This is a genomic window from Leptospira kanakyensis, from assembly GCF_004769235.1.
GTDB classification, from domain to species: domain Bacteria; phylum Spirochaetota; class Leptospiria; order Leptospirales; family Leptospiraceae; genus Leptospira_A; species Leptospira_A kanakyensis.
The window spans coordinates 288357-398700 of sequence record NZ_RQFG01000018.1; the positions used below are offsets into that span (position 1 = coordinate 288357).

The following is a 110344-nucleotide window of genomic DNA, read 5'->3' on the forward strand; positions in this document are numbered from 1 at the left end:
GAGTTCTGGAAAAAATGCAAAAAAAAATGCATTCGATGGCTGGAGAGGCGTAATTTCCTTCGTCTTAATTTACAGGGTGGAATTTGACATGGAAAATCAGGGATTTAACGCAAACGTTCTGGAATTAGCTAGAGGGCTTTTTGCCCGAGGTGAATTTCCGAGTGAGGATGAGTTGCAAAGTCATCCTGATTTACTAGAGGCTTTTTTATTTTGTGAAGAGGCATTCTTTGCAAACCTACGTGGGGAAACGGTAGCCAACCACTCCTTCGCCGAGACTTGGGACTTAGCCAAGGCTGAACTAACCTTAAAACAATCTCCCGTTGCCTTACCGGAATTTTTAAAAGAATACACTCGTAAAAACCTAACTCTTCCTGAAAAAAAAGACAGCCTCATCGTTCGTCTCACACAGTCGGGGATTCGGGTGATCGATAGTTTGGTGGAATCCTTACAAATCAAAGAAAGTTTTGAATTTGCTCCTTCGATGCGGTCTGCCTCTGCTGAGGTGCGTTCTGGGGATGCCAATTCCGTTATCTTTGAGGAAACCACTAGCGAAGACCAAAAGTTCTATTACCAAATCGTCAAAGAAAACCAAGGAGAGGTCTATCTTTCTGTCAAAGCAGAGGGATCCCCCGCTTTCCAACAGGTCAACTTACGACGAGAAGGAAGGTTCATTTTGTCCAGCAAAATCAATTTAGAAGGCAGTGCTAGTTTTTCGGGTTTAGTCCCTGGTAGTTACACCATAGAGTTTGTAGGATCTGGCCAATCAAAATCGTTTGACTTGTCTATCCTCGTTGGATAGGTTCATGGGAGCATGCTCTCCCTTATCATCGATAGAGTTGGTAACGTCAATATCTTCAATGTTTTGGAAGATAATCTTCCTGTAGAAGAATCCCATATACAATCCACGTTAGATGACGACCTAATTTTTGAATATTTAGGTGAAGTTGAAAGATTGGTTCATGTTTCCCAGTCGGTTCTTTCCAATCCGAACCAAATTCTGAATGCTGATATTCTGCAAGACTTGAAAGTGTTAGGTGAAACCTTTTACCAACAGTTTTTTCCTCTTTCCATTATTGAAAAATTAAAAAATACCTCCAAACATAGCATTCATTTTAATATTGATCCGGCACTCGCATTAGTTCCTTGGGAGCTTTTGCATGATGGAACTAGTTTTCTTTCCGATAAATTTCGCATTGGTAAAACCATTCGTGGAGGGTTACACCGTCCCACCAGGCATGAAAACCGAAAGATAAAGATGCTCATCATTGCCGATCCCACAGAAGACCTTCCTCATGCACAAAAAGAAGGGGAAGTTTTATTTTCTGTACTCAGCCAAAAGGTTCCTACACATCTTTTGGAATTAGAATTTATCGGTGGTAAACAAGTCACCAAACTTAAGTTACTTTCTCTTATTAAGGATAAACATATCATTCATTATTCGGGGCATCTTCATTTTTCGGATGATTCATTGGAAAATGGTTGGTTGTTATCTGACGGCAAAGTTTTAAAAGCAAGGGAAATCAAATCGACAGGAATCGATACAGATTTAGTATTTTCCAATTCTTGTATGTCTGCAAAATATGCAGGTAAAAAATTGAATACAAACATTATGAACCAATATGCAGGAGCATTTTTAACTGCAGGTATCAAAACCTTTGTCGGAACCAATTGGGAAATTTTAGACAACGAAAGAACAATTGATTTCACAGTTCGATTTTATACTTATTTGTTTTCGGATAAAACTGTAGGTGAGTCTTTGTTTTTGTCCAAAGAATTCGCAAGACGTAACTATCACGCCAACGATTTGACTTGGGCAAACTATGCATTGTACGGGAATCCAGATTTTTCAATGTTTGTCAAAGAAAGAAGAAGTTTGAATTCTGCAAAAATTTTAAATCCAACAGCAGTTTTGGAATTTTATCCCACACCCATTGCGGTCGCTTATTCAAAGTTATCTAAATCTGATAAATCAAAATCATCAGGTAAAAATAACATTTTAAATTTGGTTAAATTGTTTGAGGCCATCAGCCAAGTAGTGGGAATGATGGTGTTTAGTGACCATGCTGCCCATGCAATGAACAAATCAATCCCGAATAACCCTGATGATGCGGTATCGATCCGTAAATGGTGGGAGTTGGTTTATGGTTGTGTTTGGGATTTTCAAAAATTAAAAATCTCTAGTATTTTGGAAGAAACTTTGCCTGTTCTACATGAACAAAAGGAAACCATTTTCAAAATTGTGGGATGGATGGAATCTTGGGAAAAAGATGAAATCAAAGAAGAAGAAATTGAGTCTTACCAAATCATTTTGCAGTTTTTTTTAGAAAATATGTTACTTGAGTTTGCGGAACTGGAACGAGTCAATATCCTTTTAGTTTCTGAAAATCAAAACCCACATTTTTATTTTAAAGGAATCAAACCTGCTTATTTGTATCCATCTTCCCCTGGTTCCAAAGATAAATTACAAGAACAACTTTCTAAACATAAAGGAAATCTTGTTTTGGTTCATGAAGGCCGAAAAATTTTGATTCCTTTCCATACTTATGTTAAGGAAAAAAAAGAAACGGGAGATTTGGAACTTGTGTTTAACGGTCTCACCCTTTTTGTTTCTGGAGCCGCGAAGAATTGAGTTTATGCCATCCAGGTGTTGGTAACGTTTCTTGTGGTGCTTGTTGTGGTTTATTCAATTTAAAACTACAACCAAAAGAATTTAAAACTTTATTATTAGAAAGAACCGAAGAATTTAAAACCACTGTCAACTTTGAAGTTCGACATAGTTTCCCTGTTTTCCGAAAGAACAGAGAGAATAAAGAAACACATCTTCCTAAAAAAGACGATATGACTTATAACTGTCCTTTTTTAGGATACGTGGATCCAAACAAAGGGCGGATAGGATGTATGATCCATCCTATCTTTACCGGAGATCCAAAAAGCCAAAACTTTTCCTTTTATGGAGCTTCTATTTGCCAAGCCTATGATTGTAAAAATAAAGAAAGTGTTTTGGCCGATCATTGGGAATCACTATTTGCAGAAATGGCAAAAGACTCTGTCGAGTATTCGTTTTTAGCGGCAGACCATATTTTTGTTTCTGCGTTGGAAAAATTTTTCCAACTCGAACAGTCAAATATGGAATATGTATTTCAGAATTTGAGACTTGAGTTAATGGAAATATTTCGAACCAGGCTTATCACCTCAAATGAAAAAAACTTCACTTCGTTTGAAATCAATTATGAAAGTTTTCCGGACAGTAAGGCTTTAGATATTTATTTTTTAAATGAGATCGGTGAATTTTGGAAAGAGTGGAAGACTGAGTTTCAGAAAAAAAATCCCGGATAAAGTTACCTATCCGGGCTTTTATTAAAATTGAATTTGATTAAGCTTTAGATGTAACAGTTGCTACTTTTGCTTTTGCATCAGCTACAACAGTGTTTGCTTTTCCAATGATTGTTTCTACTTGAGAAATTCCTTCTTGAAGGTACTTTCTAAGATTTACAGAAACTTCGCTTTGGTCTTGAGCGCCTTTAGCAGCTAGGTTTTGAAATCCAGCATTGATATCAGAAAAAGCTTTTTCAGCTTCGATTTTTGCTGTGTTTACTGCGCCTAGGATGAAGTTTAATCCGTCTTTTACTTGTTGTTCCATTTTCATTTCCCCTTTTTCGGTTCTTGTTTTGTGCAATGCACTATCTCTTTTTGTGCGGCGCACAGGGATTTGTCAACCTGTTTTTGTATTTTTTTCCCGCATCGCACCAAAAAAATGGATAGATGCCTCACCCGGAATTTTTGCCCATCCAGTGGAAATCCACTCATTTAGAACTTCTCGACCAACGAATTCTCCCAGGGAAAAAGGAATTTTTAAAACTAACCACTGCGGAAGAGACTATTTCCGCAATCCGAGAAATGGCTGTTAGGGGAGCCCCTGCCATTGCCATCACTGGTGTTTTTGGTTTGACCTTAGGCGCCAAATTACAGTCAGGTGCTGCGAATCCAAAAGAAATAGAAACCTTACTTTCTTCTGTTTTAGAGTCTCGTCCAACGGCCGTTAATTTGAGTTTTGCCATTCGGGAAGCAAAAAAATTAGTACAAGGTGTTTCTGATTGGAAAGAGATAACAAAAATTTGGGAAACGTACGGTCTGAAAATGATGGAAGAAGATTTGGCTGCCAATAAAGCACTTGGTGCTAATGGAGTTTCACTGTTTTCTAAAGACCAATCCGAATTTCATATCATCACTCATTGTAATACGGGAGCTCTGGCAACAGCAGGGCATGGAACGGCACTTGGTGTCATTCGGAGCCTACGTGATGCGGGAAAAAAAGTGGTAGTTTATGCAGATGAAACTAGGCCTTTTTTACAAGGATCAAGGCTTACCGCTTTTGAGATGATGGAAGAGGGAATTGAATGTTATATCATTACCGATGGAATGAGTGGCTGGCTGATGAACCATCGTAAAATTGATGCCGTGCTTGTTGGTTGCGACCGTGTTGCTGCCAATGGAGATACTGCCAATAAAATAGGGACTTATAATTTGGGGATAGTGGCCAAAGAACATGGTGTTCCTTTTTATGTCTGTGCCACTAAAGATAGTTTTGACCTAAATTTAAAAACAGGTGTAGAAATTCCCATCGAAATGCGTAAAGAATCAGAGGTCACCCAGTTTGACTTTTTGAAATCTGAAAATGGAAATTATTTATTTCCGGAAGGGAAAACTTCACCTGTCGGAGCAAGGGCTTTGAATCCCTCGTTTGATGTCACAAAAGCTCATTTAATTAAAAACTTTATTACAGAATTTGGATGTTTTACGCCAGAGGAGATTTCTCTTCGTCTAAAGTCTGTATGACGGAAAAGATAATTTTAGGTGGTGGATGTTTTTGGTGTACGGAGGCTGTGTATCTTAGAATACCCGGAATTGTTTCTGTAAAATCGGGATATGCAGGTGGATCGACCAAAAATCCAACATACAAAGAAATCTGTACGGGAACCACGGGTCATGCCGAGGTCATCGAGATTGAGTTTGATCCTGAGATCATTACCTATTCTAAAATTTTAGAAATCTTTTGGGCCTCTCATGATCCCACAACTCTCAACAGACAAGGAAATGATGTAGGGACACAATACCGTTCTGTGATATTCTATTTGAATGAAAAACAAAAAGAACTAGCAGTGGAGTCCAAACGAAAACATGCCTTTATGTTTCCTGATCCGATTGTGACAGAAATTTCTCCGGCACCGGAGTTTTATCCAGCGGAAGATTACCACCAAAACTATTTTAGTTTGAATCCGCAAAATCCCTACTGCCACTATGTGATTTTTCCCAAATTGAAAAAACTTGGGTTAAATCTGTAATCGTTGTAAGGTTATTTGCCTTTAAAAGCCGTTAACATTGCTTTTTCCTGGTTGGGGAAAAAGTTCATCACAAACGAGCTTTGCGCTTTCGTGATTTTTTCCACTTGTCTTCTGTACTTGATGACAGCACCAGGGTGAGCCGTGTTACGAACCACAACTTTCACGTTGTCCTGGTTATAACGAGCCCCTTTCAGTTCTTCGATTTTTGATTTTAATAGTTCTACGGTTTTACTTTTTTTCTGATACGCATCAAAGATCTCTTTGAACTTTTCTTTTCTCGCATCATCAATTTTGCCACGAGACCTTTGTACCACTTCTTTGATCTTTTGGATTTCAGGGACAAGGGCTTCTAGTTCTCTTTCAAACTCCGCTAGTTTGGAACTACCTTCTGTAAACAAACGATCATTTCTAAAATGAAATCCAACTTCTACAACGGTGTCCATTTGTGCTGTGGATCCAAAAGAAGACACTGTGATTCCTTGGTAGGAAACTAAGTCTGATCCAATGATGGAAGAAGATTCACCTGTTAGAATGATATTTCCCAAACAAAGGATTTTACTTCCTAAAATAAAATTCTCTACAATACAATCCCCATCAATTTCAAGGTTTCCGTTTTCGATGAACTTTGTACGAAGATCACCTTTGATACGAATGACACCTTTCCCTTTGGATTTAACCCCACCTTTGACTTCTAAATCTTCACCTACGATGACATCAGAAGATTCTACGTTCCCATCCAAATAAAGAGATCCTTGGCATTTGACAACAGCACCTTCTTCGATGGTTCCTTTGACACGGATGGTTCCTTCAAAATTAATGTTTCCTGTTCCAAGTCCAATGTTACTTTCAATATTTAACTCTGGTGATACGGTGAGAGAGTTGTCCGTTGAAAATACAACTCCACTTAAGGATGCAAAATATTCTTTTAGTTGTCTTCCTGGTTTTTCCGGATCTTCGATGGTTTTTGGAAGGACGTTTTTGCCTAAAGTAAGTCTTGGTCTGTCAATGGGATTAGGGTAAATAGGATTTCCGAGTACATCTACCCCTTGTTCTCCGGCAATTCCTTCAAACAAAGTGGCTAACCTTTCTCCCTCTTTTACGTGGACGTATTTATTAATGTTTCTATAATCTGCGGATCCGTCGTCTTTCAAAACAACTCGTTGGGCCCTGGGGAAATAAAATTTGATCCAACCACTTTCCCCTTGTTTGGCGGGGTTTCCTTGTGCGACTACAAAATTAAAATCTTCTTTTACCTTAGTGGGATCTTTCAAAATTTTATCGATTTCGATGGCAGCTTTATCAACCTCTTTCATCAAAATCCGATCCCTATGAATGGACGCGTTGTCTAGTGCTTCATAAATCAATATGTTGCTCATAGAACCACCTAACAACCATATTGGTTTTGCCACCAATGTTGCTGTCAGTCGATCCTCGGAGATTTGGATTTTCAGTCCCCGTTCCGGATTGAAGTCCGGTGCATTTTTTACGTCCATTCTGTAATGATTATCGGCAGGTTTCTTAGGAGAAACGACAAATTCTATCGGCCGAGCCAATATAGAAAACTTCCGAAGGTCTGGAGGAGGGCCGGAACCCCAAAAATTTGAGAGTGCAGGGGAAGGCTATCCCCATGGGTGAGGGCAGTCGAGCTGCGGTAGACATAAGGAATCTGTTTTTTCTGGAAGAGCCTAGTGAGTTTTTCCGATTCCTCTGGGGAAATGACCGGGTCTGTTTTTCCATGAAGGAGGGAAACTGGACCGGCTAAGGTTTCCAACTGGTAAAACGGGGAAAGATTTTCCGGAAGGTTTTTCGGAACAGTGTCCAGAACTCGCTTTGCTAGTTCTTTCCTGAAATTTCCGTCGGCCCCTACCTCAGAAAAAAAATCTTTGGCACGGGTAGAAGTGCGACTGAGCAAAGTTTCTGTTAGGGCGCTTTTTCCGTTTCGTTTCAGTCCATTGTCGAGTGCCGCTTCGTAATATACGGGTTGTAATTCTTCGGCAAGTGCCGGTTCAAAACGATGGATAAAATTATAAAGGATCACGTACACTGCGTACGGATCAATTTCATAATTTGAAAAAACAAATGGCACCGTATCCAAAAAATCGCAATAGGCACCAATGGCCATGGAAGTTTTGATTTTGTTTCTAATATTGGATTTGGATGCGGCAATGAGACCCATCCCTCCAGAAAAACTAGCCGAGAGATAACCTAAATCACTTCCATTGAACAAATGCTTGGTGGAATGGATTTCCATCATTAAATCTTGGATATGTGTTATGGTTTGTTCTTCAATTCTAAGTCCTTTGACTTCGGGAAGTTCAGGAAGGAAGACACTGTGATTGGAATTAGCAATGTTTTCTGCAAGTTCCAAAATCCGTGGATCGTCAATTCCCATGACACTCATTCCATGTTGGATGTAAACCCCAGGTAAAGATTCTGGGTTTTTACCTGTCGGATAAAAATGAAACACTCTCCGGCCAGTGTCAGGTAGTTGTAGTTCTTTACGTTCTAGTGGTTTTTTTTGTTTAAGCCCTGCGTAACTCAAAACGAGTGGGATTGCCAAAACATAAGGTTTCATTCGGTTTTAGTTTTTGGCAGTGGGAAATTTTTCCAACAATAAAATCAAATACAGCCTACCCATATACTCTTCTCCTCTTCGGTCTTTGAGATTAAAGATAAGAATGTACTGGCGAAAGTGTTCTAAAGAAATAGGAACGAGTTTATGATTTAAATTTTCTGGAGGTAAAATATCAATTTCGTAACGTCCCAGTCTCATCTCCGTAATTAATTTTCCAGCGATCTGGTTTGCAAATTCCATCATGATGGATGCGGAGTGCGAACGAGAAGTGGGATCAATTTGGAAGGCTTTGGCAATTTTTGGAAGGAGTTTTAGTTTTGTATATCCATCTAAAGCAAGATATACTTTTCCATTGATATCACCTACAAATTCAACAAGGGTACAATTTTCAAAACATAACCCTTCATTTTTCGAAGGGCCATAGGCTTCTCGTTCCGCAAAAACCAATAGAGTTTTTTGAAAATGTTCCGGTAATACTTGCGAAACTGTTAGGATAAACTTTTCATCAATGAGCGGATCCATTTATGCTGCGTGGTAGAGGATACTTTCTTCTAAGGATTTGTATGCGGCTTTGATCCAAACATCAAATTTGATACCTGGGATGGATTTGTTAGAATATCCAAGGGCCACTTCGGATGGATATCCTAGACTATCGAGTTCTTCAATGAATTGTTTGAAAAATTCGGTAAAATCATCAAGTCTGTCATTGGAAATCATACTCGCGTATAAGTTATCTTCTAGTTGGTACAAACCTAAACCAAGAACTGCATTTTGTTTTCCGAGTAAGTTCAAACCAATGGCAATTTCTGATTGGAAGTTGGTATCTATGAATTTGAATAAAATGAGAGTAACTTTACCTTGGGATTCAAATTCTGATTTTGCCATCCCATAAAAATGAGATACATTAAACAGTTTGGAAACAGGATGTTTTGTTACTTTAAAGTATTCTTTTTTGGCCATAATTTTTTCTGAGATGGTGGTTGATTTCTCCCAGAAGGATTGGATGTCCGATTCGTTCCAAGATTCTTTTGTAGAAAAACATAAAAATCCAAATAAATGTGCATTCATTGTTAGAGGGATGTATAACTTTCGTTTGTCGAATGAAATTGCAGGTAGGAGTTCTCTGACTCTTCCTTCTTCATATTCTTCCCACTCCACAGGATTGTCATCAGTTTCTACCATCATCCCAGCTTTTTGCCAATAACATTCCTTAAATTCTTTTCCATCATAATAAACATATTGGATGGAAGTGACTTTCTCTGTTAAAAACGGAAAAGGGAATTCTTTTACGGTTTCACAAAACAAAGACCTTTCTTCTAAATGAACTGATTCCCGAGCCAGTAAAACAGGATCTTTTTTCCAGAGGATGTCTTTTGGTTTTGGTTCCTGTTCCGCATTGGAAGATTCTGTGGGAAGAGATGAATTCGTATCAAATACTACATCGGCTTGCGGAGAAGGATCGGAACCTAGATCTCTGCCGGGTTCTAGGTTTTGTTTCTCAATGGATTCCTGTTTTTGAAAGTCCAGACTATATAAAAACAAAGCAAGTAACAAACACGAAACGGTGAGTAAGGTAAAACTGACCCAGGAAAAATAGATTGTATATTGAAGGACCACGCCAATGGCAAAAAAAATTGTGGGAATTGTATATCGTTTCATGATGACTTAGCCGTTACTCAATATAACGGGTAAAATGGGGATTCGCTGAACTGATTTTCCCTTTCCGCTAGGGGCAAATGAAACTCTATTCCGAATTGGCCGAATACTATTTTACCATCGAAGAAGCAAGCCGCAAGTTTTCGGAAGAAATTCTTTTCCTGCGGGAAACATTTAAGCGACATAAAATTCAAACCGTTTTGGACATTGGTTGTGGGACGGGGGAACATATCAAAGAACTCCAGGGAATGGGTTTCAAACCACTCGGTGTCGATGGTTCCCCTCGGATGTTGGAAATTGCTAAAGTGAGATTTCCTCATTGCCAATTTGAACTGGGAAAAATGGAAGCTTACGTCGCCAAACAACCAGTTGACGCAGTGATTTGTCTGTATGGAACCTTCAATTATCTCATCAACGACGATTTGGTTCAAAATTTCCTACGTAATTGTCATAAAAACTTAAAACAAGCTGGCCTTTTGGTTTTAGAAATTTGGAATGCGGATCCCATCCACCGTATCAAACGAAAACCCATCACAACAGTGAGTAATGTGCGCCAAGGTGCCACTTCGATTCGTAGAAATCGAGGATTTCGTTTAACAAGAGCAGACGATGTTGCGATTGTAGAAGTGAATTATGTATATAATCTAAATCAAAAGGATTTAAAAGACAAACATACGATGCGTGTCTTTCATTTTCCACAGGTTCAGAATTTCTTAGACGATAATAAATTTGATGTCCTTCATGTTTATAGCAACTACGACGGTGAAAAGTATATAAAAACCGGCGCAAGGATGCTCATCGTAGCCAAAAAGAGGTCTTGACTTTCTTTTTTTCGTACGGTATCCCAATCTATTGGGAGAACCTATGTCTAGTCCAAACCATTTCCAAGTCATCGTCATTGGAGGAGGGCCCGGCGGTTATGTCGCTGCCATCCGAGCTGCACAATTAGGATTACAAACTTGTATTGTGGAACGTGAAAAACTCGGCGGAGTGTGTTTGAACTGGGGTTGTATTCCCACCAAAGCCCTGTTAGAAAGTGCTCATGTTTTGGAACATTTAAAACATGCGGCTAGTTTCGGACTTTCTTGCGATAATATCAAAGCTGACTTCGATGCTGTGATCAAACGATCCCGTTCCGTTGCCGACCAAATGGCCAAAGGTGTTGAGTTTCTGATGAAGAAAAACAAAATCACTGTGGTGAATGGAGAGGCCAGTTTCCAAAACTCCAAAACCATCCAAGTGAAGTCCAGTTCCGGGGAACTATCAACTTATACTGCCGACTTTTATATTTTAGCGGTGGGTGCTAAAAACAAAGCTCTTCCTTTTTTGCCTTTTGACGGCAAACGTGTGTTATCTGCAAGAGATGCCATGATTGAACCAAAAGTCATTCCGAACCTTGCCATCATTGGAGCGGGTGCGATTGGAGTGGAGTTTGCTGACTTTTATGCAAGTATGGGTTCCAAGGTTTCCATCATTGAATTCCAAGACCATTTACTTCCCAATGAAGATTTAGAAATCTCTGGAATCTTGGAACGAAGTTTTAAAAAACGAGGGATTGAACAGTATTTGAGTTTTGGAGTGGAAACAGCCTCGGTTACCGATGCGGGAGTGGAACTTACTTTACAAGATCGTAAATCCGCAAAAAAAGAAAAGTTAAACTTTGATAAGGTGATAGTTGGTGTGGGAATAACACCTAACACTGGAAGTATTGGTTTAGATGAAATTGGAATCAAATTAAAAAATGGATTTGTGGATTTTGTCGGTAACTACCGTTCGACTGTGGATCATATTTATGCCATAGGGGATTGTATCCCAACACCTTCCCTTGCCCATGTGGCCAGTGCCGAAGGAATTCGTGCAGCAGAAGATATCTCTGTGCGGCTTGGAAACCCTCACCACTTACAAATTCCAAAACTCAACTATTCTTATATTCCGGGATGTACTTACTGCCATCCGGAAGTGGCAAGTGTGGGCCTTACAGAAGAAAAAGCAAAAGCAATGGGATATGAAATCACAGTTGGAAAATTTCCTTTCACTGCAAGCGGTCGTGCCCAGGCCCAAGGGGACACAACCGGAATGGTGAAAATTGTTTCAGATAAAAAACATGGGGAAATTTTAGGAGCTCATATCATTGGGAGTGGTGCGACTGAAATGATCGCAGAACTAACACTAGGTGCCAATATGGAAATCACCGTTCGGGAACTGGCAAACACCATCCATGCCCACCCAACACTATCGGAAGGAATTATGGAAAGTGCAGCGGCGGTGCTTGGGGAAGCGATTAATATTTAGGGGGAGGGGCTAGTCCAGACACCTCTAATGCTTTCAGGACTGACGCTGGTATTGGCGGTGTAACCAATGCTTCTTTATGAAATTATCAGGTAAATACAATACTAGTGTATATATCATTAATCCAGAATATTTTTTACGAGTCATCACAAATGAGGCTAATCATGCATCGGGTGTCTAAATCTTTTATCATTTTTTTGCTAGTAATTTTTATATCGCAGTGCAAAAGACAAGAAAGTGAAACCATACAGACGATAGAAGAAAGGCCAGTTTGGCTCTCCGGCCCTAACAAAGAGGAGCTAGAGCCAGGAGTTTTTTATATTCGTGAAGAATCTGGTGAGTCTAGTTTTCAAAATCGAAAACTTGATCCGCGTGATATTGCAATAAACCAAGTTTTGCCCGTTGCTAAAGAAATTAGGGAGAATATTCTGAAAAAAAACTTCCGTGGACTTGTAGCAAAAACTGACTCTACAATTTTAAACTTAATTGGCCAGGCAAACGGTAACCTGAATCCAGACCAACATGAAGAGAAAATCGTTAATCTTTGGGTTGATAAATATAATAAAAATGATAACAAAGACCCTTTCTGTGATTTTGATGTTATTATGAATGCAGATATCAAGAAAATGCAAATCAAAGCTTATCTAGCAAAAGAGCCATATATCGGCAAACATTCTATCCAATATTATGCAGAATATACAGTTGCATTTATAGATAGTATAAATAACGAGCTAACACTTCAGGTATACATTACTTTTGACAGTAAATATAAGAGGCCTGGAACAGAATTCTATTTGATTGAGAGTTTTTGGGATCATTGCCCAGATCCAAATTTATACAATCTGCCAAAATCTAAGAATGATGAATTTTAAAATATAGAGGGATAGAAATCTCAGTGCCTCTCTATTAATATAAAAATAAACAAAGTGTTCGTAAAGTTAGGAAATTATTAGTTTACGCTATTGGATAATCAAAATAATCCTGATATGCCATTCTTCTATTAACCAAAGTTACCCGTTCCCCACGGTGGCGAGGCCAATGAGGGCCGAAGCTCGCCAGTCGGAACACGATGTTCCGCTGGCAGGAATGGAAAGAAAATGAGGTTCATCGTCGAGAAGAATACTGCTCAAAATGTTTCAGATTAATTTACAAAATGAGCGATGCTGATCTAAACAAAAAAGGAAATTACTCGAAATATGTGGAATCAGAGAAATTATTTATATTTAAGTCAAGTGGGGAGTTCATCCAGTGTGTAATAGATTTTTTATTTTATTTATACTTATATTCAACGTTAGTGTTGAATCGAAAGATCTTTTCCCAGTTTGGAGAAAATCTTTGGAAAATTTTAATTACCAACTCCCCGAAGAGCTCTATGATAATTATAAAAAGTTTGGCTATGATGGCGCAGGATACTTTAAAGATAGTATAGGAATATACATTCGAAAAACAAGATTTCCAAAGGAAACAATCAATTATGCTATTGGGTTTAGGAATCAAAAGGATCTATTTTTGCCAAAAGAAGTATTCCTTGTGTTTTATTTTAATGATTCAGAATTGCTTATGGTTTCTGAGACAATTCCGTATATTCATAAAAGTGGTGATTACAGTTTCGCTGGCGCAATTCATAGGATAGGGAGAACTTACGAATATGAAAATGGTAAGTTGGCAAAAATTTCATGTCTGGATAGAAACCCTGATTTGAATGTTGCAGCTGATATATCCAAAAAAGAATACTGTGGTGAGATCATACATTTAGACACGCAAGGAAATATTTCAAATGTGACGGATAGTAAAAACCCTTGTTCTTATATATGTAATAGTCGTTATATGCCTTATTCTCAGCCAGGATTTTATTTTACCACGGTGGATCAGCTTAAGTTAAGGCAATCTCCTTCTTCTAAATCAGACGTGATCAAGAGCCTTCCACTGGATACAAAAGTTCAAGTCATTGAAGACAGTTTTAAAGCTGAACGATTGAGTTCTTATGTAAATGGAAATTGGGTTAAAGTAATTCTAGAGGATGGGAAAGAAGGATTTCTTTATGGATTTTATCTTCGATTTGAGAATGAGCCGAACCTCAGTCTAATTTTACAGAAAGCAGAAGAGTGGAAGAAGAAAAATGGTTGGAAAGGGAAGTGAGGGATGCGCTAATTATAGGACAATAAAAAATTTAGTGTTTGGAAGCTAACCACATTAACAATGAAACAATATTTAACCATTCTCATTTTGATTTTCCTAATCAGTGATTCCCCGAAATCGCAGGAAACGATAAAAGATTGGCAGCTTGGCCCAGATGAAGAAACATTAGAACCAGGAGTTAAATATAGTCGGAGTAAAGATATTGAGCAAGAGTTTATCATGTATAATCTTGATCCTAGAGACATTGCAAAAAAACATGTAAGGCCATTTGTAGGGTTATTAAAAAAAGTAATTAAAGAAAAAGACTTTGATAAACTTGTATATTTAACGTTAGGTGTTCAATCTGAAATCGGAAAAAAGATGGGAGGTCTCGAATCTATTATTTCGGATGACCTTCATCAAATTGATGAAAATTGGAAAAAGATATTTAGAAAAACAGGAAAAGATCCATATTGCAACTATGAAAAACTTTTAACTACGGTTGTAAAAGAAATACTAATCGTTCCTTATTCTGCAAAAAAGCCAAGGCCCTCTAGTATAAACGAAAGAACCAATTTTAATGTAGAATACTTGATTACAATTAATCCAAACACAATTAATTTCCATACACTTCTTGTAATGGTTAGATTCGATAACCAAACAGATGAAAAATGGTATTATGTAACACGTTACTTTAAACATTGTCCAATACCAAATTTAGTTCCTGATTATAACGAACATGATTATCATTTAAAACCTTGAAGATGAGTGTAGGATTATAAATATATGATCCTACAGCTGGAATTTTTGAAGATATGAAAAAGAAGGGATTAACGAAATGAGAAATATTTTTATAGTTTATTTAGTTTTCTTAAGTTATAATTGCAACTCACATATAAGTTTGCAATCGCCGAAGAAATTAGACAATTCTTTTCAATTAACTAACAGTGCAGACTTAATATCGAAATACGACAAAGCAAGAACTCTGTCATTTGATGAATTCAAAAATGGTTTTACAAATAATCCGAAAGGATTTAATATAATTTTTTTGAATAGTTATTTTGAAGAAAATGGCAGATTTAAATATAACGATGGGTGCTTTTCCATTAGTTTTCCCAAAAAAGAAAAACCTGAATTATATTATGTTTATGAGCAGACGTTCCTGGCTCGCGGTGTAACAGAAACAATTCGCTGCAATGAGTTTTCTGATGAGTTAAAGGATTGCCTTCTTTCATTCAAAATAACTAGCGATTCGAAGGATACTGAAAAAGGCCAAGTGATCTTTCGTGTAAAGCTAGATACTCTTTATCATATTGAACCATTTGGATTTCCCTGGGATGCAAAACCACAGTTTGGTTTTCTATCAGATGGCGGATCCAAAAAAGAATCATGGCGAAATTTTAAAAAAGCCATTGCTCTTTATCGAAAAACACCAGGATTGGGGGATTTGCAGAAGTTAGGTTATAAACCAGAAGATATTGAGTTTTTTGATAAAACGGAAGAGTGGGAAGGGTATTGAGGTAGCCTTTAATGAATTAAGAAGTACTATGAATCACGCATTTAAAAAATGAATTGAATCAACGAGATAAAAAGGCCTATATATGAAAATTTTCTATGCGACAGTATTTCTCTTCTTTCTATTCAGTCTGGATTTATTTCCTGAAAGTAAAACCATGAAAGACCAAATCGATTTTTCTAAAGAAAAACCTGTGCATCCCTTTTACGATAAGTTTGGTCAAAATGGAAACCTGAATTGCAAAGAGAAACAGCAGTGTATGTCGAACTGCACAAGTGCTGTGTTTGTATTTTCCGAAAAGTACCGCAACGCAGGATCGGCGAGGCAAGGTTGTATTGCTGAGTGTAACCAAATCCTTTGTTTACAAGAAGACAAAAAATGAATCCCCCGCGCCAGCGATTGCAGCGGAAATCCTTTCCGTAGGAAAGATTGGAGCGGAAAGCGCGGTCGTTTCAGTTTAGAATTCTAATCCACCTAACCAATTCGAGGCGCCCCATTCTCCTATCTTATCAAAGCGTATCTTAATCTTCTTTTATCTCCAAACATTGCCGCATCCAGTCCCAGGTTTCCTTTGGTCTTTCGAAAGGAAAAAAATGTGTGAAGCCGGGGAAGATGGTGACATCGGACTTAGGATGTTTTTTTGCAAGGAGGTGGGCATACTTCGGGCTACAGACTTCGAATTTTTCTGGAATGGCGATATGGTTTTCGGTTTTGATTCCGTAGAAATTTTTAAAGACATGGAAGTGGGCGTGACCAAAGATTCGGGCTTCGACTTTTGGATCACAACAAAGTTTGACTTCTGTGTCATGGCCAGTGTTTACAAAACAAGAGTTTAGATAATCTTCGAAGATGGAAGGTTCGAAGTTGGCAAAGGCGGGAAATTTTCGGAACGACCGCCTAACAAGCTCAATCGATTTGAAATGAGTCCTTCTTTTTTTGGCACCTTTTGCCAAAGGGTTTTCTAAAAATTTAGAAAGGAGGATGAGTTTCCAACCTAAGATGACGGGATCCATGGCTAAAACTTTTTCAAAACGGGAAGGTTCTTTGGCAGCAGCTAAAAGTGATGAGGCACCACCAAGTGAATGACCGATGATATTTGTTTTGGTGATGGATTCATGATCGAGAAGTGCGAGGATTTGGTCTCGGAACACATTCCAGTTATTAAATTTTAAACTAAACTCAGAACGTCCATGTCCCAAAAAATCGGGAGCAATGACTCGGTAGTGTTTTGATAATAATTGAAAGTAATAATTGTAACAGCCGGCACTATAGCCGTTGGCATGACAGAAAACGAGAATGGGACCCGGAGTTTCCGAATCTAAATAAGCACATTCCCAGTTTCTGAATCGAAAGGATTTTTGTTTCATTTTTCTATTTGACCCTTCCCGATTTAGATCGGATTTTGTCTCTATCCCATGCAATTCCAGGTCATCCTCTTCTTCTGTATAGCCGTATTCTTCAATGCCTTAGCTAATATTTTAATCAAATCTTCTTCTATGCAAGATCATACAAAAACATTGTCAGGTGGACTTTGGGATACAATCTTTACGGTGTTTAACCCATACTTCATCGGTGGGCTTGCAAGTTTTGGTTTGGCCTTACTGGGTTATCGTTATGTTTTGGGGAAAGGTTTGAAACTTTCACTTGCGTATCCTGTGTTTACTTCTAGTGGATTTATCATTGTTCTCATTGCCTCGTCGCTTTTTTTTAAGGAAAGGTTGAATTTGACACAGTGGTTGGGGATTGCATTTATATTGATTGGTGTTTGGCTTACCGCCTTGCAAATGTTTGACGTTAAGTCGTAAATCTTGAAACTAGAATCTGTTTCCATAAAACTAAAAACATTTTTTTTTCTATTCTGTTTTCTTTCTTTTTCCCTTTGTAAAAAAACAGGTTCAGATGCTGGGCCTGAATCTGTTCTCCTCGACACAACAAAACGTCCCAATGTTCTTTGGATTGTGATTGATTCGCTTCGCGGTGATATCATTGGTCGATATGGAGTGACACCTAACTTAGATTTGTTTTCGGGAAATGCCGTTACTTTTAAGTATCATTTGGTGAATGCCGCTTGGACTAGGCCTTCCACGCTTGTATTTTTTACAGGCAAATATGCTTCTGCTAATCCGGTTAATTTTTGGGATTACCCTACAACAAAATCTGAGGTAGAAGCCTTCTATCGGACGGAAAAACATCCCTTACCGAAACTACTCAAAGAAAATGTTTTTGGCACTTATATGGTGGGGAACAATCCATTTTTAACAGACAAATTTGGTCTTGGAGTGGATGTCGGCTTTGATCAGTTATACGACTTTTCCAATTATAGCGAAGACACAAAAAAAATTACTAAAAAAACATTCGAAGTGTTGGAAGAAATTTCGAAAGATAAAAAACCGTTTTTTCTTTTTTTGAATTATAACGACCCACACAAACCATACACTCCACCACCTGGATTTACAGATCGGATCCATACAGATGAAGTATTGGATGAAAAGAAAAGAGATTATCTTGGAGAAGTTGCCTTTGTGGATGAGGAACTTGGAAAAGTGTTTCTGGAACTAAAAAACAAAAATCTTTGGGAGAATACTCTTGTCCTCATCACAGCTGACCATGGTGAGGTGATGAATGCCGCTCACGCTATTTCTCCTTTTACAGGAACCAATACGTATTATGGACATGGACAAGATTTGTTTTTGGAAAACATCCATGTGCCACTCCTCCTCAAACTTCCTGGTGAGACGAAGGGACAATCAATTTCTGAAATGACAAGGTCGATAGATTTATATCCGACGATTTTGGATTATGCCGGGTTAACCGTTCCAAAATTTGTTCAAGGTAAATCACTTCGGTCTTTGATCGAAAATAGGGAGTCCACCAAACGAACGTATTATGGTGAGACAAGGTTCACACAAGGGTATGGGGAAGGACATGAATTCCTTTTACAAAGGTCTTACCGGTTTCATGAACTGGGAAAGTTTTGGCAAGGTTCTGTAGGAAGTGAGTTTTATTTGTATTCGGATTCTACAAAAGATCCGAACCAAGAAAGTCCATTAAGAATTTCGAATATTGCTGCCTTAAGGGAGATGAAACTAAAACCTGATTTGGAAAAGAAAATCCTTCGGTTTTGGAAACAAATCCGATCGATGGAACCCAAACTGCCGTTATATCATCTTTCCATCCAACCAGAATCTAAGGATACAGAAGTTCAAATTAGGGTACCAAATGGAACCATTCGGATGGCATCTTATCCAAACGATGTTCTTTTGGAAGAAAAAGGTAAGTTTGTGCAAATCCAAACCAAACGAACGAAACCCTTTGAAATTAGTTTTGAAGTGTATCCCGATGTGAGTTTTCCGGAATTTACTGTTTGGTTTTCTAAAAAACAAATTCCCAAGTCGGAAATTTTTACAGGATACTTTGGTGTCAGTTTGGCATCTTGTCAGTCCAACTGTGATTTGTTATATGAATCAGGAACAAAGAAACCAGTCATCACTCCCCAAACAAAAGTATATTTTTGGAAAGAAGGTGGCCAAAAAAAATCTTATGCATCCAAACAAGAATTGGGAACCGATGCTTTGGAGATTTTAAAGAAACAAGGATATGTGCAGTAGTTGGATCATTGGCACTGCCTTCGGTTCACTTGATTTGTATGATCCAAATCAATCATTGTCTTGATTCGTAACAGATACATTTGGCAAAGATTCACCGTTGAACCCACTCCCTCCACCGCTGAGGGATCCAAATAAAATCGAATAAGCCATATTTCCATCCACAAGAAAATCATCCACTCCCGTGAGGACTACGTTTTGATAAGTATTCCAATCACTGGAAGTAAAAACCAAACTAGAAACTGAACTTGTTCCCTCAGCGACATTCGAACTGGAAACAGGAATGGTAACGTTTGAAGAAGGCCTAGCACGCAAACGGACTTGGAATCTGGATTGGCCTCCGATTTCTGTAGTGATTAAGTTAGGTGATGTGACGAGTCCCCCTGAACTATTGGCCGATGTTCCGCAAACATTCATTGGATTCGGATCGGTGCAAGGAACTATATCATAAATGTAATTGATATGAGTGGCAGAGATGGAAAGAGGGGTGAGGGCACTATAAATAGCCGAGGGTGTAAATCCTGTTCCCGTTTCACCTGAGGTGACAACTGATGTTATGGTATAACTTACATCACCCACAGCGGCCGTATCAAGGCCTGTCACCGTGACCAGTTGGCCCGAACCAAAATTACTTGGAGTGAAGGTAAGAGGGGCTGTGGGAAAACTCACAAGTCCACCAGGACTTGTATTAAAGTTTACCGTGATGTCTGTTGTGGGTTGTGAATCCAAATGGATATAGAACGCAGAAGACGCACCTGATTGTGAAGTAATGACAGTGGCTGGCGTAAATCCAGAACTTGTGATTCCCGCACTATCATTATCGTTCAATGTGAGCATTGGATAATTCGAAGAAGGATACGGATTCACTCCATTATAAAATCCATCGGTGGAAGAAAGGACTCCAACAACAATCGGACAAGATACATTCCCATCATCCACTGCATCATCGTTAGGTGTCACAGTGATTGTGTTATGGGCTCCGAGGGTATTCCAATTGGCACTGGTGATGGTGAGTGAATTTGTTGAGATAGAAAATTGAGGGACACTTGGCGCTACAATCAACTGGCAAGGAAAGGTGGTTGTTACCGAAATGGGAACTGTGACATCATCTGTAGGTGCTTGGCTGAGAAGGACATAAATAGGGAAGGCAGCAGAGTTTTCGGCCCTCGTCATACTGATTGGTGTGACCACAGTCACTGGATTTTCCGATGTGCTATAGTTGACAAGTGTGGCCGTGGTTCCTGTACTTCCCACAAAACTTACATACCACGATGGCATCGAACCTGTTTCTGTTCCATTGACAGTCACCGAATAACTCACATTACCATCACTCAAGGCATCGGAAACACCTTGGATTTCCACGGGAACGGATGTACTCCAATTGGTTTCATCAAAGATGTATTGTTTGGAACTAACGGGCGTTCCTCCATCATTGATCATTCCTTCTGTTGCATCGGAGGTAGCCACAGTCACTGTGACTTGATTTCCCGGGATGGGTCGACTACCAAGCCTTAGGCTATACATGGCTGATTGTCCTGACTCTGTCGTGAAATAAGGTTGTCCTGCATCGAGAGTGAATAGAATGCTCGGAGAGGGATTGTCATCATCCGTAATATTGATTGTGATATCAGATGGATTCATTCCCTCATAATCGGTTCCCGATCCGGTGATGGCACCGAGTGTGAGAGTATGGGTTCTTGTACTGATTTCATTGATAGAATCATTCACCACGACAACTGTTACTGTTTGCGTTGTAGAATAATTTGTATGAGTGAAAGTCAAACTGGCAGGTGAAAATGTATATTGTGTGGAGTCTGGTAGATTGAAGGTTTCCCCTGTGATTGGAATGGTCACTGAACCGGAAGCGCAAGCTGCTAAATTCCCTGGAGTGTCACAAGGAGCCGCATTCAAACGAACTGTAAACGTTCCATCACTTCCCCCTTCGGTAAGGTTCAGTGTAGTGGATGAAATGGTAAAACCAACTGTATCGTTGTCGGTGATGGTGATCACCAAATTACCGCTAGCTTCTGTATACCCAGGAAGAGTTCCAGTAGGATAAAGCCCTGTAAAATAAGAACCATTTGCTTGGGGGATATGGATGGTAACAGGAATATTTCCATCATCAAAGGAATCGGAAACGGAACGGATGGTCACAACTTGAGCTACATCCCATCCACTATCACTGGTATTGCCGGAATAACTAGCGGCTTGTCCGTTCGTCGGAGTAAAGGTGAGTGTGCGAGAAGCGGCAACTCCTGCGGAACTATTGAGTAAGACTGCTTCTGTTCCATCAGAGGAAGTGATGGGCCCAATGGTAACATTGGAATTTGGTTTTAAGGATAGTCTAATTTCAAATGTGATGGTAGAAGTTCCATTTTCAACCATGGAAGATGCCGAAAGATTTTGAATACGAACCAATGGTTCGTTACTATCTGTATTGATCGCGGTGACGGCAGGAATGGATACAGAGTTGTATTTGGGATCCGCAGAGGTCGAATTTCCAAAAGAGATGTTTACATTTTGATCCCCGTCGTCCGTTCCATCTAACACGGATGTAATGGTGACAGTTTGTGGGGTGTTCCAATTCCCAGTCGTAAAGTTTAATGAACTTGGTGAAACGGTAATTTCGGAAGTATTGCTAGATGTGATGCTAGGGATGCTAACAGAGTTTGTGGGTTGAGAGTTTAAAACAACGGTAAAGGTTTCAGTTGATGGTGTTCCATTTTCATGTACCACAAGTCCACCAACGGGTGTGACAGTAAAACCTGCCGTGTCATCATCTGTGACTAAGATTGTGACTGAGGATGGTGGTGATACTGAGTTATACACAGGATCGGCAGAACCACCTGTGTCCACAGATCCAAATTGTAAGGTAACAGTTCTTGTGTCTTCATCAATGGCATTGTTATTTGTCGTCACGTTAACGTATTGGTCTACGTTCCAATTGGCATTCGTAAAAACTAAGCTCGTGGTACTGATATTCGTGATTGTATTGTTTTCTGAAATTCCTGTGAGTGTGACTGTAAATCCAGGAGGTGGTTGGGACAAAAGATGGATGGCAAAGGAAAGATTCCCGCCGTTTTCAGAAATGGTCAAACTACCTGGCGCCGTAAGAACAAAACCTGGAACATCATCATCTGTGTTAGTCACCGAAGGGAAAACTGGCCCCGCCAAACCATTGTAATCTGTATCAGCAGAAGTGGCAGCACCAACCACGATTGAAACAGTTTTTGGACCATCCACGATAAATTCATTCACTCCAGTGACAGTGACAATTTTTGGAGTAAACCATTCTCCCGGTGCAAAGGTAAGCGAAGAAGGGGAAGCTGTACCTTCTGAACTCGGTGTGGCTACGATGGAAGGAATGGTCACTGAACTTGTAGGTAGAGTATTCATCACCACAGCAAAACTTACGGCTCCACCCGCTTCCGTTGTTGTGAGTCCAGATAAATTGACAACAGTAAACCCTGCCACATCATCGTCCACATTGGTTCCGGTAATGACAGGAATTGGTTTTCCCATATAAGCGGGATCATTGGAAACTGTGGGATCCGCTGAAATTTGAAAAGTACTTTCATCCACACTAAAGTCATCTACACCAGTCACGGTGACAGTTTGTGGCACATTCCAATTGTTAGGTGTAAAAACAAGTTCTACTGCTGCAACGGTAGCTTCTGTTGTATCATTGGATACAAAATTCCGAATGATGACATCTTGCATTGGCCTTGTTTGTAAAACATAAGCAATGGTTCCGGTTTCTCCTGTTTCAGATGTGATGAGACCTAAAGTGGGACTTGCTGCTACACCAGAGGATTCATCGTCAGTATTCACAACAAGTAATACGGGAAGTCCTTGAGTAGAAAATCGAATGTCCGTTGTAAATATACTTCCTAATTGGACTCTATAGTTTTGATTTCCATCAGCTATTAAATCATCCACACCCGCCAAACGAATGCTTTGTGGTGTGTCCCAATTATCTTCTGAAAATTCTAGATAAGTTGCGGATAAAAGTACTCCTTCTGTGGGATCAGAGACAGTGATCGGCCCAATTCTTACTGAACTGTTTGGTTCTATGTTCAAACGAATTGTGAATTCTGCTTGTCTTCCATTTTCACTCGTGAATAAAAAATTCGGAGCTTCGTAAATGACAGAACCTTGCCCGGTTGTAGATGCAAAAAAAGATCCGATTAACATCTGTAAATTCAGTGGTGTTATGGATTGGCAAGAGACAGTGAGAGTGGAAATTACGAGGGAAATGATGGAAATACAGACTCTGAACATGATTCCCTTTTGTACTTGTAACGCTTCCAGTTAGGGTTCTCCCTCTATATATTACGAGAAAAATACCTTTAATCAGAAAAAAATTTCCAGGACTGCAATAAAACAAAATGAGCCAAAATCAAAACCAATCATCCAAAGGACCACTTGCTGGTGTAAAAGTTGTCGACTTATCTTTACTCCTTCCAGGCCCACTTTGTTCGCAACACTTAGCGGATATGGGAGCAGAAGTCATCAAAATTGAAAACCCAAGAGCTTATGATGGGTCTCGTGCGATGTTCAAAGGCAAAACAGGATATCCTGCTTTGTACATGATGCTCAATCGCAATAAAAAAGCGATCACACTGAATCTAAAACGAGAACAAGCCAAAGAGATTCTATTTAAACTTTTAGAAGATGCAGACATTTTACTCGAAGGATTTCGTCCCGATGGAATGGATAAGATGGGAATTGGTTATGATGTCTTAAAAGAAAAATTTCCTAAGTTGATTTACTGTGGAATTTCTGGCTACGGCATCTCGGGAAAATACGTAGATTTTGCGGGACACGATTTGAATTACTTAGCAGTATCTGGTGTCCTTGACCAAACTGGAAATCCTCCACGGCCTGCTGGTTTTCAATTGGCAGATGTGGGTGGAGGAACACTCACAGCACTTTCTGCGATCCTAGCTGCTCTTTACTTCAGAGAAAAAACTGGCAAAGGACAACGGATTGATATTTCTATGACAGATGCATCTCTCCAATTTCTTTCGTTATACGGTGGAATTTTATCTTCTTCGGAAAAATCTCCTGAAGCTGGAAATGATATTTTATCAGGTAAATTACCAAACTATAATGTTTATGAAACGAAAGAAGGTCGGTATGTAGCACTTGGTGCCTTAGAAGATATGTTCTTCCAAACTTTTTTACGGGCAGCAGGAATGGAAAACTTAACCAAAGACTACCCGATGAACGAAGAAAACATTCCGCTCATTAAACAAAAGTTAACCGATTATTTTAAATCCAAAACCTATTCCGATTTACAACCAATCTTTGACAATACGGATGCTTGCCTTTCTCCCATTCTCAATATGAAGGAAGTTTCAGAAGATCCACATATGAAAGAACGTGGTATGGTGATCGAAAGAAACCATCCGAAATACGGTCCAATTTTACAATTTGGATCTCCGTTTCATTTTTCAGAGACACCTTTTGTTTACAGAAACGATCCACCAGAACATGGGGAACATACGGAAGAGATTTTAGGTGGTTTGGGCTTTCCAAAAGATAAAATTGCGGAGTTTAAAAAAGACCGAGTGATCTAACAGCTCCCTTGCTTTTTTTTCGTAATTTCTTTATTTTGTCCCAGGGGGGAGGTAAACTCTCCCTAAACCTACAGTATGAAGTTATTACAAGTTTCCGACCTCCATCTTTCCCAAAATTCCCCCGAAGAAAAGAGTTATTCTCTTTCCGTATTACGAGAAATTTTACAAACAGCGGAATCTACAAAATGTGATCGCATTCTATTTTGTGGAGATCTTTTTAATACCTTCCCTGATTTAGAATCACTCCGCTCGGAATTCTTAAAAGAAGTTTCTTCTTATTCGGGAATCATTTATTTTCTTCCAGGAAACCATGAAATCCTTGAGAAAAAAGGAAATAATAACCGTTATGCGGACTATGATTGGTCTTCGAAAGTAAAAGTTTTGGACAAAACTCCTTATTTTTTATTTGAAGATAACGGAATCGAATTTTTATCCATCCCTCACCAAGAAAACTATTCTGAACTTTTACTTTCTCCTCCACCGGCAAAACAAACAAAACTAAGAATTGGTCTTGCTCATGGAACTGTTTCTGGAATGAGTTTTACTGGCCTAAGTGAGGAAGAAGAAGAGGGTGGATCCTATTTAGATCCTCATCTCATTCAAAACTTAGGATTGGATTATCTTGCTATAGGACATTTACACCGTGCACGTACAGGTATGATTGGAAACTGTGAGGTTGGTTATGCGGGATCATCTCGCGTTTGGAGAAAAGGAGAGTCTGGAAAAAGAGGAGGGATTCTCCTTCATGTTGATGGGGCAAAGGTTCGCACTGAATCCGTTTATTTTAAGTCAGCTGGTGAATATAGAGAAATTTTAGTTTCCTTAGATACGGAAGGAAAACCAGAAGAAAGTATCGAAACCTATTTGGATGGAACAAACCCGGAGGATTGGATTGTATTTCGTTTTCTTGGTTATGTTGACTCCATGGTAGAAAAACAAAAATTCCAAGAAACTGTTCTTCGCGATTGGAAATCAAAATTCCGAATTTTAGAATTTGATCCCGATGAATCACAAATCACTGTCATCCAACATCTTTCTGAAAATGAATTTGTGAAACAATTCCTTGATAAAATGAATGAAAGGAAAGAACAAATGGATCCTTTCCTTTGGAAACATACAAGGGTCACTGGGATTCGATTGATTTTAGAAGGTAAAAAAAACCGATGAAATTAAAAATAGAAAACTTCGGAATCTTTTCTAAAAAAGAATTTCCAATCGAAAGAGTGACGGTATTCACAGGGCCCAATGAATCGGGAAAAACAACCATCCTCGATGCATTTGTCTCTGCACTTGTGAAAATTGTTGGAAGTACAAAGTTTGGTGCCACTTTGAATTCCCGATACAAAGCCGAAAGAAATTCCGATTTAGGAATTCCTAAACTCAGTTTATCACCCAATTTGTTTTTGAATTCACTTGTGATTCGTGAAGGGAATATGGATGTTGGTTCCGAAAAGGAGTTGGTATCCACCATTGAACAAACGATATTTGATAGTGGTTACAATCCCTCCCAATTAAAAGAACAAGTCGAACAACTTTCCGAAAAAACAGGAAAAAGAAAGTCAGCCAAAGACTGGAATTTGGCTTTGTCTGAATTAAACTTAGCCAAACAAAAGTTTGATGCTTCTGAATCTTCTTTAAATAGAATTTCTTCTCAATTTGTTGATTTACCCATTTGGGAAACCGAACGTCAAAAATTAAAACAAGAATTGGAGAATTCAAATTCCGAACAAACCAAATTGCAGTCAGAATTTCTCGAGTTTAAAGAAACCGAACAACACAACGAAGTGGATCGTGTCTATGGCCAACTATTACAATGGGAAACTTTGGAATCGGAGTCTAAACAAGAAGAAAAAATTCTACAGTCAGGTTGGGACCAAAAATCCAAACTCTTAGATGGCGAACTCAAATCATTAGAACAAAAACGAAATTTATCCAAAGAGAGACTTGTCGGGTTAGAATCAAAATTAGAATCGTCTTCTGCTCAAAAAAAACAGATCGAACAAAAATCTAAAAAACTAGAATCCTATTTTGATTATTTTGAAACTTGGAAACAAACGGTTCGAAGGTTTCAGGAAGAATCCCCTGTCGTAAAAAAGGTTATCTGGAATCCATTGTACAGAAGTTTGGCGGGAGTAGCTGGTGTCCTCGGAATTTTTTCTGGAATTTTGATTCTATTTTATGACTTCAGTGGATGGGCTTATATTCTTCCCGCGGCTTTGATTTTTTCTGCAGTTTGTTTGATGATTGTAGCCAAAGATACAAAAAATGAACGTGATGAACCCAAATGGAATGAAATGGTTCGCCGCATTGCCACGGAAATGGAAACAAAAACTCTGGGTGAGTGGAAACCAGAATCCATAACAATGGATTCCTTATCTTTATGTTTCCAAAGGTATGAAAGAGAATACACAAAACAAAAATTGGAATCAGAAGGTTTTGGTTCTACTCTGTCTTCTCTGGAAGAAGAAATCATTCGACTACGTGGAGAAGATAAAAAAATAAATGAAACCGTTTTGGAAAAAGAACGGGAGTTGGCAGGTGTTTGGCGAGAGGCGGGGGTTCAATCATTATCTGAACTTTCGGAATTGTACGTTCAAATTCGGTTGAAACAAGAAAAACTAAAAACTCTCACCGAGTCCTTAAAAATCGAATCCAAAAAATGGGGAACCGCAGATTTAGGGGAACTCAAACTTAAAACAAAAGACAAAATATCTGATCTTGAAAAAAAAGGAATTTCTAAAAGTTTTTCTTCTGAAGATAGGGCCACCAAACAAAGATTAGAAAATAGAATTCAAACACTTTCAGACAAAATCCGCGAATTAGAACGAAGTATTGTGGAACTGGAAAAAAAGTTAGATACAGGAAAGGCTGTTTTAGAATCACAAATGGTTCCTGCCCAAAAAGAATGGGAAACAAACAAACGTAACTTAGAACTGAAAGAAAAATGGAAAAATGATTTAGACAGAAACTTTCAAAGTTTGGAAGTGTTGTCCGAAATCTTTTCTGAGATGCAAGTAGAAAGTACGGACAAAATGTCCTCCCTTGTAAAATCACTCCAAACAAGAATGGATGCATTAAAAGGATCACTTCCCACAAAACAAATCCAGTGGAATGGTTTCTCTGACGAAATTCAAATCACCACAGACTCTTCTAGTGATCGTTTTCGTTTCGAAAATTTATCCACAGGAACTAAAGAACAAATTTCATTTGTTCTTCGGTTGGAATATGCTTTCCGGATTGGAAAACAATTCAATTTACCATTTTTACTTTTGGATGAACCGTTTCGACATATGGATGCGGAAAGACGTGACTCAGCTCTCGCATACACACTCCAGTGTTTAACAAATGCAGAGGAAGAATGGAAGGTGGTATTTTTTACTTTTGATAGCGAACTAGTTTCTAAGATAAAAGTTTTGGCAGCGGATCAAAAACTCCCCTGCCAAATCCATGAGTTGACTAAACGAGTTTCTTAGCTTCCGCAAGAACTGTATCGTAATTAGGTTCGCTACCTATTTCCGGTACGAGTTCTGTATATCTTACGATATCGTCTTTATCTACAACAAAAACGGCACGGGCAGAAAGACCAGCAAGTGGACCCGCAGCGATATGAGTTCCATAATTTTTGGAAAAAGAAAAATCTTTAAACTGAGATCCTGTGATTAAGTTTTCAGAATCAATTCCTTCTGTGGAACAAAAACGTTTCATCGCAAAAGGAAGGTCACCAGAAATGATGAGAGTGGTGATTCCATTTTCTTTCGCTGCTTTTTCGTTAAACTTTTTAGTTTCGAGGGCACAAACTGCTGTGTCCAAACTAGGAACTGCTACGAGAATTTTTACCTTTCCAGATAAGTCTTTGAGTGTTAAATCACCTAAGTCTTGTTTTGCGACTCGGAAATCAGGAGCTTTGTCCCCTGGTTTTGGAATGTTTCCTTCTAGGGGAACGGGATTTCCTTTGAGAGTTACTTGGGCCATGATTGTCTCCTTTGTATTTAGATTAATTCTAGTCTTTCAGTGAATGGATTCTTCGGGAAGGATTTTTTCCATCCAAAGTAAAGATTCTGAAAGTTCTCCCCTCCGAATGGTCGTTGCCAAATGGTGCACCCGATCCAAAAGCCACGAAGGTGAAACCTCAGTGATGTCTCGAAAGGCATTTAGTTCTTCTTTATTTAAGGATCCATCAAATGAGGAACAGAGGGCAAAAATAGCAACCGGCCATTTTCTTTCTTCTTTTGTTAAATTTTGGAATGAAAGGACAAATTCTGCCCAATCATCTAAGTTTGTTAGTTTGTCTTTATTTGGTAATAGCCCAATCAATCCAAAAAGCAAATATTCGAAGTTAGGGTGGAACGTTTTTGTATAAACAATGGAGATGGCAACAGATCGAGCTGCCGATTCTATAAATTCTTTTCTACGTTCTTTGGATTTGATTTTTAACAACATGGCATCGGATAATTTTCTTGTGATGATCCTTTTGCGAAGTTCATATAAAATCATATATGTAGTCAAACTATCCCAAATTCCTGTCACTGGCCCGGATATGTATTCAATAAGAAACCTAAGTCCTGTCCTACCCAAAAATACCTTTAATAAAAGTTTGGCGATGATATTCGAAAGGAAAACCTTACTCTTATACAAGAGGGTACGAAAAAAAAGAGCTCTTTCATTTAGATGTTTATAAGGATCAATTCCATACAATCGAATCCGTGGATCAGGAATTTCTAAAACCAACCTAGCCATCATACCAGGAATGGGTGTGATGAGTTCTGGTTCTTCCGCAAGTTCAATGTCAGCGTACTGTGCCATTCGAAAGGAAAGATAAAATCCCAATCGAAAGAGAAGGTAAAATTCGATGATGGTCAATAGTGCCAAAAGAAAAATAAATCCGGAAAGAGCAGAGTAGGAGAGATTGGACAGTGGCCAAAATAGGAAGGGAGGTAAGTAAGTAGAGAGGGCCACAAAGGCCACAGAAGGCAGAAACCCAATCCAAAAAGACCAAAAAATCCCCCAAATGATAAGGGTTTTTGTATGGGAGGCAAAACTTTTGCCTGAGTCCTTAGGTTTTTGGGAACCGGTGCCTATAGAAACAAGTAGCCGACGGCCCCACTTTTCTAGAAAACCTGGTTTGTAACGTTCTGTACTCATTTTTTTTTGCAACCGAAATCTGGCTTTAGGACTCCCACACCATGAAACAGGAATTCTCTATGACGACACAAGCTGAAATCAAAACGAAAGCCCCCATTGATTGGGTCACGACAATATTTTTACTCACATCTCCTTTGGTAGGGATCTTTGGAACCCTTTATCTTTACCTTTATGATTCCATCCATCTTGGCACTTGGGCCTTATTTGTGTTTTATTTCTTCGCAACCGGAATGGGGATTACCGTTGGTTACCATAGACTTTTTTCACACAAAGCTTATGAAGCAAAATCTCCCATCAAACTTTTGTTACTTCTTTTTGGAGCGGCTGCCTTTCAATCAACTGCTCTCGAATGGAGTGAAGACCACCGCATCCACCACAGGTTTGTAGATACAGACAAAGATCCGTATTCGATTAAAAAAGGATTTTGGTTTGCTCATATTGGTTGGTTGTTTCGCAAACGTAAGTATGTTCAAAATGGGGTTCAAGATTTGGTGAATGACCCTCTCGTTCTTTGGCAACATAAACATTTTTATTCCATTTCTATCTTTATGTGTTTTTTCCTTCCTGGTCTTATCACTATGTTATGGGGTTCTTTTTTAGAAGGATTTTTTGTCGCGGGATTTCTTCGACTTTTTGTGGTCCACCAATTTACTTTTTTTATCAACAGTGCTTGCCATGTTTGGGGAGAACGCACCTTTTCCAAAGAACAAACTGCTAGAGACAATTGGATCATCGCCTTTTTTACGTTTGGTGAAGGTTTTCATAACTTCCATCATGAATTCCAGGCAGATTATCGGAACGGGATTCGTTGGTTTGATTATGATCCATCTAAATGGATGATCAGAGGACTTTCCTATCTTGGTCTCACTTATAATTTAAAAAAAGTTTCAGAAGAAAAAATTCTACAAAAAACAATGTATCTAAAGGAAAAAGAAACTTTAAACCAACATACAAATTTGGAAGAATCCAAACTTCGCCATTGGGAAGAACAACTTGCCAATCTTCGTGAAACTACTTTACAAGAATTTCAAAATTGGACAAAAGCAAAACAAACAGCGAATGCAGAAGAAGCTGGTGTGTTCCGTAAGAACTTTGAAAAAACTAAAGAAAGTTGGGAAAAACTCCTAAACCAACCAGGAAACCCGCTTTTTTCTTAACCACGAATTTCCCGAAAGATTTCTTTTGGGATACTTGGAACATCGCCAGGGCCAACTAACGGTAAATAAACCATAAACCTAGTTTTCCCTGGATTGGATTCCACTTCTATCCTTCCTTTGTGTTTTTCAATGATCCCTTTCACAATCCCAAGGCCAAGCCCTGTACCTTCTCCCTGATCTTTGGTAGTAAAAAACGGATCCCAAATTTTATCTTTGATTTCGGTTGGAATTCCAGATCCATTATCTTCAAAACTAATCAAAACAAAATCTTCTCCAATCATTCTAGATGATATAGTCAGTTTGGGATGTTCCACTGTTTTCATCGCATGGATGGCATTGGTGATGAGGTTTGTCCAAACCTGGTTCAGTTCATCGATATTACATCGAACCGTGGGAATGGTCCCGTATGCTCTTTCAATTTCCACCCCATGTTTGATTTGGTTTTGCATGATCACAAGAGTATTTTCCAATCCTTCGTGAAGGTCAGATTCCGCATAAGAGGCTTGGCCTAAGTGCGAATAGTATTTGAGTGCTTTGACAATGCGAACAATATTACGAATTGCATATTTGATGTTTTTAATATTTCTTTGAAGGCTTAAGGTATTCTTTAACATCTCGAAGGTTTCTTTCCCACCGGCCTTCCATATCCGGATCAGTTCTTCTTGCATATGCAAAAGATGGTGGTCGATGATAAATGTTGCAAGATCAGTGGCATCATTGTCGGGAATCCCATCTTGGACGAATTTATGTTTGGTTTCTTTTTTGAGTTTGAATTTATCTTTAGGATCAATTTTCGCAGCTGGGTCTTCTTTAACAAAACTAAAGAGAATGTCCAAATATATGGAACGAAAGTCGGGGTTTTGGATGAGGTAAGTAATGTCTCCCAAATGAGATAATACAAAAACTAAATTGGCATCCAAATTATCAGCAGATCCATTGATGACTGCCGCAGGAGTGTTGATTTCATGAGCGATTCCTGCAACCATCACCCCAAGCGATGCCATTTTTTCTGACTGCACCAAATGTGCCTGGGTCTCTTCCAATTCTTTAGTTCTTTCTCTTACTTTTGCCTCCAATGTTTCTGTTAAGTTTAACAGCTGTTGGTAGATCATTGAATTGGATAAAGACATGAGAGAAACAGAAAGAATTTCTAAAATGATTTCGATTTCTTCGATATCATATACTTTCCCCTCTTTGTGTTTCCCAAGTAAAATAAAACCAACAAGGCTTGATTTGATAGAAAGGGTAGCAACCAATTCGGATTTTGTTTCTGTAAAAAAATCTAATGCTTGTTTGGCTATTTTTTCGTGATGAGTGGATGCAAATTGAATGAAGTTTTCTTTGATATGGATCCCTTCGCGTTCGGACAACCAAAGAAGAAATGGATTGAATACAGGAAGGGATGGTAAATTTGAAAACTTTTGGTCAAGGGATTCTAAAAAAGGTCTCGGGCGGAATTGTCCTTCTCTTTCGTCCCAAGTATAAACTTGAACAAATTCAGCAGGGATTTTAGAGGCAAGGAACTGGCTTATGGTTTCGCTGATTTGGTCTGGGTCATTAAAGGAGATGAGTTCTTCTTTGAATTTTTCCAAGGCAAAAAGATTTTGGACAAGTTCATCTCGTTTTTTGGGTTTTCCATCCACTGCAGTTTTTCCTTTCGGAAGGTGGAATAAAAAAAGAGATAAGGTAAGAAAACCCATAAAGATGAGAAAAAACACCAAAAGGTAAGATGCCTGTAAAATGCCGAGTCCGTACGCAAAAACAAACCAACTAAAAGAAGATAGAAGAATGATACTGGAACGAAAGAAAACTTGTATTTGCATGTCATCTATATAGAATGTAAGAACTAGATTATTTTGGTACAAATCCACTTGGGTAAAGAACTATTTACAATCGCTCGGATCTTCGGGGCCTACTACGAAATTTATTCAGAAGGGACTACCTACGCCCTCGCTGTCCTAAAAGGTAAGTTGCGGTTAAAAAATTCGAACGAACGCCATCCCTTTGTTGTGGGTGATCTTGTCTTAGCTGAAAAATCTTCAGGTGAAGAGTGGGTCATTTCCGAAAAAATGGAACGTAAGAACTTTCTCTCTCGGAAAAGTGATCGTGGCGATAGTCATGTGTTATGTGCCAATTTAGACCAAGTGGCAATTCTTGCTTCTTGCAAAGATCCAGAAACCAAACCAGGATTTATCGATAGGTTACTTGCGGCCTCCTACCAGACAGAAATTCCTCCTCTCATCATTTTTACCAAAAAGGATTTGGTTTCCCCAGAAGAAATTGAAGAACGAGAAGTTTATTATAAAGAGTTAGGTTATGAAGTGATGAGTGTTTCTCTTCTTTCGGAAGAATCCATCCAACCTCTTTGGGAAAGGATCCGCGGAAAAAGAACTTTCCTTTGTGGGAATTCCGGCGTGGGGAAGTCGACACTCATGAACCATCTTCATAAAAAGACAGTGCAAAGGACAAACCTCATCAGCGGGTCTACCAAAAAGGGAAAACACACCACCACAAATTCGTTTGCCCTATTTTTGGAAGAAAACACCGTTCTCATCGATTCACCGGGAGTCAAAGAATGGGGCATCCTACACCTGACACCTGTTGAACTTTGGGAAAGTTTTCCCGAATTACGAAAGATTAAGGAAACTTGTCAGGAAATTTATTGCTGTGAACTGGGTTCTGAGTGTCCAATGCGAAAACACGTGAACGAATCCATGGATGAAACCCGAAAAAAGAGCTTAGAATCCATGATTGAGAGCCTAGAAAACCCCTACCGTGTGACAAGACGGGACCATTGGACAAAAGCTGTCACAAAAAGGTATTAGGGAAAAGAGTTGCCAAGCACTCAGTTGTTATCTATTCTTAGAATGATATTTCCGGAGGAAGGAATATGAAACGTACAATGATCAATCGATTGACAGCACTAGGATTTGTGGCGGTTTTTGCCATGGTTTTTGCTGCTTGCCAAAAAGATTCTAAGGAATCTGTAACGACTGTTACAGAAAAGTCTGCACAAGAAAGTAATGTCGTTGTTGCCTTTGTAAAAGGTGATGTGGTTGTGATCCGCGAAAGTGGACAAGTCAAACCAAACTTAGGTGATGTATTAACTTCCAAAGATACCATCGTAACCGGACAAAACGGTTCTGTGGAAATCCTTGTGGGTGAAGACGGAGTGCTTAAGTTAAACAAAAATACTTCTCTTAGCGTAAGCCAAGCGTTTGCTGCAAACGACGGATCACGCGAAACAGAAGTCAACATGCAATACGGAAAACTTGTGACAGTTCTTCGCAAAGAAAGAAAAACAGAATCTTTCAGTGTAGTGACACCAACTTCCATCGCGGGTGTTCGCGGAACGATCTTCTTAACCAATGTAGAAAATCCATCGGCTAAAGGTGGTAACGTTGCTTGTGGTTCTGGAAACTGTGTAGTGAAGTATACTGTACTTGATGGTGCGGTTGCCGTTCGCAAAGCAAACTCAGAAAACGAAATCGTTGTCGACAAACAGAAAACAGCTGAAGTCGGAAACGAAACGAAACTTTCTGACAAAATGATCAAACCTATGGACAAACAGTCTCTCTCAGAAATGAAAGAAATGTTGGCTTTTGAAAACACAAAGATGTTACAGTTTGAGTCACTTGCAAACGAACTAAAAACTAACAACGAAGAACTTCAAAAATTAAACATTGGATCTTCTGTAGAAGAATTGGAAAAAGCAGCAAAATCACGTGAGATTACTAAATCAAAATCTGATGAAGTGATTACAACTGCTAAGTCTATCGAAGATTCTAAATACATCAAAAAAGATGTTCAGAAAGATTCCCTAAAATTAGCACCTAAAGAGAGTTTTGATAAGACGAAATGAGATATGTTTATTTACCGGTCCTTTGTTTTTTAGTCGGTTATTGTTCTTCGGTCACAAAGATCGAAACACTGAATCGAAGTTTTACAAAACCTAAGTTCATCGCACCTCTTCCGGGTGAGTCGGAACCCCTTCCTTCGGGTAGAGATTACAAAGAACGACTGGTAAATAAATCCACTCCACATTTTTCCCTCCTCTGGAAACAAGTTCCAGAGGAGTTCTCTAAATCAGATTTATTACTACTAGAGGAGAAGGTTCTCTTCCCTCACAACAAACTGGGTCTTTATAAAAAAGCTCCCAAAGTTCCTGATTCTAAATTTTCCGAATCTTCTGATTTGGATTTATTATTGGAACTTTCTCTCACCAAAAATGCAGAAAGACTTTCTGTTGAAGTACAATACAAAGATCCCGTTTTGTCGCAAAATTTTGGTAAGGCGATTTTTGTTTTCCAAGAAGAAAAGGAACCTGCTGTTAAATCAGTAAAGTCCTTTGATGTATTCCACGGCAAAAGACAACTCCAACCTTTAACGCCTAGTGTTCCAGCTTACTTTGCAGAAGTTTCTTCCCCGTCAGAAGATGAATTACGTAATTATTTTTCCGCCTCCTTACGAGGAAATGCCTCTGTGTTTTCTACTTCGCCAGGAACTACAATTTATCTGGACGGTGTGGAAGTAGGCAAAGCTCCCTTACTTTCTTATCCACTTATCAATGGAAAACATTCCCTTTCCTTTGCAAAACCCGGCAAAGATCCTGTAAAACGAAATATCTTAATTCGTGCAGGTAAAACCACACGTGTGTTCCAAGAATGGAGTGATGACATTTCGCAAGGAACCATTGTCATTTCTAGTTTTCCTCCGGGCCTCGACATCGTCGTTGATGGTCAGAAAAAAGGAAAAACACAATATGCGGAATCGGGAGTTCCTTATGGAAGTTATCCGATCCAATTCATTCGCACAAAAAATGATTCTAACTTTGAATATGCGAAAGCTGGAATCAAAATTAGACCGAAACAAATTACATCCATTGCTCTACCAATCTCTCTGGAAGATGGAGTGGGTTGGGAGTCAGAAGAATTTTGGAATCTCACATCGGCATCACCAAATTTTTCTGCGACTTTTCCTGGCAAACTTACCTTTGCAAAAAATAAAGACCTACCTACTGGTTGGTATGGGGTGTATTCCGAAGATCTAATTCCAGATTATTTGGAAGCCGAACTTGTGTTAGATCTTGTGAAGGATTTAAACGGTGCCGTTGGCCTTTCTTTTACCGATCACAATCAAAATGCGATCCTCGTTTATGTAGATAAAACTGATTTCCATATCATCAAATTTTCTTCGGAAGAAAAAGAAGCACCGGTTCGTTCTTCTTACCGTTGGGACAAAGAAGATGAACTAAAAGGAAGAACTGTTAAACTTTCAACAGATATCGAAAAAAAAATGATTCGATTGTCTTTAGGAAATAAAACTGTAGAAGAACTTCCATGGAATTTTGAAACTTTTTGGAATATTGGAGTATTAACTCCACATAACATGCCTGTTACGGGCACACCCCTTCGCGGTGTAAAAATACGATATCCTGATATGGTTAAGTTTGAGGAAAGGCTCCAAAAATGAGACAACTTAGTTATTTATGTATTTCCTTCGTTTTGTTTGTTGGTTGTCAGTCCCGGGATTTTAAACCAGTCACTGTCAAAGATCCCGTCGTGGAAAAATCCGATGTTTCGGACCGCCAAAAAATTGAAGAAGCAAGGGCTCTTGTTGCAGAAGGTAGTAACGAATTCCAAAAGGGAAACATGGATTCTGCTTTAGAAAAAGCAAAGACATCCATCCAAACTTTTGAGTTAATTGATGGTTATTCTCTTCTTGGTTCTTCCTATTACCAGTTAGGTGAATACGAGAATGCAAAACATGCCTATGAAAAAGGCAAAAACTTAGATCCCAAAAATGAGAAACTACTCATTGGGCTTGGAACTGTCCAATCCACTTTGGGAGAAAATGAGGACGCTCTTTCTACTTACCAAACCTTAAGCCAACTCAAACCAGAAGAAACTATCTATACTTACAAAACCGGCTTGTTACTAAAAAACTTGGGTCGTTACCAAGAGAGTCTTGTTGTTCTCAAACCATTGGAGGCAAAACCAGAGTTCCCATACCCAGTCGAACTTTTAAACCAGTTGGGTGATATTTGTTTGGAACTAAAAAGATACGACGAAGCAGAGGCTTACTTTGCAAAGGCGGAAAAACTCAATCCTGAATTAAAAACTGCCAAAGACGCCAAACTTTCTACAAAAATTGCCTCTCTCATCCAACGAGGTAATGACTTCCTTAACAAAAAAAATTATTCGGAAGCCGCATCTGAATTCAAAAAAGCCACAGACCTACAACCTCAAAATGGTTCTTTGTGGTCTTTTCTTGGAAATGCACAGTTACTAAATGGTAAACTGAAAGAAGGTGAGGAAAGTTTTAAAAAAGCCATTTCCTATTCTGATACAAATCCCAGTGGATATGTTGGATTGTGTAATGTTTATATCCAAACTCATAATTATTCGGATTGTTTAAAAACTTCCAAACAAGCTGGCGTAAAAATTCCGAAAAATGCAGAAATCCGCAACAAACAAGGGATATGCGAATGGAAATGGGGTGAAACCAAAAAGGCTAATCTCAGTTTCCAAGATGCTGCGTCTTGGGATCCCAATTTTTTTGAACCAAAACTCAACTTAGCCTATGTGTTAATTGATTCAGGTCGTTTTGATGAAGCTTTGGATGTATTAAAAAAAGCAGAGTCTCATCCTAAGGCCAAAAAAGAAGACATTCGTAAGGCAAAGGTATTAGCAGAATCACAAAAATACATTGCTGATGGGGATGTTTTCCTCCGCCAAGGGAAACGGAAACAAGCCTTTGATGAATATGGTAAAGCTATGGGTGTGAATCCAGAAAACCCTGCCGTTCAAAATGCCTTTGGTCGTGGTTACTTTGCATTCGGAGAATATAAAAAATCGGAAAGTTCGTTTTTAGAAGCTTACCGAATGGATGCAACAAACCCGGGCGCCTTACAGGGGCTAGCTCGTGTGTATGCAAAAACTGGTGAATCCAAAAAAGAAAAAGAATACATCAAAAAATTGGAAATCCTATCGGCGACAGATCCTTTTAGCGCGATCACACTCGGCCGGATTGCAGAAGACGCTAGCAAATGGGACGAAGCAGAATCTATATACATGGGACTTAAGAAAAAATTCCCAAACAATGATGCTGTAGATTACCGATTGGGAAGTTTATATTACAAACGTGCAGTAGAAGAAAACTCGAAAGAAAACTATACACGTGCGAATGAGTTCATCCAAAAATCTAAAAAATATACCAAAGACATTCCTGAGTTACTGGAAACAGAAAAAACTGTAGCAGAGAACTCTCGTTTTGCGGAGATTTTACCTTTTGTGAAAGAAGGGAACTCACTTTTCAATCGTAAAAAATACATCGAAGCGGTAACTCCATACCAAAAGGCTTATGACAAAGTTCCCAAAGCTTCACTTCTCGTAAAAATTGCAGAATGTTATATCGAAAAAGGTGAAGAAGAAAAGGGACTTTCTATTTTAGAGAATGCAGTTCGTTCGAATAAAGAAAATGCAATTTCTTTTAAGGAAGGGATTTATTCTTTTTATTACAAAAAAGGCGAATTAAAAAAAGCAGAAGATGGGTTTCATGATATCTTAAAAGAAAAACCAGATTCTTATTACGCCTACTATATGTTAGGTCTTGTGACCATGAAACGTAAAAATTATGAAGGCGCTATTATTGAATTTGATCGTTCTATTTTGGTAAACCCTAATTTTGCCCCGAGTAACGTAGCTAAAGGTTTGGCATTCTATAAATTAAACCAAATGGATGCAGCAAAACGTGAATTTGAGAAGGCAAGAGTAAAAGATTCAGAATTCGGCCTTTCTTCTTACAATTTGGCAATTGCATACTTCAATGAAGATCTCACAAAAGAATCTAAATCCATCTTAGAATCCATTCGAAAAACAGATCCGGATTTTATGGATGGTGAGATCCAACTAGCTTATATCTATTTCAAAGAAAACAAATTGGAAGAAGCAGAGAAAATCATTGATCGTGTTCTAAAAGAAGAACCATCTGCAGAAGCATTGTTTGCCCAATTTAGAATTTTGGACGCCAAACAAAAACAATCTCCATCCGATAAGGTCAAAACCAAACGGAACCAAGTAAAAGAGAAAATTTTACGTGAATACGGAGAAACCAAATTCGCAAGGTTACTTCCTTCTGATGCTTTGGATGATGAACCACTCCATGTAACTGACCTTAATCTTTCTGGAACTCCTGTTTCCACACCAATTGTATATCCAAACCGAATCATTGTGAATTATGGATCTGCCCTTGTCGGTTATGATCGAATCACAAAAGAACTTGTTTGGAAACAATACACATCCACTCCATTCCAACTACTCGTTGCGGGGAAGGAACTTGTGGGAATTACAAACGATACTGCCACAAAAATCTACCCAGAATCGGGAAAGATGACTTTCAAGAAACAGGTATTAGCTGGTTGGAAGGTAAAACAAGGGTCTGCTGATGGAAATGGGTTTTTCCTTCTATTGGAAAAAGAAAAGGGAACGGACAGAAAAATTGTAAAAACCAATCCCAATTTAGAAATTTTAGAAGAATGGAATGGAAACGATTTTTTAAGTTTTTCTTACACCGAGGAAGGAAAACTCATAGTTCTTCGTGATTTAAAGAAAGAATTCCAAATCCAAGTGTTTGCGATTGGTGTAAGTCCAGAAAAAGAAAAGAAGGTATCGGCTCCTGTTGCGAAGAAAGATACAAAGGAATCGGCGCAGATCCTAGGATGTGTTGAAGATTCTTGTTTGATCCAATTGGGAAATCAAATGTATCAAGGAACAGAAAAAGCAAAACTATATTCCCTTGGGAATACAGAATCCATTCGTTCTGTTGTTAAAAATTCCGAGTCTTTACTAATCAATACAGAAAACACCGCCTATCTTTGGAAAGGTGGTTCGAAGTGGAAAGATTCTTATGCCATCCAAGGAGATTTTTATTATCCTTTAGATGGACTTGTGGTGGAAGGAAGGTCTAAGGAATTACTTCTCATCAAAGGTCGGGATAAAACTCCTGTTCCTTGGAAGGGAGACCGGGATGGCCTTCGTATCAGTACGGTAACAGTAGACTAATCATCAATTTGAGATTGTAGAGAAACTGGATTCAAAAGGTATTCTCAAGTAAGAATCTTGAGCTCTTACTTGAGATGGATTTGATCTGATAAAAAGGAAAAACCTACTTTATTAGGATTTTATTTAACTTTAGTTCGGTTTAGGTAATAAATTCGTTTCCCTTCGTTTCTTTTTTCCGTTTCGAAAAAGGAAACTGGGAAACCAGGCCTTTCGAATTCATATTCTTTTTCATCCCAAACAAATTTAGGAAATTTTCTGAATAGAGAAATGGTTCTTCTCGCATAAGGGCCGTAATCGGTTGCAAATAACAGCTTACCACCGGGTTTTAACAAATCATAAATTTGTTCCAACATTTGACATTGCATCAGTCTGTTTTTACGGTGTTTTTTCTTTGGCCAAGGGTCTGGGAAGTTGATGATAATTTTGTCAAAAATTTCTTTCTCAAGCAATTCATCGAAAAACCACTGGAAGTTAACGGTCATATAACGGATATTCTCCAAACTGAGCGTTTGTCGTTGTTTTTCGGTGTGGATGATCCGATTTACCTTCTTTTCCATCAACAGATAACCTGTTTGGCGGTCATTCGAAGCCAATTCGATGGCAACTTCGCCCCATCCCGATCCAAGTTCTAAAACAAAGTTTTGGATCTGTTCCGGGAAAGATTTTTTTAGGTCGATTTTTTTTCCCCGCTCTTTAGGTTGCAGGAGATAGTCGGATCGATAGGAAGTCTTTGTAGTAAACTTCCAAAGTTTTTCTTGGATTTCTGGGCTAACTAACAAATGCATTCCTTCCGATGATGTATTGTCAGGATTTTAAAAAGGAAATAGATGAAAATAACTCTTTTTGGTGTTCGCGGTTCTCTCCCCACACCGATTTCTAAAACGGAACAACGCGAGAAAACTTTGAAGATCCTCCAAATGGCCAAAGAAGAGTGGAGGAAGAATCCGGACGGATTTTCCGAAGAGGAATTCTTAAATCATCTCCCCATCCCACTTTCCCAGGATCTAGGAGGGAACACCACTTGTGTGTTTATCGAAGGGGACGGAGGTGAAAAAGTCATTTTAGATATGGGAACGGGGCTTCGAGTTCTCGGAAACCAACTGGCACCACAAGCATTTAGTGGGGAAGATATGGACATTCATATCTTGGTTTCTCATACTCATTGGGATCATATCCAAGGGTGGCCATTTTTTAAACCTGGTTATTCACCATCATGTAATATTAATTTTTACTCATGTATTGAAAATTTAGAGGAAAGGTTGGTGCGCCAACAACATCCAGAAAACTTTCCAGTGACCTTAGACCAAATGGCTTCAAAAAAATATTTTCATCTTTGGAAAGAATTTGAGTCTTATATGTTAGGTGGTCTTAAAATCATTCCTTTTGGTTTACGTCATCCCGGTTCTTGTACTGGATATCGGATTCGAGAAGGGAATAAAATTTTTCTTTTTTGTACAGATGTGGAATATAGGGAAGAAGACCGAGAACACCTACTCAAAATGAAACCACAAATTGCAGGGGCAGATCTCATCATCATTGACGCGCAGTATAGCACTGCTGAGGCGGAGAAAAAATTAGGTTGGGGACATACTGCTGTTAGTAAAGCAGTAGAGTTTGCCGAAATGATGGAAATTCGTTCTGTGGTTCTCACACACCATGAACCAGACCATACGGATCATGAGGTTGCAAGAATCATTTTGGATGAAGCAAGATTACAAAAACCTGGTGGAATGCAGGTTCATATTGCTCATGAAGGACAAAAGTTTATTCTTTAAGATTCATTCGTTGATCAAATAATTGGAATGGTATCCCTTGGCGTCCCCAGACCAAATGGGACAGTTCATTTTGAGATCTGCATACCAATGGATTTGGTATGGTTTGGCAAAAAACAATTGGATAAAAAATCTTAAGAAAGATGAGATATTTTCCAGTGCACTCATGGTTGCGATAGGACGAGTTCGTTTGACAAGAAGGGAACATTTTCCTTCATTAAAATATAAAACTTCTGATTTGGGGATCGTATAACCAGAAGTAGGTTCCTTCTCCCAGTCCAAAACTTCTGACCTTTCCACAGTTCCTTCCAAAACAAGATGGCCAGTGTTATCGAGAACCGCTACACGGCGAAAAAAACTACCAGGGAAATCTGAAGTTCCGATAAACCCTCCGGTAAAAACTCTATATCCATCTTTGGTGATGGATCTGACAAGTTCCCAGTTTTTTGAAAATTGATACACTGGTTCGTTCGAAAGGATATGTTCTAAACCACCAATACCTTTGATCTCTTCGGTAATGTCTTTGTAACGAATGGTTCCTGTGACTTGAGAGTAAGAAAAAGGGATGTCTGCCTGAACAAATTTTCCCTCTTCCTTCAATGGATATTTTCCTTTGGAAATTGGAACCGATCCTCGCCTGGGTTTATAATCTAATTTGATTTCCCAATCACCATAGTTCATATATAAAGAATAAATTCCGTTTTTGTATTCCATCCAGTTTTCCCCACTTTTTTGGTAGAACTGGCCTTTCCTAAATTCATATTCATCGGAATCAAATTCGCGAGTGGAATAATATACTGGTTGGTCTTTGGGTTTTAAAAGTAGCGATATGCCGTTGTTATGCGATCCAGGGCCAAAATTACTCACAAGGAAGGTGGCAAAAAGATTGTATTTTTCATTGCGAAAGGTGAAATTCCAAGCCTGGAGATAACCTTCGTCAGGGTAGTGTTGGGTTTTAAAATCCTGGGCCAGTAAATTTACATTCGGCAATATTACCAATAGAAGATAAAAACTTACCAGCCGAAAGATTTGCCGAAACACCGACAAATCCTAACGGGCGCTTGTAAAAGAATCAAGATTTTTCTTGGGGATTTCCTTTAAATGCTCAATTGGCTCGGGAGAGTCAAAGCGTATAAATCTCCCAGACAAACGAGCGAAAAGACGGGATGTTCTGTATTGCCAATCTGTTTTAGCCTCTCTCGTTCTTCGGCGATTCCATCGATATGGATCCAGGTTTCTAGATGTTCCTCTGGTAAAATCCGACAAGCCACTTGGTATTCAAAGGGTCCGATTTGTGAGAAAAAAATTTGAACTCCATCGGTTGGAGAATCGGCGAGAGTGCGACGGAAGGCAAATTGTTTGGACTTGGTTTCGCCCCGCATTTCATAATAATGGTTCAGAATTCTTAAGATGTGTAGGAATTCTTCTTTTTTTGTCACAAGCTCACGCCATTGCACTTCGGTTTCTTTCATACCAGAAGCGGTGGTGGATATTTGACTTTGGTTCTTAAAAAAGGATTCGCACTTGAAAAATACTTTCCCCTATCCAGGATGAACGAAACGGGCATGGTCACGGAGATATTAGAAATATTCTGGAAAGAGAAACTCCGGTTTGCCCAATACTGTTTTGATGAATTGGCTTCGTTCGATGCCAAGACCTTTGCCGAAAGGAGAGACAGCGGAAAATCTCCTGAGTGGACTCTCGGCCAGATGATCTCCTACGATCGCAATTTTAGTTTTTTCCTTCCTCTTTCACTACGAATCAGTGGATTTTTCTTTTTTACAACTTTCAAAGACCAAGACATAGAAAGAGACCTAGAAGCCATCAGGGACAGATACACACCGCCTGCTTTTCCGGCTCATTTTTGGGAAATTCAGATCACAAAAGCCACCGACCTCAAAATCAAAGCGGAGGATCCAGTGGTTAAAGAACATTGTGAATCTTGGAAAGAGGTTCTCGTTCGTTTGGAATCAAAACTTTCTCTCATTTCCGAACGAGATGCTTATAGAAAAAGATATACATCCCTTACGGGAATTCATACCATTTCAGGAGCGATCAATAATTCTACGGAGTTTTGTCACTACCAATGGAATTTACATATGGTAAATCCAACATAATCGTTTTTATGCGAATCAAAAATTGAATGAGTTTAGGAGAAATCAATGGGAAAAATTAAAGTAAAAACACCGCTTGTTGAGTTAGACGGCGATGAAATGACGAGAATTATCTGGAAAGAAATTAAAGATCGTTTCATCTACCCTTACTTAGACATCACTTTAGAATACTATGACTTAGGTGTTGAATACCGCGACAAAACAGATGACCAAGTCACTGTCGATTCTGCTAACGCGATCAAAAAACATGGCGTAGGTGTTAAATGTGCAACCATCACTCCAAACGCAGACCGAGTGAAAGAATACAACCTCAAACAAGAATGGAAGTCACCTAACGGAACCATCCGTGCCATCCTTGATGGAACTGTTTTCCGTAAACCAATCATTATCAAAAACATCCCAGCAGCAGTAAACTCTTGGAAAAAACCAATTGCGATTGGAAGACATGCTTACGGTGATATCTACCGTGACGTAGAGATCCTTGTTGATGGTCCAGGAAAAGTAGAACTCGTTTATACAGATGCATCTGGAAAAGAAAAACAAAGATTACTCGTAAACGATTTTAAAGCTCCGGGTGTTGCTCTTGCAATGCACAACTTAGATGAATCCATCAAGTCATTTGCAAAGGCATGTTTTACTTATGCGTTGTCTGAGAAAATCAGCATCTGGTTTGCAACAAAAGATACTATTTCTAAAAAATACCATGCTCGTTTCCGTGATATCTTTGATAACATGGCGAAAGAACAAGAAGCCGCTATGAAAGCTGCTGGTATTACTTATAGTTACTACCTCATTGATGATGCAGTTGCGCAAATCATGAAAAACGAAGGTGGACAACTTTGGGCGATGATGAACTACGACGGTGACGTTATGAGTGATATGGTTGCTTCTGGTTTTGGTTCTCTTGGTCTTATGACTTCGGTTCTTGTGTCTCCAGACGGAAAATACGAATACGAAGCAGCACATGGAACAGTAACTCGTCACTACCGTAAATACCAAAAAGGAGAAACCACTTCTACAAACTCAGTGGCTTCTATTTTCGCTTGGACGGGAGCACTTGCGAAACGTGGGGAACTGGATGGAACTCCAGAACTCGTGAACTTCGCTCTGAAATTGGAAGAAGCAATCATTGAAACCATCGAAGGTGGTGAGATGACAAAAGACTTACTTTCTCTATCTACAGCAGCTACCAAAAAAGAATTGGATACTTTCCAATTTATGGAAGCTGTACAAAAACGTTTGGATTCTAAACTTAAATAAGTTTAGTTTAGAATTGCCCTACTCGAGGTTACCTTGAGTGGGGTTTTGTTTTTAACCCATCCTCCTCTGACCGTTCCTTCCCGATCCATAAAATATTTCCTTGCAATTGTAGATAAACACAATACATTCATTTTCCGTTATAGAGGGGACTTACATGAAACAATGTATTTACGTTTTTAGTTTTTTATTTTTACTATTTAGTTCTCTTTTCGCAGATCCAATTTCCCTGAAAAAAGGGGACAGAGTGGAAGTATACGATGCAAAACAGGGTAAGTCGTTTTCAGGAATGGTGATCAAAATAGAAAAGGAGGGATTTTTGATTCATTATGATGGTTATGCCGACAGTTACGACGAAGTGGTTCCCTTGGATCGGATCAAACCTATGTCAGAAATTCCCGGTGTTTCCTTTATCAAATCGGAGAAAGGTAAGTCTGTCACCGTACTAGGTAATTTAAAAACAGGTTCTGTGATGGAGGAGTTGGAATGGGCAGAAACTAGTTCTATGGCATGTTGGCCTGGGATTCGTAACATAGAGTTTGAAGGGAACCAAATTCACTATTGGACTGACCTTCCCAAAAAATCGACTCTGGTTGTTACAGTAAAACCAAAGAATAGTAAAACACGCGTTAATCTATATGCATTTAGTGGTTTTGAACCGAAATACATTCCTCCAAAAGTATATGGAGCTGTAAGTTGTGAAGCTTCACACCCCACTTGGATTGGAACTCCCGATTTTTCAAAACCTGCAGAACCGCAAACCATCGAACTTCGTGCAGTCGGTAATCCTTACCGTGTTTTTATTGGAGTGAGTGGGGCAAAAAATATAACCGAAGGTGACTTTGAGTTAATTGTTGAAGTCAAATAGGATAATGATTGCTGATTTTATAGATTGGTATTTGAATGAATCGTCTGAGATTAAATCTTCCGCCGAATTATTTGATAAGTGTATTGGATATTTACAGAATTTAGATTTTCAGATTGTACGCGTCAACATGGGGACTCGAACACTACACCCACAAGTGGAGTCCTTGTCGTATACTTGGGTTCCGAAAGGTAAATTAGAATATTTTGATGATACAACCAATCCGCTTTTAATCTCTAAAACCACAATAGAATCTGAAAATGGATATCTCCGAGAGGTTCGTTTCCGACTAGGTTCATTACAAACTTCTCAGTTTACGGTAAGCCCCGTTCAATATGTAATGTCTACCAAAAAGACGTATTACTTTAGTTTTGCGGATCATACCGAAGAAAAGTATCCTTATCCCATTCTGGAAGATTTAGCTCCCTTGGGAGCAACAGGTTATTTTGCAGTACCGATTTTCCAGAAAGGAGTTAGTTTTGCTTTCTTAAGTTTAGTCACTGATAAGGTTAGTGGCTGGTCAAAGGAAGAACTACATTTTTTACATCAGGTTCTTAAAACTATTTCTCTTCAGTGGATGAATTTCATCCAAAATGAATTAACCGAATCACTCTTAAGTATTTATTTAGGAAAAAGAACAGGATCTACTGTTTATTCAGGTAAAGTTTATCTGGGAGAACTAGACAATATCAAATCAGTGATTTGGTTTTCAGACATTCGTAATTACTCAGGAATGAGTGAAAAACTATCTCCTTCAGAAATTATACAATTGTTAAATGATTATTTTGGACAAGCCATCCCACTGATTGAATCCCACGGGGGTGAGGTTTTAAAACTGCTTGGTGATGGAATTTTAGCAGTTTTCCCTTATACCGAATCCAATAAAACCTTTGTAGGAAAAAAAGTGCTTCTCGCTGTAAGAAAGTTAGGTGAAAGTTTATTTTTGCATAACCAAACAAGAGAAATAGAAAATAAACTTCCGATCCACCATGGAGTAGGTTTACATTCTGGTGAAATTCTTTATGGAAACATTGGTTCTTTGGAACGGTTGGATTTTACGGTCATTGGGGAAGCAGTCAACTTAACCAGTCGCATTGCGGGTATGTGTGGGGAATTAGGAAAAGCTGTTTTGGCATCGGAAGAGTTGGCGCACCAAATCCCCATTCGGTGGGAGGAACTTGGGGAACACAAACTCAAAGGGATCAGTTCTCCACAAAAAATATTTGCGATTTCAGAACGAACGAAGCGGAAATGGTAAGATAAGGTTTGGTCGTTCGTTTGTTTGTTTTAGAGGAATAAAAATTTCAGGGAAAATATGAAAAACATAGATAAAATCACTTCTGTTAATATTACGATAACGTTCATTCTCACTCTTTTGTTTGTTAATTTTGGAATTCTATATTTTTATATCGAACAAATCAATTTATACTCTTCTATGGAAACTGGAGCCCAAGTTTTAGAGTCAGACATAACAGCCGTTGAAAAATATATAACAGCGCTCAGTTTAATTTATGTTGTGGGTTTTTTATTCACTGGTATGTTTTTTGTCTATTGGCTGACAAATGCCTATCTAAGAATCAAAACTATTTTCCCTAATCTTGTCGGAACAAATTTTCAAATTCTAATCGCATGGTTCATACCTATCATTGGTTTGTACAAACCATATGAAATTATGGACGATTTATATACTCATGCTAAACAACTACTCGTGAAACATCTGAATGTAAAGAATTCCTTGTTAAACAAAGGAATTTTACATTTTTGGTGGTTTCTATGGATATTTGATAATATTTTGATTTTACTTGCTTCTAAGTTTGATAAAAAGGCGATTGATGTTGAAGAAATTATGTTTTCTACGAAATTTCATATAGTAGAAATTATTTTTTCCATTATCTTGTGTTTAGTCACTGCCAAGATGTTGTTCAATTATTCGAGAGTAGAGTCTGAGGTAAATTCAATTGTTGACATTGAATATGATCAAAATTTTACAAAATGAAAATCAAACTGACTCCATTTACGGAAAGAGATATCGAAAGGATTCTATCTTGGACTAAAACTGCGGAGTTTTTGTTAATTTGGTCGGGCCCAGTCTATAAGTTCAAAACTTTAAAAGAACAATTGAAATGTGATTTGGAATTTGCAGAAAAGAATCAGAAACGATTCAAAATGTTTTCTGTGATTGATTCAGAAAATCTAACGCTGGTTGGTCATGCGCAAGTCACTATCGATTCACAAAATGATTCGGCCCATATATCTAGAATTCTTATTGGGGATGAATCAATGCGAGGCCAAGGCATTGGGTTACAAATCATAAAAAGTTTATTAGAAATTATCTTTCAAAAGCTCCAGTTACACCGTGCCACTTTGAACGTATATGATTTTAACCTCTCTGCAATCAAATGTTATGAATCGGCAGGATTTAAAGCGGAAGGCCATTTGAAAGAAAACAATAAATATTTAGATCGGTATTGGTCTACAATTCCTATGGCCATTCTTAGATCAGAGTATTTGAAAGTATAGAAAACATAATATCTGTTTCCCCCTTCGGTTCACCTGATGGAATTTTACCGAAGGTTGTTTGTGATTCAATTAAATGATCGATTGAATGATTAACGTACGATTACCCACTTACCACCGATCCAACTTAAGTATAATGGAATGGCTGCTCCTTTTTTCGAAGTAATGATCGGATCACCTTTTTGATTTGTTACACTTAAGATTTGGTTGTTACAGAGTAAAGTAAACTTAGGATTCTTTGTATCTAGTTTCCAACTGGAACCTATGGCTTTTGTCATTCCGGCAATGGATTTGATTTCGTCCGCTTCTACATACGGATAATAACGTACTTCAGATGTGTCTTGGGCTCGGAATTGGATCATCGAAAGTATTTTTTTGGTATCTTTGGTGTTTAGGGTTTTTGTGAGCTCATTTGCAAATGCAATGGCAGAGGATTCTTTTTCTTTGGTGGGAGTTATGGTTTCTGCTTGTTTCCACAATTGACTTGGTGGAAGGAACGGTGGGTCAAATTCTAACTCAGTCCATTCACCTAATTTGACTTCGGCGGTTTTCGGCCATTGGAATTGTTTTAAGAGTTGGCCTTCATCGGGGAATTGTCCTTTTTGTCCTATGATTAGTTTCACTTCCGCTTCTTTTGATAGACCTCCGGTTTCTTTCTGTTTGCCTTTGCGTTCTGACAGTCGGATTTTGATTTTGTTTTTCCCAGGTAAAATCCAGTAGTTGATATCTGCCTGTCCTGAAGAATCTTCATTCGAATTCCCGCTACGAACTTCATAACCATTGGCATCAATCTCTAAATTGACCGAATAGTTTTTATAAGTAATGATATAATAACCTTCTTTGGGAAGAGCCGGCGGTTCTGGTTTTTCTTCCGCTTGGATCTGGGAGAGAAATAAGGACATCACTATAAAAAGGAACAAGATTCTTTGCATCTAGAGTTCTCCAATACCGAGGTAACGGAGGATATTAAATGGAGGAAATAAATTGTCGATGAGAAATTAATTTACCGAATGAATTTTAAAAAGAATTTTGTGAGTAAGATGCATTCCTAAATCCAGAGTAATGTTATAGAAATTTTTTTCCATGGCGATCGAAAAAGAAATTTGTATTACAAGCCGAACAGTGCAGCCTTCCATATTTTTCAGTCGGGATTGGTTTACTACAAGAAGGACAAAGGACGGTTTTATTGATAAAAGTCGATAGACGAATATTATGTTCCAGTCGATCTAAAAATTTATATCGGATAAAGATTTGGGCGAGAATGATTCCCGCCAAAAAGGAGATTACTTGTCCGCCATAAACACTCCGCACTTGATTGTGTAATTCAACAATATAAAAATAGGACTGGATGAGAATCCAAACACTGAGACTGATAAAGATTGGTATATCTCGGAAGGTAGCTTTTTCGAATACCATCGTACTTTTTACATTAGGAAAAAAAACAAAATACATCCCGAGGATTCCTGATATGACCCCAGAAGTTCCGATCACTGGAATGATGGAGTTCACATGAAATAAAAAATAAGTTAGGTTGGCTAAGATCCCAAAAAAAAGAAAAAGAAGGAAAAAATAAAAATGTCCTACTACATCTTCTATATTGTCAGCAAACATGTATAAGTAGATGGCATTGGTAAGCCACTCTACAAAAGAAGTATTAAAAAAGATAGAACCTACGATACTAAAACCAAATGCTTTTTTTGGTGTGAACGCATAAGATTCCGGCTGATCAAAAAACAAAGTCAACATGGTGAGAAAAATAAACCCAAGGGTTAAGATTGGTTTTTTGAAATTATGATTTGCTTTTTCGAATACAAACATTGTTAGTTGGTCTTAAGGCTCTGCCAATAATTGTAACAAACGATTGTATTGCCAATCCCTTTCTTTTTGGACAGAAAGTTCTGGATCCAGATTTTCGTTGGCCCTAAAGACTGCTTGCGCGGAATAATTGGCAGCACCTATCGCATGAGTTTTTACATGGGCGGTGGCAACGGCTTGTCCGCAGGCTCGTGCTACAGATTTTGTTTCGTTATCAGCGCTGATCTTTCTTGCTGCAGCATGGGAATCCAATGCTGCTTTTCGTATGACTGCCATACTAAAATTTCCGGTTTTTATCCATTCTTTTAATGTATCCAGAGCGATTTGCGGACGGCTTTCCTCGTAGTCGAGGTTTTCAAGATAGAAAAATATTCTTTCTACACAATCCAAGGCCCACTGAGCGGAAGTTTTGTGGTCGGTCCTTGCGAGTAAATCCATAATTCGATTGTCTTTAGTCGCAATGCTAAATTTAGATTTTTTAGCCATGTTCCCATCGTATCCGATCGATCTGTCTTTTAAAGCAATTTTAAAACCAAAGGTAAAACAAAAATGTAAAACCCAGAAGGATTCCATACAACCATTCGTCTCGTTTTCGAAAGAGGTTCGCCACGGATTGGTTTGGTGATTTTATCCGGATTGTTATGAAAAAAGAATAAATTACAAAAAGAAAAAATCCAGAGATGGATAAATATATTTTATATTCCGGTATTTGGATTCTGAAGGTAATGAGTGCAAAAAATAAAATCAAAAACAAAATCCAACTTTTAGTATTTGGGTATTGGATGATCAGGGATATCCATTGTTTTAGTTTTGAAAGGGAACTTTCCTTTTCTTTCAAAACATCCGAATTTTTCCTTCGCCTGTTTTGAACCAGGGCTGTAAAAACAAGTAAAAGAATCGCAAAGTGAAAACTAAAAAAGACTCTATGTAGAAAATTAAGTTCATCACCAAATGTTTGTTTTATGAATTTTGGCGCGAGGTCGGTATAGATTAGTGGGGACAAAAAAGAAAAAATAGGAGTGAGTAGAATCGTAATACAAATCATTCGACTACTGATTTTTACATTCAAAATTCCAAATAAAAAAACAACAAGGAGGGCAGGCGTAAAATGAGAACTTTGGTTGGAAAGTTCAATAAAAAAGTTTTTCTTGGAATGGGGATCTACAAAGAGAATGGCTAGGATTGTGACCAAAGCAGAAAAAACCAAAAGAAAGATCCGACCGGAATTCATTTCTTCGGTATCGGAAATTTTTTTGCCGAGTCTTTCCTGAAATGGTTTATAAAAATCAATCGTGAAGAGAGTGGCTGCAGAATGCAACATGGAGTCAATACTAGAAAAAATAGCTCCGAGGAGTCCCGCAAGGATCACTCCTATCAGTCCATACCCCAAAGGCACCACAAGCACGACTAACTTGGAAAAGGCTTCGTCTGGCGCGATATTGGAAGTTTCACCAAGAGATGTCCAAATTTGATAAGCAGCCACACCGGTAAGGATAGAGAAAAAAGGAACAGTTAGTTTCAGAAGTCCACCCACTAGGATTCCAAGACGTGCTTCTCTTAAAGATTTGCCACCTAATGTGCGCTGTACGACATATTGGTTGGTATTCCAGTAAAATATATGTAATAAAAATAGTCCACCGAGAGCCCCGGTCCAAGGAAGGGTGGGGTGGTTCGGTGGAAGATATAAATTCATTTTACTCAGGCCATCCACTCGGCTTTCTTCTTTGGCAAGTAATTCAAAAATTCCTCCCACTTCCGGTCTGGTGATGGAGAGGTAAGCAAGGAGTAATCCGGAGGCTAAGATGAGAAAGGTTTGGATGACATCTGTGTAAACCACTGATTTTAGACCACCAAACCATGTGTAGATGGTAGATGTAAAGGCGATCCAAAGGACAAGTTCGGTATAAGTGATTTGGATCCCCGTATCTTTGATAAAAGGAAGAAAACTTCGGGCCCCAATGTACAGGGCTCCCGTAAGTTGGATGGTGATTAAGATGAGGGAGATTGCCGAATAAATTCTTCCTGCTTCCGACCCAAATCGACTCTGTAAAAATTGGGAGAGGGTATAGAATTTTTTTCTTCGGAACAGAGGAAGGAAAACAAAAGCCAAAAGAACAATGGCCGGGATGGATCCAAATTCATAATGACTTTGTGCAAACCCGACGGAAAATCCAATGCCAAGCATTCCCACCAAATGGTTTGCCGAAATATTGGTTCCAAATAAGGATCCGGAAATCCCCCACCAAGGGAGGCTCCTTCCCCCAAGAAAATAATCAGAAGAAGAAGATTCTTTGCGGCCGGCGTACATGCCAACCCCCAGAACGAGAACGAAGGTGAGTCCAAAAAATAGAAGGTCGATGCTTGTTATCATAACAGATAATTGATTCGCCATATTAGATATTTTCTAAAATTATGGCAAGCGATAGATTTCCGGGAATTCTCTCTTGTCGTCTCTTGGTATCTATTTTCCAGTAGGTAACAATGAAACCGATTCCCAAATCACCGATCATTCGATCTGAAAATCCCGCCGTAGAAGTTGCATGGTTTTGTGACCTTTGTAATGGAGATTATGAATATTTGGGAGTGCCTGATGGTTCCTTACGTTCTAGTTTCGAACATTGTTCGGATATCATTCGTTTGGCGGACGAACTCGGTTACCAAAACATTCTTTTGCCTTCTTCTTACCAAACAGGCCAAGATACTTTGACTTTTGCCGCCGCCGCATCCCAATTGACAAAACAAATTTCTCTCCTAACGGCGGTTCGTTGTGGCGAAATCCATCCACCCATGCTTGCACGGACATTATCCACTTTAGATCATATGTTAAAGGGAAGACTCAATATCAACATTATCTCATCGGACCTTCCAGGAACACAAAGAGATTCAAAAGCAAGGTATGAGATTTCCAAAGAAGTCATACAGATTTTGCAACAAGGTTGGACAAGAGACCGAATCCAGTTTGAAGGAAAACACTATCAATTTGATCTCCCATCCGATCCTGTAAAATCTTACCAACAAAACGGTGGGCCTTTATTGTATTTTGGGGGAATTTCTCCCGATGCACGGGCACTCTGTGCCGAATTTTGCGATGTTTTTTTGATGTGGCCTGAAACCGAAGAAAGATTGGCAGACACAATGAATGATTTGAGCATACGTGCTGCTAGTTTCGGAAGGAAAATCGATTTTGGGCTTCGTATCCACTTGATTGTTAGAGAAACAGAAAAAGAAGCGAAAGACGCCGCAAAACAATTGTTATCAAAAATTGACATAGAAAGAGCAAATGATATCAAACACCGTGCTTTGGATTCGAATTCCGCAGGAGTGCTTCGTCAAGATGAATTGCGAAAGTCTGCCGATGCCGATTTATTTATCGAACCCATGGTATGGTCAGGGATTGGTCTTGCTCGTTCTGGATGTGGTTCGGCCATTGTGGGAACTCCAGAACAAGTGTATGAAAAAATCCAAAGATACATCCAAATGGGAATCCGTGCTTTTATCTTCTCTGGTTATCCTTTGATTGAAGAATCCAAACTATTTGCAAAATCAGTGCTTCCGAATTTACAAACCATTAACTTTGCAGAAGCGCAAAATCGAAAACCTAAAGGGATCCCTGTGACACCACTCACAACAGGAGAAAGAAAATGAAAGTTCCACAAATTGAATTTCCAAAACATAAGTTTTCTATCTCGAGATTAGTTTATGGAATTTGGAGGTTACATGAAGATAAAGAAGGTAACTCTCCCGAAAGAATCCTAAAAAAAATAGAAACCTGTCTGAGCCTTGGGATTGATACCTTTGATCATGCAGACATCTATGGTGATTTTGAAAATGAAGAACTGTTTGGTAACGCTTTAAGTAAAAATACTTCCATCAAATCAAAAATCAAAATCATTACCAAGTGTGGAATCCAAGTTCCGGGATCTAAATTTTCCACCAAACATTATAATACTTCCAAAGAACATATCCGATACTCCGTCGAACGTTCGTTACGGAAATTGCAAGTGGACCATTTGGATGTGGTTCTTATCCACAGACCTGATCCACTCATGGATCCTTATGAACTAGCAGAAATATTTGAAACACTGATCAGGGAAGGAAAGGTAAACCATTTTGGAGTTTCCAATTTTACTCCTTCCCAATTCCAAATGTTACAAGCTGCTTACAAGAAACCTCTTTTTACAAACCAAGTAGAGTTCCATCCGTTTCACACAGAATCATTGTTTGATGGAACTTTTGACCAGGCCTTAGAACATAAAACCCATCCGATGATTTGGTCACCCACAGGTGGGGGCCGGATCTTTTCACCAAAGTCGGAAAGGGAAGTGGCCACTGTGTCCAAATTAAAAGAAATTGCGAAAGAACATGGATGTAGTGTTGACCAAGTCCTTTACTCTTGGTTTCTCAATCATCCTGCCGGACTTGTTCCCATTTTGGGAACGAATGATCCTGAACGAATCCAATCGGCAGCCGAATGTTTTTCTTACCCTCTCACACGAGTGGAGTGGTTTTCGATTTTAGAAGCGGCTCGTGGGAAAGAAGTTGCGTGAAGGACTTATGAAGAATGGGAATCGAATCAAACCACTCAAATGACAGGATTTCCTCTGTAAGAGATTGCACGAGTTGGGGAAGATATTGATCGTTATATTGAATAAAAATCCCATATAGCGGATTTAGGTTCTAGCCTGCCTCAGGGATTTTGGTGGGATGGACAGAGAGAGGTGGTTTGTATGCTTTCTGAATTGGCTCCCAACCATTATTTTTCCGGAATTTCTATGACTCGGGATTTAGCCGACGATTTACATTCTTTTCATTCTACCGAACCCACAGAAGAGATTTGGGAAAAAACAGTAGAGACCATCGCAAGAATTCCTGAGATCATTGCGGCTTGGATTTTGGAATACCTTCCGGAGTCGCAAAACTTTCATTTGTTGGCTCTCCATAGTCATTCTCCTTTCAAAATTCCTAAAACGGTTTCTAAATACTCTCTTCCCTGCCATCATGTTGTAGATTCCAATATGATTTTTGAAATGAATTTGTTGGGAGAGGACGACTTTTTCCAATCCTTCGGCGGATTCCAATCGGATAAAACCTCTTCGATGTATTTGGGATATCCCATTCGCTCTGATATTGGAACTGTGATCGGAGTGATCGGAATGGTTGTGGAAGATAAGTTCAAACATAAATTTAAAAATCTAAAACTCATTGATGTGATTGCAGACCAACTTAGCCAAGAATTGATTCGATTCAAAAATGAAAATCTAATCGCCGAAACATTAAACACAGCTTCGTTTGTGAAACATTCGCTTGCAGAATTGTTTCGGCTTCTTTCCACTAAATCAAATGACCTAACAGCGATTTGCCGAAATTATCTACAAACGGGAACCAAACTCTTTGGATTGCCACTGGGACTGATTGCTTCCAAAATTGGGGATGACTGGGAATACAGTTATGTAGAAGGGAATGTGCACGGGATCTTTGAAGGACAGAGATTTTCTAAAGAAGAATCCAAATTTTCTACACCGACCTCGTCTAGTTCTGCTAAAATTTTAAATAAAATCTCTGATGTAACGGCTCATCGTGTGAGAGACCATTTGGTAGAACTAGGAGTTTCTTGCCTTATGGAATTTCCTCTCAAAGTACATAACCAAACCATCGGGGTATTGGGTTTTTATGGATTTAAGGATCAAAAAATTGAATCAATTGAACTATCCCAAAGGGTTTTTGAACTAATGGGGATAGGACTCGCCAACACAATTGAAAAACATAATATTGATTTGTTATCGAAGATTGTTTTTTTGGAAAAGGAAAATCCAACAATATAGATTTGGTTTTAAAACCCAGTTATGTTTTGGTAAAAGACAATCAATCAAAAACTTAAGTATCATTCATTGCCATTAACTATTGGCTAAACGGTTGATTGCTTCCTCTTCTGAATTCAGAAAAAAAACATCTCTCCCAGAATTCATTTCGTAGATAAAATCACTAAGGCTTTTGCTTGCATATATCGAAAAATCACCGATGATTGCTAGTTTCATCCGGTAGTTGACAATTTTTTGTAATACGTTTCCGGCAAGACCTGTTTTTAAATCGAAGAAGTCCGAGTCAAGTTGTGATTGTTTCAAAACAAAACGGTCACAGCCCGAATCGTATTGGATGGTGGCAAAAAAGTCCAGGGCCGTGGATGGATCTGTGATCAGCGTATCCTCTGAATCGACGACTGCAATTTCAATATTGTTTTTCCTAATTTTACGAATGTTCATTTGTGTTTTCTTTTTAGTTTCTTTTTGAAATATTACGAGTTTATCTAATATATATTCTTTTTTTTAGACAGGCCTGGAATCAGATCCAACCAAAACTGATCCTTTGAAATCCAAAATCCCCCAAAAAAAGTAGAACATTCTATCCTTTTTGAATATTTTACCAAAAAATTTGTTTGACATTTGCTTTTTATATAGCCAGTTTTTTATATAACCAGCTAGTTATGCAAACTCTTGATGCCACATTCTCTGCTCTTGCTGACCCCACCCGTCGGGCGATTCTTATGCGCCTTGCCAAAGGGGACTTAACCGTTATGGAACTTTCCAAACCCTTTCGGATGAGCCAACCCGCCATTTCCAAACACCTTAAAGTTTTGGAAGAGGCAGGCCTTATTTCCACTACTGTCCGAGCCCAAGAAAGGCCCCGTCGGTTGGAAACAGCACCACTCAAAACAGCAATCGATTGGATCGAAAAATACCGCCAGATGTGGGAAAAAAGATATCAGGTGTTAGATGGACTACTTGAAGAATTACAAACAATACAAACCAAAGGGGATAAGAAAAAATGAAATCAGAGAAAAATGAAGTAAAGATGGAACGTCGAGGTGAAACAGAAGTTGTGTTTACAAGGTATTTTTCTGCACCAAGGGAATTGGTTTTTGATTGTCACACCAAACCTGAGTTAATGAAAAGATGGCTGATTGGTCCCGAAGGTATGGTTCTTGATACTTGCAAACAAGATCTAAAAGTAGGTGGTAAATATCTGTATCTCTATGCAGATAAAGACGGAAACAAATCTGGTGTGTACGGAACATTTCGAGAGGTTGTCGTTCCTGAAAAATTAGCCAATACAGAAAATTACATTTTTGACATGTCGACTTTTGATCCAAATGCTCCCGAAGATCCGAATGCTACTTTCGAATCGCGTACGTTTACCTCCGAAGGGAATCGGACACTCATGACACATCTTTGTCGATATGCTTCGGCGGAAGTGTGTAAGATGATGGTGGAATCCGGTGCTGCTGATGGTATGTCGGAATGTTATTTGGAGCTTGATAAGTTAATAGCTGAAATGGGTTAATAACCAGAGTTTAGTTAACGAAAACAAGGTGTTCGTAAGGCCTTGTTTTGTTCTTCAATAAAAAATATTTCAATCATTCAGAAAGAGTTTAAAGCTACTATTTTCTAGAAGTAAATGAAATAACTAAAAAAACAAAATAAGCTTATAAATTAAAATGATAATTTATGTAACAATCCTAATTGTATTTTTTACTTTATTGGTATGATTCTTTCACAGGGAATCTAAATTTTTTATGGAAATATACAGATGAATTTACTGATATTGAAATCATTGAAAGGTTGGAAAATAATTTCAAAATAGAAATTAGTAACGAAGAAGCTAAAAACATAAATTCCTTTGACGACATTGTCAAACTTGTCGCAAAAAAACTAAACCACTCCTAATAGAGAATTTACATTTCACTCCATCACAGTAACCAATTCGTTTGATTGGAACATATCAACGGGGGAGATGACTGGTTCAACATACGGAATATTTTTCCCATATCTTTTTTTCATGAGCGTTTGGACTGGTTTAGAAGATAAATCAAAGTCTCGTAATGTTTTTAAATTTCCCAGTTGGATGCCTGTAAACTTGTCATAAAGTTTCCAAACAAGTTCCGTACAATAAATTCGATCATCCGACCACTCAAAGTAAAGATCATAATGTTTGCCAAGTAAGGAATTACCATATTCTTTCATTTTTTGAATGGTCTCTGGTGTCAGTTTTGTTTTTGTTTTACTAATACGTTTGATCACATAATGGTTGTTTGTTCCTCTCCCGATGAATTTTGGAAGATCGGTGATTTTGACAGGTTCAATGGCTTCTAATACTTTGAATGTTTTTCCATATTTAAAAATAATTCCAACATGGGTGTATTTAGATTTTGTTGCTAATTTAATGGCAGTTGCTTGTTCTGATTTTGATTCATGAAAAATAATATCTCCCTCTTCTAACTTTGAAGTATCGATTGATTTCCCAAATATTGGAATTGTGGATATCATTAAAAGTAGAACTAGGAGTTTAAATTTTAAGTCATTCATTTTAGGCCTGATTCAAAATCATCTTACTTGTAGCGGAAATCGATGGGATCAAAAGCAGTGGCTTTTGCCTACCTACCAAGGGATCTCTTTTTTATCCCGAAAGAATTTTCCTGTGGGCCCATTGTCAGGTAAGGTCGCTGCCCAAACGATAGTCTCTGCACCTTTTTCCACAGGTCTTGTCGCACTTTCACCACCCATATCCGTTTTCACCCAACCAGGACAAACCGAGTTGATTTTGATATTTTTCCCAACTCCTTCTGTGCTTGCCACATTCGTGAGGGCATTGATGGCAGTTTTGGAAATACGGTAGGCTGGATACCCACCTCCCATATCAGAAAGTTGTCCCATCCCTGAACTAACATTCACTATACGACCGAAATTGTTTTGGATCATCATTGGTAGAAATACCTGAATCATTCGCAGAGGCCCATAAAGATTCACAAGAAGGGTTCTATGTAAGTCTTCGCTTGTGGTAGCAAAGAAAGAACCTGGGTCAGCAAAAATCCCCGCATTGTTTACGAGGATGTCCAGTTTACCAAAACTTCCTGTGATGGTGTCCAGGGCCTCACTGATACTTTGTTCCTTGGAAACGTCAAGGGAAAGGATTTCCCCTTTGCCTACAGCTTTGACTGCCTCGAGTGTGTCTTCGGCTTCTCCAGGATTTCTTGCACCAATGAGAACATAGATTCCTTGTTTTGCAAGATCGATGGAGACTTGTTTCCCTATCCCTCGGTTGGCCCCAGTGACAAGTGCGATGCGTTCCTTGGATTCTTTCATGGAAATCAAATCTCCTTTGGTAGTTTTACACTACCATTACATCTATAGACTGTTTTTACTTAGACTTAGAAAGTTCTGTAAGCCATTTTTCTGTTTGTGCTTCGATAAAGGCTTTGTCTGTAATTACCCACTTGGACATAAGAACATGCATTCCATTTTCGACTGCCACCTTCCTGTTGAGAGGATTCGGAGTTTTGTCCAAACCAAAGTTTGCATATCCTTCTAACATTTTAGGAACACTGGCCGTTGGGTCTTGTTCTTTATCCGTTTTATAGTAATACAACAGTAAAGCGGGTGAAGTTACTTTTCGAAACACATCAGGAACTGCTGCATAATTTCGTAAATCATTCACACCAGCAAGAGCGGCGAAGTATTGTTCTGGATACCAATAGTTATTTCTTTCTGGTAAGACCTTGGGATTGTTATTGTGAGCGGAAGCTCTTACCTTTCCTTTGAGTAAATGGATGAAGGTAAGTCCACCAGGATAGTTGAATAAATTCAAACTGCTATCGACTGGTGCATAAAATGGATTCGCTAAAACGAGACCATCCACTTCTTCAGGATATTCGGAAGCAAGCCAAGTGGCAAGAAGGCCTCCCATCGAACTTCCAAACACAACCACACGATCACCTTGCGATTGCATCATATACAAAGCTTCACGAGAAGCATCTAAGTAGTTGTTAAAGTTTTGGTCTCTTTGGTCTTCTTTGTTGGTTCCGTGTCCCGGCAGGCGAAGTAGGTAGGTATTGGCTTTAAATTTTTTGGCCAATTTTTCCATCACCTCTTCTCCTTCCGCGCGAGAGGCACCATATCCATGGATGTATAAAAATGCGAGGGGAGTTTTTTTACCGAAACTGATATAACGTTCTTCGTTTCCAGGCCTATGGTTTTTGCTTTTACTTTCCGCCAACTTCTCTTGGAAGTAAACTTCGAAGTTCGCATAACTTAAATTTGCTTTTGCTTCATACTTGGGCCGGCCCGCACAGGAAACTAGGACAAAGGAAACGGTGATGAGGAGAACAGCAGACAGCTGTCGGAGGTTGTGGAATAAAGAACACGATTTAGCCATACAAATGGAAAATATTACAGTGTTTTTGCTTTCTTGTAAAGAGAGAAAAACCCTTGGCACAGGAAGGGTCGTACGAAAAAAGGTAGTAAATACCCCATTCTCATAAGGAACATCCCGGAATGTATAGCCAATTCACAGAGCAACAACTTGAAATCAGAGATTTAGTTCGTAACTTCGTAAAAAAAGAAATCCCACATGAAGTAGCATTGCACTGGGATGAGAAAAACCAACACCCAACAGAACTCATCAATAAAATGCGTTCGGAACTGGGAATTAACGGTCTTGTCATTCCAGAAGAATACGGTGGATGGGGACTTGGTGCGATCGAGCAGTGTTTGGCTATCGAGGAACTTTCTCGTGGATGCCTAGGAATCGCACTCGGATTTGCTTACACTGGTCTTGGAATCCTTCCAATTCTAAAAGGTGCGACTCACGAACAAAAATTAAAATGGCTTCCTGAAATTGCGGACGGAAAGTTCGGAGTTTCTTTCTGTTTGTCTGAGCCAGGTGCTGGTTCTGACGTTCCAGGTATGACCACTCGCGCTGAGAAAAAAGGCGACAAATGGATCATCAATGGTGCAAAACAATGGATCACTGGTGCTTCTGATGCACAGGCCTTTACTGTATTTGCTTATACTGATAAAAACCGCGGAACACGTGGAGTTTCTTGTTTCTACGTTCCACGTAACGCAAAAGGTCTTACTGTTGGTAAAAAAGAAGATAAACTCGGAATTAGAGCATCTTCTACTCACCAAGTGATCTTTGAAGATTGTGAAGTAGGCGAAGACGCACTCGTAGGAAAAGAAAACCTAGGTTTCGTTTACGCTCTCCAAACTTTGAATGCTTCTCGTCCGTTCGTAGCGGTAATGGGAGTGGGTGTGGCACAAGCAGCACTTGACCATGCAGCTCGTTACGCTCGTGAGAGAGAACAGTTCGGTGTTAAAATCGGAACTTTCCAAGCAGTACAACACATGTTAGCTGATATGTCTATCAAAGTAGAAACTGCAAGAGAAATCACTTACAAAGCAGCTCGTCTTTCTGATGCAAACGATCCTAACCTTCCAAAATACTCTGCGATTGCAAAAGCATACGCTTCTGAATGTGCGGTTCAGTGTGCTACTGACGCAGTTCAAATTTTTGGTGGATACGGATACACGAAAGAGTATCCAGTTGAGAAGTTAATGAGAGATTCAAAAATCCTCACGATCTTCGAAGGAACGACACAAATCCAAAAGAACGAAATTGCAGCTTACGTAATCAAAGAAGCAGCTTCTAAAAAAGACTAAGATTTTCAAAAAGAAAGTCGGTCAGTAAGGAAAGCCTCCAGAGATGGGGGCTTTTTTTTTGGGGTTTGGGTGTACAGGATTGGATGTAGGTATCCCCGCCCTGAATTGGGTGGGGTGAGTCCACCCGCCACCCAATGACTTCCCTATACAACACCCCCCTAATTCTTCCCATCTAAAATTTGTATTTGCAAATTTTAATATAAGGAAGTTCATCTTTCTACATCCATGAATCAAAATTTCAAAATTCGAATGGTCGAAACCCTAGATCCAAACTCACAAATTTGTTTGGATCATCTTTGGGAAGAAATCCAAAATCGATATGGATTCCAAGCACCAAACCCAATGGACTTCCAAGATTTTTTGCCTCCTGGTGGTAAGTTTTTTATCGCCGAACATAATGAAACAAAGGAAACAATCGGATCAGCCGCTTATACAAAGTTTAGTGATTCACAATGTGAATTGGATGCCGTTTATGTATTTCCCAAGTTCCGTAAAAACAAAGTCGCCATATCATTGTTAAATGAACTAGAGAAACAAGCTCAAGCCGACCATTATTCTTCCATGATTTTGCGAGCGGGCGCACCACAACCAGAAGCTCTAACTTTATACAAAAATTTTGGATTCAAAGAAATTCCATCGTTTGGTAAGTGGGTATCAGATCCCACTGCCATTTGTTTTGAGAAAAAAATAATCTAACTCGTTTTCTTTGGCCGCCCGGGCGAGCTACTCCGGAGTCCGCGTTCGCTTCCCCCTGCTTTGTCTATCGCCAAACCAGGGTGCCTGCGGCATCCTTCGTATCCCTGGCGGTTTTCATCCAACTTTACAATGTTAGATTTTCTTTTTTTAAATTAAAAAAAGGCTGACTTTCATTTCTCTGTCTGACAAAATCATACTTCTGTTTAGAGGTCTTGTTTGTTGTGGAAAAAAAAGAAAATAAAAAATTAATCCCTCCCTCGTCCTTAAAGGAAGAAGATGAAAAACACAAACTCATCCTTCGTCAGATGGAAACCTTAGGAAAAATTGGACATTGGGAAGTAGACTTCGTCAAACAAACCTTACATTGGTCAGAAGGTGTTTTTTATATTCTCGAAATGGATCCGTCCGCCATGCCTGTAGACTTAGAAAAAGGTTTTTTATCTGTCCATCCCGATGACCGCGAACGTGCCGTGAAACATATGCAAGATGTTTTAGAAACAGGAATCAAATACGATTTAGAATGTAGACTCATCACCACAACTGGAAAAATCATCTTTGTCCATTCTCTTGCTGATGTGATTCGCGGAGAAAAAAATGAACCCTTACAAATTGTAGGAATATTTCAAGACATCACCGAACAAAGAGAAGCTTATCAAAATCTTTTACAAAAGGAACTTAGGCTCAGCACCATCCTCAAGTCAGAACCAGAATGTGTGAAAGTAGTTTCCCCAGAAGGAATTCTCATCGAGATGAATCCCGCCGGATTACAAATGATAGAAGCTGACCATCCGGAAGAAGCTCTCGGACAAAAAGTGGAAAATTTAGTTTACCCAGAAGATTTGGTTTTTTATCAATCCTTACATAAAAATGCTCTCCAAGGAATCCAGTCCAGCGCACGATTTCGAATCATTGGTCTGAAAGGAACCAAACGATGGATGGAAAGTACTGCCGTTCCTCTCACCAACCAATTGGGAGAAATTACCTCGGTGCTCAGTGTCACTCGTGATATATCCGAAAAAGTAAGTGCAGAAGAAAATCTCATACGCATTAAAAAAAACCAAGAAGCCCTGATCAATGGGACTTCTGATTTAATTTGGTCTTTAGACTCTAACTACCGTTTGATTGCTGCAAACCAAGCCTTTCTGGATGTGATGGGTTTTCTCCTTGGAGTTGTTGCCAAAGAAGGAGATTCTGTTCTTATCTTAAACCAAGGAGAGGCCTTTTATGAAAAATGGAAGGGTTACTATGAAAGGGGTCTCTCCGGCGAAACTTTTAAAACATACGAAAAGTTCCTAAGTCCCATTACGGGAAAAGAAGAACACCGCGAAGTATTTTTTAATCCTATTAGAAATACAAACCAAGAGATTACAGGTCTCGCTTGTTTTTCTAAAGACATCACCGATTTGATGTTGAAACGAATGGAACTTGTTTCGAGTGAAAGACGGTACCGGGCTCTTGTCGAAAATGGTGTAGATGTCATTGCAATCCTGAGTGCTGAAGGTTTTGCAAAATATGTTTCTCCATCCATCACTAAAGTATTGGGATACTCCGAAAAGGAAGCCATGGAGATGAATTTATTTGATTTTCTTCATCCAGATGATGTTCCTAAAATCAAAGAACGATTGGAAGAGGTGATCACCCTTCCAGAAGGAAATTCCCTTCCCAGCCATAATTTCCGAGTCAAACACCAAAATGGTTCTTGGAGGTGGATGGAATCCACGATCACCAACTTAATGGATGATGAAAGTATCGGCGGGATTGTAGATAATTTTCATGATGTGACCGAACGAGTTGTCCAGATCACGGCCATCCAAACCCAAAACGAAAAACTAAAGGCCATTGCTTGGACCCAGTCCCATGTAGTGCGAAATCCTTTGGCCAAACTGATGGGGATTGTGGATTTGATCAAAACAGGAACCTTGTCCCCCACGGAAGAAAGGAAAAGCCTAGACCATCTGATCGAATCAGCAAAAGAACTGGATGAAATCATCCAAGACATTGTGCTAAAATCCCAAAGAGTCATAGTTCCATGAATTTATTCTAATCGGATGGTTTATTTTATCTTGCATCTTGTACTAAATTAGTTCTAATTCCTGCCATGGTTTTCTCAACATTTCTTTCTGACTTAGTTCTTTCCTTAGTTTCCCTCGCGATGGCTTACCGGTTCGTAGGGAAGTCTTCCATTCCCTCTCGTTCCGCTTTGTACGGATTTGCCATCATTGGAATTTCTGCGGGACTCGGTTCCATTCACTTTCTTGGAATCAACACACTCGATTCTATCTATCGTTTCTTTGTGGGATTGTCGGGATGTGTCGGTGTTCCTCTCTTAGGATTGGCATTTTTTCATTTCACCTTTCGTTCTTTGTCGGAAAAAACTTTTTTCCTTTTCATTGCTGTCGCATTTCTTCTGTATTTGGCATTCTCTTATCTCTATCCACTAGGTATTTATTCGACAGTTGTTGGTGGAATTGCGATGTTTATCATTCTCATTAGTTCTCTTGTGCGATTCCCTCGAAAATCAAATGCAGCTGTGATGGGAATCATTGGTTCTGTTTTATTTATCGTTGCTGGTCTTGTGATTGGTACTAAGGGCTCAACAGGTCCCGTTCTGAACGTTGATATCTTTCATATCTTACTTGCGATTGCTAATTATTGCATCGCCGAGGGAATCAAAAAATTAAGCTAGATTAAAAGTGAGGAGTTTTTAGAATCTTTCCAAGTGTGACTATGGAAAACTTCTCTAATTCCACGTTAGAAAAAATACTAAAACTCCAAACAGAATTAACTGCTGCCAAACCAGATGTTCCTTATCTTTTAGATCTCATCACTCTTCGAGCCAAAGAGATCACAAATTCTGATGGGGCAGTTTTTGAATTAGTGGAAGGTGATGAATTAGTTTATCGCGCCGCAAGTGGAATGGGGGAAAAACAAATTGGACTTAGAATTCCAGTCAAAGGAAGTTTCTCTGGCCTAAGCCTACAATCCAAAGAAACGTTATATTGTTCAGATTCAGAAATGGATGATCGGGTCAACAGAGAGGCTTGCCGCCGTGTAGGCCTTCGTTCTATGATTGTACTTCCTTTGTATTTTGATTCTGAAGTTCTTGGTGTTTTAAAAGTACATAGTGCAGTCGTTGATTATTATTCAGCTAACGAAACTTATGTGCTAAATATGTTGTCGGGAACGATGGCCGCCATTTTGCACAATGCATATCGTTGGGCAGAAAGAGAAAAAAGCCTGCAATCGATGGCTTACCTTGCCAGTCACGATGCTCTCACTGGTGTTTACAATCGTTCTGCCTTTTATGACTATTTGAGAAGAGGACTACATCGAATCCAGGAAGATCCTTCCTGTTTGACTGTTGCTCTTTTTGACTTAGATGGTTTAAAAATTGTGAATGATACACATGGCCATGCTGCAGGAGATTTTTATATTTCTAAGTTTGCCAGTCGTTTTTCTCATTTGCTCCAACACCAAGATGTGTTTGCTAGGCTTGGGGGAGATGAGTTTGGCCTCATTTTGATCCATCACGAATCAAAAGAATCTACACTTGGATTACTCGGGAACCTTACCAAAATGGTGGAAGGAGAAATCCAATTTGATACCACCAAGTTGGAAATCAAAACCAGTATGGGGCTTTCCTTTTCTCCCGAAGATGGAACGGAACCGGAAACTTTGATGGCAATTGCAGATAGTCGTATGTATGAACACAAAAGGTCCAAAAAAAATAAGTAAATCTTCGCATCTTAGATTCCTTCCTGTATTCATTGAATCTTTAACATTGTCTAACAAAGACAAATGAATCTTACATCCCCATTATTTTCTCAGTTCTCTCTTCCAAGTGGTGTGACTCTACCCAACCGACTGGTAAAAGCGGCGATGGAAGAAAACCTTTCTAATCCCAATTTAGAACCAGACAAAGCGTTATGGAATCTTTATGAAAATTGGGCCTTGGGAGGTGTTGGTACCATCATCACAGGAAACGTAATGGTGGACCACAGAGCCATGACAGGGCCCGGAGGTGTAGTTTTAGAAGACGGTTCTTCCTTGGATGGATTTCGCATTTGGTCTTCTAAAGCAAAAATTGCTGGGGGAAAGATCATTATGCAGATCAATCATCCTGGTAGGCAAGTATTAGCAAAGTTAGGTGGTGAAGTTTGGGCTCCGTCTGCGATCCCAGTAGACATCGGGAAATTATCCAAACTTTTAGGCAAACCCAGAGCCATGACGGAAGGGGAAATTTTAGAAACCATAGAAAGATTTGCCAAAACGTCCCAGTTGGCTGAGGAAGCAGGTTTTGATGGCGTAGAAATTCATGCTGCCCATGGTTATCTCATCAGTCAGTTTTTATCTCCACTAGTCAATAGAAGAGAAGACCTGTGGGGTGGGAGTTTAGAGAACAGGTCGCGATTTTTGTTAGAAGTGATTCGTAAGGTGCGGGCATCTGTGAAACCAAGTTTTATTGTCGCAGTGAAATTAAATTCTGCTGATTTTCAAAAAGGTGGATTTACGTTTGAAGACGCAAAAGAAGTAATATCCAAAATACAAACGTTAGGTGTTGATTTTATCGAATTGTCTGGTGGTAATTATGAAGCTCCGGCCATGCAAGGAGAATCTCGTGACGGTTCTACACTATCGAGAGAGGCATATTTTTTAGATTTTGCCAGTGAAGTGGCAAAAACAGCGACAGTTCCCATTTTGGTCACAGGTGGAATTCGAAAAAAACAAATCGCAGAATCCGTTTTGGAATCCGGAGTTCCTTTGGTAGGAATTGCCACGGCTCTTGCCCTTAATCCCAATCTTCCGAATGATTGGAGAGAAGGAAAACTAGGAAACCCAACCCTACCTGAACCAAAATGGAAATCGAAAACCTTAAAAGGTTTGGCCAATATGGCCATGGTACGTTACCAATTGAATCGTTTGTCGCAAAATAAACGCACCACAGTTAAGGTATCACCAGTTTTACGATTGTTATTCGATCAAATTCGTTTGTCGAAATTGACAAAACGGTACAGGCGGTGGATACAAAAGAATTAAGTTAATCGTTCCAACCACCACCTCTAAATCATTTAACAGCAGCCAGCTTCTTCCTTCTCTTCTCCAGCGGCTGTTTTTGGGGTACAACAACTTGAAGTTGTTTTTTCTAATTTTGGAAAAGAAACCACACCTGTTGGCAATCCGCAACTGGCACTTGCCTTACATTCCGTTTTCCCATCTTTTAAATGGATTGTGAGGGACTTTCCATTGGTTTGCATTTCTGAAACAAAATATTGTCTCATGGCAGTTCCTTCGTTTCCAAATTCAATTCGTAAAGTAGCATCATTCGGAATGTTCATAGAACCATTTACTTTTTTTAGAATTGAATTTACCTTGGAAAGTGTCATCGGATTTGTATCTGTTTCTTTATTTGGTTCCAATACTTGTAAAATAATTTCTGTCCAAGAATCAGATTTTCCACCACAATCAACAGACTGAATGTTTGCGAGTTTGAATTCAGTGATATGGTAGTTGGGAAATATCCTTTTGGTTTCACTATATAAAAACTCTAAGTGAAGTTCTGGATATAGTTCTAATTTGGTTGTAAAGTCATTCCATGTTGCTGTTTTCATCTTCTTATCTCCTATAGTTCCTTATTCATAAATGATTCACAATATTCTCGAATTTCTTCTCGTGTTTTGGCAAAGGCAGCTCTTACCTCTTCTTCTGTTCCTTTTAATTTAGAAGGATCTGAAAAATTATAATGAAACCTTTTTGCATCACTGGGAAAATACGGACAATTTTCTTTGGCATGATCACAAACTGTGATGAGATAATCAAACTGAATGTTTTTATATTCATTGATATGATTGGAAGTATGATTTGATATATCAATCCCAACCTCTTTCATGGTAGCGATGGCTTTGGGATTCACTCCATGGGTTTCAATTCCGGCACTATAAACATTGGCTTTGTTTTTTGCATAGAATCGCATCCAACCTTCTGCAATTTGGCTCCGACAACTATTTCCCGTACAAAGAATTAAAATATTCTTTTTGTTATTCACAACAGCTTCCTCCCTTTTGATTTTTGAAATTTTCTATCATTTGCATTTGGTCTGAAAATTCCCTATAGGCCAGGTTCAAATTTTCCCAGTGGATACAATAACAAGAAGAAGTTCCTTCTACTTCTCCTTTCACAAGTCCCCCATCTTTTAATTCCTTTAGATGTTGGGAAACTGTGGATTGAGCCAAAGGGAGGATTTCTACAATCTCTCCACAAACACATGTTTGTTTTTGTGCCAATACTTCTAAGATAGCCAACCTTGCTGGATGGGAGAGAAGTTTGGTAAAAGACGCAATCCTTTGGATCTTTTCCGGAAATTCTGTTTTTTTGTTCTGCGCCATAGTTTATCGTAAATATACGATAAATGGATTTTTGCCATTCTCGTCAAGGGGAATTTGAAATTTTCGGGATAAAGAAAACCCCAGGATTTCCCGGGGTTTTGGTTTTGTTGGTTGGTTTGTGTTTTGAAATGAAGAGAGTTGTGGCCTGATCCTTACAGGCCTGAACCATCGGGAATCACCACGGGTTCATCAGAAGTAGGGGTATCCGGTTTCACATCCGAAGGAGTGTAACCATGGTCATTTTGAGGTCTTGGACGATTGTCCCATTCCCCCGGATTAGGTTTTTTGTTTCCTTCCACCGAGAACAACCATCCATCTTCTTCTTTGTTTTTTGCCCCTTGTTCATGGGGATAAGAATCAATTGGTCTTATGGTGATGGAAATGTATTGGATGATCCTTTCGTCTTTGATTGGATCTAAATAGGACAAACTATCGTTACGCCATCTGTTTTTAGTACGAGTTTCTCTACGGAAACTTTTCATCACCATGTCTAGGTCTTTGGAATACTTTGCAAAATAAGCTCTAGGTGTTTTTGCTTGGATTACATAATACATTCCGCCCTTTCTGTGGAACAAAAATCGATTGGAAATCATTTGTTTGTGTTCTGTATAGTGTAACACAACAAAGACGGATTCATCAAATCCTGCGATTTCGTTTTCTAACATTTTTTCCCTAACAAGTTTTAAATCAGGGTATTTGGTGAGAAAAGTATCCACTGTTTCTTCAATAAAGCGATCTATATCGTATTCTTTGGTACGACGTGCTACATCTACCTGTAACACAGCCTCTCTATTAGTTTTGGAAAATTGTATTCGAACTGTATCAGGGTGGCGTAAAACAGACTTTGCCCAACCTCTTGGATATTCAAATGCAAAACCTAGAGAATCTTCAATCCAAGTTGCTGCATCCAAATGAGAAAGAGTAAGACATAATAAAACAAGTAGGCAAAGTCGCTTTTTCATACTTAGAATATCGGCCCCCAGTACCTTGTTTATTGATAGTCGGTGAGCCCTTTTCGTAAATCTCGTTCTGGAAAAATTCCCAAATTTTCCCAAGATTTAGGATCATAAATGGCTACCGACTCTAACAAAGGTTGGAGTGGGGATCCATGAAAGGGTCTTCTTTTAACAAAGGCCAGAAAACGGAAAACAAGTTCGATCATTCTAGCAAAGATTCCTCCCACAGGAATGGGAAAAAGGGAATTTCCGATGACCCGTAAACTTTGGAATGTCTGAATGACTTGGTTCACAGTCACAAATTCAGGGTGAGAGAATACATAAACTTGTTTCGGTGTTTTCCCATCTAATGTTTGTTTTGTCCAGGTTACTAATGCATTTGTGGCGTCGGTTATATGAAGGACAGATTTTTTACGAGAGGAAGGTATATAAGGATAAAATTTTAGTTTGGTAAGAGAACGAAGTTTAGAAATAAAACTTTTTGTTCCTTTGCCATAGATACTTGCCAATCGGAATATAGAATAAGGTCTACCGGAATCTAATACATAGTTTTCAGCCAAAGCCTTCGTTTTTGCATAGATGGTAGTTCCCATTCTTTCGCTGTTAATGTTTAAATCAATTTCTTTGGATCCATAAACTGAGACCGAACTGACAAACCCAAAATGAGGGACTTTTTTTGCCTTAGCAAATTCCACAATTAACTTTGTAGAAGTAACGTTGATTTGGTGGTAAACCTCTTCGGTGACTTTGGCTCCAGAAACAACGGCGGCTAAGTGTAAAATTAAATCAATGGATTCGGGAATCAAAAATTCATCCGAACTTTTTATTTTAGAAAGATCTCTTTCATAAAACTTAAAGTTTTTATGAAACCGAATCGAATCAGGAAAATTCGCATAATGATTTCCAATGGCGATGATTTTATAATTTTCAATCAGTTCCTTTAATAATTCTTTTCCAAGAACCCCACTGCCTCCTGTGATGAGAATTGTTTTTGTCATACAAGAAATACCATTTGAAACCATCCCACTACGGCACCGAGCGCCGCACCCACTAAAATTAATAACAATTCATCTTCTTGAAAAGCAGATCTTAAAATAGATTCAAATTCTTTGGGGGGAAGGGCCGCCATTCGATCCCCCATCATGGTTTCAATTTCCAAAGCAGAACCTAAATATTCTTCTAAGTGAAATGATTTTTCTATAGCATTATCAGCCATAGCCACTCCAATTCTTTCTTTGGCAGCATCAAACTCTTCAATTTTTCCCGTAGCATAGAGCGCTGGTTTGGCGAGAAAGGTAACTGTGTCCACATGATGGACCACTTCATTCCGAATGATGTCGATGATATCTTGGGATGCTTTCCCAAAAATTAATTCAGAAAGTATATTTTTCGGAGTCAAAATTTTTTCACTCACTAACTTTGCATAGAGTCTAGAAACCTCTGTTTGCCTTTTTAAAAACAAACCTTGGTAAGTAAAAATTCCTAAAAACTTTTTCGGGAGTAGGGGACGAAAGATCATCTCGAGAGCCAAATAATTTGTAAGATATCCCACAATCACTCCCTGGATGGGAAGGGTCCAATTTAAGGGAAAATAAATCATAAAAATCATTTGGACAAGGCCCAAAAGAAATCCAAAATAAAATCCTGACCTTTCGATGAACCGAAACTCAGGAGCTCCTACTTCTTGGAAAAGTTCTACAACAAGGCCTACATTATTCCCCGATAGTTTTTTCAAAACTAAGGACTTTACATCAAATAGGGAATCAATGTCTTTTTGGAGTTTGCGAATCACTTTGCGGATGGTGACTCCACTTTCCCTTTTGACTTTATGGTAAATTTCTTCCCGAACGACATCGGGAATCATATCCCAAAGTTTGGGATCGAGGCTGTTCGAAAACTCACGAATCGTATAGCGAATGCTAGGTTCTAAGGCTGGTAAAAAAACTGTCTCCGCCTTTTTGGGATCTACTTTCAAAAAGACTTCTTTGATATTGAGAAGGCGCTCAGTAATCACATCCACGGACTTACTGGCCATTTTATGGGCCTTTCTAGGAATGATGCCCTGCCATCCGAAATAAGGAGGGATTCCTACAAATTGGATGGGGTAAAAAGTCATCTTCAGGGCCAACCAATTGGTCACCCAACCCACAAATCCATAGGTGAAGGGAATCATTAGGAGTTTCCATTGTTCCGCTGTCAGCCCATTCTCCCACATTCCGCTATGAGTAATCCCTAGGAGATAGAACAAGGGCAATCGAAATTCCTTCCCGAGGCGATTTTTCCTGAATGGAATCGTAACTTTTGTTATTTTTTTGCCGATACCCCTAAAAAAGGTTTGATTTGTGTACGGAAACAGACTACAAATGGTACACTTCGGAAGTGTTTTAGGTATTCCCCGAAGTGCATTGGAAAATCTGTGGTTTTACCACAAAGCGAATTTTAATTAGAGGGTAAGTCTTATGCGTGTTCGAGGAATCATTACAGTTCTCGTTCTTTTATCTTTGGCAGTTGTGGGTTGTTCCCGCAAAAAGAAATCAATGCCGTTTTGGTTCCTTCTTGGAACTGGTGGTGCTGTATCTGATGCAAGAGATGGAGTCGTAACTCCTCCTGATTCCAACGGGGTTCCTCTCCCCAATCCTGGTGATGGTGTGACACCAACAGACCCAGAAGAAGTTCCGGGTAACAATTCCGAACAAGAAGTAGCAAACCATGGCCCTGCACGAGTCATTGGAACCATCGTTCCTGTCGTTGCTGGTGTTCCTGCCAATGTAGTTTGTGGAAACCCTGGGGCTCCCTCTGCACCTGGATGTATCGATCTTACTTTAATCTCTGTTAGAATCGAAGTTGCCAATGGAGAAACAAATACCCTCGTTGCCTCCACTTATGCTGGATCCAATGGCCGATTCCAATTTGATTTAACTGACCTTCCTAACAATAACTACCGAGTCCTTATCAATACAGGATATGGTCTCAATTATGCTTACCAAGATTTTTCCTTTGTTTTTGATCCTACGCAAAACCCATACACTTTAGTGAATGTGGGAAATCTTCTCGCAGAACGTTTGTATTACGGACAAGGCCCTGCTCAGTTTGTAGGAGTGGTCACAAGCCCAGGATTTTCTGGCGGTGGAGTCACTGTTCCTGCTGGCCCTATTGCGGGAATCACAGTTTCTATTGTTGATTCTAATGGAAACACTGTAGGCACCGGAGTGACAAATTCCAATGGATCCTATGTCATCAATATCAATCCACTTCCTAACGGAAATTATACAGTGGTTTATTCAGGTGATTCCGTAGAAGTGTCTGGCCAACCCTTTGCCAATACCTCTGAGTTCATTCATTATACATTCCCTGGAACCAATCCAAACACTGTGGCTCAAGTGGACTTGGGAGAAACAAGCCTTCCTTGGATGGCAGCAACAGAAAGTGACCTCCACTTAACAGGAAATATCTTAAACGGTGCACTTCCTTCAGATTCTACTACTGTATTCACAATCAAGTTAAAGAACCAACAAGGTGCTATTTTACAAACAGTACAAATCACTGGGAATGGAAGTTTTTCCATTGAAGGTAGTTACCTGACCAATGGTGTTTACTACATAGAAGTATCAAATCCTGTCTTTTACACGGTTTCTCAATCCTTTTTGTTTACTGCTTCTCCTACTGGGGGAACCAAAAACGTAGCTCTTGCTGACCCTATCTACATTGTTGCTAAACCTTCTCTAGTGACAGGGTTTGTAAAAGATGCAGGTGGTGATCATGTTGCGGGAACTGTCATCAACGTAAGGCCTTCGGCTAACCAAGCACCTTCTCGTCTTCTGTATCTGAAAGATGACCCAAAACTTGGAAACGCGGTCAAACTTTGGATTGTAGAAGCACTCAGTGCCGTTGCAGGGACTAATTGTTCACTCAACCAAGCAGGTTCTATTTGTTCCTGTGCTGTGAATCCAACTGCTTCTTGTTTGGCGGCCGTACAAGGATCAGGCCCATGGGCATACCAAACTTACGGAAACAAACTTTACGAAGTAAACCCAAACACAAAAGAAGTGTCCTTCCTTGGTGCAAGTGGGCTTTGGTCCTATTACATTTCAGCTCCAGGATTTGAAAACTATTGCGGATCCAATGTTTCCCCTTGTTCTTCCAATCCACTCCAAGTGAGTTTGAATGGAAACAATTACAATGCGGGAACCATTTCTATGACATCCATTGCCACTCGTTCCCAAATCCTTGGATCTATCTCTGTTCGTGATACGGCTCCTACTGCGAGCTCCGTCCATACGAACCAATCGGGACTTTTTGTGGTTTTACTGGGAAATACTTCTGCGGATGGATCCAGTCTCGCTCACATTACAACCACTTCAGCAGGACAATTTAGTTTTGGTGGTAGTTCCTATGTGGTGACTTTACCAACCATCCTTCCTGTTCCTTTTACGAATGATGAAGCCGGCCGAGTGGGTTATGCTTTAAGTCAATTGGGAACAGGTGCTGCTACGACTCTGGCACAAACACCTGGTGTTGCTCGTGCAAATGATAGCAATGCATCCATTGATGTGATCAATGGAAATGAATACAACTTCCGTCAAAGTTCTTACCAACTCATCGTTGTGGACAGGGTAGCTCCTTCTTACCAATCGAGTTACTTATCTTCTACAAGTTTGCGAGTGGACACATCAAGTGTGGCGACAAACCAATATGCTTCTTCTCCTGCCGTTTTCAATTTGAACGGAACAGTGATGCATAGCCCAAGAGCCACTGTCACTGGTGTGGTGACCGATGCCGTTTCTACTCAAAATGTGAGTGGTGCTACTGTGACTCTCGGACGTCTCGTCGGTGGAAATTTCACTGCTGATGTTCGCCGTGACTGTTCTGGTGGTTTTGATTCTCCGAATTGTTCCGTTTCTTCTACAAGAACTTCTGGTTCTGACCAAGTGGTGGGATCGGTTTCTTCTCAGTCTAATGGAAGTTATAGTTTTCCATTCCTTTCTCCTGGTTCTTACCAACTCCGTGTGGAAAAAAATGGAATCACTACTTACTTCCCTGTCGAAGTGGGAAATGGTGGGGGAACGGTAGTTGTCAACACTCCTGTCATTACAAATGACGGTCGTGGTCACTTATCGGGTTCTGTCAGAACTCCTGGTGGATTTTCTTTCCTTGGAACTTATTCTTTGGAAATTGTAGATCCGAACGGTGGGACATTACGTCCATCAGCAGGTGTTCAACCGTCTTCCATCGCTACAGGAGCAACCATCTTCTCGAATGCGAGCCAATACACAATTTTCAATATCAACGCAGGTCGTTGGAAAGTTCGGTTTGTCTCGGCAGGATATACTTCAGTGGAAGGAATTGTGGACATCCAAGCGGATGTAACCACTAACTTTGATATCATTACCTTTGTTCCAGGAAGCCAAACCAGTGGTTCGATTTCTGGACGGGCTTTGTCCGCATTGTATAACACTGGAGTTTGTAACCTAACAGCTCGCATCCGACCAGGTGTGAACGTAAAATCGGGAGCCTATGCGATCGATGCGAATGGTGCGACAATTGCTTCTGTCAAAACATCTACAGACGGATCTTATGTGATTCCTTCCGTGCCACCAGGAAACTATACTTTGGAAGTTTCTGGTTCTGGAAAACGAGGAGATTGTACATCAGTGTCTGAGAACTATTCTACAACTTATAGAACGGTTGTCTCTGCTGGATCGGAAACTCCTGCAAACCAAAACATCTTAGTCACACCAATCCTTCCTGATAACGAAATGCGAGTGGTTCTTTCTTGGGGTGCGAAACCGCGCGATTTGGATTCTCACTTACAATATGGAAATTCCGCTAACAACCGCATTGTTTGGAATAACAAAACTCCTCTCGGTGCTGGGAATGGAAGTTTGGATTACGATATCACAACAGGATATGGCCCAGAAACAATCACACTCCAAGGTTCTGTTTGGAGCCAACCAAATCGTTACTATAGCATCTACAATTGGTCTGGTGAGGCCCTTATGGGAATCTCTGGAGCCAATGTCCGTGTGTTTAAAGGAAGTGTAGGGGAAGTTAGAAACTATTCTATTGCACCAAACCATTCCAATCGTTGGTGGAAAATCTTCTGTATCGCACAAGACAAAACCATCTCTGATGTGGGAACTGCGGGTTGTAGTGCCACTAACTTTATTGAAAGGTCAATGTATTCCAATTAGTTGGAATACATTTTTCGAACACCGAATTTAGAAAATTAAGTTTGGTTGTTTTTTAGGAAAGGACAGTAACGGAATACTGTCCTTTTTTTTCGTTCACTTGTAAATCAAGATCGTAAAGATCTGAAAGATTTTTATCTGTCAAAACTTCAGATTTTTTCCCAAAACTAATTACCTTTCCCTCTTTTAATAAAAGAATTTTGGAAAAGTCCTCAGGGATTTCTTCGATCCTATGTGTGATGAGAATTCTTGTTAGGTTGGGATTGTTTGTTTTTAATTGGAATAAGGATTTTCCAAAATCTACTCTTGCAGTGATGTCCAAGGTGGCAGTTGGTTCATCGAGAACCAAAATTTCTTTTCCCGTCCCAAAGGCGCGTAAAAGTAAAACCTTCATCTTTTCCCCAGAGGAGAGTGTAGAATAAATTTGGTCTTTTTTATGAATTAGATTTATAGAACGTAACAAGGATTCTGCGGTCTTTTCCTGTAATTCTGTTGGGTCTTTATAAAGTCCAAGGGTTCCAATCACACCGGTGAGTACCATTTCCAATGTGGTGAGTCTTTGTAACAAGGATTCCTGGTGGCCGGATTGTACCATACCAATACGGTTTTGTAATGGTGCCATGGGAGTTTCACCGTATGTTTCCCCAAAGGCAGAAATGGAACCAGTAGTGGGCCAGGAATAACCAAAGAGCAGATTGATGAGAGTTGTTTTTCCGGCTCCGTTCCTTCCTATGATGGCAAGAGAGTCGCCGGCATTCAGCGAAAAATTGATTTTATCTAAAATCTTTTTATCAGTTCTTACAAAGGAAACAGATTCAAAACGGATCACTTCACTCATTCGATTTTTTAAATAATAATTCGATTTTGTTTACTGCAGCAGAGAACACATCGATATTATCTAAATTAAATTTAGCGAGTAGGATTTTGTCAATCGCATAGAAACCTTTTTTTTGTTCATGATAATCGGCCATCATATTTGCCATGTAGATGACCTCTACAAGATCACGAAGTTCTGCTGGTGCTAAAAATGGTTTGTGGTGGTATTCGATCGCAACACGAAGGTCCATTGGGAATTCCCATTTTTCTGCAAGCAGTGCTCCGAGTTGCGGGTGGCTTAGTCCAATTGCCATTTCTTCTAGTAGAGTAGAGTTTCCAGAATCGACACCTCTTTGGTAGGTTTCAATTTTTTTGAAAAATCCCCTGTCCACGGAAAGTAAAAGGAATTTTCCAATGTCGTGTAACAAAGCACTCACGGCAATGATGTCTGCAATTTTATTTGTATGGTTGTTTTCTGTGGCCAGATAACGCGCGTAATAACTACAACGGCTGGAATGATCCCAAACATCCATCATCTTGCCATATTGGCCGTCCATAATTTTACGAACGCCCGAAACATAGAGAAGGTTCCGTAAGTTTTTTAGTCCTACCACTTTCACCGCTTGTAAGATGGAACTGACTTGGCTTCTGTTGGCAAAAAAAGCAGAGTTAGAAAGTTTTAATAGATCAGCAGAGAGAGCTGGATTCTTTTCGATTTCTTGTGAAATCATATGTAAGTCAGAATCTGGATTGTTACATAATTGAATGATCTTTGTAAGGGAATGAGGGAGTGGCGGAAGGCCATCAATTTCGTTTAAGAGTTTGGTTTTTAAGTCTGTTTGGATTTCAACAGGGGTTGTCACTTCTGGTACAGACAGTGTAGCGCGCGTTATTTTATCGTTTGTAAAAATTTTGAACTTTTCCGAACCAATTCCAGAATTTTTGAGAAGGAGTTGGATGAGTACTAATCCTAAACCAGCAGATTCAGTGCTGTCAGAAACATCAGTGAAGGCATCGGATAGGTCGTTATAATTTTTTGCGACTTCAATCCTTCGGTTAATCCGTGCTAGTTCTTCTTTGGTGATGGGTGCGTTGTTTTCTACAGCAAAGTGGATGGATTTACCTTCTACTTTCATCAGTAGGCTGATGTAGTAATTTCCGCCGTCTAACCGATCCAACTGTTCGTTCCACTTCATGATGATATTTTCTTGGAACCGGGACATTCCCTTAGCATAGTCACCAGCGTTTTGGATGTCTAAATTTTCACGGGTAAAGTAATCGCGTTTGGCATTGGCTTTGTTGGCGTTCATCAGGAGTTCTTTGAGGACAGTGAAGATGACTTCCACTAAATAAAGTTTATCCATATACCCCATTACATGGACAAGTAATGCGTATATCTCCTGATTTTGTTCTTCTGTAACAAAGTAAAAGTTGATTCTAGATTCTTTTGCGGTTTCTAATTGAGAGATAATTTCTTGAAAATTCACAAACGCTGTTTCCCGTAACACTCTTATATTTTAAATTCTTTTGGACGCAATAGATATTTTTTTCCCATCCAATTTCTATTTTGTCCCAGGGGAATTGTATAGTGATTACAACAGTGGAGGAAATCACTATGGATATGTTAGACCAAATGAATTTGCATTTACTCATGCAAGAGAGATTAGAAAAAATTTTAGAAGATATCGAAAGAAGGCCTAAGGGAAAATCCAAAAAAACAAAAGCTTTTGATCGAATTCCCGCAAACAAAGAACGCGCTGAGTGGAATCTACAAGAAATACCAGTTCTATTCGGTGCTTAACTTAGTGAAAACCGCAACCAAGTGGTAAGGGTTTTTTTATGGATGATGCCAGAATGGTCTTGGTTAGCCCACTTTGCCAGTTCTGCTATTGATGGGGGAAATCCCTGAAATGTTTTTAAGGAATGATTCTGATCTTTTTTGGATCGAAAACTTATTTCCTTTGTTTCTGAAAGAAATTGAACATCAGAAAGAGATCCATTGGGATTTATTTGTTCCCAGGCTTTTTGATTTTTGCCTTTTCGCTCACCAGAGTACAAACGTTTGGTGATAAACTCTAAACTTCTAACTCTATTTGTTTCTGGTAAATAATACCTTTCATATCCAGTTCCCTTACAATGGGACTTTCCACGTTCTGCTAAGTAACTAACACCGCTCACAAAAAATTCTCTGTTTTCTATCGATTTCGTAATGGAAGATACCATCCCAAGTAAATTCAAACTGGGATTGGAATAAAGGGGCCATGTTTTTCCCAAACTTTCTAAAAATAGATGTTCTATCATTTGATCCAGAGGGTGGCCCGTATTCACTAGAATTTTTGGATTCGTTAGATCAAAAATATAGGAAGCCCCACCTAACCAAGTTATGATGGGTATATGCCGAGGAAGGTCCAATAAAAAATGATAGGTTGTCCCTCGACCGGAATCAAAAGAAACAATATAATCAGGAATCACCCCGCTTGGTAAAAGGTATCCAAGCGCTGTGTCACTGGCAAAAATTAGAAATTGATTTCTTTCTTTTTGGATTCTCGGAAGATCCAATTCTAATCCTGGACTTGCGCCCAGAAATAAAACAGAGGTTTTGTTTCCGACAAAGGATTGAAACCATTGGAAACTAGTTTTGTTAGAAAAAAGATTGGTTCTATTTTTTAAATAGTTATGTGTCCATAACTTACTGAAGTGTTGGATTGTGTTCCGGTTGATTTCGTTTATGGATAGTTCTTTCTGAAAGTTTGTTTGGCAGTCTTTTGTGAGTTCTGGAAACATTCTTTCATAATTTGGAGTGATGTACAAAGTCCATTTTGACTGCGAGGAGCTCGTTTGGTGCGAGAGATTCTTGATTTTATCTTTTAAATCCGACCAATTGGGGCTTTTTCCCGTAATGAAAAACAAAACAAATCCATTGGATTTTGCCTGGTTTTCTAGGGTTTGTATTTCTGTTTGGAATTCTTTTAATTCGTAAATTTCTTTGTGAGGTTCCCAGAAAACGATAGTTTGGTGTTCGTTTGGTGTTTCTAAATAAGTGCGGACAATGTGTAAAGCTCCAATACCTAAAACGACAGGGATAGAGTCAGATCGAAAGTTCGAAAGAAATCTAGAGGCTTCCTTTGCAGGAGAGACTCTAGAATGTAGGTAAGATTGGTCGGATGTTTGAAAATTATAGAGAAGGTTGTTTTGGAAAAGTGGAGTTAGAGGAATGGGAGTAACCTCTTAGTCCTCTTCATCCTCGTCTGCATCATCATCGTCATCAGAGTCGTCGTCGAAATCGTCGTCATCATCATCTTCTTCTTCGTCGTCTGAATCATCACCAAACTCGTCTTCAAAACCATCTTCGAGTTCTGGTTTACGTGCTTCTTCTTCTGGGATAAAATCTTCTTCAATGTCTTCTTCTGCATGAGGAGCAAAGGAAGTTCCAGCAGTGGAAGTAACCCCTGCCAGTTTGTCTTTTTCCGCTTGGAGGAGAGCTTTTTCTTCAGAGGAAAGGTATTTCCACTGAACCATATCGTTTGTTAGTGCGTATAATGCTTGAACTGTTAGTTTACGGTTCTTTAATTTTTTAGGGAGAGTGATTTTTTCGATTTTATCGATGGTGCTGAAACCGGCCACGCAAGTTTCGTATTTTTTTTCCCGGCAAAGTTCTATTAAGGATACGATATCGAAGTCTTCTTTATGCGATTGGCTCATGTTTTGCTGATTCCCCGGAGGCAGTGAGTGGAATGTTAGACCAGCCTGAGGGGTGGGGGTCAGATGTCAAGGGAAAGTTCGAAAACGGGCTTTACAGGCCTTCTTATAGTCCAAACCATGGGGATGGATCGTCCAATATATGGGCTTTATGAAAATCTCTCTCATCTCAATCATTAGTTTATGTCTCATTAGTTGCGCCCCAGCGAAATCCTCCTACTTTGGAGAAGAGTCTTGGGTCGGACTTACCGAAAGTGGCGCTGAAATTTCTTTCTCCAAACTAGAAAAGGAAGAAATTGCCCTCAATGTTTACTCACCGGACTGTGTTCCTTGTTGGAAAGAAATCCCCGCCCTCAATCTTCTATACGCAGAAATCGAAAGTCAGTTTCCTTCGAAAGCTTTATACATGGTTGTGGATCCTTACCAAATTGTTCCCGACATCTCCGACGATCGTCCGTTTGGTGAAGTGTATCAGTTGGCAAAACAACGAATGGAAATCGAAATTAAAAATAGAAAAATCCAGGTTCCCATCGTTTTTATGAAACCACCGTTCCGTGTCAAAGAAGGTGGGCTCATCACTGGAACACCAGAGACCATGTTGTTTGTGACTAAACCTATGCGTTTGTATTATAATTTTTTAGGATCAATTTCAGAACAGGCATCTGCTGATGTCATTAGAAAAGATGCTAAGTTTAATTTCTTTCGTTACCAATTCGGAATGGAATCATTATGAGAGCAGTATTCATAAGATTTATCGATTGTGAAGGTCCGGGAATTTTAGAACCCTTACTTCGTGATGCAGGTTATAGGATTAGTTATCAAAATGCTTATGATAGACGAATTCATTTGATGCCTGAAATTCATTTGAATTTTGATTTGATTGTAATGTTAGGTGGCCCTCAGTCGGTTGCAGATCCTGGAGAACAAGAGTTTTTTAAGCCGTATTATGATATCGTAAACAATGTAGTAGCATTGCCTAATAAAAAACTCATTGGGATTTGTTTGGGTTCACAGATCATTGCAAGGGCGTTAGGTGCAAATGTTCGCCCCGGAACCAAAGGCCCAGAAACAGGTTTTTCGGACTTACAAATTTTAAAACAAGATCATCCTATTTTTAAAGGAATTGATAAAGAATCAATTTTAGCATTCCATCTTCATGAAGATATCTTTGACATTCCTGTAGGTGCAGAACATTTACTTGCTAGTGAATTCTATGCAAACCAAATGTTTGCTTATAAAAACAAGATTTTTGCTTTTCAAACTCATTTAGAACCAACTTTGGAAATGTTAAATGTTTGGCAGTCGGTTCATAAAGAGTTTATCGCAAAAGGGACTGGCGATTTTTCAGAGATTGCTAACAAACAAAAGGTAATGGCGGAAACGGCCACTACTGTATTTCGAAATATTATAAATTTATAACGGACTCGGTATGTTTCAAAAAATATTAACCATTTTATTCGGAAGTAAGTATGAAAGGGATTTAAAAAGATTAAATCCAATTGTAGACGCTATCAATTCTTTTGAGCCGACAATCAAAGCTATGGATGACGAAACGTTGTCCGCTCAAACCAAAAAGTTTAAAGAAAGATTGGCTGCGGGTGAAACTTTAGATGATATTTTGCCTGAAGCATTTGCAACAGTTCGTGAAGTGGCATATCGGACTTTGGGTATGCGTCATTTCGATGTGCAGATGATGGGAGGAATTTCCTTACATTGGGGTAATATTTCTGAAATGAAAACGGGTGAAGGTAAAACCTTAACCTCTACTTTGCCAATCTACTTAAATGCACTTTCTGATGCAGGTGTTCACGTTGTTACAGTAAACGACTATTTGGCAAAACGGGATGCGAATTGGATGCGTCCGGTATTTGAATTTTTAAAAGTTTCTGTTGGTGTGATTCAACATGATATGGATCACGAAGAAAGAAAAGTTGCTTATAATTCCGATATCACTTATGGAACCAATAACGAATTTGGTTTTGATTATCTACGTGATAACATGGTGAGTTATAAAGAACATCGTGTGCAAAGACAACATAACTTTGCAATTGTGGATGAGGTGGATTCCATTTTGGTGGATGAAGCGAGAACCCCTCTGATCATTTCTGGTCCTGCGGAAGAATCTACAGACAAATATTTAAAAGTGAATAAAATTATTCCCAAACTCATTGAAGGGGAAGACTACGAGATTGATGAAAAAGCAAAAAATGTAATTTTATCGGAAGCCGGTGTTCATCATGTAGAAGAGTTGTTAGGAGTGGAAAACCTTTACCAAGCGGAAAACATAGAACTAGTTCATCACGTACAACAAGCACTCAAAGCTCATAAGATATTTTATAGAGACAAAGATTATGTAGTACAAGATGGAGAAGTCATCATTGTTGATGAGTTCACTGGTCGATTGATGAAAGGACGTCGTTATTCTGACGGGTTACACCAGTCCTTGGAAGCAAAAGAAGGAGTCACCATTGCTCGTGAATCACAGACACTAGCTTCCATCACTTTCCAAAACTATTTCCGTATCTACAAGAAGTTAGCTGGTATGACAGGAACTGCGGACACGGAAGCAGAAGAATTTAAAAAAATCTATAATTTAGATGTGATTGTGATTCCTTCTAATTTAAAAATCCAACGCCAAGACAATCCTGATCGTGTTTATAAAACAGAACGCGAGAAGTTTGATGCCGTAGTGAAAGACATCCAAGAAAAGGTATCGAGAAAACAACCGGTACTTGTGGGAACGATTTCCATTGAAAAATCAGAAGTGTTGTCTAAACTTTTGACTTCTCATGGAATTGCACACAATGTTTTAAATGCAAAACAACATGAAAGAGAATCGGAAATTGTAGCCAATGCTGGCCGACCGGGAGCGATTACCATCGCTACGAACATGGCGGGTCGGGGAACAGATATTGTTCTTGGTGGTGCTCCTAAATACAAAGAAGACTTGGAAAAGTTGGATGAACTTACGGATTCTTTGGGAATCAAAGCAAAGGCTGAAGTAGAAGTAATTTATAGTTTTCGTGAAAATTTAATCAAACAGAAGTTTGATGACGCAGAATCAAAAATATCTGAAATCAGAAACGAAAATATCAAAAAAGAATGTAATAAAATTTTGACTGAAGCCAAAAAATGGAAAGTTGATCATGACTTTGTGATTGGTGCAGGTGGATTACATATCATTGGATCGGAACGACATGAATCACGTCGGATTGATAACCAGCTTCGAGGTCGATCTGGTCGCCAAGGGGATCCGGGTTCTTCAAGGTTTTATTTATCCTTACAAGATGATTTGATGCGAATTTTTGGATCAGACCGAATTGCTAGAATTATGGACACTCTCAAAATGCCGGAAGGCCAAGAGTTAGAACATAATATGGTATCTAATGCTATAGCAAGAGCACAAAAACGTGTAGAAGGCCATAACTTCGACATCAGAAAACATTTGTTAGAGTATGATGACGTGATGAACCGCCAAAGGATTTACATCTACGGAATTCGAAACGAACTTTTAGACAAAGGAAACATGTCGCGAACCATTGCGGATTTTTTTGATGAAGTTGTTGAGAATCAAGTAATTGTTTATTGCGAAGGGAATAACGTAGATGCTTGGGAAACCGATTCACTCAATGAATGGTTACAAAGTTTAGGAATCACAGAAATCATTGATGGAAAACAATTTAAAAAAGAATCCAATCCACAGCTCAAAGTATTTGAAATTGTATCTAAATTAGTAAAAGACCTTTATGAATTTAAAGTATCTTCTATTGGTGAAGAAGTTTGGAGATCGATTGAAAGGAATGTGTTTTTAGACATTTTGGATCATCGTTGGAAAGAACATCTTTATGCGATGGATCATTTGAAAGAAGGTATTTGGACTGTTGGATACGGTGAAAAGAATCCACTCATTGAATACAAACTCCAAGGATTTAAGATGTTTGACCAGTTGGTTGAAAGTCTTAAAAATGAAGTGGTATCCTTTCTCTTAAAAATTGAAGTTACGGAATCCGATCGTAATCAAGATGAGTCCTCACCAAAAGAATACAAAAAAATTGGAGAGGAACAAAGAGCTGAGGTAGATATGTTTGGAAACGAAGTTAAATCTAACAAAACCAAAGCGCAAGTATCATCCACAACTAGTTCTGGTGGTGGATCGGAAAGAAAGTCTAGTCGAAGGAAGAAGTAAACGAATTTATACTTCTTTTTAGAAAACTAAACCAACTCTTATTGGAGTATTTTCGCCTTAAGTAAGAGTTGGATTTAACAAATTGATTGTGATATTGATTTAAACCTATATTAGAAGTTTTATCTTCTAATCGTTACAATTAATTATATTTGTTTTATAGATCGAAGGTTCTTCAATCATTCAACAGACTTTGCAACCACCCCATCAATATCAGGGCCATTGTTATAAGAATGTGGATATACATATCCTGCGCTCGTATTTGGATTAGTGACTGCCGATGCGGAAATCATTTTGATAAATTTGAATCCATTGGTTTGGATATAGGAACGAGCTGTTGAGTCGCAATTAGCACCGGGCCCACCAACGATTAAGTCATCAAGATTGAATCCATCACCACCACCTAACAAAAATCCACTTCCAGTGGAAGTAAACAATTCATTTAAGGTCAATGGTTTGGTCGCCATATTGTAAAGAACTGGTCTAAGACCGCCAAATCCAGGCCAAGAAGAAATTTTATTACTATCTGCTACAGATGGATTAAAACCACTCAAATCAAAACCGCAATAGTTGGTTCCATCAAAGGAAACTTGAACTACCATTGGATCAAACGCATATCGATCGCTAGTTTCTGAAACTTTAAACGGATTTTCATATACTACAAAATCAACTCCAGCGACGTTCTTTACTGTTTTTCCTGCCCATGATAAAATCATGGTTGCGCCAGCTCCTGTTAAATTTAATGCATAAACATCTAAAGACCCAGAAAACTCTCCACCACCACAAATGCCGTTGACTGCTTTAGATGAGTCGTTGAATCCACTCACAGTGGAATTGGCAGAGACAACTGTAGTTGCAATCGGGATTGTTGTCGGTAGCGTAGTTGGCGGGCATGGACCGACAGAAGAAGAGTTTGTAAGTGGTAGTGCGAGTAATGGTAATAAGAGATCATTAGTGTTTTCCTTCTCCGCACATTGCAAAAAAGTCAAAACGATAACGAACAGGAATAGTATTGATTTTGTTTGGAACTGACCCACGACTTGTCTCCTATTTGCCTTTATCCAAATGAATAAAGGCAAAATTTTTGATATTAAAAAGTTTTCGTTAAGAAGTTAAATGCAAATGATCCATTGCAGCCTGCTGCTTTGGGATTTGTGGTATAAACTGTTCCAGATGCTTTTCTTGAAGCCAAATCTGTTTTTGTTTCAGCTAATGTTGGTTTGCCATTAAATACATCACAAATTAGAATTTCATTTGCGTCAGTGATTGTCCAAATGAGTGCAGATATGTTTGCACTGTTTTTTGGTTTGTAATAAAGCACTCGATCCGTATTGCTAAATTCTACGATTTCGGCGTTGACTCTGTAAGTTGAAGTTCCGGCACCATTTACATAATCAACATACAAATATCCTGTAGTTGTTCCGAAATTGGATTGGATAGAAACGGTGTTGGAACCAGGGGTAGTGCAAGTTCCCGCAGAACAACTACCTTGAAAGTATGTTCCTCTGATTTCAATTTGTCCTGCTTCTTTTGCAGATGCTTCTGCCGTTTTCAATAATCCTAATACTAAATTATTGTCAGCTTCCGATTTATCTACTTTGCCATTGTCTGCACATGCTGTGATAGAAAGTGCAAGTAACATGACGAGTGTTAGTTTGAGTGAAGTTTTCATTTAGATTCTCCTAAATCTTGATTTGAATTTAGGGGAACACGGACTGGAAATAGGTTTATCCACGTCAGAAGACGAGAAATCTTAAAATCTATAGATAGATATGTAAGTAGTGTTTTTTCCATACGGGCGCCCCGAGTTTACCTTCGGGGCCCCTTTACAAAATCTGTTGTTGGAACAGAAATGTGTAAGTGTGCAAAGTTCCCAATCCACGAGAAAAAATTGCGGGGAAGATCTGGCTTATCATCTAACACAGTTTAAGCTATGTTGTATGCATCACAGTTGCGGGTCAGCACAGGAATTTCACCTGTTTCCTCCCTAAAGGTAATGTCACAGTCCCAACCTCATTATTTTTTGTCAATACATTTAGTTTGTCTTTGTTTTGTCTGATAATGTTTTTAGAAAAGAAACAAGTAGATCAATTTCTGAATTACTGATGGTTCGGTTCAGATTGTAATGATTCATACGACGAACCGCTTCTTTGATTGTGGAAACACTTCCATCATGAAAGTAGGGAGCTGTCAATGTTACGTTCCTTAGAGGAGGAACTTTAAAGAAAAAATTATCAGCGGAGTTTCCTGTAAATTCGGATCTTCCGAAATCATTTGCATTATAAGAATGAGCTGTATCTAGTTTTGCAAACTTTGATCCACCTAAAAGATTTTGATCGTGGCAATTTGTACAACCTACATCTAGAAATATCTTCAGTCCTTCTAATTCATCAGTTTTTAGTGCCAGAACATTTGATTCTAAAAAATCATCGAACCTTGATTTTGATACGAGAGATCTTTCGAAAGCGACAAGTCCTAATCGGATAGAATGGATACTCGGAGCAGGAGAATCTGGAAAAGCATTGGCAAAGAACGAAGTGTAACTGGAATCATTTTGGATTCGTGTTAGTAATTCTGTTTCAGAAGGTAACGACATTTCTAATGGGTTTACAAATGGATCAATCGCTTGTTCATACAACGTATTCCTTCTGCCATCCCAAAAAATGATCGGTAAAAAACCAACGTTGAGAATGGTAGGAGTGTTTCGTTTTCCAAGTTGACCGAAGGTTCCTCTTGAGGTGGATTGTCTGTCCATTCCAACCGCATTACCATCTATAGGATGACAGGTGAGGCAGGACTGAACATGGTTGGATGAAAGTCTATTATCTCTAAAAAGTTTGTTACCTAAGTTGATCAATGCTATGGAATCTGTTTCGGAACCAGGCACTGAACTTGGTAAAATGCCAATTTTTTCCCTCGCACTCCTTTGTAAATCTGAGGCATAAGAGTAGTTTGTGACTAAAGATAAAGTGATCCAATTCTCTAATTGAGAATTGTTTTTGTTTGTTGTATCAAGGAAATTACAGCTAGCTAATGTTAAGTGAATTAAAAATAAATTGATAATATTTGAATTGAATTCTGAACAAAATGTTATGAAAGATGAGAACATAGGAACCAAACAGGGAATGAAGGCCCGTTCCATCAATTCAAATTTTGGATTTGATTTTAAGATCCCAAAAAAAAATCTAAAAATTGAGAGTCCTTATTTTGAACTTCTGATAGAAAAAATCGTTAATTAGTGTGGAATGAATTCGTTACCATGGCAATGGTTCCCGCTATTTCTCCAATTTTCTGACTTACTTGGTTTAGATCTTCGGAGTTGTTTGCAAGTTCTTGTGCATTTCCTGAAAGGGTATTGATTGTATTTACCATATCTTCAGACGCTTTTTTTTGTTCTCTACTGGAGAATTCAATGGTTTCCGCCATTTCTTGTAATCCGTTTAACTCAGTGGTGACATTGAGTAGACTATTTGTCTGTGTAGTCATTTCATCTTTCAAATCATCGACACTAACTTGCATTCTTTTTGATTGTTCTACTATTTCACTAAGTGCATTCACAGTTTCTGAAACATGATTTGCTCCAATGTTGACCACTGAATTACTTTTATCAATCAGTCTCTTGATATTTTTTACTGAAGACTGTGTTCTATCAGCTAATTTAGAAATTTCTTCTGCTACTACTGCGAAACCCATCCCAGCATCTCCAGCACGTGCAGCTTCGATACTTGCATTTAATGCGAGTAAGTTGGTTCTTTCTGATATTTCTGTAATTAAATCAACTATTCCTGTAATTTCTTTGGTAACAGAGTGAATTTCTGTCATTGCTTGGTTTGTATTCTGAACAGAAAGATTTCCTAAATTGGCCAAATTTGTAGAGTTGATGGATTGGTCAGTTAATTGTAAAAGAGCTTTTTCGATTTTAGATATAGATCCTTCGATGGTTTTCATCTCTTCTGTAATTTTAATAATATTTTTTGTTTCGTTTGTAATGAATTGAAACATTATTTCGAATGAAGTTGTAAGTTCTTCCAGAGAGGCAGCAGACTCTTCTGAAATTGATGCCAAAGATGATGCATTGTCAGAAACGGAGATTGCATCTTCTTTTAGTTTGAACGACACTTTTTCCGAATCACTGACAGAAATTTTCAATTGATTCATAATATGATTGAGATTATTCAAAAACAAATTAATCGAATTTGTGATTTTTCCTATTTCATTAGCTCCAAAATTGGGAAGAGTTTTTGTTAGGTCAGCTTCTCCGCTGGAAAGTTCATTGACTTTGGACAAAACAGTCACTAAAGGATGATTGATACTTCGGAAAATAAAAATTACAAATATACTGGATATCAATAAGGAAATAACAACGAGACCTATATTGACATTTCTTTGAAAAGATAGGATTTGAATTCGATCGTTCACCAGTTTTTCAAGAATTACAATGGCGTTATCTTGAATTGTACCAATATTTTTTGATCCTTTTTCTAAAATTAAAAAAAGTTCTTCGGAGTTGTTAGGTTTTGAATTTGATTGTATAAATGTTTTTTTAAGTTCTAATAAAAAATGATCACAGGATATTTTTGCTTCTTGTGATATTTTCTTTAATTCTTCAACATAAGGTGATTCATCTTCAATAGATTTTTTATGAGATTTTTGTATTTCTTTACATGTAGACTCTATAAAATTGATAGAGATTAGCGCTTTGGTATAATTTACACTTGAATACTGATTCGTCTTTTTAGTTGAATCTAAATATTCATCACGAATGATCTCGTTAAGCACACCAATGTTTTTTAGAATTTCCGGGACTCGAAAGAAAGTAATTTCCATTTGGTAATAAGAGTTTACTTCTGGATCTAAGATGAGGTTAGAGAAGTCACCAACCTTTAAAGCTAATTCTTGTGTATCATTTAGAAAATTTCTAGAGGTGGATTGATCAAAACTATTCAACTGAGTGTATTGATTCCAGACTGTAAGTTCTTTTGTATCTAAATCAAGAAGTTCCGTTTTTTCTATTTGTAACTTTGAGGATTGTATAAGAGGTAAAAGATCCTTTGTGTTTTCTTGTCCAATTTTGAATCGTTTCAAACCTTCTCTATAAACAAAATAAATAGGTTTGATTGTTTGGATTCCTAAATGTTCTTTTTTTGCAAATTCGATGGTTCCATTAAGCGAACGTACTAAAATAAGCAGAATGATTAAAAGTGATACAATTAGAGGGATAGGGAGGAGTAAAAGTCGACTTTGTATAGAGAATTTAGAAAGAAATTTTGACATAGAATCGTATATCTCACATGGAGTAGATAAAAATAATCTACCTAACCTCTAACGATTATTAGTAGCCAATTAATCAATCATTTATTTTTTTATAGGAAGCTAAGGTATAAAAAATAAAAAAGATATTTTATATCTTAGCTTTCGTAAATTCGGCTTACGAATTTTTAAGTTAATTGGTTCTAAACGAATCAGCGATGTTTGAAATTGAAATTGCTACTTCGCTAATCGTAACACTCACACGATTTAGGTCTTCGGAACTTTGGGCTAATTCTTGTGCGTTTCCAGAAAGTGTGTTCACGGTGACGACCATATCTTCGGAAGTCCGTTTTTGTTCTTGGCATGAAGATTCAATGGATTCAGCCAATGTTTTTAATTCTTTGACTTCATGGGAAACACTGGCGAGGCTAATAGATTGAGACGACATCTCTGTTTTTACTTTTCCAACTCCTAGTTGGATTCTATTGGATTGTCCAACAATTTTGCTTAAAGAATTTACCGTTTCGTTTACATGGTTCACTCCGTTACCCACTGCCATGTTACTTTTTTCGATTAGATTCTTTATGTTTTTAACTGAAATTTGAGTTTTATCTGCTAACTTTGAAATTTCTTCCGCTACAACAGCAAACCCTCTACCCGCATCACCAGCGCGTGCTGCTTCAATACTTGCATTTAATGCGAGTAAGTTGGTCTGTTCCGAAATATCTGTAATTAAGTCAACAATTCCAGCGATTTCGCCAGTGACGGAACGAATTTCTACCATTGATGAATCTGTGCTGCGAATGGACTGATTCCCTAGGTTGGCAAGGTTTGTAGATGCGATTGATTCATCTGAAAGTTGTAATAGTTCTTTTTCAATGCTAATAATGGAATCTTCAATATTTTTAATTTCTTCTGCGATTTTAAAAATATTTTTGGTCTCATCAGAAATGGATCCAAACATGATTTCAAAGGAAGAAGAAAGTTCTTCTAATGAGGCTGCAGATTCTTCTGAAGTTGACGCTAATCCGGATGCATTGTCGGAAACAGAAAGTGCATCTTCTTTTAATTGATTGGAAACCTTTTCTACTTCCTTAACGGAAAGTTTCAACTGATTCATGATCTGATTTAATTTTTTTAAGAATTCATTGATGGATGTTGTAATTTCACCAATTTCATTGTTTCCAAACTCTGGTAATTGTTTTGTTAGATCGGCGTCACCACTGGACAATTCATTGATCTTTAGCAAAACTTTTTTGAGAGGGTTGTTGATACTTTGAAAAATCGTAAGTATTAATAATATTGATAGACTTAACGTGACAACGACTATGATGATATTGGTCATTCTTTGTAACTTTTGTTCTGCCAGACGTTCTTGAATTAAATTTTCAAGAATCAATATGGAAGAACTCTGTATTTCTGCACCGATAGAGGTTCCTTTATGGATTGTTGTAAATAAAGAATCTGCCGATTTTGGTTTTGCGTTTTCTTTCAGAAATATACTTTTTAGTTCTTCTATGTATGATTTACATGCGGTATTTGTTTTTGAAATATTAAGTTGTATTTTTTCGGCATGTTTTGGTGCATTTTCTAAACTTTTTTGATTTGATTTGGCAATATTGGTACAAACAACTTCAATTGCATTGATTGAGATGACAGCCTTAGTAAAACTTGTATCGGAAAAGTTTTTTTGATTTTGGTTAGAACCTAAATATTCATCCCTAATGACTTCCTTAAGCAGGGCTACATTTTTCCATAGTTCCGGTATTTGGAATAAGATAATTTCCATTTGGTAATAAGATTCGAGTTCAGGATCTAAGATGAGATGGGAGTGGTCTCCGATTTTAATTGCTAACTCTTGAGTATCATTTAGAAAGTTTCTGCTTGTTAGTTGGTCAAAATTATCATATTTTAAATAGGATTTCCATCTTTTGATTTCGATGGTATCTTCAGTTAATACCTCTGAACGAATGATATCAATTGATCCTTTTTCAATCAAAGGTTTCAATGTATTTGTTTCTTCCTGGCCTATCTTTAATCTTTTTAAACCTTCCTGAAATGTAAGATAAACTGGTTTGATGATTTGGATTCCTTTTAACTCTTTGCTAGTAAATTCAATATTTTCGTTTTGTAAACGAACGAATAAAGCAAGTAAGATGAGTAAAAATATAAAGATAGGAAGGGGTAGAAGAAATAATCTTAACCGGATAGATAGATTGGAATAAAATTTTGACATAGGAATTCTCCCGTCCTCTGTGATGAGCCGGATTGAATTATGGACTTTTTTTAGAAATTGAAATTACAAAAAGAGTAAGCTTTGATTTTTTTTAGAATTTTTCAATGGAAAGACAACGAATTCCAGGGGAGGCGAATTCGGAATTGTCCTAGGTTTCTATTATTTAGACAAAATGGAAATCTTACCCGACACTGGTTCTTTATAATGTCTTAGTTTTGCAGCGGTTTGATGAATTTGTTTTCAATTCTTGGCAATCACTGGAAGATTTGGTCCGCAAAGAATTCACAATTACACCTAGTAGATTTACAGGGGTAGATTCGATTGAGGGGCTGAAACTAGAAATTTCCAAGGATTTTTACATAGTGCTTGGAAGATTTTGAGTCTGAGTATAACATAGAAAAATGAAAAACTTTCCTCTTATTTCAGCCGCGATAATTTTTTCCTTATTTCAGTGTTCTTCATCCGAAGAACGAATCATTCAAAACAAACAGGTTTTATTTGAGAACTGTATGGAAACTTTTCAAGATGAGTCGAAGTGTAATCAACTCCTTACTAAGTCAGAAAATGATTTAAAAACGGAGGAAGATAAAAGAAAAGCACAACGAGAGGCTCTGACTGAAGAAGGTTACAATGGTTTAAAGATTAGAGAAGTTATGTTAGAGAGACTTCAGAAACAAACTCGAATTTTTGTAAAAGAATATTTGGGTGAGCCAGATAGAATCATTTATAGTGGTGATGGAGATGTGTTAGTTTACACTCGTCCCATTTCTATTTATGAACCTGGTGCGGAACCTGACGAGGAAATTTATATTTTCTTCAAACGAAACTTAGTGCGAACCGTAAACGTAGTGAAGCCTGCGAGTGTTAGAGCTCAAGGATTTAGCTGGGGAAAATGGTTAAAAGGATCAAAGAAGAACCAAAACGAACAAAAAGGTTCAGATCAGTTGGAAGAGAAATAAAAAAATAGAGTGGGGGCTCCCACTCTATTTATATTTAAAATGGTTTTCAGTGACTACTTAGTAATAAGTAGGTGCTGAAAAAACTACTTTTGATGTAGCATCGGCAGTTGAAGTAAACGTCAACGGGTCTTTGAAAGCATCAACAGCTGCTGAAGCAGTTGCATATTTGTTTTCCGCAATGTTACATTTCAACTCATTGTATTTTTTAATTACACTTGTTTTGATAGTAGCATAATCGGCACCAATGGCTTGGTTGTCAGCAATAGTCACAAGGGAGCAGTTGGCACCTGCATCCAATTGAATTTTTGCTCCAATACAAGAATTGATAAGACCAGCAGATACTAAACAGTCTGCTTGTGCTCCAACTGGTGCATGAGGATTTGACACTAAGTAAGTAAGAAGTGTAACATCTTCATTTTTTTTCGTTGAAGACTCAGCACAACCTACAAATGACACTGCAGTCAAAGCTACCATGATTGCCAGGGAGACGAATCCGGATTTTGATTGATTGGATTTCATATTTTATTATTCTCCTTTTCCTTAGAATGTTGCAACGATACCTAAAGTTACACCGTGTTGATGCGATTGAGGTTGCCCTTTTTCGTCAGTGAAAACTTGACCTTTTGCTTGGTCTCTTCTGAGGTCAACTTTGATGATAATGTTGTCTCCGTAGTAGTAAGTAGGTGTGATTGTAAAAGTTTCGGCGCTTCCTAGGTAATACTTGGTGTTGTTATATCCAAGGCTACCCATGTATTGAAGGTCATGTCTTCCTGCAGTGTTGTTACTCACGCCAAGAGGACCACCGTTTCTTGAATCATCAATTCTTTCGTAACGTCCAGCAAGTGCCCACTTATCAGTAAACTTATATCGGAACCACAAACCGTATGTTTTGTAAACACGTTTTGCGTTGCTGTCATCGCGAGTAAGAGATACTTTTGTTGTTCCTGTTCCGTCAACATCAACTTGAGTTGTTGGGTCAGTTAAAGTAGCCGCTGCTCCACTTTTATCCCCTTGAGTATAGTCAAAGGATATAAGAGTTTTGTCGTTTGGAGTGAAGTTCAAAATCACGTTGTTAATCAACCAATAGTCGTTTTGGTAACTAGCACGTTTTGCGTTGATTGGTGTTCCATACACTTCGTTCATCCAATAATCTCCGTTGGATGGTCTTGCGTAAGTAACGTCCACGCCATAAAGTGTGTTCCAAGTTACTTTAAGTTTATCAGGAACAAGGTCATAAGAAACTTGTGTTCCTACCGCTTTATTCTTGTTAATACCATCTTGGTAAACAGACATGTTTCCGTTGTTTACACGGGAAATATCTGAACCTGTTCCACCCACACTATTGTATAGATAAAAACCTAAGTTTAGTCTGTCTGTAACAGCCAAGTTTGCTCTCGCACCAGTGTTGATGAAGGGGATTGTGTTAAAGAATATGTAACCTATCGTGTAAGTTGGGTTATCCTTTGATTCCAAAAGTTCATAACCAATGTGAGTGGCCATTTTACCCATATCAACAGTCATACCTTTTAATACTGGGAAATAAAATGAAACATATGCTTGTTGGAGCATGTTCATGTTCACAGTACCATTGGTTTGGTTGTAAGGTGCTTCTTGATAGACGTTGTTTTGACCGTTTTGGAAAACAGTTCTAAAACCCCAAGGGCTATCTTTGTCCGCAATTTTTTGCAAATCTAGTGCTGCTGCTGCGACACCGAATTGTTTATTTTGCGTGTTGAAAGTGCCTGTAGTATCACGTTTTGCACCTTCCACGTTGTTTGCAGTATACATATAGAACACATCTACGTAACCGGAAACATTGATCTTATCGTACCAAGATTTTTCTTTTGTCTCGCCTTGAGCAAAAAGTGAACTTGAAACGAGAAGGGCAACCGAAGTTGCGAGAAGAGTATATTTATTTCTCATTTGCCATTTCTCCTATGTGAACTTGTTGTGCAAGTTGTGTACCAGGTTGGCGGATTCAAACCCGGCTTAAGGAAGAAAAAAATAGAAACAGTGTATTTGAATGGGTTCTAGAGGAAAAAAAATTAGTTTTTGATTAATAAAGAAACAATCCCAGGTTTAAAGGGGAAAGGAACTAGAAATTAATTGATCAAATTGCTTATTAAATCAGCAGAGTGACGTAATAGTCTAGAATATTCATTTTCTTTAGGCGACTGTAGGACAAGGTCTAGGAGCTGGTTTAGAATGATTCCATAATTAGTTTTGGGCAAATCAGGGAAGGATTCGGAGAGATGGTTCCCGTTGAAGAGCAAATCTGTGAGGAGGAGGGGTGGGTTTTCTTCCCAAATCCGGATCATCTCTGAGGTATTTGCTCCAAAGATGGGGCTCAAGTTTTGGATGAATTGGGAATCTACTGGAATACGTTTTTGGAAATGGCGTTTAACGGGCGCTAAATAGTCTTTTTTTAAAAGAAAGGAATCAGTCGTATTTAAATTCTGTTTTGTTTCCCATCGCGATAAAAATTCAAAAAACAACAGACAGTCTTTGGTATTTTGACCAGAGAATTTTAATGTCCTTAATATGGTTTCTAAATCTTTAGACGGAATTTCTCCGAGTAATGCATAAAAGGCAAATGCCAATTGCATTCCTGTTAACTCTTTAGAGATTGTATCCAATCGTTCTAAAATAGGTTTGTTAGGAACAAGTCTGTTGGAAAGATTTGTTAGAAAAATTTGAAAGATATTTTCTTCTGCTAACAATTGGATCATTCTAGAAGGTTTTGATCCTAAAAAGGATTTTAAAACCTCATCTTGAAATCGTTCTAAAGAAATTTTTTTTGTAATATGTTTGGTTTGATGAATTGCGTTTTTTGTTTCTCTTTCAATGATAAAATCCAAAGTACTTGCAAATCTTAAAGCTCGAATCGGGCGTAAACCATCTTCGGTAAATCTTTTGATAGGATCACCAATCGTACGAATGGTTTTTTGTTCGATGTCTTTCTGTCCAAAATGTTCATCCACAAGAACACCTGTTTTGATATCGAATGCTAATCCATTCATTGTAAAATCTCTTCGTTTCAGATCTTCAGATAATGTAGTTCCGAATTCTACATGGTCTGGCCTTCTACCGTCAGTATAATCTTTGTCGATTCGGTAGGTTGTAATTTCATAATTGATTTTATCCAAAACAACTGTGACAGTACCGTGGTCAATTCCGGTATCGATGACAGTTCGAAAGAGTCGTTTGACTTGGTTTGGTTCTGCATTTGTAGTTAGGTCAAACTCTTTTGGTGTTTGGCCCATTACCAAATCTCTGACAGATCCACCAACAAGGTAACATTCAAAACCTGCATCTTTCAATGCAGAGTCAATTTGAAATAGATGTTTTAAGTTTTGATCGGGAACTAAGGATTGAATGTCTATTGGCAATTTCTACATTTGCCTCTAAAAACAATTTCAACGGATTCTGTGGAAAAACCTTTTAATTGTTTGGCGGAAGGAATTCCGTTCCAAGGATCATCGATACATTCGATTTTACCACAATTATTACAGATAAGGTGGCCGTGTGCTTTGGATACAATATGGTTCCCATCAGACTTTAACTCAAAATAGGTGACACGATCTGTGGAATGAAGGGAGTTTAAAAGATTTTTTTCTTCTAAATCAGATAAGGCGCGGTAGATGGTGACACGATCCCAAGACTCCTCTTTGGGGAGTTTTTCCATGATTTCCTGATGGTTTAACGGTCTAGGAGAATCTTGCAGAATCGACAAAACATGTTCTCGGTTTTTGGTAACCTTAAGTCCGATTTTTTTTAGAATTTGAGAAGGATCTCCAGCCATGATTTGTTTATCCTGTGGTGGGCGAAGATTGTCTATTCTAAAATCACGTTTGTTTTCCAGATTTCCCAGTACCGAATTCCCATTCGAGTATGAACTTGTAGAAACTCTTCAATTTGTATTCCTTTGTTTTTTTCAACAATCACAGGAGCAATGCCTAAATCTAACCTTCGGTTGAGAATAGTGTCGATTTCTTCCTTTGCTAATTGAGTTACCTTTTCGCAGACTTCTTTTCTCTCGATGAGTTGGGTTTTGTTTTTTTCGCAGAATGTTGCCGACTGGAAAGAGGATCCCGATTCTAACAAATCATCTAACTGGCGAGTGGCCGATTTTTTACAATTGTATAAAAACAGGATTAGAATCAAAAAGGAAAATAGATTCAGGAAATTCTGCATTTGGTCAATCAATCCTTTGCATCTTGGGCAAGATTTGCTAGTTGGTCTGCTCTGGTGTTTTGTTCACGCGGAACATATTGGATTTCAAAATTTTGAAAGGATGTTTTTAAAGACTCGCATTTGTTTTTAAAAACAAGTAAGTCTTTATTTTTAACTTTATATTCACCTTTCATTTGTTTGACGACAAGTTCTGAATCCAATCGAAATCTGATTTTCTTGATATTCTGTTTAATGGCTTCTTCCATTCCGCGAAACAGGGCCTGCCATTCTGCCACATTGTTCGTCGCGGTTCCAATTTTTTCAGATAAAAAAAAGAATTCGATTCCATCATTGTTTTGGAAGGAAACCCCAATGGCAGCTGGACCTGGATTTCCGCGGGAACTACCGTCACAATAAATGAAGGTGGTATCTTTCGTTGACATAGCCGACAGTCTTTTTTGTGTTCTCTCTTCAACCAATCAAAAACACGAACTGAATTTAAAAAAAACATTTGGATTCTGATTTATTAAGGACTTTTTCGGCGGGCCGTGGTAGATGGAGCGTATTGGGTGGCGGGTGGATAACCCCACCCAGTCTAGATAGGGCGGGGACATCTACCTAAAAATCCCAACCTCCCCTAAAAAAGGAAATTCCATGACCGAACGGGGATTTGGTGCCCTTACCATGTTTGAAAACCGCCTTCGCAAACTAAAGAAGGAACGCGAAAAATGGGCAAAACGAGAATCAGTTGAATGTTACCGAATTTATTCAGAAGACATTCCTCAAGTATCTTGTATTTTAGATCGTTATCCCAGAGGTTTTGTTTTATATGATAAAAGTTCCTTACGATTTCAGGCAGAAGAAGGCCATGACGAAAGGTTTGATCGTATCGCTTCTATTGTTCGCGATGTATTCCAAATACCCGAAGATCAATTATTTTTAAAAAGACGTAAAAAACAAAAGGGTTTAGACCAGTATGATAAATTATCCATCGAAGGGAACTTTGAATGGGTTAAAGAATCCGATTTGGAATTTAGAATCAACCTTTCTGATTATTTAGACACGGGCCTTTTTTTAGACCACCGTACCACACGAGATTGGATCAGAAAGGCTTCAAAAGGAAAATCCATACTCAACTTATTTTCTTATACAGGTGCATTTTCCGTTTATGCTGCGTCAGGTGGTGCCCAAAAAACCAAAAGTATAGATCTTTCTAAAACTTATTGTGAATGGGCGTTAAAAAATTTAGAACACAATGGATTCAAATCAGCGAATCATCAAATCGTAAATGCTGATATTTTACAATGGGTGGAAGAGGAAACAAAAAATCCTAACCGGGAACGATATGATTTAATTTTTTTAGACCCACCAACATTCTCTAATAGTAAAAAAATGTTTGAGGAATGGGATGTACAAACTAAACACAGAAACCTTCTTTTGTTATTATTAACAAAGTTTTTAACTGATGATGGAGAAATTTGGTTCTCTACAAACTTTCGAAAGTTTAAAATGGAAGTGGCAGACGAAGAATGGAACCAACGTGGGTTTCAGTGTACGAATCGTACGAAAGAATCCATCCCAAAAGATTTTCGGGATGAAAAAATCCACCAGTTATTTTTAATCCAACCAGAACCTAAGGATTGAATTTTAATATTTAACAAAAGGGTCAATACGTTCGGCAAGGATCCTTCTGTTTTCGCCCGACTGTAAAGATAGAATTCCTCTCATAATGGCTTGGCGTTCGTTACTATCTTGTTTGGCGATTACTTTAAGTTGATTGGAAATGGGTAATAAAATTAAGTTGGCAAATGAAATTCCATAGAAGGTTGCAATAAAAGCCGTAGCAATTCCTTGCCCGAGAACTTTGGTTCCTCCATCTAGATTTTCAAGGACAGTCACAAGCCCAAGAACCGTTCCTATAATTCCCACTGTTGGCGAAAATCCAGCAGCGGTTTCGAAGACTTTTGCTGATTTTAAATCGTTTTTTTCTTCTTCCTCATGGGCTTCCCATAAAATTTCTTCAATGGTTCTTGGGTCGGAACCATCCACAATCAATTGAATTCCTTTTTGTAAAAATGGATTATCCAATTTTTTGGCTTCATCTTCCAAAGATAAAAGTCCATCTTTTCTAGCCTTTTCCCAAAACCGAAAGAAAACAAGTTTGAGATCATTTTCTTTTTTTCTAGAAAGGACAAATTTGACGTCTGTAACTGCTTTTGTGACTTGGGATATGGAATAGGATGCAAATGTAGCACCTAACGTTCCTCCGACGATGAGTAACATGGCAGGTAAATGAAAGAATGAACGTAAAGACGCACCTTCAATCAAAATGGCTACAAAAACCGATAAAACGGCTGCGAGGATTCCGAGTATTGTGGAATGGATCATTGGATTCTTGCCTCTCTCACATCAGGTCGAACACTCAACCTTCTAAGTGAATCTTTTTTTTCTATAACTTCGTTCTTTAGTCTTTCCCAAATCACAGAGTTTGGGTTTTCTCTGATTTTCATCGATATAATAGGCTCTACTTCTTTCCAATTCTCTTGGTTGATAAAAAGTCGAACGCGAGCTAACTCTAGTTCGTTGGCTTGGTCAACTTGATTATTTAATCGATAAAATCGTTCCAATGAACTCATTGTACGAAGTGCATTGTTCCAATCTCCAAGTGATTCAAACATAGGTATTAGTGAGTTCCAGGCAAATTCCTGAAATTCAGTATCTGAACTTAAATCTTCGAGGATGGGGATGTATTCTGCTTCTGGTGTTGTGAATTTTAAGCTATTAAATGCAATTCTTAGTAAGTCAGATTTTGGAGGTTCAAATTTTCTGGCAATTGCGATTGAATCTAATGTTAATTTGTTTTGGCCTAACGTGTGATAGAATCTCGCATATTCTGCAAAGGATTCGTAATACAAATGTTTGATCTCTAATGCGTCTTTTCTTAGATCTCCAGAAGAATATTTTAATACGGAATCCAATGTGCTCACTACCTCTAAAGTTGTGGCATTATCTAATTTTTCGGCGAAGTATTTAAGTTTCCAATCTGCAGGAAGTGAATTTGCGAATCCAATTTTTGAATCCAAATAACTTGGATAATAAATATCAAAATTCCAATAAGATTTACGGCTTAGAAGTGAAAGAGCATTGATGTGATGGAATTGATTTGTTTTGTTTCGTGTTGTAACAATTAGAAATGGGTGTTGTTCCTGACTTAGTCTTTCAATGTAAGATATAATTTGTGATTGGTTTGAACTGAGTCCCAATACAACAGTTTTTCCCTTGATTTCTGAACGTTTCGGTAGGAAGGGGTTCGATGCAAAAGGCAAAACAGATTTATAAAAAATATATTCTTCATTATTAAAAGAAATATTTGTAATTGCAAAAGGGATTGGATCAAAGATTTCTTTTTTGGAAAATGGAGAGTTGGTTCGTATGGTCGGAGGTGAAAAGAAAAGTAAAACGATTATCGTCGCCATGGCCAACATCAAAATTCTTGGTAATCGAACAATGTGTCTTTGCATCAAGTAAGGGTAAACTAGAACAGGGACAAACAATAGTGCAGAGATAGTTCGGATTCCCATAGGTAAATTCCAAAAGTATAACAAAAAGGAAAGTCCAAGGTAAATACTTGTTTCTAGCCCCACTAACATATATTCTTTGTATGCGGTTTTGTTTGGTTTAAAAAATCCAACAATGGAGCCAGTGATGATACAAAGTGCTATAAAAAAAGAACTCCAATAGGTTTGGTAAATAAAAAAGAAAAACGCAAATAACAGAGCTACCCTACCAATTAAAAAAACCGCCTTTGTTTCTTTTTTTAACCCACCGAGTAGAGATAACACTCTTCCGAAGATAACTGAAAAAGATACGGAAAGGATGAGTGGAATTTTTGGTCCTGGTTGGAAGTAGATATGTAAAATACAGTATGAGATTAGAAGAGATAGAGCAGATCTGTAAAAAGGTGCAAATAACGGATGTTTACCGATTTTGGATCTTATTTTATAAAATTTGCTCGAATAGGGATCTCTTTGCACAAATGTGCTGATTAGATAAAGAGACAAAAGGATGTAAAGAACAGCTAACAAAACTTTCATGGAATAGTTTTGGTTGGGTTCGAATAGAGAATAGAACGTAAAAGCTGTGACACCAAGCGCAAAACTTAAAAAACGAAAATCACGTAAAGATCCACCGTAAATACCTACACAGAACGCGGAAAGAACTCCACTGAGTAAAACCAATTCAAAGGAAAAGATATAATCGATTAAAAACTCAGCAGAATTAGGTTTCAAAAACCAGAAAATTTGTATGGCAGCTACAACTAAAAGCGCAGTCGCTAAACTTACGGGTAACGTGTGTTTGTATTTGCGATAAATAAACCCTACTGAAAAAGAAATCACAAGAAGGATTTGTAAAACAGGATAAGCTGTATCTGTACGATCAATTAATGCAAGTTCAGATCCGGCTACATAGAAGAATAGAGATAGCACATAACCAATGGATAGGCTAAGACTAAACTCGAGTGAGGGGAAGAGGCCGGTTTCCCAGAAACGTTTCCATTGAGAATCCATAGAATTTGCTACCAAGGTTGCCGTATGGGCTTCCTTCGGAAACTAAAGAAAATCTAATTTTATTTGGCGGTGCACAAAATGTTTGACCAAAACGCCCTATGTGCCGATTTTGACTATAACTATGCTCACGTTTTTATCTATATCGTTTTTGGTTCTTTACGGCTTTGATATTTTGGTTCTGTTCTACTTCGGGTTACACACCTACCTCATGGTGTTTTTGTATAGCAAATACAAACAAAACTGTGCGGAGGACGAAACAAAGATCCTTTCTTTAAAGGATAAAAACCTTCCTACTGTGACTGTCCAACTTCCTATTTTTAACGAATTTTATGTGGTAGATCGTTTGATCGAATCTGCATGTAACCTTGAATACCCAGCAAAAAAACTCCAAATCCAAGTTCTGGATGATTCTACTGATGAAACCATTGAAAAGGTTGCGACTCTTGTGGCTCAGTATAAGAAAAAAGGAATTTGGATCGAACACGTTCATAGAACCAACCGTAAAGGCCACAAAGCCGGTGCTTTGGATGAAGGGATGGCAAAAGCAAAAGGCGATTATATTGCCATCTTTGATGCTGATTTCACCCCTGATTCTGATTTCCTCCTTCGCACCATGGGATACTTCGAAGATGAATCTATCGGGATGGTTCAAACTCGTTGGGGCCATATCAACGAAACTTATAATATCTTAACCAAAGCACAAAGTTTTGGAATCGACGGCCATTTTATGATCGAACAAGTCGCAAGAAATGGTTCGGATCTTTGGATGAACTTCAATGGGACTGCTGGTATTTGGAGACGTTCTTGTATTGAAGACGCTGGTGGATGGGAACATGACACCCTTACGGAAGACTTTGATCTTTCTTACCGTGCCGAACTCAAAGGTTGGAAATTCCGTTATATCAAAGATGTGGTTTGTAAGGCAGAAATTCCTGCGACAATGAATGCTTACAAGGCACAACAATTCCGTTGGTGCAAAGGTTCCATCCAAACTGCAGTCAAACTCATCCCAAGGATTTGGAAATCCAAAGAATCTTGGAAAATCAAAGGTGAGGCAATCACTCACTTAATCAATTATTCTGTTCACCCACTCATGATCATCAATATCCTACTCACCGCTCCTCTCCTTTTGATGGAATTTTGGGCTGGATTTAAGATGGATGACCTCCCTATGGAGATTCTTTTCGGATCGGCAGCGGTTCTCTCCATCGGATCCATGGGTCCTGTGATTTTTTATGCATATTCCCAAAGAGAAATCCACAAAGATTGGAAATCCAAATTGGTTTACCTTCCCATTCTTGTGATGATAGGAACAGGGATTGCTGTCATGAACACATACGCTTGGGTGGAAGCAGTTTTTGGCGTCCAATCCGGTTTCAAACGCACTCCAAAACTCAGAATTGAGAAAGAAGGGGATAGTTTACAGGACAAAATCAAGTATGTTGTTCCTGTGGATTACCGAGCTTTCCTTGAATTTTTTATGGGTGCTTATTGTGTATTTTGTATTTATTTATCCTTTTTGGTTGGAAAACCTTATATGATTGGTTTCATGGTTCTCTATTCCATTGGATTTTTCTATGTCGCTTACCTTTCTGTCGCGGAGTCGTTCTGGAAATTCAAACCAGCGACCAAAGCAGAAAAGGAACTTCGTGCCATCGCTTAAGGAAAGAGCAATGGTACTTACTTGACGAAACCTTTCCTTCCAAAAAGCTGTAAATTCAACCTAGGTTCAGGGGTCATCCATGAGTGAAAAAGTCTACTGCGCGAACTGTTTGCATTGTGTTGTCGTTCGCCAATACGAATCGGAGCAAGATAAATACATTCTTCGAGTCAAATGTAACAAGAAGAAATGGTCAAAACGTTCCGGTGAAGAAAAACTTTATAAATACTTTACTGTAGCTCGTCGTATGCAAACAAACTGCGAGTATTATGAAGAAATGGGAGAGATTCTACCTTACATCAAGAATTTGAAAAAAGAACTCCCAATCAAAGACGAAATCTACATGGTGAAAGCCGTCTAAATCATTACCGGCGTGTTGTTTCCCAGGTTACCTCGCGCCTTCGCTCGCAAATTTCATAAAACTGAAAATAAAAAAGAACGGACGATCCAGGGTCAATTCCTGATCCCCGTTCCTGCGGGCAGCGTTCTCTCTGATTCCTATCCCACTCGAGTCACCCACGGCCAGGTTATGCTTGCACATAACGGGAAGAAGGTGCTTGCTCCTGTCAATGGGGTAGCCAGTCTCACATCAGATCAAAAGTACTTTCAAATCAAACAAGATGGGTCCTGGTCAACTTCTTCTCCTTTCCAATCCAAGAAGTATGATTTACCTTCCTTATTAGAAGCATTTGATACCGGTGCCTTAAATTCCTTAGATTTAATTGAAACTCCGCTTAAGGACTACTTTCAAAAGTTTAACAAAGATTCTGCGTTTAAAATTGTTTTATCACCATTTTGTAGATACCAACATTTAAACTTTGAGGAAATGATCCTTCGCGATATGAAGGATGCATATTTATCTTTTATTGAGCAGTTACGTTTGATTTTTCCAAAAGCAGAGATATCTAATTTTTTTGAAGACCAAAATATAGATTTTGAACATCCGAATGGAATCCCCGAATATTTTTTACACAAACAATTTCACACTCCAGTGGACAAAACGAGAAAGTCACTCATTGGATACGAAGTTTTATTTTTAGGTGCCGAAACCATCTTTCATATTTTACGAAAGTTATATTATAACGAACCGTTTACCAAAAGACATTTAGCCGTTTTTTTAGTGGATCGTAAGGGCAGAATGGATTTGGAACCACGTCAGTTTTTTTTAACCAATGGCCAGTCCTTAGCTTTCATTCCAACAAACTTAGACAAACGTTATAAAATTGCTTCCTTTGAAACTGTTTTTGAGGAAGTAAAACCAATGGATGTTGGTTCACTTGGTTACTTTAACATTTACGAACATTACTCTATTACCTTATACGAAAAACTTCCAGCCACTAGAAAAGAATTCAGTTGTATTGATTGTATGGAGTGTAACAACTATTGTCCTACTCATGCAAATCCAGTTCAACTCATCAAAGGTAGAGTTGGAGAATTTGAAAAGAATCTTTGTGTGTCCTGCGGAATTTGTACTGTTTATTGTCCCTCAGGCATTGATATTCGGAAACGAATTGAAGGAGTTATGGTTTAACGGCCATTAGAGTATGTTGAAAAACCTTTATATTCTATCTGAAAATAGTTGGGGAGTAAAATCATCGGAAATTTTTGCCGATTTTTTCTATTTCTTAACATTGATGGGTTTTCTTGGTTACTCTCTTGCCCATGTACAACCCATTCCCATTTTGCCGATTGTTATCGCTTCCATTTTCACATTAGTATATTTAGGTTTTTGTATTCGTGCGAATCAATCACCGTATTGGTTGGGCCTTCTTTCTCAACTACTCATTATTTTTCTCATTCTACCAACAGCTTGGTTTCATCCCATTTTGTTGCCGGTATCATTTCTTTTTGCTTTAGTAACTCATTATTTTTTAGGCCAACAATACTCTTTACGAGTTCCGATTTTCAGTTTGGTTTTACTTTTTGTTTTGATTTGGGATACAGTTTTTTCTTTGCTTGGATATTCGTTTCGGACTCATTTGGAACTAACACCTTGGGCGGGGATTTCTTTTGAAAATTCTGTTCTTCCTTTGGCCTTCCCTTGGTTTAGTGTTACTCCTTGGAAGGGACAAGAGTTTTTGTCTTTTGTGGATAACCTTGGTGTTTATGCTTTTGTAGGCATTGCTTGGGTTTCCTTTCGCCGAACCGTTTTGCTTGGGTTTTTCCTGGGTTGGCTTTTTTTATTTTCTCTATGGGGGATCGGTTCGGGCAATTTGAGTTTCAATTGGGTTCTCTCTTATTCTGCGCTTGCCTTCTTTTTTCATATGAGTCCTGGTAGGAATTTTTACGGATCTTATTATGTTTCCTTACTGAGTTTTGTCATTTTGCTTCCCATTGCCTTTTTTGTGGGTAAAATGGGGATAAGTGCTGTTTTGGTCTTGGTTGTTTTTTTTCTTTTGGAAGGCTTACTTGTCAGGGTTTTTCTTGGAAAATAAGTCGATCTTGAAAAGGTGGGAGTAAGTTAATCATATGAATCAGCTTCTAGAGATTCTGGATCCTAAAAATATCATTTTCGACTTCAAAGCATCTACAAAAGAGGATGCCATTCGAAAGATGATCTCTCATATGGTCGCCACACAATCGTTAGATCAAACGTTTGAAGAAGAGACTGTTTCTTCTTTAATGAATCGTGAAAAATCAATGTCTACAGGAATTGGAAGTGGGGTGGCAATACCACACTGTTCGGTTCATTATGTAAACGAATTAAAATGTGCTATGGCGATTGCGCCGCAAGGGATCGATTTTGATGCTCTTGATCACGGTTTGGTTCAAATTTTTATCATGCTTATCGTTCCAAAGAACAAGTTTCAAGATCATATCAAAACATTAGCTTTGATTGCAAAAACACTCAACATTCCGGAAGAAAGAGAAAAACTCATCAAAGCCAAAAATTTCGAAGAAATCCAAAAGGCCTTCCTTTCCAAAAGTTAATCTAGTGAAGTCGGAAGTTTTCCGTTTTCTGTATTTCTTGCTACTGTTATCTTGTATTAGTAGTTTTGTTTCTGAGTTTCATACAAAAGATAAATCTTATTTGTATGCTGATGCAGGGATATCCGAAATTCAAAACAAACAAAATGATTTTTTATCCTCCTATGTTCTATTTTGGAAATCTTTGATTTTTGAATCCGGGGGTAAAACTGATAATGGAGAAACGGTTTATTCACATATCGGGGGCCGATTTTTTTCAACCCTTCACCTAGCAATTTTTAGCATCATCTTTGGTTCCTTTTTTGCTTTTGGATTTTCCCTTGCTGCTACATACTTTCGATCAAAAGTTTTATATGATTTTGTTTCATTTAGTTCAAATTTAATTCTCTCAACTCCTGTATTCATTGTCGCCATACTCTTGTTAATTGTATTTTTTTACCGCTTAGACTTATTTCCGCCTGGAGGGTATGAATTTGGTAATACTTACTATGTAGTATTACCTGGGATTACTTTAGGTTCTCGTATTTATGCTCGATTGTCTTTATACTTATTGCCTGAGATTCGTAAAGAAGCGGATTCAAAGTATGTTCAGTTATTGTTAACAAGGTCTTATCCTTGGGGTCACATTATTGGTAAGGAAGTTTTTTTAAAAGTGTTACCAATTGCGTTAATCCTTTTGGTTCTAGATTTTGGGTCGCTTTTGTCTGGAGCGATGGTTGTCGAAGAAATTTTCTTTTTCCCTGGAGTCGGAAAGTCTTTGTATTATTCGATTAAATCGATGGATACTCAGTTACTCGCAACTCTTCTCATGTATTCTGGAATTTTATTTTATGTTTTGAATCGGATTGGATTTTATCTGCAGCGATTCTTTTCGGGTGGGATATGAAGTTAAAAGTTCCTACCTTGATAAGATTTTTCTTTTTTGGATTGGTATTTCTTGGAGTGATTTTGTTACCAGCACCCACTCATGTAGATTTAACAAATAACAACTTACCAATCTTTTCCCCTGATTTTTTTGCAGGTACGGATAGATTGGGTCGAGATAATTTTGCTTTGTTTTGTTACGGTTCATTGTCTACGATTGTTCTTGTGGTTCCTGCGCGAATTTTTACCATCTTTGTTTCTTTTTTATTGTCTGCGTTTTCCCTATTTTTTCCTAAACGGTCTGACTTCATTCTTTCTGGGATTGTTTCTGTTTCTCTTGCCATACCTTCATTACTTTCGGCTTTGGTTGTGATGAGTTTGTTGCCCGAAAATCCTTTTGCAATTTTTATTGCGATTCTTGTTTCTGATTGGGCATTGTCTTACGAAACGATTACGGCCAAAATCCGCGAAATCAAACAAAGTCCTTATTTGTCGGCCTCATTTTGTATGGGAGCAAAACCTTATCAATTGGTGCTTTTGCATTACCTTCCGGCCCTTAAGGATATGTTTGGGTTTTTATTTTTTTCGGGTCTACCGGCTGTTGTGATGACTACGGCCTTATTTTCTTATTTAGGAATTCAAACATCGATTGGCGATACAGGCCCCGGGCTTGGAGAACAGATCTCATTTTCGAAAGATTATTTTGACAAGTCACCTGTTTCCGTTTTGCTTCCGGTAGTTGCCATTTTAACTTTGGTGTATTCTTTGGGATCTAACCAGAAAAAGAATGAAACATAAAATTTCAGCATTATTCATCATTTTGGGACTTTTGTCCAACGTTCTGCCAATATATTCCATTGATGATTATTATAATTTTCCTAAACAAAGTTATAAAGGTAGTATTACCTATGAATCAACTCGCAATTTATGTTTGTTTTCCTTTGTCGCAACGAGTCCCGATCCAACTAAAGAATATTTAGTCAAAGGTATTCCATCTGTTTTGATTTCTGAACTTCGGAATTTAGAATACACTTATGTGGAACACCCAAAGGCAAATGTAGTTTATCATTCGTTTGGTGATGCTCCTGAGATGACCCTTCAGGAGAAAATCGATGCAGAATCTCCCAATGTCAAAAGGAAGAAAAAAGAGATTACCAGTGAAAAGGATTTGGATGACCTTCGGTCTGGAAAAAAACAACTGGCTCCGGAAAAAGATCCTCGTTATATAAAAGTTACGCTGAAACAAATCTGGGATAGGCGAGCTCCGACTCCTGATGAATCATTTGGTCTTGCTTCTAAATTGAACTGTGACTATATGATCACCGGTTCCTTTGAATCCAAAGACAATGAGCTGATCACTAAAGTTTTTCTTTACGATGATTTTGAAGGTAAAACTATTCCTTTTGAGCATAAAACATCAGTAATTCGAGCTTACCAAGAAATGGCTCCACTTGGAGAATCTATTCGAGAAAAATTACAGGGAAAAGAAACTACAACTGTTGAGGTTTCTGCTTCGGGAGAAGAGGGCGCACTTGTCTATCTAGACGGAATTTATTTGGGAAAAACTCCCATGGTTGGTAAAAAATCTCCAATCGGCAAACGGTCGTTATTCGTATTTAAGGAAGGATTTCATCCTTATAAACAGGAAGTTCATTTAGAGAAGGGAAAAACTCTCGCACTCGATGTTAAACTTTCATTGAAGTTAAGTAGTTCCTTGATTACCGTTAATTCCAATGTTGAGTCCGATGTATATTTTGGGATTCAATATTTAGGAAAAACACCGTTGAGTCGAGTTGCCATTCCTTCTGGGATGAACCGGTTGCGGGTTTCCAAAGAAGGTTACATTGATAGCTTTCGAGCAGTAGATGCCAAGGACAACGAAGAGGTGGTTGTTGATATAGAAATGAGAGAAGGAAAAACAGATGTTTATTATAAAAATAAACAAAACGTGTTTTTGGATCACACTTATAAAGACTTTGCCACTTACTCGCTGTATGGTTCTCTTTTGTTTTATGCAAGTTATGTTTATTTGAACTATGCATCAAGGCAGGCTTATTCGGCTGCTAGATCCGAGGTAACGCTTGTTAATGGTCTTGCCATTACTTCTTTTTATCAAAATAATCCTAATGAGTTTTTCTTTTGGTATGGGGTGCAAAATTCTATCATCGATGATGCCGAATCAAAAGCTAGAAATTTGAAACGTGTTGCCGGCACACTTCCTATGGAAAATCGCAGGGATCGCCAATTGGTTGCAGGGCCTATGGTCATTATGATGGGGATTATGCTCGTATCCGCAGCTACATTTTATATGTTAGGAATCGATGAGGAAACTTTAGAGTTTGGTTATATACCTTTGAACCCTTCTTCGGTCAGTTACGGGCAGACATCGCGTGAAGGGTATGGCTACATGCAGTTTAACGTTAGGTATTAGGGAATATGATCACCCCGCCCTGATTGTAGGGTGGGGAACTAGACCCGCCACCCAATGACTTCCTTCTATCACAGAGCCCTCATTCCATCAAACAGAACTGCAATCATTCAAAATATTTTTCCCATAAGTTCATGTTTCTTCTACACATAAACCTATACAGCAGAACAATAACTCATTCAACCACCAAACAACCCCCATCCGGTTTCTCACATCAAACAAACTTTAAGATAGAAAAGAAGAGGTTATTTATTTCTATCACAGAAACAGTAAAATCCAACTCAAGTATACCGCCATGCAATCTAACAATCAATAGTTGAACAATTCGTTTCCAGAATTCCACCAACAATCATCCGTTAACCTTTTTGTTATCACCGCCAAACATTCGCTACTCGCCACATTCTTCTTTCTCTGCCTTGACCCGTATTATGTCTCATTACCGCTGCTAACGAACCACAAATCATATAAAAAAATCTTATCT

General features: G+C 38.5%; 101 protein-coding genes and 1 riboswitch (1 of these 102 running past the window's edge). Of the genes, 57 read left to right on the forward strand and 44 right to left on the reverse strand.

Annotation, left to right across the window (positions count from 1 at the left end; genetic code table 11):
* The 4 genes in view from EHQ16_RS13765 to EHQ16_RS13780 are tightly spaced (at most 35 nt apart) and all read left to right on the forward strand, a layout consistent with a single transcriptional unit that may run on beyond the window.
* Positions 1–53, forward strand: partial view of a sigma-70 family RNA polymerase sigma factor gene (locus EHQ16_RS13765; RefSeq protein WP_135633535.1) — the 3' end only. It extends 865 nt beyond the left edge of the window; 53 of the gene's 918 nt are visible here — the last part of the coding sequence; its start codon lies off the left edge, out of view; it ends in the stop codon at positions 51–53.
* A gap of 35 nt (positions 54–88) precedes the next feature.
* Entirely contained in the window at positions 89–799 is a 711-nt protein-coding gene (locus tag EHQ16_RS13770) for a hypothetical protein (protein ID WP_135633534.1), read from the forward strand.
* Between the two features lie 12 nt (positions 800–811).
* Positions 812–2629: a CHAT domain-containing protein gene (locus tag EHQ16_RS13775; protein WP_135633532.1), complete on the forward strand. Its 1818-nt coding sequence runs from the start codon at positions 812–814 to the stop codon at positions 2627–2629.
* On the forward strand, positions 2626–3336 hold the full coding sequence (locus EHQ16_RS13780; RefSeq protein WP_135633530.1) for a hypothetical protein: 711 nt from the start codon (positions 2626–2628) through the stop codon (positions 3334–3336). Before EHQ16_RS13775 ends, EHQ16_RS13780 begins: the two co-directional genes overlap by 4 nt.
* 37 nt (positions 3337–3373) lie before the next feature.
* Here EHQ16_RS13780 and EHQ16_RS13785 read toward each other — a convergent pair whose 3' ends face one another.
* Entirely contained in the window at positions 3374–3640 is a 267-nt protein-coding gene (locus EHQ16_RS13785) for a sigma-54 down-regulated protein (RefSeq protein ID WP_135633528.1), read from the reverse strand.
* A gap of 122 nt (positions 3641–3762) precedes the next feature.
* Between EHQ16_RS13785 and mtnA the strand changes: the two genes are divergently transcribed.
* Together mtnA and msrA are read left to right on the forward strand one after the other, a co-directional pair.
* The gene (gene mtnA, locus EHQ16_RS13790; protein ID WP_135633526.1) at positions 3763–4836 is read left to right on the forward strand and encodes an S-methyl-5-thioribose-1-phosphate isomerase; all 1074 of its coding nucleotides are present in this window, start codon (positions 3763–3765) and stop codon (positions 4834–4836) included.
* Positions 4833–5342 (forward strand): peptide-methionine (S)-S-oxide reductase MsrA, encoded by a 510-nt coding sequence (gene msrA, locus EHQ16_RS13795; RefSeq protein ID WP_135633524.1) that lies wholly within the window; start codon positions 4833–4835, stop codon positions 5340–5342. The genes mtnA and msrA overlap by 4 nt, the downstream gene beginning before the upstream one ends.
* Before the next feature lie 11 nt (positions 5343–5353).
* Here the strand turns inward: msrA and EHQ16_RS13800 are convergent, their stop codons facing one another.
* Genes EHQ16_RS13800 through EHQ16_RS13815 form a run of 4 tightly spaced genes read right to left on the reverse strand, consistent with a single transcriptional unit; the run spans position 5354 to position 9576 of the window.
* A complete protein-coding gene (locus tag EHQ16_RS13800; RefSeq protein WP_135633643.1) occupies positions 5354–6835 on the reverse strand; it encodes a DUF342 domain-containing protein in 1482 nt (493 codons plus the stop codon).
* A 44-nt stretch (positions 6836–6879) separates the two neighbouring features.
* Positions 6880–7917, reverse strand: coding sequence for an alpha/beta hydrolase (locus EHQ16_RS13805; RefSeq protein WP_135633522.1), 1038 nt, complete (start codon positions 7915–7917; stop codon positions 6880–6882).
* 6 nt (positions 7918–7923) lie between these two features.
* The gene (locus EHQ16_RS13810; protein WP_135633520.1) at positions 7924–8439 is read right to left on the reverse strand and encodes a chemotaxis protein CheX; all 516 of its coding nucleotides are present in this window, start codon (positions 8437–8439) and stop codon (positions 7924–7926) included.
* Positions 8440–9576 (reverse strand): hypothetical protein, encoded by a 1137-nt coding sequence (locus tag EHQ16_RS13815; RefSeq protein ID WP_135633518.1) that lies wholly within the window; start codon positions 9574–9576, stop codon positions 8440–8442. It abuts the gene before it with no gap.
* Positions 9577–9653: 77 nt separating this feature from the next.
* Here EHQ16_RS13815 and EHQ16_RS13820 point away from each other — a divergent pair, with 77 nt between their 5' ends.
* The 7 genes from EHQ16_RS13820 (at position 9654) to EHQ16_RS13850 (ending at position 15878) form a co-directional block, all read left to right on the forward strand.
* Positions 9654–10394 (forward strand): class I SAM-dependent DNA methyltransferase, encoded by a 741-nt coding sequence (locus EHQ16_RS13820; RefSeq protein ID WP_135633517.1) that lies wholly within the window; start codon positions 9654–9656, stop codon positions 10392–10394.
* A 43-nt stretch (positions 10395–10437) separates the two neighbouring features.
* A complete protein-coding gene (gene lpdA / locus EHQ16_RS13825) occupies positions 10438–11865 on the forward strand; it encodes a dihydrolipoyl dehydrogenase (protein WP_135633515.1) in 1428 nt (475 codons plus the stop codon).
* 161 nt (positions 11866–12026) lie between these two features.
* A complete protein-coding gene (locus tag EHQ16_RS13830; protein ID WP_135633513.1) occupies positions 12027–12734 on the forward strand; it encodes a hypothetical protein in 708 nt (235 codons plus the stop codon).
* A gap of 463 nt (positions 12735–13197) precedes the next feature.
* Entirely contained in the window at positions 13198–14001 is an 804-nt protein-coding gene (locus tag EHQ16_RS13835) for an SH3 domain-containing protein (RefSeq protein WP_135633511.1), read from the forward strand.
* 60 nt (positions 14002–14061) lie between these two features.
* A complete protein-coding gene (locus EHQ16_RS13840; protein WP_135633509.1) occupies positions 14062–14742 on the forward strand; it encodes a hypothetical protein in 681 nt (226 codons plus the stop codon).
* Positions 14743–14818: 76 nt separating this feature from the next.
* Positions 14819–15499 (forward strand): hypothetical protein, encoded by a 681-nt coding sequence (locus EHQ16_RS13845; protein ID WP_135633507.1) that lies wholly within the window; start codon positions 14819–14821, stop codon positions 15497–15499.
* Positions 15500–15581: 82 nt separating this feature from the next.
* On the forward strand, positions 15582–15878 hold the full coding sequence (locus EHQ16_RS13850) for a hypothetical protein (RefSeq protein WP_135633505.1): 297 nt from the start codon (positions 15582–15584) through the stop codon (positions 15876–15878).
* A 139-nt stretch (positions 15879–16017) separates the two neighbouring features.
* Here the strand turns inward: EHQ16_RS13850 and EHQ16_RS13855 are convergent, their stop codons facing one another.
* On the reverse strand, positions 16018–16917 hold the full coding sequence (locus EHQ16_RS13855) for an alpha/beta fold hydrolase (protein ID WP_135633503.1): 900 nt from the start codon (positions 16915–16917) through the stop codon (positions 16018–16020).
* Between EHQ16_RS13855 and EHQ16_RS13860 the strand changes: the two genes are divergently transcribed.
* Positions 16912–17301, forward strand: a complete 390-nt coding sequence (locus tag EHQ16_RS13860; RefSeq protein ID WP_135633501.1) for a DMT family transporter — start codon at positions 16912–16914, stop codon at positions 17299–17301. The genes EHQ16_RS13855 and EHQ16_RS13860 overlap by 6 nt on opposite strands.
* A gap of 3 nt (positions 17302–17304) precedes the next feature.
* Positions 17305–19104, forward strand: coding sequence for a sulfatase (locus EHQ16_RS13865; protein ID WP_135633499.1), 1800 nt, complete (start codon positions 17305–17307; stop codon positions 19102–19104).
* A 48-nt stretch (positions 19105–19152) separates the two neighbouring features.
* Here EHQ16_RS13865 and EHQ16_RS13870 read toward each other — a convergent pair whose 3' ends face one another.
* Entirely contained in the window at positions 19153–23382 is a 4230-nt protein-coding gene (locus EHQ16_RS13870; RefSeq protein ID WP_425269955.1) for a beta strand repeat-containing protein, read from the reverse strand.
* 107 nt (positions 23383–23489) lie between these two features.
* Between EHQ16_RS13870 and EHQ16_RS13875 the strand changes: the two genes are divergently transcribed.
* The 3 genes from EHQ16_RS13875 to EHQ16_RS13885 all read left to right on the forward strand — a co-directional run bounded on the left by EHQ16_RS13875 (position 23490) and on the right by EHQ16_RS13885 (position 28156).
* On the forward strand, positions 23490–24683 hold the full coding sequence (locus tag EHQ16_RS13875; protein ID WP_135633495.1) for a CaiB/BaiF CoA transferase family protein: 1194 nt from the start codon (positions 23490–23492) through the stop codon (positions 24681–24683).
* Positions 24684–24758: 75 nt separating this feature from the next.
* Positions 24759–25850, forward strand: coding sequence for a metallophosphoesterase family protein (locus tag EHQ16_RS13880; protein ID WP_135633493.1), 1092 nt, complete (start codon positions 24759–24761; stop codon positions 25848–25850).
* Positions 25847–28156 carry an ATP-binding protein gene (locus EHQ16_RS13885; protein ID WP_135633491.1) on the forward strand — a complete coding sequence of 770 codons (2310 nt, stop codon included), beginning with the start codon at positions 25847–25849 and terminating at the stop codon, positions 28154–28156. Before EHQ16_RS13880 ends, EHQ16_RS13885 begins: the two co-directional genes overlap by 4 nt.
* Here EHQ16_RS13885 and tpx read toward each other — a convergent pair.
* Positions 28140–28655, reverse strand: a complete 516-nt coding sequence (tpx, locus tag EHQ16_RS13890) for a thiol peroxidase (RefSeq protein ID WP_135588943.1) — start codon at positions 28653–28655, stop codon at positions 28140–28142. The two genes, EHQ16_RS13885 and tpx, sit on opposite strands and share 17 nt — an antisense overlap.
* Before the next feature lie 36 nt (positions 28656–28691).
* Positions 28692–29825 carry an LBF_2804 family protein gene (locus EHQ16_RS13895; RefSeq protein WP_135633489.1) on the reverse strand — a complete coding sequence of 378 codons (1134 nt, stop codon included), beginning with the start codon at positions 29823–29825 and terminating at the stop codon, positions 28692–28694.
* A gap of 59 nt (positions 29826–29884) precedes the next feature.
* Here EHQ16_RS13895 and EHQ16_RS13900 point away from each other — a divergent pair, with 59 nt between their 5' ends.
* Positions 29885–30982 carry an acyl-CoA desaturase gene (locus EHQ16_RS13900; RefSeq protein WP_135633488.1) on the forward strand — a complete coding sequence of 366 codons (1098 nt, stop codon included), beginning with the start codon at positions 29885–29887 and terminating at the stop codon, positions 30980–30982.
* Here the strand turns inward: EHQ16_RS13900 and EHQ16_RS13905 are convergent.
* Entirely contained in the window at positions 30979–32805 is a 1827-nt protein-coding gene (locus tag EHQ16_RS13905) for a sensor histidine kinase (RefSeq protein ID WP_135633486.1), read from the reverse strand. The genes EHQ16_RS13900 and EHQ16_RS13905 overlap by 4 nt on opposite strands.
* A 48-nt stretch (positions 32806–32853) precedes the next feature.
* On the opposite strand from EHQ16_RS13905, the gene rsgA reads away from it, so the two are divergent.
* From rsgA to EHQ16_RS13925, 4 genes are all read left to right on the forward strand, one after another.
* Complete coding sequence (gene rsgA, locus EHQ16_RS13910) at positions 32854–33807, forward strand: ribosome small subunit-dependent GTPase A (RefSeq protein WP_135633640.1); 954 nt, start codon at positions 32854–32856, stop codon at positions 33805–33807.
* Positions 33808–33872: 65 nt separating this feature from the next.
* Positions 33873–34844, forward strand: a complete 972-nt coding sequence (locus tag EHQ16_RS13915) for a FecR family protein (RefSeq protein WP_135633484.1) — start codon at positions 33873–33875, stop codon at positions 34842–34844.
* The gene (locus EHQ16_RS13920) at positions 34841–36454 is read left to right on the forward strand and encodes an LIC10124 family lipoprotein (protein ID WP_135633482.1); all 1614 of its coding nucleotides are present in this window, start codon (positions 34841–34843) and stop codon (positions 36452–36454) included. The genes EHQ16_RS13915 and EHQ16_RS13920 overlap by 4 nt, the downstream gene beginning before the upstream one ends.
* Entirely contained in the window at positions 36451–40044 is a 3594-nt protein-coding gene (locus EHQ16_RS13925) for a tetratricopeptide repeat protein (RefSeq protein ID WP_135633480.1), read from the forward strand. Before EHQ16_RS13920 ends, EHQ16_RS13925 begins: the two co-directional genes overlap by 4 nt.
* 119 nt (positions 40045–40163) lie before the next feature.
* On the opposite strand, the gene trmB is transcribed toward EHQ16_RS13925, so the two are convergent.
* Positions 40164–40823 carry a tRNA (guanine(46)-N(7))-methyltransferase TrmB gene (trmB, locus tag EHQ16_RS13930; protein ID WP_135633478.1) on the reverse strand — a complete coding sequence of 220 codons (660 nt, stop codon included), beginning with the start codon at positions 40821–40823 and terminating at the stop codon, positions 40164–40166.
* Between the two features lie 48 nt (positions 40824–40871).
* Between trmB and EHQ16_RS13935 the strand changes: the two genes are divergently transcribed.
* Complete coding sequence (locus tag EHQ16_RS13935; protein ID WP_135633476.1) at positions 40872–41819, forward strand: MBL fold metallo-hydrolase; 948 nt, start codon at positions 40872–40874, stop codon at positions 41817–41819.
* Positions 41820–41822: 3 nt separating this feature from the next.
* Here EHQ16_RS13935 and EHQ16_RS13940 read toward each other — a convergent pair whose 3' ends face one another.
* Positions 41823–42857 (reverse strand): hypothetical protein, encoded by a 1035-nt coding sequence (locus EHQ16_RS13940; protein WP_135633474.1) that lies wholly within the window; start codon positions 42855–42857, stop codon positions 41823–41825.
* Between the two features lie 56 nt (positions 42858–42913).
* The gene (locus EHQ16_RS13945) at positions 42914–43288 is read right to left on the reverse strand and encodes an LIC_13246 family protein (RefSeq protein ID WP_135633472.1); all 375 of its coding nucleotides are present in this window, start codon (positions 43286–43288) and stop codon (positions 42914–42916) included.
* Positions 43289–43366: 78 nt separating this feature from the next.
* On the opposite strand from EHQ16_RS13945, the gene EHQ16_RS13950 reads away from it, so the two are divergent.
* From EHQ16_RS13950 to EHQ16_RS13975, 6 genes are all read left to right on the forward strand, one after another.
* Entirely contained in the window at positions 43367–43933 is a 567-nt protein-coding gene (locus EHQ16_RS13950; RefSeq protein ID WP_208742304.1) for a hypothetical protein, read from the forward strand.
* Positions 43934–43978: 45 nt separating this feature from the next.
* Complete coding sequence (locus EHQ16_RS13955) at positions 43979–45190, forward strand: NADP-dependent isocitrate dehydrogenase (RefSeq protein WP_135633470.1); 1212 nt, start codon at positions 43979–43981, stop codon at positions 45188–45190.
* Positions 45191–45344: 154 nt separating this feature from the next.
* The gene (locus EHQ16_RS13960; protein WP_135633468.1) at positions 45345–46055 is read left to right on the forward strand and encodes an MBT domain-containing protein; all 711 of its coding nucleotides are present in this window, start codon (positions 45345–45347) and stop codon (positions 46053–46055) included.
* A gap of 4 nt (positions 46056–46059) precedes the next feature.
* A complete protein-coding gene (locus EHQ16_RS13965) occupies positions 46060–47310 on the forward strand; it encodes an adenylate/guanylate cyclase domain-containing protein (protein WP_135633466.1) in 1251 nt (416 codons plus the stop codon).
* 57 nt (positions 47311–47367) lie between these two features.
* Positions 47368–48048, forward strand: coding sequence for a DUF4328 domain-containing protein (locus EHQ16_RS13970; RefSeq protein ID WP_135633464.1), 681 nt, complete (start codon positions 47368–47370; stop codon positions 48046–48048).
* Entirely contained in the window at positions 48045–48572 is a 528-nt protein-coding gene (locus EHQ16_RS13975) for a GNAT family N-acetyltransferase (protein WP_135633463.1), read from the forward strand. Before EHQ16_RS13970 ends, EHQ16_RS13975 begins: the two co-directional genes overlap by 4 nt.
* Before the next feature lie 89 nt (positions 48573–48661).
* On the opposite strand, the gene EHQ16_RS13980 is transcribed toward EHQ16_RS13975, so the two are convergent.
* The 4 genes from EHQ16_RS13980 to EHQ16_RS13995 all read right to left on the reverse strand — a co-directional run bounded on the left by EHQ16_RS13980 (position 48662) and on the right by EHQ16_RS13995 (position 52776).
* A complete protein-coding gene (locus EHQ16_RS13980; protein WP_135633461.1) occupies positions 48662–49501 on the reverse strand; it encodes a hypothetical protein in 840 nt (279 codons plus the stop codon).
* Positions 49502–49634: 133 nt separating this feature from the next.
* Positions 49635–50387: a rhomboid family intramembrane serine protease gene (locus EHQ16_RS13985; RefSeq protein ID WP_135633459.1), complete on the reverse strand. Its 753-nt coding sequence runs from the start codon at positions 50385–50387 to the stop codon at positions 49635–49637.
* 12 nt (positions 50388–50399) lie between these two features.
* Entirely contained in the window at positions 50400–50957 is a 558-nt protein-coding gene (locus EHQ16_RS13990) for a putative immunity protein (protein ID WP_135633457.1), read from the reverse strand.
* Positions 50911–52776, reverse strand: coding sequence for an SLC5 family protein (locus EHQ16_RS13995; protein WP_135633455.1), 1866 nt, complete (start codon positions 52774–52776; stop codon positions 50911–50913). The genes EHQ16_RS13990 and EHQ16_RS13995 overlap by 47 nt, the downstream gene beginning before the upstream one ends.
* Positions 52777–52865: 89 nt before the next feature.
* Between EHQ16_RS13995 and EHQ16_RS14000 the strand changes: the two genes are divergently transcribed.
* The 3 genes from EHQ16_RS14000 to EHQ16_RS14010 all read left to right on the forward strand — a co-directional run bounded on the left by EHQ16_RS14000 (position 52866) and on the right by EHQ16_RS14010 (position 56206).
* On the forward strand, positions 52866–54029 hold the full coding sequence (locus tag EHQ16_RS14000) for an LLM class flavin-dependent oxidoreductase (protein ID WP_135633454.1): 1164 nt from the start codon (positions 52866–52868) through the stop codon (positions 54027–54029).
* Positions 54026–54931: an aldo/keto reductase gene (locus EHQ16_RS14005; RefSeq protein WP_135633452.1), complete on the forward strand. Its 906-nt coding sequence runs from the start codon at positions 54026–54028 to the stop codon at positions 54929–54931. Before EHQ16_RS14000 ends, EHQ16_RS14005 begins: the two co-directional genes overlap by 4 nt.
* A gap of 180 nt (positions 54932–55111) precedes the next feature.
* Positions 55112–56206, forward strand: coding sequence for a GAF domain-containing protein (locus EHQ16_RS14010; RefSeq protein ID WP_135633450.1), 1095 nt, complete (start codon positions 55112–55114; stop codon positions 56204–56206).
* A 72-nt stretch (positions 56207–56278) separates the two neighbouring features.
* On the opposite strand, the gene EHQ16_RS14015 is transcribed toward EHQ16_RS14010, so the two are convergent.
* Positions 56279–56644: a DUF4180 domain-containing protein gene (locus tag EHQ16_RS14015; RefSeq protein WP_135633448.1), complete on the reverse strand. Its 366-nt coding sequence runs from the start codon at positions 56642–56644 to the stop codon at positions 56279–56281.
* 221 nt (positions 56645–56865) lie between these two features.
* Here EHQ16_RS14015 and EHQ16_RS14020 point away from each other — a divergent pair, with 221 nt between their 5' ends.
* The 3 genes from EHQ16_RS14020 (at position 56866) to EHQ16_RS14030 (ending at position 58105) form a co-directional block, all read left to right on the forward strand.
* On the forward strand, positions 56866–57210 hold the full coding sequence (locus EHQ16_RS14020) for an ArsR/SmtB family transcription factor (RefSeq protein WP_135633634.1): 345 nt from the start codon (positions 56866–56868) through the stop codon (positions 57208–57210).
* On the forward strand, positions 57207–57722 hold the full coding sequence (locus EHQ16_RS14025) for an SRPBCC family protein (RefSeq protein ID WP_135633446.1): 516 nt from the start codon (positions 57207–57209) through the stop codon (positions 57720–57722). The genes EHQ16_RS14020 and EHQ16_RS14025 overlap by 4 nt, the downstream gene beginning before the upstream one ends.
* Before the next feature lie 179 nt (positions 57723–57901).
* Positions 57902–58105: an acyl carrier protein gene (locus tag EHQ16_RS14030; protein ID WP_135633444.1), complete on the forward strand. Its 204-nt coding sequence runs from the start codon at positions 57902–57904 to the stop codon at positions 58103–58105.
* 15 nt (positions 58106–58120) lie between these two features.
* Here the strand turns inward: EHQ16_RS14030 and EHQ16_RS14035 are convergent, their stop codons facing one another.
* From EHQ16_RS14035 to EHQ16_RS14045, 3 genes are all read right to left on the reverse strand, one after another.
* Positions 58121–58744 carry a YiiX family permuted papain-like enzyme gene (locus EHQ16_RS14035; RefSeq protein WP_135633442.1) on the reverse strand — a complete coding sequence of 208 codons (624 nt, stop codon included), beginning with the start codon at positions 58742–58744 and terminating at the stop codon, positions 58121–58123.
* Between the two features lie 72 nt (positions 58745–58816).
* Positions 58817–59521 carry an SDR family oxidoreductase gene (locus tag EHQ16_RS14040; RefSeq protein WP_135633440.1) on the reverse strand — a complete coding sequence of 235 codons (705 nt, stop codon included), beginning with the start codon at positions 59519–59521 and terminating at the stop codon, positions 58817–58819.
* A 55-nt stretch (positions 59522–59576) separates the two neighbouring features.
* The gene (locus EHQ16_RS14045; protein ID WP_135633437.1) at positions 59577–60650 is read right to left on the reverse strand and encodes an alpha/beta hydrolase; all 1074 of its coding nucleotides are present in this window, start codon (positions 60648–60650) and stop codon (positions 59577–59579) included.
* A 59-nt stretch (positions 60651–60709) separates the two neighbouring features.
* Between EHQ16_RS14045 and EHQ16_RS14050 the strand changes: the two genes are divergently transcribed.
* The 6 genes from EHQ16_RS14050 (at position 60710) to EHQ16_RS14075 (ending at position 67609) form a co-directional block, all read left to right on the forward strand.
* Positions 60710–61876 carry an acyl-CoA dehydrogenase family protein gene (locus EHQ16_RS14050; RefSeq protein ID WP_004785316.1) on the forward strand — a complete coding sequence of 389 codons (1167 nt, stop codon included), beginning with the start codon at positions 60710–60712 and terminating at the stop codon, positions 61874–61876.
* 249 nt (positions 61877–62125) lie between these two features.
* Positions 62126–62572: a GNAT family N-acetyltransferase gene (locus EHQ16_RS14055; RefSeq protein ID WP_244242091.1), complete on the forward strand. Its 447-nt coding sequence runs from the start codon at positions 62126–62128 to the stop codon at positions 62570–62572.
* A 221-nt stretch (positions 62573–62793) separates the two neighbouring features.
* Positions 62794–64605: a PAS domain S-box protein gene (locus EHQ16_RS14060; protein ID WP_135633431.1), complete on the forward strand. Its 1812-nt coding sequence runs from the start codon at positions 62794–62796 to the stop codon at positions 64603–64605.
* 65 nt (positions 64606–64670) lie between these two features.
* Positions 64671–65258 carry a DUF6962 family protein gene (locus EHQ16_RS14065; protein WP_135633429.1) on the forward strand — a complete coding sequence of 196 codons (588 nt, stop codon included), beginning with the start codon at positions 64671–64673 and terminating at the stop codon, positions 65256–65258.
* Between the two features lie 41 nt (positions 65259–65299).
* A complete protein-coding gene (locus EHQ16_RS14070) occupies positions 65300–66307 on the forward strand; it encodes a sensor domain-containing diguanylate cyclase (RefSeq protein WP_135633427.1) in 1008 nt (335 codons plus the stop codon).
* A 63-nt stretch (positions 66308–66370) separates the two neighbouring features.
* Positions 66371–67609 carry an NADH:flavin oxidoreductase/NADH oxidase family protein gene (locus EHQ16_RS14075; protein WP_135633424.1) on the forward strand — a complete coding sequence of 413 codons (1239 nt, stop codon included), beginning with the start codon at positions 66371–66373 and terminating at the stop codon, positions 67607–67609.
* A 32-nt stretch (positions 67610–67641) separates the two neighbouring features.
* On the opposite strand, the gene EHQ16_RS14080 is transcribed toward EHQ16_RS14075, so the two are convergent.
* The 6 genes from EHQ16_RS14080 to EHQ16_RS14105 form a co-directional block, all read right to left on the reverse strand.
* Positions 67642–68181, reverse strand: a complete 540-nt coding sequence (locus EHQ16_RS14080) for a DUF6428 family protein (protein WP_135633422.1) — start codon at positions 68179–68181, stop codon at positions 67642–67644.
* A gap of 11 nt (positions 68182–68192) precedes the next feature.
* Positions 68193–68615, reverse strand: coding sequence for an arsenate reductase ArsC (locus EHQ16_RS14085; protein WP_135633420.1), 423 nt, complete (start codon positions 68613–68615; stop codon positions 68193–68195).
* The gene (locus EHQ16_RS14090) at positions 68608–68955 is read right to left on the reverse strand and encodes an ArsR/SmtB family transcription factor (RefSeq protein ID WP_135633417.1); all 348 of its coding nucleotides are present in this window, start codon (positions 68953–68955) and stop codon (positions 68608–68610) included. Before EHQ16_RS14090 ends, EHQ16_RS14085 begins: the two co-directional genes overlap by 8 nt.
* Before the next feature lie 152 nt (positions 68956–69107).
* The gene (locus EHQ16_RS14095; protein ID WP_135633415.1) at positions 69108–69917 is read right to left on the reverse strand and encodes a hypothetical protein; all 810 of its coding nucleotides are present in this window, start codon (positions 69915–69917) and stop codon (positions 69108–69110) included.
* 29 nt (positions 69918–69946) lie between these two features.
* Positions 69947–70909 carry an NAD-dependent epimerase/dehydratase family protein gene (locus tag EHQ16_RS14100; protein ID WP_135633413.1) on the reverse strand — a complete coding sequence of 321 codons (963 nt, stop codon included), beginning with the start codon at positions 70907–70909 and terminating at the stop codon, positions 69947–69949.
* A complete protein-coding gene (locus tag EHQ16_RS14105) occupies positions 70906–72084 on the reverse strand; it encodes a DUF445 domain-containing protein (RefSeq protein WP_135633411.1) in 1179 nt (392 codons plus the stop codon). The genes EHQ16_RS14100 and EHQ16_RS14105 overlap by 4 nt, the downstream gene beginning before the upstream one ends.
* A gap of 286 nt (positions 72085–72370) precedes the next feature.
* Between EHQ16_RS14105 and EHQ16_RS14110 the strand changes: the two genes are divergently transcribed.
* On the forward strand, positions 72371–76102 hold the full coding sequence (locus EHQ16_RS14110) for a Cna protein B-type domain protein (protein ID WP_135633409.1): 3732 nt from the start codon (positions 72371–72373) through the stop codon (positions 76100–76102).
* 52 nt (positions 76103–76154) lie between these two features.
* Here the strand turns inward: EHQ16_RS14110 and EHQ16_RS14115 are convergent, their stop codons facing one another.
* Together EHQ16_RS14115 and EHQ16_RS14120 are read right to left on the reverse strand one after the other, a co-directional pair.
* On the reverse strand, positions 76155–76937 hold the full coding sequence (locus EHQ16_RS14115; RefSeq protein ID WP_135633407.1) for an ABC transporter ATP-binding protein: 783 nt from the start codon (positions 76935–76937) through the stop codon (positions 76155–76157).
* Positions 76930–78402 (reverse strand): HDOD domain-containing protein, encoded by a 1473-nt coding sequence (locus tag EHQ16_RS14120; protein WP_135633406.1) that lies wholly within the window; start codon positions 78400–78402, stop codon positions 76930–76932. The genes EHQ16_RS14115 and EHQ16_RS14120 overlap by 8 nt, the downstream gene beginning before the upstream one ends.
* A 101-nt stretch (positions 78403–78503) precedes the next feature.
* Between EHQ16_RS14120 and EHQ16_RS14125 the strand changes: the two genes are divergently transcribed.
* Positions 78504–78716: a hypothetical protein gene (locus EHQ16_RS14125; RefSeq protein ID WP_244242092.1), complete on the forward strand. Its 213-nt coding sequence runs from the start codon at positions 78504–78506 to the stop codon at positions 78714–78716.
* On the opposite strand, the gene EHQ16_RS14130 is transcribed toward EHQ16_RS14125, so the two are convergent.
* Together EHQ16_RS14130 and EHQ16_RS14135 are read right to left on the reverse strand one after the other, a co-directional pair.
* Complete coding sequence (locus EHQ16_RS14130; RefSeq protein ID WP_341867434.1) at positions 78713–79825, reverse strand: 6-hydroxymethylpterin diphosphokinase MptE-like protein; 1113 nt, start codon at positions 79823–79825, stop codon at positions 78713–78715. The two genes, EHQ16_RS14125 and EHQ16_RS14130, sit on opposite strands and share 4 nt — an antisense overlap.
* Before the next feature lie 318 nt (positions 79826–80143).
* Positions 80144–80617 (reverse strand): DNA primase, encoded by a 474-nt coding sequence (locus EHQ16_RS14135; RefSeq protein WP_135633402.1) that lies wholly within the window; start codon positions 80615–80617, stop codon positions 80144–80146.
* Positions 80618–80756: 139 nt separating this feature from the next.
* On the opposite strand from EHQ16_RS14135, the gene EHQ16_RS14140 reads away from it, so the two are divergent.
* Genes EHQ16_RS14140 through secA form a run of 3 tightly spaced genes read left to right on the forward strand, consistent with a single transcriptional unit; the run spans position 80757 to position 84800 of the window.
* Positions 80757–81347: a hypothetical protein gene (locus tag EHQ16_RS14140; protein ID WP_135633400.1), complete on the forward strand. Its 591-nt coding sequence runs from the start codon at positions 80757–80759 to the stop codon at positions 81345–81347.
* A complete protein-coding gene (locus EHQ16_RS14145; protein WP_135633398.1) occupies positions 81344–82033 on the forward strand; it encodes a type 1 glutamine amidotransferase in 690 nt (229 codons plus the stop codon). Before EHQ16_RS14140 ends, EHQ16_RS14145 begins: the two co-directional genes overlap by 4 nt.
* A 10-nt stretch (positions 82034–82043) precedes the next feature.
* Positions 82044–84800 carry a preprotein translocase subunit SecA gene (gene secA, locus EHQ16_RS14150; protein ID WP_135633396.1) on the forward strand — a complete coding sequence of 919 codons (2757 nt, stop codon included), beginning with the start codon at positions 82044–82046 and terminating at the stop codon, positions 84798–84800.
* A 176-nt stretch (positions 84801–84976) separates the two neighbouring features.
* Here secA and EHQ16_RS14155 read toward each other — a convergent pair whose 3' ends face one another.
* The 5 genes from EHQ16_RS14155 to EHQ16_RS14175 all read right to left on the reverse strand — a co-directional run bounded on the left by EHQ16_RS14155 (position 84977) and on the right by EHQ16_RS14175 (position 92283).
* Complete coding sequence (locus EHQ16_RS14155) at positions 84977–85834, reverse strand: LIC_13355 family lipoprotein (RefSeq protein WP_135633394.1); 858 nt, start codon at positions 85832–85834, stop codon at positions 84977–84979.
* Positions 85835–85887: 53 nt separating this feature from the next.
* The gene (locus tag EHQ16_RS14160; RefSeq protein WP_135633392.1) at positions 85888–86469 is read right to left on the reverse strand and encodes a hypothetical protein; all 582 of its coding nucleotides are present in this window, start codon (positions 86467–86469) and stop codon (positions 85888–85890) included.
* 206 nt (positions 86470–86675) lie between these two features.
* A riboswitch (cobalamin riboswitch) is annotated at positions 86676–86828 on the reverse strand.
* Positions 86829–86832: 4 nt separating this feature from the next.
* Positions 86833–87906, reverse strand: a complete 1074-nt coding sequence (locus EHQ16_RS14165) for a cytochrome-c peroxidase (RefSeq protein WP_135633629.1) — start codon at positions 87904–87906, stop codon at positions 86833–86835.
* 122 nt (positions 87907–88028) lie between these two features.
* A complete protein-coding gene (locus EHQ16_RS14170; protein ID WP_135633390.1) occupies positions 88029–90071 on the reverse strand; it encodes a methyl-accepting chemotaxis protein in 2043 nt (680 codons plus the stop codon).
* 169 nt (positions 90072–90240) lie between these two features.
* Positions 90241–92283 (reverse strand): methyl-accepting chemotaxis protein, encoded by a 2043-nt coding sequence (locus EHQ16_RS14175; RefSeq protein WP_135633388.1) that lies wholly within the window; start codon positions 92281–92283, stop codon positions 90241–90243.
* Between the two features lie 509 nt (positions 92284–92792).
* Between EHQ16_RS14175 and EHQ16_RS14180 the strand changes: the two genes are divergently transcribed.
* Positions 92793–93242 carry a hypothetical protein gene (locus tag EHQ16_RS14180; RefSeq protein ID WP_135633386.1) on the forward strand — a complete coding sequence of 150 codons (450 nt, stop codon included), beginning with the start codon at positions 92793–92795 and terminating at the stop codon, positions 93240–93242.
* A 57-nt stretch (positions 93243–93299) separates the two neighbouring features.
* On the opposite strand, the gene EHQ16_RS14185 is transcribed toward EHQ16_RS14180, so the two are convergent.
* From EHQ16_RS14185 to EHQ16_RS14210, 6 genes are all read right to left on the reverse strand, one after another.
* Positions 93300–93716 carry a hypothetical protein gene (locus tag EHQ16_RS14185; RefSeq protein WP_135633384.1) on the reverse strand — a complete coding sequence of 139 codons (417 nt, stop codon included), beginning with the start codon at positions 93714–93716 and terminating at the stop codon, positions 93300–93302.
* A 66-nt stretch (positions 93717–93782) separates the two neighbouring features.
* Positions 93783–95165 (reverse strand): outer membrane beta-barrel protein, encoded by a 1383-nt coding sequence (locus EHQ16_RS14190; protein ID WP_135633382.1) that lies wholly within the window; start codon positions 95163–95165, stop codon positions 93783–93785.
* Between the two features lie 179 nt (positions 95166–95344).
* A complete protein-coding gene (locus EHQ16_RS14195; RefSeq protein ID WP_135633380.1) occupies positions 95345–96631 on the reverse strand; it encodes a CCA tRNA nucleotidyltransferase in 1287 nt (428 codons plus the stop codon).
* Positions 96622–97044 carry a Fur family transcriptional regulator gene (locus EHQ16_RS14200; RefSeq protein ID WP_135633378.1) on the reverse strand — a complete coding sequence of 141 codons (423 nt, stop codon included), beginning with the start codon at positions 97042–97044 and terminating at the stop codon, positions 96622–96624. The genes EHQ16_RS14195 and EHQ16_RS14200 overlap by 10 nt, the downstream gene beginning before the upstream one ends.
* Positions 97045–97076: 32 nt before the next feature.
* A complete protein-coding gene (locus tag EHQ16_RS14205; protein ID WP_135633376.1) occupies positions 97077–97436 on the reverse strand; it encodes a hypothetical protein in 360 nt (119 codons plus the stop codon).
* A gap of 8 nt (positions 97437–97444) precedes the next feature.
* Entirely contained in the window at positions 97445–97858 is a 414-nt protein-coding gene (locus EHQ16_RS14210; RefSeq protein ID WP_135633374.1) for a ribonuclease HI family protein, read from the reverse strand.
* A gap of 211 nt (positions 97859–98069) precedes the next feature.
* Between EHQ16_RS14210 and EHQ16_RS14215 the strand changes: the two genes are divergently transcribed.
* Positions 98070–99059: a class I SAM-dependent methyltransferase gene (locus tag EHQ16_RS14215; RefSeq protein WP_135633372.1), complete on the forward strand. Its 990-nt coding sequence runs from the start codon at positions 98070–98072 to the stop codon at positions 99057–99059.
* Positions 99060–99062: 3 nt separating this feature from the next.
* Here the strand turns inward: EHQ16_RS14215 and EHQ16_RS14220 are convergent, their stop codons facing one another.
* Both EHQ16_RS14220 and EHQ16_RS14225 read right to left on the reverse strand, forming a co-directional pair.
* Positions 99063–99803: a motility protein A gene (locus EHQ16_RS14220; protein ID WP_135633370.1), complete on the reverse strand. Its 741-nt coding sequence runs from the start codon at positions 99801–99803 to the stop codon at positions 99063–99065.
* Entirely contained in the window at positions 99800–101983 is a 2184-nt protein-coding gene (locus EHQ16_RS14225) for a hypothetical protein (protein ID WP_135633368.1), read from the reverse strand. The genes EHQ16_RS14220 and EHQ16_RS14225 overlap by 4 nt, the downstream gene beginning before the upstream one ends.
* A 121-nt stretch (positions 101984–102104) precedes the next feature.
* Here EHQ16_RS14225 and EHQ16_RS14230 point away from each other — a divergent pair, with 121 nt between their 5' ends.
* The 8 genes from EHQ16_RS14230 (at position 102105) to EHQ16_RS14265 (ending at position 109866) form a co-directional block, all read left to right on the forward strand.
* Positions 102105–103646, forward strand: coding sequence for a cellulose synthase family protein (locus EHQ16_RS14230; RefSeq protein WP_135633366.1), 1542 nt, complete (start codon positions 102105–102107; stop codon positions 103644–103646).
* Positions 103647–103725: 79 nt separating this feature from the next.
* The gene (locus EHQ16_RS14235) at positions 103726–104004 is read left to right on the forward strand and encodes a hypothetical protein (RefSeq protein ID WP_002973362.1); all 279 of its coding nucleotides are present in this window, start codon (positions 103726–103728) and stop codon (positions 104002–104004) included.
* A gap of 168 nt (positions 104005–104172) precedes the next feature.
* Entirely contained in the window at positions 104173–105174 is a 1002-nt protein-coding gene (locus tag EHQ16_RS14240) for an ATP-binding protein (protein WP_135633364.1), read from the forward strand.
* 13 nt (positions 105175–105187) lie between these two features.
* Entirely contained in the window at positions 105188–106078 is an 891-nt protein-coding gene (locus EHQ16_RS14245) for a hypothetical protein (RefSeq protein ID WP_135633362.1), read from the forward strand.
* Positions 106079–106112: 34 nt separating this feature from the next.
* Complete coding sequence (locus tag EHQ16_RS14250; protein WP_135601195.1) at positions 106113–106574, forward strand: PTS sugar transporter subunit IIA; 462 nt, start codon at positions 106113–106115, stop codon at positions 106572–106574.
* A 4-nt stretch (positions 106575–106578) separates the two neighbouring features.
* Positions 106579–107457: an ABC transporter permease subunit gene (locus tag EHQ16_RS14255; RefSeq protein ID WP_135633360.1), complete on the forward strand. Its 879-nt coding sequence runs from the start codon at positions 106579–106581 to the stop codon at positions 107455–107457.
* Positions 107454–108233, forward strand: a complete 780-nt coding sequence (locus EHQ16_RS14260) for an ABC transporter permease subunit (protein WP_135633358.1) — start codon at positions 107454–107456, stop codon at positions 108231–108233. Before EHQ16_RS14255 ends, EHQ16_RS14260 begins: the two co-directional genes overlap by 4 nt.
* Positions 108223–109866, forward strand: coding sequence for a PEGA domain-containing protein (locus EHQ16_RS14265; RefSeq protein ID WP_135633356.1), 1644 nt, complete (start codon positions 108223–108225; stop codon positions 109864–109866). Before EHQ16_RS14260 ends, EHQ16_RS14265 begins: the two co-directional genes overlap by 11 nt.
* Positions 109867–110344: the final 478 nt, after the last annotated feature.

Coding starts and splice junctions, on each gene's coding strand:
- EHQ16_RS13770 (WP_135633534.1), top strand. CDS start 89: ATGGAAAATCAGGGATTTAACGCAAACGTTCTGGAATTAGCTAGAGGG.
- EHQ16_RS13775 (WP_135633532.1), top strand. CDS start 812: ATGCTCTCCCTTATCATCGATAGAGTTGGTAACGTCAATATCTTCAAT.
- EHQ16_RS13785 (WP_135633528.1), bottom strand. CDS start 3,640: ATGGAACAACAAGTAAAAGACGGATTAAACTTCATCCTAGGCGCAGTA.
- mtnA (WP_135633526.1), top strand. CDS start 3,763: ATGCCTCACCCGGAATTTTTGCCCATCCAGTGGAAATCCACTCATTTA.
- msrA (WP_135633524.1), top strand. CDS start 4,833: ATGACGGAAAAGATAATTTTAGGTGGTGGATGTTTTTGGTGTACGGAG.
- EHQ16_RS13800 (WP_135633643.1), bottom strand. CDS start 6,835: ATGGACGTAAAAAATGCACCGGACTTCAATCCGGAACGGGGACTGAAA.
- EHQ16_RS13805 (WP_135633522.1), bottom strand. CDS start 7,917: ATGAAACCTTATGTTTTGGCAATCCCACTCGTTTTGAGTTACGCAGGG.
- EHQ16_RS13810 (WP_135633520.1), bottom strand. CDS start 8,439: ATGGATCCGCTCATTGATGAAAAGTTTATCCTAACAGTTTCGCAAGTA.
- EHQ16_RS13815 (WP_135633518.1), bottom strand. CDS start 9,576: ATGAAACGATATACAATTCCCACAATTTTTTTTGCCATTGGCGTGGTC.
- EHQ16_RS13820 (WP_135633517.1), top strand. CDS start 9,654: ATGAAACTCTATTCCGAATTGGCCGAATACTATTTTACCATCGAAGAA.
- lpdA (WP_135633515.1), top strand. CDS start 10,438: ATGTCTAGTCCAAACCATTTCCAAGTCATCGTCATTGGAGGAGGGCCC.
- EHQ16_RS13830 (WP_135633513.1), top strand. CDS start 12,027: ATGCATCGGGTGTCTAAATCTTTTATCATTTTTTTGCTAGTAATTTTT.
- EHQ16_RS13840 (WP_135633509.1), top strand. CDS start 14,062: ATGAAACAATATTTAACCATTCTCATTTTGATTTTCCTAATCAGTGAT.
- EHQ16_RS13845 (WP_135633507.1), top strand. CDS start 14,819: ATGAGAAATATTTTTATAGTTTATTTAGTTTTCTTAAGTTATAATTGC.
- EHQ16_RS13850 (WP_135633505.1), top strand. CDS start 15,582: ATGAAAATTTTCTATGCGACAGTATTTCTCTTCTTTCTATTCAGTCTG.
- EHQ16_RS13860 (WP_135633501.1), top strand. CDS start 16,912: ATGCAATTCCAGGTCATCCTCTTCTTCTGTATAGCCGTATTCTTCAAT.
- EHQ16_RS13870 (WP_425269955.1), bottom strand. CDS start 23,382: ATGTTCAGAGTCTGTATTTCCATCATTTCCCTCGTAATTTCCACTCTC.
- EHQ16_RS13875 (WP_135633495.1), top strand. CDS start 23,490: ATGAGCCAAAATCAAAACCAATCATCCAAAGGACCACTTGCTGGTGTA.
- EHQ16_RS13880 (WP_135633493.1), top strand. CDS start 24,759: ATGAAGTTATTACAAGTTTCCGACCTCCATCTTTCCCAAAATTCCCCC.
- EHQ16_RS13885 (WP_135633491.1), top strand. CDS start 25,847: ATGAAATTAAAAATAGAAAACTTCGGAATCTTTTCTAAAAAAGAATTT.
- tpx (WP_135588943.1), bottom strand. CDS start 28,655: ATGGCCCAAGTAACTCTCAAAGGAAATCCCGTTCCCCTAGAAGGAAAC.
- EHQ16_RS13895 (WP_135633489.1), bottom strand. CDS start 29,825: ATGAGTACAGAACGTTACAAACCAGGTTTTCTAGAAAAGTGGGGCCGT.
- EHQ16_RS13900 (WP_135633488.1), top strand. CDS start 29,885: ATGACGACACAAGCTGAAATCAAAACGAAAGCCCCCATTGATTGGGTC.
- EHQ16_RS13905 (WP_135633486.1), bottom strand. CDS start 32,805: ATGCAAATACAAGTTTTCTTTCGTTCCAGTATCATTCTTCTATCTTCT.
- EHQ16_RS13915 (WP_135633484.1), top strand. CDS start 33,873: ATGAAACGTACAATGATCAATCGATTGACAGCACTAGGATTTGTGGCG.
- EHQ16_RS13920 (WP_135633482.1), top strand. CDS start 34,841: ATGAGATATGTTTATTTACCGGTCCTTTGTTTTTTAGTCGGTTATTGT.
- EHQ16_RS13925 (WP_135633480.1), top strand. CDS start 36,451: ATGAGACAACTTAGTTATTTATGTATTTCCTTCGTTTTGTTTGTTGGT.
- EHQ16_RS13935 (WP_135633476.1), top strand. CDS start 40,872: ATGAAAATAACTCTTTTTGGTGTTCGCGGTTCTCTCCCCACACCGATT.
- EHQ16_RS13945 (WP_135633472.1), bottom strand. CDS start 43,288: ATGAAAGAAACCGAAGTGCAATGGCGTGAGCTTGTGACAAAAAAAGAA.
- EHQ16_RS13950 (WP_208742304.1), top strand. CDS start 43,367: ATGAACGAAACGGGCATGGTCACGGAGATATTAGAAATATTCTGGAAA.
- EHQ16_RS13955 (WP_135633470.1), top strand. CDS start 43,979: ATGGGAAAAATTAAAGTAAAAACACCGCTTGTTGAGTTAGACGGCGAT.
- EHQ16_RS13960 (WP_135633468.1), top strand. CDS start 45,345: ATGAAACAATGTATTTACGTTTTTAGTTTTTTATTTTTACTATTTAGT.
- EHQ16_RS13965 (WP_135633466.1), top strand. CDS start 46,060: ATGATTGCTGATTTTATAGATTGGTATTTGAATGAATCGTCTGAGATT.
- EHQ16_RS13970 (WP_135633464.1), top strand. CDS start 47,368: ATGAAAAACATAGATAAAATCACTTCTGTTAATATTACGATAACGTTC.
- EHQ16_RS13975 (WP_135633463.1), top strand. CDS start 48,045: ATGAAAATCAAACTGACTCCATTTACGGAAAGAGATATCGAAAGGATT.
- EHQ16_RS13980 (WP_135633461.1), bottom strand. CDS start 49,501: ATGCAAAGAATCTTGTTCCTTTTTATAGTGATGTCCTTATTTCTCTCC.
- EHQ16_RS13985 (WP_135633459.1), bottom strand. CDS start 50,387: ATGTTTGTATTCGAAAAAGCAAATCATAATTTCAAAAAACCAATCTTA.
- EHQ16_RS13990 (WP_135633457.1), bottom strand. CDS start 50,957: ATGGAATCCTTCTGGGTTTTACATTTTTGTTTTACCTTTGGTTTTAAA.
- EHQ16_RS13995 (WP_135633455.1), bottom strand. CDS start 52,776: ATGGCGAATCAATTATCTGTTATGATAACAAGCATCGACCTTCTATTT.
- EHQ16_RS14000 (WP_135633454.1), top strand. CDS start 52,866: ATGAAACCGATTCCCAAATCACCGATCATTCGATCTGAAAATCCCGCC.
- EHQ16_RS14005 (WP_135633452.1), top strand. CDS start 54,026: ATGAAAGTTCCACAAATTGAATTTCCAAAACATAAGTTTTCTATCTCG.
- EHQ16_RS14010 (WP_135633450.1), top strand. CDS start 55,112: ATGCTTTCTGAATTGGCTCCCAACCATTATTTTTCCGGAATTTCTATG.
- EHQ16_RS14015 (WP_135633448.1), bottom strand. CDS start 56,644: ATGAACATTCGTAAAATTAGGAAAAACAATATTGAAATTGCAGTCGTC.
- EHQ16_RS14020 (WP_135633634.1), top strand. CDS start 56,866: ATGCAAACTCTTGATGCCACATTCTCTGCTCTTGCTGACCCCACCCGT.
- EHQ16_RS14025 (WP_135633446.1), top strand. CDS start 57,207: ATGAAATCAGAGAAAAATGAAGTAAAGATGGAACGTCGAGGTGAAACA.
- EHQ16_RS14035 (WP_135633442.1), bottom strand. CDS start 58,744: ATGAATGACTTAAAATTTAAACTCCTAGTTCTACTTTTAATGATATCC.
- EHQ16_RS14040 (WP_135633440.1), bottom strand. CDS start 59,521: ATGAAAGAATCCAAGGAACGCATCGCACTTGTCACTGGGGCCAACCGA.
- EHQ16_RS14050 (WP_004785316.1), top strand. CDS start 60,710: ATGTATAGCCAATTCACAGAGCAACAACTTGAAATCAGAGATTTAGTT.
- EHQ16_RS14055 (WP_244242091.1), top strand. CDS start 62,126: ATGGTCGAAACCCTAGATCCAAACTCACAAATTTGTTTGGATCATCTT.
- EHQ16_RS14065 (WP_135633429.1), top strand. CDS start 64,671: ATGGTTTTCTCAACATTTCTTTCTGACTTAGTTCTTTCCTTAGTTTCC.
- EHQ16_RS14070 (WP_135633427.1), top strand. CDS start 65,300: ATGGAAAACTTCTCTAATTCCACGTTAGAAAAAATACTAAAACTCCAA.
- EHQ16_RS14075 (WP_135633424.1), top strand. CDS start 66,371: ATGAATCTTACATCCCCATTATTTTCTCAGTTCTCTCTTCCAAGTGGT.
- EHQ16_RS14080 (WP_135633422.1), bottom strand. CDS start 68,181: ATGAAAACAGCAACATGGAATGACTTTACAACCAAATTAGAACTATAT.
- EHQ16_RS14090 (WP_135633417.1), bottom strand. CDS start 68,955: ATGGCGCAGAACAAAAAAACAGAATTTCCGGAAAAGATCCAAAGGATT.
- EHQ16_RS14095 (WP_135633415.1), bottom strand. CDS start 69,917: ATGAAAAAGCGACTTTGCCTACTTGTTTTATTATGTCTTACTCTTTCT.
- EHQ16_RS14100 (WP_135633413.1), bottom strand. CDS start 70,909: ATGACAAAAACAATTCTCATCACAGGAGGCAGTGGGGTTCTTGGAAAA.
- EHQ16_RS14105 (WP_135633411.1), bottom strand. CDS start 72,084: ATGATTCCCTTCACCTATGGATTTGTGGGTTGGGTGACCAATTGGTTG.
- EHQ16_RS14110 (WP_135633409.1), top strand. CDS start 72,371: ATGCGTGTTCGAGGAATCATTACAGTTCTCGTTCTTTTATCTTTGGCA.
- EHQ16_RS14115 (WP_135633407.1), bottom strand. CDS start 76,937: ATGAGTGAAGTGATCCGTTTTGAATCTGTTTCCTTTGTAAGAACTGAT.
- EHQ16_RS14135 (WP_135633402.1), bottom strand. CDS start 80,617: ATGAGCCAATCGCATAAAGAAGACTTCGATATCGTATCCTTAATAGAA.
- EHQ16_RS14140 (WP_135633400.1), top strand. CDS start 80,757: ATGGGCTTTATGAAAATCTCTCTCATCTCAATCATTAGTTTATGTCTC.
- EHQ16_RS14145 (WP_135633398.1), top strand. CDS start 81,344: ATGAGAGCAGTATTCATAAGATTTATCGATTGTGAAGGTCCGGGAATT.
- secA (WP_135633396.1), top strand. CDS start 82,044: ATGTTTCAAAAAATATTAACCATTTTATTCGGAAGTAAGTATGAAAGG.
- EHQ16_RS14160 (WP_135633392.1), bottom strand. CDS start 86,469: ATGAAAACTTCACTCAAACTAACACTCGTCATGTTACTTGCACTTTCT.
- EHQ16_RS14165 (WP_135633629.1), bottom strand. CDS start 87,906: ATGTTCTCATCTTTCATAACATTTTGTTCAGAATTCAATTCAAATATT.
- EHQ16_RS14170 (WP_135633390.1), bottom strand. CDS start 90,071: ATGTCAAAATTTCTTTCTAAATTCTCTATACAAAGTCGACTTTTACTC.
- EHQ16_RS14175 (WP_135633388.1), bottom strand. CDS start 92,283: ATGTCAAAATTTTATTCCAATCTATCTATCCGGTTAAGATTATTTCTT.
- EHQ16_RS14180 (WP_135633386.1), top strand. CDS start 92,793: ATGGAAACTTTTCAAGATGAGTCGAAGTGTAATCAACTCCTTACTAAG.
- EHQ16_RS14185 (WP_135633384.1), bottom strand. CDS start 93,716: ATGGTAGCTTTGACTGCAGTGTCATTTGTAGGTTGTGCTGAGTCTTCA.
- EHQ16_RS14190 (WP_135633382.1), bottom strand. CDS start 95,165: ATGAGAAATAAATATACTCTTCTCGCAACTTCGGTTGCCCTTCTCGTT.
- EHQ16_RS14200 (WP_135633378.1), bottom strand. CDS start 97,044: ATGGCTGGAGATCCTTCTCAAATTCTAAAAAAAATCGGACTTAAGGTT.
- EHQ16_RS14205 (WP_135633376.1), bottom strand. CDS start 97,436: ATGCAGAATTTCCTGAATCTATTTTCCTTTTTGATTCTAATCCTGTTT.
- EHQ16_RS14210 (WP_135633374.1), bottom strand. CDS start 97,858: ATGTCAACGAAAGATACCACCTTCATTTATTGTGACGGTAGTTCCCGC.
- EHQ16_RS14215 (WP_135633372.1), top strand. CDS start 98,070: ATGACCGAACGGGGATTTGGTGCCCTTACCATGTTTGAAAACCGCCTT.
- EHQ16_RS14220 (WP_135633370.1), bottom strand. CDS start 99,803: ATGATCCATTCCACAATACTCGGAATCCTCGCAGCCGTTTTATCGGTT.
- EHQ16_RS14225 (WP_135633368.1), bottom strand. CDS start 101,983: ATGGATTCTCAATGGAAACGTTTCTGGGAAACCGGCCTCTTCCCCTCA.
- EHQ16_RS14230 (WP_135633366.1), top strand. CDS start 102,105: ATGCTCACGTTTTTATCTATATCGTTTTTGGTTCTTTACGGCTTTGAT.
- EHQ16_RS14235 (WP_002973362.1), top strand. CDS start 103,726: ATGAGTGAAAAAGTCTACTGCGCGAACTGTTTGCATTGTGTTGTCGTT.
- EHQ16_RS14240 (WP_135633364.1), top strand. CDS start 104,173: ATGCTTGCACATAACGGGAAGAAGGTGCTTGCTCCTGTCAATGGGGTA.
- EHQ16_RS14245 (WP_135633362.1), top strand. CDS start 105,188: ATGTTGAAAAACCTTTATATTCTATCTGAAAATAGTTGGGGAGTAAAA.
- EHQ16_RS14250 (WP_135601195.1), top strand. CDS start 106,113: ATGAATCAGCTTCTAGAGATTCTGGATCCTAAAAATATCATTTTCGAC.
- EHQ16_RS14260 (WP_135633358.1), top strand. CDS start 107,454: ATGAAGTTAAAAGTTCCTACCTTGATAAGATTTTTCTTTTTTGGATTG.
- EHQ16_RS14265 (WP_135633356.1), top strand. CDS start 108,223: ATGAAACATAAAATTTCAGCATTATTCATCATTTTGGGACTTTTGTCC.